This window comes from Kangiella profundi, from assembly GCF_002838765.1.
GTDB classification, from domain to species: Bacteria; Pseudomonadota; Gammaproteobacteria; order Enterobacterales; family Kangiellaceae; genus Kangiella; species Kangiella profundi.
In genome coordinates this window covers 2363721-2479063 of record NZ_CP025120.1, presented here as the reverse complement: position 1 = coordinate 2479063, position 115343 = coordinate 2363721, and the positions used below count along the sequence as shown (strand labels likewise).

At 45.0% G+C, this 115343-nt stretch carries 114 protein-coding genes, 1 other RNA gene and 1 pseudogene (2 of these 116 cut by a window edge); 65 read left to right on the top strand and 51 right to left on the bottom strand.

The window, feature by feature from the left end; all coding sequences use genetic code 11:
* Positions 1–1247: the 3' portion of an XrtA/PEP-CTERM system histidine kinase PrsK gene (prsK, locus tag CW740_RS11615; protein ID WP_106647652.1), read on the top strand. 751 nt of this gene lie to the left of the window's left edge; only the last 1247 of its 1998 coding nucleotides appear in the window; its start codon lies off the left edge, out of view; the stop codon is at positions 1245–1247.
* 17 nt (positions 1248–1264) lie between these two features.
* The gene (prsR, locus tag CW740_RS11610; protein ID WP_106647651.1) at positions 1265–2620 is read left to right on the top strand and encodes a PEP-CTERM-box response regulator transcription factor; all 1356 of its coding nucleotides are present in this window, start codon (positions 1265–1267) and stop codon (positions 2618–2620) included.
* Positions 2621–3040: 420 nt separating this feature from the next.
* Here the strand turns inward: prsR and CW740_RS11605 are convergent, their stop codons facing one another.
* Positions 3041–3526 (bottom strand): hypothetical protein, encoded by a 486-nt coding sequence (locus tag CW740_RS11605; protein WP_106647650.1) that lies wholly within the window; start codon positions 3524–3526, stop codon positions 3041–3043.
* Positions 3527–3687: 161 nt separating this feature from the next.
* On the opposite strand from CW740_RS11605, the gene CW740_RS11600 reads away from it, so the two are divergent.
* Positions 3688–4308, top strand: coding sequence for a hypothetical protein (locus tag CW740_RS11600; RefSeq protein WP_106647649.1), 621 nt, complete (start codon positions 3688–3690; stop codon positions 4306–4308).
* 349 nt (positions 4309–4657) lie between these two features.
* Here CW740_RS11600 and rpiA read toward each other — a convergent pair whose 3' ends face one another.
* The 6 genes from rpiA to zapB all read right to left on the bottom strand — a co-directional run bounded on the left by rpiA (position 4658) and on the right by zapB (position 7387).
* Positions 4658–5317, bottom strand: coding sequence for a ribose-5-phosphate isomerase RpiA (gene rpiA / locus CW740_RS11595; protein ID WP_106647648.1), 660 nt, complete (start codon positions 5315–5317; stop codon positions 4658–4660).
* Between the two features lie 8 nt (positions 5318–5325).
* On the bottom strand, positions 5326–5790 hold the full coding sequence (locus CW740_RS11590; RefSeq protein WP_106647647.1) for an EVE domain-containing protein: 465 nt from the start codon (positions 5788–5790) through the stop codon (positions 5326–5328).
* 63 nt (positions 5791–5853) lie between these two features.
* Positions 5854–6489, bottom strand: coding sequence for a 5-formyltetrahydrofolate cyclo-ligase (locus CW740_RS11585; protein ID WP_106647646.1), 636 nt, complete (start codon positions 6487–6489; stop codon positions 5854–5856).
* Between the two features lie 12 nt (positions 6490–6501).
* A non-coding RNA gene (gene ssrS, locus CW740_RS11580) (6S RNA) lies at positions 6502–6681 on the bottom strand.
* Positions 6682–6836: 155 nt separating this feature from the next.
* Entirely contained in the window at positions 6837–7163 is a 327-nt protein-coding gene (locus tag CW740_RS11575; RefSeq protein ID WP_106647645.1) for a cell division protein ZapA, read from the bottom strand.
* Positions 7164–7189: 26 nt separating this feature from the next.
* A complete protein-coding gene (gene zapB / locus CW740_RS11570) occupies positions 7190–7387 on the bottom strand; it encodes a cell division protein ZapB (RefSeq protein WP_018623784.1) in 198 nt (65 codons plus the stop codon).
* A 197-nt stretch (positions 7388–7584) separates the two neighbouring features.
* Here zapB and CW740_RS11565 point away from each other — a divergent pair, with 197 nt between their 5' ends.
* From CW740_RS11565 to CW740_RS11485, 17 genes are all read left to right on the top strand, one after another.
* Complete coding sequence (locus CW740_RS11565; RefSeq protein ID WP_106647644.1) at positions 7585–8136, top strand: UPF0149 family protein; 552 nt, start codon at positions 7585–7587, stop codon at positions 8134–8136.
* Between the two features lie 42 nt (positions 8137–8178).
* Positions 8179–9498 carry a Xaa-Pro aminopeptidase gene (gene pepP / locus CW740_RS11560; protein ID WP_106647643.1) on the top strand — a complete coding sequence of 440 codons (1320 nt, stop codon included), beginning with the start codon at positions 8179–8181 and terminating at the stop codon, positions 9496–9498.
* A 9-nt stretch (positions 9499–9507) separates the two neighbouring features.
* A complete protein-coding gene (gene ubiH, locus CW740_RS11555) occupies positions 9508–10746 on the top strand; it encodes a 2-octaprenyl-6-methoxyphenyl hydroxylase (RefSeq protein WP_106647642.1) in 1239 nt (412 codons plus the stop codon).
* Positions 10736–11704, top strand: a complete 969-nt coding sequence (locus CW740_RS11550) for a hypothetical protein (protein WP_106647641.1) — start codon at positions 10736–10738, stop codon at positions 11702–11704. Before ubiH ends, CW740_RS11550 begins: the two co-directional genes overlap by 11 nt.
* 48 nt (positions 11705–11752) lie before the next feature.
* The gene (locus CW740_RS11545; RefSeq protein WP_227523862.1) at positions 11753–12592 is read left to right on the top strand and encodes a hypothetical protein; all 840 of its coding nucleotides are present in this window, start codon (positions 11753–11755) and stop codon (positions 12590–12592) included.
* On the top strand, positions 12579–13772 hold the full coding sequence (locus CW740_RS11540; RefSeq protein ID WP_106647639.1) for a UbiH/UbiF/VisC/COQ6 family ubiquinone biosynthesis hydroxylase: 1194 nt from the start codon (positions 12579–12581) through the stop codon (positions 13770–13772). Before CW740_RS11545 ends, CW740_RS11540 begins: the two co-directional genes overlap by 14 nt.
* A gap of 9 nt (positions 13773–13781) precedes the next feature.
* Positions 13782–14072: an antibiotic biosynthesis monooxygenase family protein gene (locus tag CW740_RS11535; RefSeq protein WP_106647638.1), complete on the top strand. Its 291-nt coding sequence runs from the start codon at positions 13782–13784 to the stop codon at positions 14070–14072.
* Positions 14073–14499: 427 nt separating this feature from the next.
* Complete coding sequence (locus tag CW740_RS11530; protein ID WP_106647637.1) at positions 14500–15579, top strand: extracellular solute-binding protein; 1080 nt, start codon at positions 14500–14502, stop codon at positions 15577–15579.
* Positions 15580–15599: 20 nt separating this feature from the next.
* Positions 15600–17246 carry an ABC transporter permease gene (locus tag CW740_RS11525; RefSeq protein WP_106647636.1) on the top strand — a complete coding sequence of 549 codons (1647 nt, stop codon included), beginning with the start codon at positions 15600–15602 and terminating at the stop codon, positions 17244–17246.
* Positions 17247–17335: 89 nt separating this feature from the next.
* The gene (arsN2, locus tag CW740_RS11520) at positions 17336–17797 is read left to right on the top strand and encodes an arsenic resistance N-acetyltransferase ArsN2 (protein ID WP_106647635.1); all 462 of its coding nucleotides are present in this window, start codon (positions 17336–17338) and stop codon (positions 17795–17797) included.
* 103 nt (positions 17798–17900) lie between these two features.
* Positions 17901–18989, top strand: a complete 1089-nt coding sequence (gcvT, locus tag CW740_RS11515; RefSeq protein WP_106647634.1) for a glycine cleavage system aminomethyltransferase GcvT — start codon at positions 17901–17903, stop codon at positions 18987–18989.
* Positions 18990–19119: 130 nt separating this feature from the next.
* Entirely contained in the window at positions 19120–19509 is a 390-nt protein-coding gene (gene gcvH, locus CW740_RS11510; RefSeq protein WP_106647633.1) for a glycine cleavage system protein GcvH, read from the top strand.
* 278 nt (positions 19510–19787) lie between these two features.
* Positions 19788–22673 carry an aminomethyl-transferring glycine dehydrogenase gene (gene gcvP, locus CW740_RS11505; protein ID WP_106647632.1) on the top strand — a complete coding sequence of 962 codons (2886 nt, stop codon included), beginning with the start codon at positions 19788–19790 and terminating at the stop codon, positions 22671–22673.
* Between the two features lie 73 nt (positions 22674–22746).
* Positions 22747–23547, top strand: coding sequence for an SAM-dependent methyltransferase (locus tag CW740_RS11500; RefSeq protein ID WP_106647631.1), 801 nt, complete (start codon positions 22747–22749; stop codon positions 23545–23547).
* A gap of 69 nt (positions 23548–23616) precedes the next feature.
* The gene (locus CW740_RS11495; RefSeq protein ID WP_106647630.1) at positions 23617–23838 is read left to right on the top strand and encodes a hypothetical protein; all 222 of its coding nucleotides are present in this window, start codon (positions 23617–23619) and stop codon (positions 23836–23838) included.
* 112 nt (positions 23839–23950) lie between these two features.
* The gene (locus CW740_RS11490; protein ID WP_106647629.1) at positions 23951–25015 is read left to right on the top strand and encodes a tetratricopeptide repeat protein; all 1065 of its coding nucleotides are present in this window, start codon (positions 23951–23953) and stop codon (positions 25013–25015) included.
* A 9-nt stretch (positions 25016–25024) separates the two neighbouring features.
* Positions 25025–26131 (top strand): tetratricopeptide repeat protein, encoded by a 1107-nt coding sequence (locus CW740_RS11485; protein ID WP_106647628.1) that lies wholly within the window; start codon positions 25025–25027, stop codon positions 26129–26131.
* Positions 26132–26139: 8 nt separating this feature from the next.
* On the opposite strand, the gene mutH is transcribed toward CW740_RS11485, so the two are convergent.
* The gene (gene mutH, locus CW740_RS11480; RefSeq protein WP_106647627.1) at positions 26140–26808 is read right to left on the bottom strand and encodes a DNA mismatch repair endonuclease MutH; all 669 of its coding nucleotides are present in this window, start codon (positions 26806–26808) and stop codon (positions 26140–26142) included.
* A 78-nt stretch (positions 26809–26886) separates the two neighbouring features.
* On the opposite strand from mutH, the pseudogene rppH reads away from it, so the two are divergent.
* Positions 26887–27369: pseudogene (gene rppH, locus CW740_RS11475) on the top strand (RNA pyrophosphohydrolase); the annotation flags it as partial.
* Between the two features lie 214 nt (positions 27370–27583).
* On the opposite strand, the gene CW740_RS11470 reads toward rppH, so the two are convergent.
* On the bottom strand, positions 27584–28183 hold the full coding sequence (locus CW740_RS11470; protein ID WP_106647625.1) for a DUF938 domain-containing protein: 600 nt from the start codon (positions 28181–28183) through the stop codon (positions 27584–27586).
* A gap of 133 nt (positions 28184–28316) precedes the next feature.
* Here CW740_RS11470 and CW740_RS11465 point away from each other — a divergent pair, with 133 nt between their 5' ends.
* The 6 genes from CW740_RS11465 (at position 28317) to CW740_RS11445 (ending at position 31958) form a co-directional block, all read left to right on the top strand.
* Positions 28317–29150, top strand: a complete 834-nt coding sequence (locus CW740_RS11465) for a sulfite exporter TauE/SafE family protein (RefSeq protein ID WP_106647624.1) — start codon at positions 28317–28319, stop codon at positions 29148–29150.
* A gap of 16 nt (positions 29151–29166) precedes the next feature.
* The gene (gene lgt, locus CW740_RS11460; protein ID WP_106647623.1) at positions 29167–29955 is read left to right on the top strand and encodes a prolipoprotein diacylglyceryl transferase; all 789 of its coding nucleotides are present in this window, start codon (positions 29167–29169) and stop codon (positions 29953–29955) included.
* Positions 29956–29986: 31 nt separating this feature from the next.
* Positions 29987–30781, top strand: a complete 795-nt coding sequence (thyA, locus tag CW740_RS11455; RefSeq protein WP_106647622.1) for a thymidylate synthase — start codon at positions 29987–29989, stop codon at positions 30779–30781.
* Between the two features lie 9 nt (positions 30782–30790).
* Positions 30791–31303, top strand: coding sequence for a type 3 dihydrofolate reductase (gene folA / locus CW740_RS11450; protein WP_106647621.1), 513 nt, complete (start codon positions 30791–30793; stop codon positions 31301–31303).
* A 254-nt stretch (positions 31304–31557) separates the two neighbouring features.
* A complete protein-coding gene (locus CW740_RS12460) occupies positions 31558–31728 on the top strand; it encodes a hypothetical protein (RefSeq protein ID WP_157826419.1) in 171 nt (56 codons plus the stop codon).
* 47 nt (positions 31729–31775) lie between these two features.
* The gene (locus tag CW740_RS11445; protein ID WP_106647620.1) at positions 31776–31958 is read left to right on the top strand and encodes a hypothetical protein; all 183 of its coding nucleotides are present in this window, start codon (positions 31776–31778) and stop codon (positions 31956–31958) included.
* A 97-nt stretch (positions 31959–32055) separates the two neighbouring features.
* Here the strand turns inward: CW740_RS11445 and CW740_RS11440 are convergent, their stop codons facing one another.
* The 20 genes from CW740_RS11440 to CW740_RS11345 all read right to left on the bottom strand — a co-directional run bounded on the left by CW740_RS11440 (position 32056) and on the right by CW740_RS11345 (position 54127).
* Entirely contained in the window at positions 32056–32625 is a 570-nt protein-coding gene (locus tag CW740_RS11440; RefSeq protein ID WP_106647619.1) for a class GN sortase, read from the bottom strand.
* 11 nt (positions 32626–32636) lie between these two features.
* A complete protein-coding gene (locus CW740_RS11435; protein ID WP_106647618.1) occupies positions 32637–34712 on the bottom strand; it encodes a marine proteobacterial sortase target protein in 2076 nt (691 codons plus the stop codon).
* A gap of 159 nt (positions 34713–34871) precedes the next feature.
* On the bottom strand, positions 34872–35582 hold the full coding sequence (locus CW740_RS11430) for an SIMPL domain-containing protein (protein WP_106647617.1): 711 nt from the start codon (positions 35580–35582) through the stop codon (positions 34872–34874).
* 153 nt (positions 35583–35735) lie between these two features.
* Complete coding sequence (locus CW740_RS11425) at positions 35736–36134, bottom strand: YccF domain-containing protein (protein WP_106647616.1); 399 nt, start codon at positions 36132–36134, stop codon at positions 35736–35738.
* Positions 36135–36259: 125 nt separating this feature from the next.
* Positions 36260–36763 (bottom strand): GNAT family N-acetyltransferase, encoded by a 504-nt coding sequence (locus tag CW740_RS11420; RefSeq protein WP_106647615.1) that lies wholly within the window; start codon positions 36761–36763, stop codon positions 36260–36262.
* 378 nt (positions 36764–37141) lie between these two features.
* Positions 37142–38119: a malate dehydrogenase gene (locus CW740_RS11415; RefSeq protein ID WP_106647614.1), complete on the bottom strand. Its 978-nt coding sequence runs from the start codon at positions 38117–38119 to the stop codon at positions 37142–37144.
* Positions 38120–38259: 140 nt separating this feature from the next.
* Positions 38260–40362, bottom strand: a complete 2103-nt coding sequence (recG, locus tag CW740_RS11410; RefSeq protein ID WP_106647613.1) for an ATP-dependent DNA helicase RecG — start codon at positions 40360–40362, stop codon at positions 38260–38262.
* On the bottom strand, positions 40362–41279 hold the full coding sequence (locus CW740_RS11405; RefSeq protein WP_106647612.1) for a LysR substrate-binding domain-containing protein: 918 nt from the start codon (positions 41277–41279) through the stop codon (positions 40362–40364). Before CW740_RS11405 ends, recG begins: the two co-directional genes overlap by 1 nt.
* Positions 41280–41367: 88 nt before the next feature.
* Complete coding sequence (locus CW740_RS11400) at positions 41368–42204, bottom strand: rhodanese-like domain-containing protein (RefSeq protein ID WP_106647611.1); 837 nt, start codon at positions 42202–42204, stop codon at positions 41368–41370.
* Complete coding sequence (locus tag CW740_RS11395; protein WP_106647610.1) at positions 42173–43396, bottom strand: DUF418 domain-containing protein; 1224 nt, start codon at positions 43394–43396, stop codon at positions 42173–42175. The genes CW740_RS11400 and CW740_RS11395 overlap by 32 nt, the downstream gene beginning before the upstream one ends.
* A 103-nt stretch (positions 43397–43499) precedes the next feature.
* Complete coding sequence (locus CW740_RS11390) at positions 43500–43895, bottom strand: DUF2195 family protein (RefSeq protein ID WP_106647609.1); 396 nt, start codon at positions 43893–43895, stop codon at positions 43500–43502.
* A gap of 27 nt (positions 43896–43922) precedes the next feature.
* On the bottom strand, positions 43923–44618 hold the full coding sequence (gene trmH, locus CW740_RS11385; protein WP_106647608.1) for a tRNA (guanosine(18)-2'-O)-methyltransferase TrmH: 696 nt from the start codon (positions 44616–44618) through the stop codon (positions 43923–43925).
* 3 nt (positions 44619–44621) lie between these two features.
* Positions 44622–45008, bottom strand: a complete 387-nt coding sequence (locus tag CW740_RS11380; protein ID WP_106647607.1) for a RidA family protein — start codon at positions 45006–45008, stop codon at positions 44622–44624.
* A gap of 35 nt (positions 45009–45043) precedes the next feature.
* A complete protein-coding gene (gene spoT, locus CW740_RS11375; RefSeq protein ID WP_188459704.1) occupies positions 45044–47152 on the bottom strand; it encodes a bifunctional GTP diphosphokinase/guanosine-3',5'-bis pyrophosphate 3'-pyrophosphohydrolase in 2109 nt (702 codons plus the stop codon).
* A gap of 37 nt (positions 47153–47189) precedes the next feature.
* A complete protein-coding gene (rpoZ, locus tag CW740_RS11370) occupies positions 47190–47438 on the bottom strand; it encodes a DNA-directed RNA polymerase subunit omega (RefSeq protein ID WP_106647605.1) in 249 nt (82 codons plus the stop codon).
* Positions 47439–47583: 145 nt separating this feature from the next.
* The gene (gmk, locus tag CW740_RS11365) at positions 47584–48237 is read right to left on the bottom strand and encodes a guanylate kinase (RefSeq protein ID WP_106647604.1); all 654 of its coding nucleotides are present in this window, start codon (positions 48235–48237) and stop codon (positions 47584–47586) included.
* Positions 48238–48495: 258 nt separating this feature from the next.
* Complete coding sequence (locus CW740_RS11360; RefSeq protein WP_157826418.1) at positions 48496–49035, bottom strand: nuclear transport factor 2 family protein; 540 nt, start codon at positions 49033–49035, stop codon at positions 48496–48498.
* A gap of 105 nt (positions 49036–49140) precedes the next feature.
* Positions 49141–50112 carry an L-threonylcarbamoyladenylate synthase gene (locus tag CW740_RS11355; protein ID WP_106648190.1) on the bottom strand — a complete coding sequence of 324 codons (972 nt, stop codon included), beginning with the start codon at positions 50110–50112 and terminating at the stop codon, positions 49141–49143.
* Between the two features lie 8 nt (positions 50113–50120).
* Positions 50121–52592, bottom strand: coding sequence for a YbcC family protein (locus CW740_RS11350; RefSeq protein WP_106647602.1), 2472 nt, complete (start codon positions 52590–52592; stop codon positions 50121–50123).
* On the bottom strand, positions 52589–54127 hold the full coding sequence (locus CW740_RS11345; RefSeq protein ID WP_106647601.1) for an NADH-quinone oxidoreductase subunit L: 1539 nt from the start codon (positions 54125–54127) through the stop codon (positions 52589–52591). Before CW740_RS11345 ends, CW740_RS11350 begins: the two co-directional genes overlap by 4 nt.
* Before the next feature lie 116 nt (positions 54128–54243).
* Between CW740_RS11345 and CW740_RS11340 the strand changes: the two genes are divergently transcribed.
* Entirely contained in the window at positions 54244–55116 is an 873-nt protein-coding gene (locus CW740_RS11340; protein ID WP_106647600.1) for a LysR family transcriptional regulator, read from the top strand.
* 75 nt (positions 55117–55191) lie between these two features.
* Here the strand turns inward: CW740_RS11340 and CW740_RS11335 are convergent, their stop codons facing one another.
* The 3 genes from CW740_RS11335 to apaG form a co-directional block, all read right to left on the bottom strand.
* The gene (locus CW740_RS11335; RefSeq protein ID WP_026309208.1) at positions 55192–56058 is read right to left on the bottom strand and encodes a YicC/YloC family endoribonuclease; all 867 of its coding nucleotides are present in this window, start codon (positions 56056–56058) and stop codon (positions 55192–55194) included.
* A gap of 125 nt (positions 56059–56183) precedes the next feature.
* Positions 56184–56993: a symmetrical bis(5'-nucleosyl)-tetraphosphatase gene (locus CW740_RS11330; RefSeq protein ID WP_106647599.1), complete on the bottom strand. Its 810-nt coding sequence runs from the start codon at positions 56991–56993 to the stop codon at positions 56184–56186.
* Between the two features lie 5 nt (positions 56994–56998).
* Positions 56999–57376, bottom strand: a complete 378-nt coding sequence (apaG, locus tag CW740_RS11325; protein WP_018623846.1) for a Co2+/Mg2+ efflux protein ApaG — start codon at positions 57374–57376, stop codon at positions 56999–57001.
* A gap of 216 nt (positions 57377–57592) precedes the next feature.
* Here apaG and CW740_RS11320 point away from each other — a divergent pair, with 216 nt between their 5' ends.
* The 3 genes from CW740_RS11320 to CW740_RS11310 are packed head-to-tail and all read left to right on the top strand — an operon-like array spanning position 57593 to position 59312.
* The gene (locus CW740_RS11320) at positions 57593–58375 is read left to right on the top strand and encodes an SDR family oxidoreductase (protein WP_106647598.1); all 783 of its coding nucleotides are present in this window, start codon (positions 57593–57595) and stop codon (positions 58373–58375) included.
* 23 nt (positions 58376–58398) lie between these two features.
* Positions 58399–58827 (top strand): MAPEG family protein, encoded by a 429-nt coding sequence (locus CW740_RS11315; RefSeq protein WP_106647597.1) that lies wholly within the window; start codon positions 58399–58401, stop codon positions 58825–58827.
* Between the two features lie 2 nt (positions 58828–58829).
* Positions 58830–59312 carry an FKBP-type peptidyl-prolyl cis-trans isomerase gene (locus CW740_RS11310; RefSeq protein ID WP_106647596.1) on the top strand — a complete coding sequence of 161 codons (483 nt, stop codon included), beginning with the start codon at positions 58830–58832 and terminating at the stop codon, positions 59310–59312.
* 58 nt (positions 59313–59370) lie between these two features.
* On the opposite strand, the gene CW740_RS11305 is transcribed toward CW740_RS11310, so the two are convergent.
* Positions 59371–59877: a transposase gene (locus CW740_RS11305; RefSeq protein WP_106647595.1), complete on the bottom strand. Its 507-nt coding sequence runs from the start codon at positions 59875–59877 to the stop codon at positions 59371–59373.
* A 63-nt stretch (positions 59878–59940) separates the two neighbouring features.
* Positions 59941–60657, bottom strand: a complete 717-nt coding sequence (rph, locus tag CW740_RS11300; protein ID WP_106647594.1) for a ribonuclease PH — start codon at positions 60655–60657, stop codon at positions 59941–59943.
* 273 nt (positions 60658–60930) lie between these two features.
* On the opposite strand from rph, the gene CW740_RS11295 reads away from it, so the two are divergent.
* Positions 60931–61803, top strand: coding sequence for a DUF4382 domain-containing protein (locus CW740_RS11295; protein ID WP_106647593.1), 873 nt, complete (start codon positions 60931–60933; stop codon positions 61801–61803).
* Between the two features lie 65 nt (positions 61804–61868).
* On the opposite strand, the gene CW740_RS11290 is transcribed toward CW740_RS11295, so the two are convergent.
* Positions 61869–62711, bottom strand: coding sequence for a hypothetical protein (locus CW740_RS11290; RefSeq protein ID WP_106647592.1), 843 nt, complete (start codon positions 62709–62711; stop codon positions 61869–61871).
* A 223-nt stretch (positions 62712–62934) separates the two neighbouring features.
* The gene (locus CW740_RS11285; RefSeq protein ID WP_106647591.1) at positions 62935–64734 is read right to left on the bottom strand and encodes a choice-of-anchor B family protein; all 1800 of its coding nucleotides are present in this window, start codon (positions 64732–64734) and stop codon (positions 62935–62937) included.
* A gap of 175 nt (positions 64735–64909) precedes the next feature.
* Here CW740_RS11285 and CW740_RS11280 point away from each other — a divergent pair, with 175 nt between their 5' ends.
* Positions 64910–65932, top strand: a complete 1023-nt coding sequence (locus CW740_RS11280) for an alpha/beta fold hydrolase (RefSeq protein WP_106647590.1) — start codon at positions 64910–64912, stop codon at positions 65930–65932.
* A gap of 3 nt (positions 65933–65935) precedes the next feature.
* Here CW740_RS11280 and CW740_RS11275 read toward each other — a convergent pair whose 3' ends face one another.
* From CW740_RS11275 to CW740_RS11265, 3 genes are all read right to left on the bottom strand, one after another.
* Positions 65936–67129 carry an NAD(P)-dependent malic enzyme gene (locus CW740_RS11275; RefSeq protein ID WP_106647589.1) on the bottom strand — a complete coding sequence of 398 codons (1194 nt, stop codon included), beginning with the start codon at positions 67127–67129 and terminating at the stop codon, positions 65936–65938.
* A gap of 152 nt (positions 67130–67281) precedes the next feature.
* Positions 67282–67872 carry an HvfX family Cu-binding RiPP maturation protein gene (locus CW740_RS11270; RefSeq protein ID WP_106647588.1) on the bottom strand — a complete coding sequence of 197 codons (591 nt, stop codon included), beginning with the start codon at positions 67870–67872 and terminating at the stop codon, positions 67282–67284.
* A gap of 14 nt (positions 67873–67886) precedes the next feature.
* Positions 67887–69407: an FMN-binding glutamate synthase family protein gene (locus tag CW740_RS11265; RefSeq protein ID WP_106647587.1), complete on the bottom strand. Its 1521-nt coding sequence runs from the start codon at positions 69405–69407 to the stop codon at positions 67887–67889.
* Positions 69408–69585: 178 nt separating this feature from the next.
* On the opposite strand from CW740_RS11265, the gene CW740_RS11260 reads away from it, so the two are divergent.
* Positions 69586–70236 carry an RNA polymerase sigma factor gene (locus tag CW740_RS11260; RefSeq protein ID WP_106647586.1) on the top strand — a complete coding sequence of 217 codons (651 nt, stop codon included), beginning with the start codon at positions 69586–69588 and terminating at the stop codon, positions 70234–70236.
* Positions 70230–70472, top strand: coding sequence for an anti-sigma factor family protein (locus CW740_RS11255; RefSeq protein ID WP_106647585.1), 243 nt, complete (start codon positions 70230–70232; stop codon positions 70470–70472). The genes CW740_RS11260 and CW740_RS11255 overlap by 7 nt, the downstream gene beginning before the upstream one ends.
* A gap of 16 nt (positions 70473–70488) precedes the next feature.
* Here the strand turns inward: CW740_RS11255 and CW740_RS11250 are convergent, their stop codons facing one another.
* The gene (locus CW740_RS11250; protein WP_106647584.1) at positions 70489–70809 is read right to left on the bottom strand and encodes an outer membrane protein assembly factor BamE; all 321 of its coding nucleotides are present in this window, start codon (positions 70807–70809) and stop codon (positions 70489–70491) included.
* A 123-nt stretch (positions 70810–70932) separates the two neighbouring features.
* Here CW740_RS11250 and fur point away from each other — a divergent pair, with 123 nt between their 5' ends.
* Both fur and CW740_RS11240 read left to right on the top strand, forming a co-directional pair.
* The gene (fur, locus tag CW740_RS11245; protein WP_018623861.1) at positions 70933–71334 is read left to right on the top strand and encodes a ferric iron uptake transcriptional regulator; all 402 of its coding nucleotides are present in this window, start codon (positions 70933–70935) and stop codon (positions 71332–71334) included.
* Between the two features lie 547 nt (positions 71335–71881).
* Complete coding sequence (locus CW740_RS11240) at positions 71882–72649, top strand: hypothetical protein (protein ID WP_106647583.1); 768 nt, start codon at positions 71882–71884, stop codon at positions 72647–72649.
* A 36-nt stretch (positions 72650–72685) separates the two neighbouring features.
* Here CW740_RS11240 and recN read toward each other — a convergent pair whose 3' ends face one another.
* Both recN and nadK read right to left on the bottom strand, forming a co-directional pair.
* Positions 72686–74344, bottom strand: coding sequence for a DNA repair protein RecN (gene recN / locus CW740_RS11235; protein WP_106647582.1), 1659 nt, complete (start codon positions 74342–74344; stop codon positions 72686–72688).
* Between the two features lie 40 nt (positions 74345–74384).
* Complete coding sequence (nadK, locus tag CW740_RS11230) at positions 74385–75260, bottom strand: NAD(+) kinase (RefSeq protein WP_106647581.1); 876 nt, start codon at positions 75258–75260, stop codon at positions 74385–74387.
* Positions 75261–75414: 154 nt separating this feature from the next.
* Between nadK and hrcA the strand changes: the two genes are divergently transcribed.
* From hrcA to dnaJ, 6 genes are all read left to right on the top strand, one after another.
* On the top strand, positions 75415–76443 hold the full coding sequence (gene hrcA / locus CW740_RS11225; protein WP_106647580.1) for a heat-inducible transcriptional repressor HrcA: 1029 nt from the start codon (positions 75415–75417) through the stop codon (positions 76441–76443).
* 58 nt (positions 76444–76501) lie between these two features.
* Positions 76502–77125: a nucleotide exchange factor GrpE gene (gene grpE / locus CW740_RS11220; RefSeq protein ID WP_106647579.1), complete on the top strand. Its 624-nt coding sequence runs from the start codon at positions 76502–76504 to the stop codon at positions 77123–77125.
* Positions 77126–77175: 50 nt separating this feature from the next.
* Complete coding sequence (locus tag CW740_RS11215) at positions 77176–77823, top strand: HutD/Ves family protein (RefSeq protein ID WP_106647578.1); 648 nt, start codon at positions 77176–77178, stop codon at positions 77821–77823.
* An 88-nt stretch (positions 77824–77911) separates the two neighbouring features.
* Positions 77912–78628 carry a YebC/PmpR family DNA-binding transcriptional regulator gene (locus tag CW740_RS11210; protein WP_106647577.1) on the top strand — a complete coding sequence of 239 codons (717 nt, stop codon included), beginning with the start codon at positions 77912–77914 and terminating at the stop codon, positions 78626–78628.
* A gap of 166 nt (positions 78629–78794) precedes the next feature.
* On the top strand, positions 78795–80720 hold the full coding sequence (gene dnaK, locus CW740_RS11205; protein ID WP_106647576.1) for a molecular chaperone DnaK: 1926 nt from the start codon (positions 78795–78797) through the stop codon (positions 80718–80720).
* Positions 80721–81150: 430 nt separating this feature from the next.
* Positions 81151–82281: a molecular chaperone DnaJ gene (dnaJ, locus tag CW740_RS11200; RefSeq protein WP_106647575.1), complete on the top strand. Its 1131-nt coding sequence runs from the start codon at positions 81151–81153 to the stop codon at positions 82279–82281.
* Between the two features lie 80 nt (positions 82282–82361).
* Here the strand turns inward: dnaJ and CW740_RS11195 are convergent, their stop codons facing one another.
* Both CW740_RS11195 and purE read right to left on the bottom strand, forming a co-directional pair.
* Positions 82362–83513, bottom strand: a complete 1152-nt coding sequence (locus CW740_RS11195; RefSeq protein ID WP_106647574.1) for a 5-(carboxyamino)imidazole ribonucleotide synthase — start codon at positions 83511–83513, stop codon at positions 82362–82364.
* Positions 83510–83995, bottom strand: coding sequence for a 5-(carboxyamino)imidazole ribonucleotide mutase (gene purE, locus CW740_RS11190; protein ID WP_106647573.1), 486 nt, complete (start codon positions 83993–83995; stop codon positions 83510–83512). The genes CW740_RS11195 and purE overlap by 4 nt, the downstream gene beginning before the upstream one ends.
* Positions 83996–84290: 295 nt before the next feature.
* On the opposite strand from purE, the gene CW740_RS11185 reads away from it, so the two are divergent.
* The 6 genes from CW740_RS11185 (at position 84291) to greA (ending at position 93252) form a co-directional block, all read left to right on the top strand.
* Positions 84291–86285 carry an OPT family oligopeptide transporter gene (locus CW740_RS11185; protein WP_106647572.1) on the top strand — a complete coding sequence of 665 codons (1995 nt, stop codon included), beginning with the start codon at positions 84291–84293 and terminating at the stop codon, positions 86283–86285.
* On the top strand, positions 86285–86905 hold the full coding sequence (locus CW740_RS11180; protein WP_106647571.1) for an arylesterase: 621 nt from the start codon (positions 86285–86287) through the stop codon (positions 86903–86905). Before CW740_RS11185 ends, CW740_RS11180 begins: the two co-directional genes overlap by 1 nt.
* A 30-nt stretch (positions 86906–86935) precedes the next feature.
* On the top strand, positions 86936–87739 hold the full coding sequence (dapB, locus tag CW740_RS11175) for a 4-hydroxy-tetrahydrodipicolinate reductase (protein WP_106647570.1): 804 nt from the start codon (positions 86936–86938) through the stop codon (positions 87737–87739).
* A gap of 616 nt (positions 87740–88355) precedes the next feature.
* Entirely contained in the window at positions 88356–89534 is a 1179-nt protein-coding gene (carA, locus tag CW740_RS11170) for a glutamine-hydrolyzing carbamoyl-phosphate synthase small subunit (RefSeq protein WP_106648188.1), read from the top strand.
* A 14-nt stretch (positions 89535–89548) separates the two neighbouring features.
* Complete coding sequence (gene carB / locus CW740_RS11165; RefSeq protein ID WP_106647569.1) at positions 89549–92773, top strand: carbamoyl-phosphate synthase large subunit; 3225 nt, start codon at positions 89549–89551, stop codon at positions 92771–92773.
* On the top strand, positions 92770–93252 hold the full coding sequence (gene greA / locus CW740_RS11160) for a transcription elongation factor GreA (RefSeq protein ID WP_106647568.1): 483 nt from the start codon (positions 92770–92772) through the stop codon (positions 93250–93252). The genes carB and greA overlap by 4 nt, the downstream gene beginning before the upstream one ends.
* 68 nt (positions 93253–93320) lie before the next feature.
* Here greA and CW740_RS11155 read toward each other — a convergent pair whose 3' ends face one another.
* Positions 93321–94673 carry a DUF4397 domain-containing protein gene (locus tag CW740_RS11155; protein ID WP_106647567.1) on the bottom strand — a complete coding sequence of 451 codons (1353 nt, stop codon included), beginning with the start codon at positions 94671–94673 and terminating at the stop codon, positions 93321–93323.
* Between the two features lie 118 nt (positions 94674–94791).
* Between CW740_RS11155 and CW740_RS11150 the strand changes: the two genes are divergently transcribed.
* Positions 94792–95739, top strand: a complete 948-nt coding sequence (locus tag CW740_RS11150) for a YbgA family protein (protein WP_106648186.1) — start codon at positions 94792–94794, stop codon at positions 95737–95739.
* Between the two features lie 25 nt (positions 95740–95764).
* Positions 95765–97144: a cryptochrome/photolyase family protein gene (locus tag CW740_RS11145; protein ID WP_106647566.1), complete on the top strand. Its 1380-nt coding sequence runs from the start codon at positions 95765–95767 to the stop codon at positions 97142–97144.
* Positions 97145–97189: 45 nt separating this feature from the next.
* Here CW740_RS11145 and CW740_RS11140 read toward each other — a convergent pair whose 3' ends face one another.
* Together CW740_RS11140 and CW740_RS11135 are read right to left on the bottom strand one after the other, a co-directional pair.
* On the bottom strand, positions 97190–97744 hold the full coding sequence (locus CW740_RS11140; protein WP_227523860.1) for a chalcone isomerase family protein: 555 nt from the start codon (positions 97742–97744) through the stop codon (positions 97190–97192).
* 22 nt (positions 97745–97766) lie between these two features.
* Complete coding sequence (locus CW740_RS11135) at positions 97767–98255, bottom strand: nuclear transport factor 2 family protein (RefSeq protein ID WP_106647564.1); 489 nt, start codon at positions 98253–98255, stop codon at positions 97767–97769.
* Positions 98256–98518: 263 nt separating this feature from the next.
* Between CW740_RS11135 and CW740_RS11130 the strand changes: the two genes are divergently transcribed.
* The 8 genes from CW740_RS11130 to CW740_RS11095 all read left to right on the top strand — a co-directional run bounded on the left by CW740_RS11130 (position 98519) and on the right by CW740_RS11095 (position 106687).
* Positions 98519–99430, top strand: a complete 912-nt coding sequence (locus CW740_RS11130; protein ID WP_106647563.1) for an acyl-CoA desaturase — start codon at positions 98519–98521, stop codon at positions 99428–99430.
* Positions 99427–100698 (top strand): NAD(P)/FAD-dependent oxidoreductase, encoded by a 1272-nt coding sequence (locus CW740_RS11125; protein WP_106647562.1) that lies wholly within the window; start codon positions 99427–99429, stop codon positions 100696–100698. Before CW740_RS11130 ends, CW740_RS11125 begins: the two co-directional genes overlap by 4 nt.
* Complete coding sequence (locus CW740_RS11120) at positions 100691–101599, top strand: DUF1365 domain-containing protein (RefSeq protein ID WP_106647561.1); 909 nt, start codon at positions 100691–100693, stop codon at positions 101597–101599. Before CW740_RS11125 ends, CW740_RS11120 begins: the two co-directional genes overlap by 8 nt.
* Positions 101592–102911, top strand: coding sequence for an SAM-dependent methyltransferase (locus CW740_RS11115; RefSeq protein ID WP_106647560.1), 1320 nt, complete (start codon positions 101592–101594; stop codon positions 102909–102911). The genes CW740_RS11120 and CW740_RS11115 overlap by 8 nt, the downstream gene beginning before the upstream one ends.
* On the top strand, positions 102890–103456 hold the full coding sequence (locus CW740_RS11110) for a DUF2878 domain-containing protein (RefSeq protein ID WP_106647559.1): 567 nt from the start codon (positions 102890–102892) through the stop codon (positions 103454–103456). The genes CW740_RS11115 and CW740_RS11110 overlap by 22 nt, the downstream gene beginning before the upstream one ends.
* Positions 103447–104220, top strand: coding sequence for a DUF1295 domain-containing protein (locus CW740_RS11105; protein ID WP_106647558.1), 774 nt, complete (start codon positions 103447–103449; stop codon positions 104218–104220). The genes CW740_RS11110 and CW740_RS11105 overlap by 10 nt, the downstream gene beginning before the upstream one ends.
* 51 nt (positions 104221–104271) lie before the next feature.
* Positions 104272–105306, top strand: coding sequence for an SAM-dependent methyltransferase (locus CW740_RS11100; RefSeq protein WP_106647557.1), 1035 nt, complete (start codon positions 104272–104274; stop codon positions 105304–105306).
* Positions 105307–105388: 82 nt separating this feature from the next.
* Entirely contained in the window at positions 105389–106687 is a 1299-nt protein-coding gene (locus CW740_RS11095; RefSeq protein WP_106647556.1) for a sensor histidine kinase, read from the top strand.
* Between the two features lie 4 nt (positions 106688–106691).
* On the opposite strand, the gene CW740_RS11090 is transcribed toward CW740_RS11095, so the two are convergent.
* Both CW740_RS11090 and yhbY read right to left on the bottom strand, forming a co-directional pair.
* A complete protein-coding gene (locus CW740_RS11090) occupies positions 106692–107378 on the bottom strand; it encodes a response regulator transcription factor (protein ID WP_106647555.1) in 687 nt (228 codons plus the stop codon).
* Positions 107379–107425: 47 nt separating this feature from the next.
* Positions 107426–107722, bottom strand: a complete 297-nt coding sequence (gene yhbY / locus CW740_RS11085; RefSeq protein WP_106648183.1) for a ribosome assembly RNA-binding protein YhbY — start codon at positions 107720–107722, stop codon at positions 107426–107428.
* 92 nt (positions 107723–107814) lie between these two features.
* On the opposite strand from yhbY, the gene rlmE reads away from it, so the two are divergent.
* The 6 genes from rlmE (at position 107815) to CW740_RS11055 (ending at position 114515) form a co-directional block, all read left to right on the top strand.
* The gene (rlmE, locus tag CW740_RS11080) at positions 107815–108435 is read left to right on the top strand and encodes a 23S rRNA (uridine(2552)-2'-O)-methyltransferase RlmE (protein WP_106647554.1); all 621 of its coding nucleotides are present in this window, start codon (positions 107815–107817) and stop codon (positions 108433–108435) included.
* Between the two features lie 147 nt (positions 108436–108582).
* Positions 108583–110508, top strand: coding sequence for an ATP-dependent zinc metalloprotease FtsH (gene ftsH, locus CW740_RS11075; RefSeq protein ID WP_106647553.1), 1926 nt, complete (start codon positions 108583–108585; stop codon positions 110506–110508).
* 50 nt (positions 110509–110558) lie between these two features.
* Entirely contained in the window at positions 110559–111374 is an 816-nt protein-coding gene (folP, locus tag CW740_RS11070) for a dihydropteroate synthase (protein WP_106647552.1), read from the top strand.
* Positions 111375–111397: 23 nt separating this feature from the next.
* On the top strand, positions 111398–112738 hold the full coding sequence (gene glmM / locus CW740_RS11065) for a phosphoglucosamine mutase (RefSeq protein ID WP_106647551.1): 1341 nt from the start codon (positions 111398–111400) through the stop codon (positions 112736–112738).
* Between the two features lie 101 nt (positions 112739–112839).
* Positions 112840–113973 (top strand): OmpA family protein, encoded by a 1134-nt coding sequence (locus CW740_RS11060; protein WP_106647550.1) that lies wholly within the window; start codon positions 112840–112842, stop codon positions 113971–113973.
* A gap of 137 nt (positions 113974–114110) precedes the next feature.
* Positions 114111–114515 (top strand): CBS domain-containing protein, encoded by a 405-nt coding sequence (locus tag CW740_RS11055; RefSeq protein ID WP_018623901.1) that lies wholly within the window; start codon positions 114111–114113, stop codon positions 114513–114515.
* Positions 114516–114527: 12 nt separating this feature from the next.
* Here CW740_RS11055 and nqrM read toward each other — a convergent pair whose 3' ends face one another.
* On the bottom strand, positions 114528–114692 hold the full coding sequence (nqrM, locus tag CW740_RS11050; RefSeq protein WP_106647549.1) for a (Na+)-NQR maturation NqrM: 165 nt from the start codon (positions 114690–114692) through the stop codon (positions 114528–114530).
* Between the two features lie 127 nt (positions 114693–114819).
* On the bottom strand, positions 114820–115343 hold the end of the coding sequence (locus CW740_RS11045) for an FAD:protein FMN transferase (protein ID WP_227523859.1). It continues 529 nt past the right edge of the window; only the last 524 of its 1053 coding nucleotides appear in the window; its start codon lies off the right edge, out of view — the gene reads right to left on this strand; it ends in the stop codon at positions 114820–114822.

Genomic DNA, 115343 nt, shown 5'->3' with positions numbered 1-115343 from the left:
TGATATTCATCTGGCTGGCCTATAAGAAAAAACTATTAAGCCAGCTTAAAATAATGTTCACCAAGCTATTTGCCAGTTACAAGTATGATTACCGAGAAAGCTGGCTGGGATTCAACCGCGCGCTGGACGAGGCAAATGTGCAAGGTGATTTCTATCAGCTGTCGATCAAGGCGCTGGCCAATATCATCAGTAGCCCTGCCGGAAAACTTTGGAGTCGACGCGGTGATCTGTTTATTTATACCGATAACTGGCAGTCACCTTTAAATTCGCCGCTCAATAATGAGCTGGCTTATCAGTTGCCCATGGAGCTGATTGATTTTATTGAGCGCACTAACTGGGTGGTAGACATTAAGGAATATCAAAGTAACCAGAATGTTTACCAGGGTTTGAAACTAGATTATCACTCGCCGTTATTTCAACAGCATCAGATCTATATTCCACTGCGTCGCGGTGAAGAGTTAGTCGCAGTGGTTGGGCTAAGAAGCAGCTATTCTAAACCAAGCCTCAACTGGGAAGACCATGATCTTCTTAAAGCAGCGGGTCAGCAGATGGCTAGTTATCTGGCACTGTTTGAGGCAACTACTCAAATTTACGAACGTGAGCAGTTTGATGCTTTTAACCGTCTATCGGCATTTGTTGTACATGATTTAAAGAATGTCACCGCTCAATTGGAACTGATCACCCATAACGCACATCGCTATAGAGACAATCCTGAATTTGTGGATGATACGTTTGAAACCGTAGCCAGCGCCACTCAACGTCTCAATAAAATGCTTGAACAGTTGCAACGCAAACAGCTACCAAAAAAAGAGATCCTTCAGGCCTATATTCCAGATGTGTTTGCGAAATTCAAGGAAACCGCAAGTCGCCTCAACGTGATTGGAGATATTCCTGAAATAGAGGTGTATGCTAACCAGGATCAATTGCTTAACATCATCCAGCATCTACACCAGAATGCGATTGATGCCAGTAACGAAAATGATAGAATTCATCACCGATTTGACCAGATCGGACAGGAGCTGCACTGGCATATTGTCGATAAGGGCAAAGGCATGGATCCAGACTTCGTTCGTAAGCAGTTATTCAAACCTTTCGCCACCACTAAGGGCAATGCGGGGATGGGAATTGGTGTTTACCAATGCCGTTATTTGCTCCAAAGCTTTGGTGGTGATTTAATAATACAAAGTGAATTGGGGAAAGGAACACGCTGCATCGTTATATTGCAGACGCTAACTCCCGGAGATTAGAGAATAAAGAGGACAGGATGGCACAATCAAATAAACCCGACTTATTAATTATTGAGGATGACAAAGGGCTTCAGAAACAGCTCAAGTGGTCATTCGATCAGTATAACGTAATTCTTGCAGAAGACCGCGACAGTGCTTTAGTAGAGTTAAGGCGCTTTCAGCCACAGGTAATAACACTTGATCTTGGCTTACCACCAGACCCTGCTAACGCTAGCGTAGGTCTTGAGCTTCTGGAAGAGATCCTGTCTTTATCACCGACCAGTAAGGTCATTGTCGTAACCGGTAATGACCAGCGTGAAATCGCCATGCAGGCAGTTAATGCTGGAGCTTACGACTATTATCAGAAACCGATTCAGCCGGAAGAACTGACACTGATTATCAAGCGTGCCTTTGAACTGGCAAAGCTCGAGGACGAAAACCGTCGTCACTTTCAACAACAAAAGGAAAGTTTTCACGGCATTATAGCTACCAGCCCGGAGATGATGGGTGTTTGTCAGAAAATTGAGAAAGTAGCGCCTACTGATGTGAGTGTCTTGTTACTGGGAGACAGCGGAACAGGCAAAGAGTTATTGGCAAGAGCCATTCACGACATTAGTCCTCGTCGCAGTAAAAACATGGTAGCGATTAATTGCGCGGCTATCCCAGATAACCTTCTTGAAAGCGAACTGTTTGGTTATGAAGCTGGAGCTTTCACAGGTGCTAACAAAACCACCATGGGAAAAATTGAATATGCCAATGGTGGTACTTTGTTCCTCGATGAAATTGGCGATATGCCGATGGCGTTGCAGGCCAAATTACTTCGCTTCTTGCAGGAACGTGTCGTAGAAAGAGTGGGTGGGCGTGAATCGATACCAGTGGACGTACGCATCATTGCAGCGACCCACCATACGCTTGAAGACCTGGTTAATGAAGGCAAATTCCGAGAAGACCTTTTCTATCGACTCAGTGAAGTTGTTTTAAATATACCGGCACTGTCAAAACGAAACGGCGATGTAGTCTTGATTGCCCGCTCATTACTGGAAAAATTTAATCGCCAATACTCGCGTAATATTCGAGGTTTCTCAAAAGATGCAGTCCAGGCTATGGAAGCTTACAGTTGGCCTGGCAATGTTCGCGAGCTCGAGAACAAAATCAAAAGTGCAGTGGTAATGTCAGACAGCAATCAGATTACTGCGAAGGACTTGCAGATTGACGAAGCCCAGTTACGTGAAATGCCATTGAATTTACGTCAGGTCCGAGAGGCCGCGGAAACCCGAGCTATTCAACGTGCTATCGTATTATCCGACGGTAATATTTCCCAGGCCGCAAAACTGTTAGGCCTTACCAGGCCGACCCTTTACAGCTTAATGGATAAGTACAGTATTAGTAGTTGAGATATAATTTGTCATCCCGCGGCGCGACCGCGGGATCCAGTGACTTGCTCTTTTAAGACGAGCTGGATTCTCAAGACACGTTAATAATTTCAAATATTTATTTCGCTACTCAGCGAGTTACTTTTCTTGCGTGGCCAAGAAAAGTAACCAAAAGAAGGCCACCCCGGAGATTGAGGTTTCGCAAACGAAACTCCCTTCGTATCCGCCAAGCCACTTAACGCACCGTAAAATACGTGCCATCCTTGGCCCGAATTTTACTATTCAAATCATCCACGATTTGAATTGCTATGTCTTGACTACTACTCAGCTCAATCTAGGGGGATAAGTGGTGCTTGCTTCAGCTATGGTCGTTTTGAATGACTTTAGAGATAAATAAACTTTATTTCTAAAAGTAGGTCGCCTTAAGGCGAAAAATTGTGATCAAAGTAAAACCAAGTGACTCGCCAACAGCCCAACGCACCCAACTAACATCATTAACAAACCAACCATACCCATAACTAACAATTGTTTTTGCTTGTGTTCCGTAGTGCCACGAACTTCACTATTTAGCTTTCGTAATTTTCTGAGGTAATCCAGTCGCATGGCATTTTGCGCAGGTCTTTGACGATCTCGATTCTCGAAAACTTCGGCCAAATAAACTTCATAACGTGAGCACTCAGTCAGCTTGTTAAATCCTTGAATTAATTGATAAGACAGCCAAATTAACATGCACAGGGCAAATACAATGACTATCAGAGAAAGCACTGAAAGATTGGGTAGTTGCAGCAACTCTTGCCAACCAGATAGGGTGCCTGACAGAGCCCAAATACAGCCGAACAAGTAAATCGGAAGAATTAATAGCCAAAACCAGGGCTTTAATTTTGATGATGGAAGCGGTTGCGGGGGATTCTGAATATCGTCGTACATTGAGCTTAGAAGGCAAAGTGACAAAGGAAGCGATCTTACTCATATTGAGGAAACGGTTCTGAGAGTTTATTCAAAGTTAGTGGTTAATTTATGATAATCTTGCGAGAGAAATTTGTTGGTGTTCAATACTTTCCGGAAGTACCTATAGATAGGGTAACGCGATGAGATATATAGTTTTTCTTTGGGTTCTAGGTTTAGTGGTTGGTTGCAAATCCACTACCACAGTTTCTTTAGCAAACGGTAAAAAGGTGATTCTTAATGATAGCTATGGACTATTTCTTTCCAAGTCCAAAATTAATTCCGAAGTAAGAGCAGCCTATTACTCCTTTACTCAATCAGATATTAAAAAACTGACTGGTAATTTGCATGAGGTGCCTTCTAGTGGCACGTTAAAAATTGAATTAACCTTTACTTCTAAAGCTAATGCTGAAAAATATACTGTTGCCGATTGGTTTAAATCGAATAAGAGCCGGCTAAATCTTTCTTTGTATAAGACAACAGACAATTTCATTATCTATACAGAAAGACTATCACCTAATACAGTGACTGTAACAGGTTATTATTTACTTCCAAACCGCTCAGGCTTTGGAGACATATTGATAAAATGCTCGACTAACTTTGGTATCAAATTTACGAATAAGAACGGAGCTTGCACAGTGGAGGATTTTTACACCAAAGAGATTACTGTTAGTTACACTATTCCATTTAAAGAATTGGAAGAACCACTAAAGTATATCAATTCAGTAAATGAGCTGCTAAATAAGAATATTTCAATACAATAAATACGAAAAAAAGTATTGGACATATATGGACGCCTTCCCGATGTCAAGCCAATAGAGAGTACAAATTATTCGGGCTTGCTCTAATTACCCCTTAGAGTTAGCCGAGAGAGGAGAAGTTATAGCGCAAATTGGGAAGTGACCGAAGGAAATCCCTTTAGGGAGATACCCAATTTAGCCACTTCGAAACAGGACGTTTCGTATTGGCGGCGCGTTATAACTTTGATGAGCGAGGGTAGTCCGAAGGGCCTAACGAGGGTCTGCCCCATCGGGTAATGGGGTGTCATTCTTTTGCCTACTTTTCTTAGACAAGTAAGAAAAGTAGGTCGCCGTAAGGCGAAAAGTCCTAACCCTATCGCGTTATCGTTTCTACCTTACCTTCTTTACCCAGCAACAACACATCGGCTGCTCTTTCAGCAAACAAACCATTGGTGACCACACCAACGATATTATTCAAGATACGCTCTAACTTGATAGGTTCATTTATGATTAGACCATGCACATCAAGAATGACATTGCCGTTATCGGTGACAAAACCTGTGCGGTAAACCGGATCACCGCCTAATTTAACAATTTGGCGTGCCACGTAGCTACGAGCCATTGGGATGACTTCAACTGGAAGAGGGAAGTCGCCAAGACGACGAACAAGTTTGGATTCATCGGCAATACAGATGAACTGATCAGCAACAGCTGCAATGATTTTTTCGCGAGTCAGTGCACCACCGCCACCTTTGATCAGTTCCAATAAATGATTGGATTCATCGGCTCCATCAATGTAAACCGGAATTTTATCGACTTCATTGAGTTCGAAGACTTCGATGCCGTGTTGCTTGAGGCGCTCGGTTGATGCTTCGGAGCTTGATACTGCTCCTTTGATCTTGTGTTTCATGGTAGCCAGTGCATCAATAAAGTAATTGACGGTTGAGCCTGTGCCCACACCAACAATAGAGTCTTCGACAACGTATTCCAGCGCGGCTTCACCCACTAATTTTTTCAGTTCATCCTGTGTCATAAAGGCTCCTATTGTTTTTCTATGCTTAAAATAAAGTCCCATTCGTCTTTAGTGACGGGCATGATTGAAAGCCTGTTACCTTTTTGCACTAGCTTCATGTCAGCCAGCTCTGGGTACTGTTTTAATTCATCCAGTGGTATTTCACGCTTCAAATCACGCACATGTTTGACGTCAACCATATACCAGCGTGGATTATCAGGGTTACTTTTCGGATCGTAGTATTTCTGGTCAGGATCGAAAGCGGTATGGTCGACATAACCTTCTTTGACCACTTCCATGATGCCTACTATTGCAGGTGGTTTGCAGTTAGAGTGGTAGAAGAAAACCTTATCGCCTTTTTTCATTTCATCACGCATCATGTTGCGTGCCTGATAGTTGCGAACGCCATCCCAGTGATCTGTTTTATTAGGTAGGGCTTTGAGGTGTTCAATGCCGAAGACATCCGGCTCAGACTTCATTAACCAATACTTCATAGTGCTCTAGGCTTGTTGGTGACTAAAGCGCAAAGTATAAAGCATGGGCTAGAAAATTGTTAGTTATGGCTTAGGGATTGGCGTTTCTGAATCGGGCTTCGGTTTGCGCTCAAATAAGCGGTAGTTACTGGGGGTGATGACAGCATCCATCTGGATATCCCACTTTTCCTGAGGGATGTCGCGAACCTGTTGCAGGTTATAGGCAAGGCCGATGAGTTTGGGTTGTTCGTGTTTGGGGATATTGGCGAGAACCGTGTCGTAGTAACCTCCGCCCATGCCAAGTCGGTTGCCTTTGAGGTCAAATGCCACCAGTGGCATAAAGATGATATCCAGCTCACTCGGACGAACCGCTTTACTGATAGGTGCAGTGGGCTCCAGGATGCCGAAAGCTCCTTCTTTAACTGACTCTTTGCCGGTATAGGGCAGGAACCACATGCCTCTTTTTTTGTTCGGATAGATCTTAGGCACATAGCATTTTTTGCCCAACTTGAGGGCATATTCGATCATAGGTAAACAGCTGATTTCGCCACGGGTGGGCAGATAGAAAGCGATAGTGTCATGATCTTCGATGAGTTTGGCCTGTGAGGCGTGGCCAAGAAGGGCAAGCGCAGCGCGCTCCATAAAGGGCTTAGTCAGCGTTAAGCGTTCATGCTTAATTCTGGTTCTTAGATAATGTTTTTGAGCAACTGCTTCGTTCATTGCGTCTAAATATTAAACCCCGGACTGCCGTTGTAGGTAATAGCCCATGAACCCAAAGGTTCAGGGGGGAGTCCATATAGAAGATCAGGCTTTCCGGTCGAAGCGGACTTGCGCAACACTTCCATTGAGGAGTCCCAATTAAAGTATTATCGGCTCGAGGACGGTCGCTACTGACGAACAGTCCAGGAAGAGCCATTGTAACATAGACCCTGGTCGATGTTTCAAGTTTAGCTGGGTCCTTCCGGGCGTCAGTTGGCCACAAAGGCGTTAACTGTCTGACACTTCTAACTAAATGTTAAAAGTGAAGTGGCGTTCCTGCTCGTTTGAGAATGCTGTGCTATAAAATATTAAGAGTCAGTGAGTTCTATTTGCTCACTGTGTTTTAAAGCCTGGTCAATTTTCTGACTCATGTGGCTCAGCCTTTGCTCGATTTCATTGGCTTCATCACTATCAAGCGTTGGCGAATTGAGTAACTCATAGCTTAAGTTCAAAGCAGCCATCACGGCGATTCTTTCCAGACCAAGCACCTTGCCCGATTCACGGATCTCTTTCATGCGCTTGTCCAAAAAACTCGCGGCCTGTAAAAGCTTCTGATGTTCGCTTTCAGGACTGGCGACCTGGAACTCTTTCCCCAAAATAGTAATGTTAATGGGTGTAACTTTTGGTTTTGCCATATTGTTATAAAAACCTTAAGTGCAATCTACATCGACTTCAGTCGAGAGATCATAATATCAATCTGCTTGCGTGCAGTTTCATTTTTGCTATGCAGACGATCACGCTCATTACGCAACTCATTAACCTGTTGACGTAACTGATTATTCTCGAGATTGATCTTCTCGAAGCGCGCTAACAAGGCGTTGATCTTATCTTCTAGTTTCTCTAATTGACCTTGTGTCATAGTGAGTTACCCGATTTTGTTAAAGCACACTATAAAGTCAAGCCGGTTTTTGGTCAATGTTTAATCAGCTTGACTTGTGATGCTGCTATCAGCTTTTTATCCAATAATTCTCGGGCGCTAGTGTTGGGTTTTAAGCGCCTGGCGAGTTAAACTATGGGCCTGCAACCGAAATTACAAGATGAAAAGCACTTAACTTAATGAATTATTTAGAAATAAATGAGTTTTGCCAGAAATTTCTACCAGACCTTTCTGGTGCTGAACTTGCAGGTATGCTGCATGGGCTGGTTGGTCATGGCTTTGTGCCAGAAGCGGGACGCTGGCCACAGCAAATGAGCGATTTCCTGGCTAATGGTGAACCGCTGGGTCAGCAGGCAGAAGATGAGCTGGAGCAAATCATTGCTTTTACTCAGAAAGACTATCAGCCAGAATCTTACTCAATTGACTTGCTCATTCCTGAAGATGACTATCCGATTGACCAACGCGCTAAGGCGCTTGGTGAGTGGTGTCAGGGTTATTTGACCGGCTATGGCTTAATCAAGCAGGAGAAAGAGCTGGAGGGTGATGCCAAAGAAGCATTAAGAGATGTAAGCGAGATAGCCAAAATCGATTTTTCAGTTGAAGATGAAGATAGCGAAGAGCTGGAGTCTGCATTTATGACCATTTCCGAGCATGTGAAAATGTCAGCGCAAATAATCTTTACTGCTAATCAGGCTGCACCTTCAGCGCCACAGAATAATAATATTCATTAGGAATAACACTACCGAGCCAACACAAGCTTTACAGGATATTGGATGCAAGCAATCAATTTTGCCGCACGACGTAAGAAACTGATGCAATGGATGGGTCCCAACTCCATTGCCATTTTACCCTCCGCCACTGAAAAGGTTCGCAGCCATGATGTGCACTATCCTTTCAGACAGGACAATGACTTCTGGTACTTAACGGGCTTCAATGAGCCTGAAGCAGTAGCGGTTCTGGTGCCTGGCCGCAAACATGGTGAGTTTATTCTGTTCAATCGTGAGAAAGACATTACGCAGGAAATCTGGCACGGCAAGCGACTTGGGCAGGAAGGTGTAGTGGAGCAGCTTGGTGCGGATGATGCTTTCCCGATATCCGATATTGATGACATTCTTCCAGGTTTGATGGAAGGCAAGGAGCGGATCTATTTTGCCTTTGGTGCGCATCCAGAGTTTGATCAGCACATCATGGAATGGCGTAGTCAGCTGCAGTCACAGTCTGTTAGAGGTTCAGAGCCTCCCGGGGAGCTGGTTGATTTGCGTCATCATCTGCACGACATGCGTCTGATAAAGTCTTCTGCAGAAGTTCAACGTATGCGCCATGCGGCAAAAACAGCTGCCAAAGCCCATACCGAATTGATGAAAGCCTGCGCTCCCGGCAAGACAGAAATGCAGATGGAAGCAGTATTGCACTACCATTACGTGCAAGGCGGTTGCCGCTATCCAGCCTACCCATCCATTGTGGCAGGTGGTGATAATGCCAATATTTTGCATTACGTGGAAAATGGCGATGAGCTACATGATGGAGACTTATTGTTGGTGGATGCTGGATGTGAATTCGATCATTATGCATCTGATATCACGCGCACTATTCCGATCAATGGCCAATACAGCAAGGAACAGGCACAGCTCTACGATATCGTGCTTGAAGCGCAGTTAGCGGCGATTAAAATGATCAAGCCCGGTAATCATTGGGCGCAGATTCATGATAAGGCGGTAGAAGTGATCACCAAAGGTTTGGTGGATCTGAAAATTTTGAAAGGTAACGTTAAAGAATTAATTAAACGTGGTGCTTACCGCGATTTTTACATGCATAAAACGGGTCACTGGATTGGACTGGATGTGCATGATGTGGGCGATTATCAGGTGCATGGCCAACCACGTGTGTTAGAGCCAGGCATGGTGCTTACGGTTGAGCCGGCACTCTATATTGGAAAGGACAATACCAAGGCGGCCAAAAAGTGGCGGGGTATTGGCATCCGAATTGAAGATGATGTACTGGTAACGCGAGAGGGTTATGACATCTTATCGAAAGGTGTGCCAAAAACGCGCGAAGAAATTGAGCAGCTTATGGCTCAGGCCAAGAAACAGTAGGAAAAATTCGTGAAAACTTATCCGGTGGTGATTATTGGCGGTGGGATGGCAGGAGCCAGTCTGGCTCTGGCATTAGCTAATGCAGGTATTAAAAATGCTGTTTTTGAAGCCATCGCTCCGGAAACCAATGAACAACCGGGGTTTGATGATAGAACCGTTGCCTTGTCAGCGGCTTCATTAAATATTCTAAAAAAGCTTGGGCTGGATAAAGACCTGTATTCGGTTGCTGCACCCATCAAGACCATTCATGTCTCCGATCAGGGCCATTGCGGGTTTGCTCGGATTGATGCTGCTGAGTGTGGTGTACCAGCGCTGGGCGCGGTTATTGAGAACTGGCAACTGGGACAGGCGCTTAATCAAGCCATCAGCAATCAGTCACTTATTGAGTATCATGCACCTGCAAAAGTGGTCGATATTCAGCAGTCGGCAGATGAAGCAACCTTGCGTATTGAATTAAATGGCGAAACTGAGGAAGTGAAGGCAGGATTGGTGGTGTTGGCCGATGGAGCCCGTTCACCCTTACGCCAGCAGCTGCATATTGATGCTCAAATTAATGATTATCTTAAATCTGCCATCGTCTGTAACCTGACTACTCAGCTACCCCATCAAAATTGTGCTTACGAGCGCTTTACCCAGGATGGGCCACTGGCATTATTACCGCTCACTAAAAATCGCATGGCGCTGGTCTGGTCTAAGCCGACTAAGGAAGCGAACGAACTTGTTGCACTTGATGAGGCTGAGTTTGCTGCAAAGCTGGAAGAGGCTTTTGGAGCAAGGCTTGGCAAAATCACCAAAGTGGGTAGCAGAAAATCTTTTCCACTCATTCAGTTAAAGGCTGAAACCCTTTTCCGTGGTCGCTGCGTTTTAATAGGTAATGCTGCACAGTCACTACATCCCATTGCCGGTCAGGGATTCAATCTGGGTTTGCGTGATGTAGCAGATTTAACGGAACTTCTAGCTACTGCGAAGAGTTCAATAGTGGACGATGAACAGGCCTTGATGAAGACCGTGGGTTCCTATCAGTTATTAAGGCAGTACCAGCAGAAAAGACATCCGGATAGGGAGCAGACCTTGTGGGTTACCGAATCACTGGCGCGCCTGTTCAGTAATAGCTGGCTGCCACTGTCCATATCACGAAACCTTTTGTTGAAGGCGATGGATACAGCACCTGTGGCAAAGGGTCTGTTTGCCAGTCAGGCAATGGGTTTTGGATTTAATAACAGTCAGATGGCAAGTCATGAAGAATAAAATCATTATTGTTTTGATGTTGTTGTTGGTAGTGGTACTGGCCACTGTCGCCTGGCGCAGTATTTCTCAGGACGCTGCTCAGGACAATGTACAGGAAAGTGTTGAAGGAAATGGTCAGCCGCTGGTAACAAATGAAAAGCTAGGTAAGGACACCGTCGAAGAAGTTAAAAAGCCCAATGATAACCAGCCGACCAGTGACTCGAATGAACAACAGTTGGATACCAATGAGTCAAAACAGGTGGCTGATGATGCTGAAGACGTGCCAGAAGAAAAACTGTGTGAGCTGGTGGCGAAGTATGACGACTGGCAGAAGTCAGAGTCGGGTTATAACTCTCAGAAACTAGTCGATGACATCAGAAGCTGGGGCAACACGCGCGGTTATTTTGAAATGGAATACAACGGTAGCGGAATGGAAATCAAAAAGACCTCTGATTATGACTATTATGAAACTGAAGATTTACAACAGATGGCGGATGCTGGCGATCCTATTGCCAACGTCAAATTTGCGTATCGTTTATTCCTGCAGGGCGACCCTGCTTCGCTTGAAGAAGCTCAACCTTACTGCGAAAAAGCGGTTGTTCATGGCTACTCGGCCATGCTTCGTTGTAAAACAAGTTATCTTAATCACCTGGTGACTCAGCATGAAAATCAAGAAGAGCCAGATGCTGAACGAATTGAGGAGTTGCACGTTGAAATGCAGGCTTGGCAAAAGTTATATCAGCTGCGTAATGACCCTCTGGGAGAGTTATTTGCGGTTCAGTTCTTCACTGAGGTAGAAGGTGTTGAAGTCGATGACGAAGAGGTTGATGCAAAAGCTCAGATGCTTTATGCCGATATTGTTAAACGACGAAATAACCTAGGGCTAGGGGAATTTGACAGTGAACCAGCACCGGACATCATCACCTATGCGGTTGACAATAATATTCAGGAAGGAGCCGTTGCCAAATGTTTCGAGTAGCGTTTTAAATAAACGCATCTAGCAACATATCAGCAAGTTGAACAACAGATGACAGCACAAACAGACATTCTGAGTTTCCAACATATAGCAACGGGGCTTTTGCTCTGTCTGTGCTCGATGCTGGTTGATGCAAAACATGTTGAACCTGATGATACCAGGCAGTCACAAGAAGTTTCTGAAGAACTGTGTAAAGCAGTAAAGAACTATGATGACTGGCAGCTATATCATGATCAGTGGGTATCTGAGGCATTTGATTTAGAGCGTTTCCAATGGCAGGCCAGTAAAGGGTATCCGGTCAAAGAGTCCAGATTCTACGAGCGAACGGATTATGACAAATATTCAACAGAAACTCTGATGCGACTTGCCCAGGAGGGTGATAAGGCCGCCAACCTGGAGCTTGCTCAGCGTCATTATTATTTTCGCTCAGGCAAGGTTAGTGATGCGGAACATTTTTGCTATATGGCGGTGGTTGATGGCTTCAGTGCCATGACCAGCTGCATGATCAGCAGCTATGGGGAAAAGGTTGCCAGGCAGATGGCAAAAGATCAGGGGCAATCGTCCGAGCGACAATTGAAACTCAGGCTTAAACTGCTCGGCTGGACACAAATCAGTCAGGATTTTGATGATGTATTTGCGCAGCAGTTTGCAGAGATATTGAAGCCGGGTTATCAACGAAATGATATCACTGACGCTATGATAAAAGATGCTGCCCAATCAATCCGCGAAGAGCTAAAACTTGCTCGTCAGAAGCGAAAGGAATACAAGGAAACCTTGACCTTTGATGTAAAGCAGGAGATGCCAGAACTTTGGCGCATTCTGGAAAACAATCAACAGAATGAGTCTATGATAAACAGCTGTTTTAAAGAGAGTCAGTATGCAACACAGTAACCCTGATTATGATCTGATTATTGTTGGCGGAGGCATGGTCGGTCTGGCATTGGCTGCTCGCTTGGCGCAGACACAGATCCGAATCGCCATTATCGATCCTAAGACTGTCGAAATGAGCTGGAACAAGGATGATTATGATTTGCGGGTTAGCGCGATTACCCGCGCCAGCCAGAAGTTACTGGATGAAACAGGCGCCTGGAGTTTTATAGAGCCGGATGAAAAAACAGCTTACCAAAAGATGTCAGTGTGGGATGGTGAAGCCAGTCGAGGCAATATTGAATTTGATGCCAATCTTCTAGCGGAGCCTAACCTTGGACATATTATCGAGAATCGTGTGTTGCGCCGCAGCCTGTTTCAGGCGATAAAACCGTATCGAAACATTGATTTTTTATCACCTCAGAAATGTAGCAAAGTTTCCTATCATGCAGATCAGGCAAGTATTGAACTGACCGATGGTAAAATGCTTTCAGCCAGGCTATTGGTCGCGGCAGATGGTGCTATGTCATGGCTCCGAAATAATAGTGGCATAGACATAAAACAAACCCCGTATGGGCATAAAGCCATAGTCGCCACCATTAAAACCGAAAAGCCACATCAAAATACGGCTTGGCAACGCTTCGATCACAATGGTCCACTGGCCTTTCTTCCACTGACCGATGAACATCACTGTTCAATCGTCTGGTCAGTCAAAAGCGACTACGCCGATCAATTAATGTCTTTAGACGATAAAGAATTTTTAAATCGGTTGGAGCAGACTTTTGAGTTAACGCTGGGTCACTGTCTGGAAACAAGTCAGCGAGTGGCTTTTCCTTTGATTGAGCGCACCGCAGAATCGTTGGTCCAGGAACGCATAGCGTTGATAGGCGATGCAGCGCATACCATCCATCCCTTAGCGGGACAGGGCGTTAACCTCGGCTTTAGCGATGTGTTGGAACTTGCCAATACCATTGAAAAGACTTTGAAAAAACAACAGGATATCGGCCTGAAAAGAAATTTGCGATCCTACGAGCGAGCGCGCAAAGGCGAAATATTCATGATGCAAAAAGCCATGCAGGGCTTTAAGTTACTCTTTGAACAGGACATACCATTTATACAAATGACTCGAAGCTACGGTTTGGCGCTGACCAATCAGCATCCCCTGTTAAAGCAGCAGTTGATCAAACAGGCAATGGGGCTGTAGGGAGCAAAGATGTTTGTTGTGATCTTTAAAGCAAAGGTTCGTCAATTTGATGACGAGTATTCCCAAACAGCCCAGCGCATGCGTGAGCTGGCTCTTTCAGAATTTGGTTGTCTGGAGTTTAATGCAGTCACCGAAGGTGATCAGGAAATAGCGCTTTCCTACTGGCCATCGGAAGACCATATCAAAGCCTGGAAGCAACACCCTGAACACCTCGCTGCACAACAGCTCGGTCAACAACGCTGGTATGAGTCTTATTCCGTGGAAGTGGTAGAAGTTAAAAGGTCTTATAAATCAACCTAAATTATTTCTAGTCGTAGATTGGTGTAGAGAATTAGATGTCTAGCACCAATACACCCCTTAGAGTTAGCCGAGAGAAGAAAAGTTATAGGGAAAATTGGGCAGGACGCCCAATTTAGCCACTTCGAAACAGGATGTTTCGTATTGGCGGCGCGTTAATAACTTTTATGAGCGAGGGTAGTCCAAAGGACCTAACGACTGGGGCGTCTTTTCTTTTCACCCTTTTCTTTGGACGAGCAAAGAAAAGGGTAATTGAAAATAAGTCAGCAGCCTATGTTCTATGAAATCGAATATATATAGTGAAACACTTGATCCACATCATCCCCAACCTCAATAAAACAGAAATAATATCGACCTCCCCTTGTAATATTTAATGATAATAATTATCATTTGCGAACTTCTCACGAATTCTTAAATTGGTGTTATGACGATGAAAAAAACATGGCTTACTGGCTTGTCTGCAAGCGTGCTGTTGGTACTAAGCGCCTGTTCTGATGAGTCTGCACAATCAAACGATTCTCAAGTTAAAACCCCGGAAGCTCAAACCACAGATCAAGCACCGGAAAATAATACCCCTATAGTGGTTTATACCTCTCGTAAGGAACATTTGGTAAAGCCGTTCTTCGAGCAGTTTACTGCGGAAACTGGCATTGATATTCAATACATCACTGATAGCGAAGCAGCCTTGATCAGCCGCCTTAAAGCCGAAGGCGAGCGCACGCCAGCAGATGTATTAATCACTGTTGATGCGGGTAACCTATGGTTGGCGACACAGGAAGATGTACTGCAGCCTATCGAGTCACCCGTACTTGAAGCGTCAATCCCTGAGAGCTTACAGGATCCTGAAAATCACTGGTTCGGATTGACTGTTCGCGCCCGCACCATTGTTTACAGCACCGAGCGAGTGAAGCCGGAAGAGCTGACGACCTATGAAGCATTAGGTGATGAGCAGTGGAATGGTCGCCTATGTTTACGCACCTCGAAAAAGGTCTATAACCAATCGTTAGTTGCGATGTTGATTGCACGTTATGGCGAAGAGAAAACTCAACAGATCGTTGAAAGCTGGGTGTCAAACTTAGCCACTGATTCTTTCTCTAATGATACCAAGGTCATGAATGCCATAACTGCAGGTGTGTGTGATGTAGGTATAGTGAACACTTACTACTTTGGTCGTTTACAGAACGAAACTCCAGACATTCCGTTGGCTTTATTCTGGCCTGATCAATCGGAAGAAGGTTACGGTGTTCACGTTAATGTTTCTGGAGCAGGCATCACAAAGCATTCTGATAATCAGCAAAATGCGTTAAAATTAATTGAGTGGTTGGCGAGCGAAGAAGCTCAGCAGATGTTTGCCGGTTTGAATATGGAATACCCAGCGAATAAAAACGTCGAACCAACCGAAGAAGTTGCAGCCTGGGGTAAGTTTAAAGCTGATAGCACCAACTTATCCAAAGCTGGAGAATTGCAGCCTGCTGCGGTGAAATTAATGGATCGCGCAGGTTATCGATAATTTAAAACAAGCGAATCATATTGACTGATAATACTGATCAACAGACCTCTCAGAACGCCAGCACCAAACGCTGGCGTTTTGGCGTTTTGAAGAAAGTGGATGGCTTCTTGCTATGGGCCATTCTGTTGATCTGCCTCCTGCCATTATTACCTCTACTGTTTTCATGGTTCAATCTTGAGCCAGAACTGTGGCAGCATCTTTGGAATACACAAATACCTCAACTCTTAAGCAATACCTTCTGGCTGGTATTGCTGGTCGGCGGGGGTAGTTTCCTGATTGGTGTATCGCTGGCCTGGCTGATTGTGATGCACGATTTCCCTGGTCGCTCGATTCTGCAATGGGGATTAATGCTGCCACTGGCCATTCCACCCTATATTCTGGCATTCACGTTGCTCGGCTTCACCGATTATGAAGGTCCGTTACAGCATCTGCTCGAAGCAGTTGGATTGGGAGTCGCCTGGCTACCAGATACCCGCAATGTCTTTGGTGTAGCCTTAATTTTTACTCTGTCACTCTATCCCTATGTCTATCTGCTGATGCGCAGTGCTTTGCAACGCAAAGGCCGCACCAGCTATGAGAGCGCGAGAACCTTAGGTTACAGCAGAGCCAAAGCTTTCTGGCGTCTGGTGATTCCGCTGACGCGTCCAGCCTGGATCGCAGGTCTGGGTCTAGTATTGATGGAAACACTGGCTGATTTTGGCGCAGTTGCGATTTTTAACTTCGATACATTCACCACTGCCATTTATAAGTCCTGGTATGGCTTTTTCAGCGCAGGCACCGCTGCGCAACTGGCCTGTATTCTGCTGCTGTTTGTCGCTTTATCGGTATTAGTTGAGAAGTGGGGACGTGGCCAGAGCCGTTATGAGCAGACTGGAATTGCCCTGAAAGAATATCGTCAGCCATTGACGGGCTGGTGGGGCTGGCTGGTACAGATTTTTGCCTGGACTGTTTTTGCGCTAGGTTTTGTATTGCCGGTCATTCAACTGATGGTATGGGCAATAAAAACCTATGAACGGCATACCGATGGCACCTTAGAACTATTAAGCCATACCATGATTCTGGCGGTGGTTGCGGCACTTATTACCCTCGTCGTTGCTGGCATTATGGTGTGGGCAAAACGTAATCGTGAATCAGCCAGTCGTAATTTGGCCATTGAGTTCTCACAACTGGGTTATGCATTACCGGGCACGGTATTGGCGGTTGGCATAATGATGGCGCTTAACTGGATTGACGGTGGGATTGCCAGTCTATTTGGTATCAAAGGGCAATGGCTGGCCAGCGGTCTGTTCGCACTAATTCTTGCTTATATCATTCGCTTCCTAAGAATAGGCTACGGTCCCGTAGCCAGCTCAATGTCGCAAATTAAGCCGAGTGTGGTCGAAGCGGCCGCCAGCCTTGGTGCTGACCAGAAAGAACGCCTATGGCGAGTCTATATTCCATTACTTCGTCCGGGTGTTTTTACTGCATTATTGCTGATGTTTGTGGAGGTGATGAAGGAGTTGCCGGCGACACTAATGCTACGTCCTTTTGGTTGGGATACTTTGGCAGTTAGGATCTATGAGCTGACATCAGAAGGAGAGTGGGAAGTGGCCGCACTGCCTGCGGTTCTGTTAGTGGCTGTTGGAATTTTGCCGGTGATTTATCTGATCAAAAAAAGCGAGTCATAATAAACTTTAGCATTCAAAATCATTTCTAAATAAAAGAGACAGGAGTAAAATAACCTTAGTACGATCTACTCATTCCGAGTTAAACCACCATGTATAAATTGTCTTCAGGCCCTGTGGCCTATAACCCTTCCGTAGAAGAGTTACTCAAAGCTACCCAACTGCCTACTGATGATTTGCAGGATAGCGACTACCAACAAGGTATTCAGCTATTTACGCTCGAACAGGATGAGCAAACTATTGGTGTTGTCGGGCTAGAGTTACATGGTGACTGCGCCCTAGTCAGATCCCTTGCAGTGTCAGAAAATGAACGAGGCCAGGGACTGGGTGTTCTTCTGCTGAAACATGCCGAAGAAGCAGCACAGATAATGGGCGTTAAGGAACTTTATTTACTAACTACTACTGCATCTGATTTCTTCCGTAGAATGGGCTACGAAGTTACAGACAGAGCAACCGCTCCACCATCCATCGCTCAGTCAAAGCAATTTGCCGGTATTTGCCCGGCTTCAGCAACCTTTATGGTTAAACGATTGGCTGATTCTATCAGTGCATAATCAAAGGTTATTTAGACCTATAATTCTAGTACCACAGGGTTCTTTTAAGCCTTTTTCCCCTGTATAATCGCTGGCCATTAAATGAACGACTGGACACACCTTAATGGCCAACAAAACCCCTCTTTACCAAGCACATGTCGACGCCAATGCGCGTATCGTCGATTTCGGTGGCTGGGATATGCCTCTTAACTATGGTTCACAAATTGATGAGCACCACGCAGTCCGTCAGGACGCGGGCATGTTCGATGTGTCGCACATGACTGTGGTTGAAGTCACCGGCGGTGAAGCCAAAACCTATTTGCGTTACCTGCTGGCTAATGATGTTGATAAGCTTAAAGAATCAGGTAAAGCACTTTATAGCGGCATGTTAAACGAAGAAGGCGGTGTTATTGACGATCTTATCGTTTATTACCTGACAGATACTCATTATCGTGTGGTTGTTAATGCATCGACTCGTGATAAAGATCTGGCCTGGATGGAAAATGTTGCCCAGCAATTTGACGTGGCCATTGAAGAGCGAGTTGACGTTGCCATGATTGCGGTTCAAGGTCCCAACGCGATTGAAAAAGCGCAAAGCATCATGAGTGACGAACAAAAAGCTGCCGTTGCAGGCTTGAAGCCATTCGTGGCCGCTCAAGCTGGCGACCTGTTTGTAGCCCGTACTGGATATACCGGTGAAGACGGTTATGAAATTATGGTTCCTGACTCACAAGGCATTGAATTCTGGAATCAACTGGCCGCTGCGGGCGTAAAACCTTGTGGTCTGGCAGCTCGAGACACACTGCGCTTAGAAGCTGGTATGAATCTTTACGGCCATGATATGGATGAAACCGTATCTCCACTTGAGGCCAATATGGGCTGGACCATTGCCTGGGAACCGGAAGACCGCGATTTCGTTGGTCGCAACGCTTTAACGGAGCAGAAGGCACAGGGCGCACCACGTAAGCTTATCGGTTTGGTTCTGGAAGACAAAGGCATCATGCGTGAAGGTCAGGAAGTGATCGTGAACGACGAAGTGGTAGGCGTAGTCACCTCTGGCACCATGTCGCCAACCACTGGCAAGAGTATTGCCATGGCCCGCGTTAATCGCGCACTGCAGGAAGAGCAGGTACTGGTACAGATACGGAAAAAGCAGTTACTAGCCCGCGTTGTAAAGCCAAGCTTTGTGCGTAAGGGTGAATCACTGATTTAATCAGCGCCCGAGCAGAGGTTTCTGCTTGGGCAGACGAAAAGTTTCATATACAATACGCTTACTTTTTGAGCGACTTTTAGAGTTTATTAACAGCCAGCCAAGATGCGGCGAAATATTGAGGAATATTTGAATGAGCCAGATTCCAGCAGAATTAAAATACGTATCTAGCCATGAGTGGATCCGTGATGAGGGTGACGGAGTAGTAACAGTTGGTATTACTGACCACGCACAAGAATTGTTAGGTGATGTTGTATTTGTCGACGCACCGGAAGTGGACAGCGAAGTCGATGCAGAAGATGAAATCGCAGTAGTTGAATCAGTAAAAGCTGCTTCTGATATCTATGCGCCACTAGCAGGAACTATCATTGAAGTTAATGAAGAACTGGAAGACTCTCCAGAACTAGTTAACACCGATCCTTATGGTGATGGCTGGATGTTTAAGATGAAGTTGGCTGATGCAGGCGATATGGATAGCCTATTATCGGCAGATGAATATGCTGACGAGATCGCTGAAGACTAAAACCTTATTAAAATTTCCTTAGGCGGTGTTGAAGGCTTTCTTCAGAGAAGTCACTTAACTTAAGTAAGCTCCTTCTCTTCATCAAGCCTTCGCCTAGCCTAAGAAAATTTTTCTAAAGTTTTTGTGCAAGAAACTTGAATACAACTTGTTAAGTTATTCTACGTTTAGCAAATTCTAGAATGAGTTTGATTTAAGGGCCTCGAATCAATATCGAGGCTTTTTCTGTTTTAATTAGTGGCTGATTTTAGCCGTTTAACCAAAGTAGGTATTTGAAAGCTATGGCTGACACATTGAGTTTGAAAGGGGCACCTTTGCAGCAGTTGCAACAGTCTGATGACTTTATTCGTCGTCACTTAGGCCCTCGTGAGGACGAAATCCAGGAGATGTTACAAGAGCTTAACTTAAGCTCGCTGGATGATTTGGTGGATAAGGCTGTCCCACACAAAATTCAAATAGATGCTCCTTTGGCGGTGGAAGAGTCACGCTCTGAAGCTGAAACTTTGAAATACCTGAAGTCGTTGGCCGACAAAAACGTCATTGCAAAATCCTACATTGGTATGGGCTATTACGACACCATTACGCCAACCGTCATTTTGCGTAACGTGCTGGAAAATCCTGGCTGGTATACCGCTTATACGCCTTATCAGCCTGAGATCGCACAGGGTCGTCTCGAAGCTATTCTAAATTTCCAGCAAATGACCATGGATTTAACTGGTATGGAATTGGCCAGTGCTTCATTGCTGGACGAAGCAACCGCTGCTGCAGAAGCGATGGCTTTGGCTAAGCGCTCTTCCAAGAATAAAAAATCCAACAGTTTCTTTGTTGATGAAAACGTGTTCCCACAGACTTTGGATGTGGTTAAAACCCGTGCCGAACATTATGGCTGGGATATCGTTGTTGGCCCTGTAACAGAAGCTACGGAACACGACGTGTTTGGTGCATTGTTGCAATACACCGACGTAAACGGTCAGGTAACTGATTTAGAACCTATCATTAGCAAATTGCATGACAATAAGGCGATTGCCTGTGTTGGCGCTGACATCATGAGTCTTGTGCTGTTGAAAGCTCCGGGCGAAATGGGTGCTGATGTGGTCTTTGGTTCAGCGCAACGTTTTGGTGTACCAATGGGTTTTGGTGGCCCACACGCGGCTTTCTTTGCAACACGCGATGCGTTCAAACGTTCATTACCAGGCCGTATTATTGGTGTATCGGTTGATACTCGTGGTAATCAGGCCATGCGTATGGCGATGCAGACTCGCGAGCAACATATCCGTCGTGAAAAAGCGACGTCAAACATTTGTACTGCACAGGTGTTACTGGCCAATATTGCAGGTTTCTACGCGGTATATCATGGCAAAAAAGGCTTAACCACCATTGCCAATCGTATTCATCGTTACGCCACCATCGTTGCCAAGGCATTGCAAAATGCTGGCTTGGAGTTGGTTAACGATAGCTGGTTTGACACGGTAACTTTCAAAGCCAAAGACGTGGACGCGGTTCAGGCTCGCGCGAAAGCGGCATTGATCAACCTACGTTACAACGGTGACAAAGTTAGCTTCTCAATTGACGAAGCGAAAAATCAGACTGATATCGAAGGACTGATTGAAGTATTAACCGGCGAGAAAGCCGATGTGTTTGCTTTAGATTCAGATGTAAATAGCAGCATTCCGGCTAGCCTTGAGCGCACCACAGATTTCCTGACCCACCCTACTTTCAAGAAGTATTATTCAGAAACTGACATGCTGCGCTACTTGAAACGTCTTGAAAACAAAGACTTCTCATTAGCTCATGGCATGATCCCGCTTGGCTCTTGCACCATGAAATTAAATGCGACTAGCGAAATGATTCCTGTCACTTGGCCGCAATTTGCCAATATCCATCCGTTTGCCCCAGAAGATCAGACGGTTGGCTACATCGAAATGATCAAGGAACTGGAAGCGGACCTGGTTGAAATTACCGGCTATGACTTTGTTTCCATGCAGCCTAACTCGGGTGCGCAAGGTGAGTATGCTGGTCTGTTGGCGATTAAGAAATACTTCGAAAGTATTGGCGAAGACCACCGCAACATCTGCCTGATTCCAAGTTCGGCACACGGTACTAATCCTGCGTCAGCACAGATGGCCGGCATGAAAGTGGTTATCGTTAAATGCGATGACAAAGGTAACGTGGATGTTGAAGATTTGGAAGCCAAAGCGGTTGAGTTGAAAGACAACTTGGCGGCACTAATGGTGACCTACCCGTCAACGCACGGTGTGTTTGAAGAAGAAATTAAACACATCTGCCAGATTATTCATGACAATGGTGGTCAGGTTTATATGGATGGCGCTAACATGAATGCTCAGGTTGGTATTTCTAAGCCAGGCGAAATTGGCTCTGACGTTTCCCACCTGAATCTGCACAAGACATTTGCCATTCCTCATGGTGGCGGTGGCCCGGGCATGGGCCCGATTGGTGTTAAAAAGCATCTGGCACCGTTTGTGTCTGGCCATGCAGTACGCAAAGTACATAGTGTTGAAGCTCGTGATGGTGCGGTGTCAGCAGCGCCATACGGTAGCGGCATGATTCTTCCGATTTCATGGGCTTACATCAAAATGTTAGGTCGTGAAGGCTTGCGTAAATCAACGGAAGTGGCATTGTTGAACGCGAACTACCTGAAGAACAAACTGGCTCCACACTACCCAGTACTTTATATGGGCCGCAACGACAAAGTTGCGCATGAGTGCATCATCGACTTACGTCAGATAAAAGCGGAAACAGGTATAAGTGAAGTAGATTTTGCTAAGCGCTTGATGGACTACGGTTTCCATGCGCCGACCATGAGTTTCCCGGTAGCTGGTACTTTTATGATCGAGCCAACTGAGAGTGAATCTAAGTACGAGTTGGATCGTTTCATTGATGCCATGATCAGTATTCGTCAGGAAGTCGAAAAAGTACGCTCAGGGGAGTGGGAGGCGGACAATAACCCGCTGAAAAATGCGCCACATACACAAGCTGATGTGCGTCACTGGGATAAGCCTTATTCAATTGCTGAAGCGGTCTATCCATCAGAATCGACCATTGATGCAAAGTTCTGGCCAACCGTGAATCGTATTGATGACGTGTATGGAGACAGAAACTTGATCTGTAGCTGCCCAAGCATCGAAAGCTATCAGGATCAGGACTAATCGGTAACACTGAAAAGCCAGCGTCTGCTGGCTTTCTGCTATAAAAAAGAAGAAAAGAAAGGGAGCCAAATTAATGGCAGAATCAAAAGGTGAGTTTATTGCCGTTAGTACCGGCATGAATTTAGGGGGCCAGATTTCGGTAATCGCAAAAGACTACATTCAAAAAGCGGATGTAGTTTTTGCGTTGATGCCTCATACATTGGCTGAGCGCTGGTTAGAAAGGCTTAATCCAAATGTAAGAAGCTTGCAGCCATATTATGGCGTTGGCAAATATCGCATGCAATCATACGAAGAAATGATAGAAGCGATGATGGATGAAGTTAGGAAAGGCAGGAAAGTTTGTGGTGCATTCTACGGCCATGCAGGTGTGTTTGCCTGTGTCCCACGCTTGACGATAGACAAAGCACGAGAAGAAGGTTTTCGCGCTCTGATGGAACCTGGAATCTCGGCAGAAGCATGTTTATACGCAGATGTTGGTATAGATCCTGGTGTTCATGGCATTCAGGGTTACGAAGCTTCTCAGTTTTTGTTTTACAATCAATCAGTTAACAATGCTGCCTACGCAGTAATGTGGCAAATTGGAATCGTCGGAGAGCATACCGCTACTCAATTTGAAACTAAGCCTGAGTGGGTTGAGGCTTTTGTTGAACGATTGAATGAGTGGTATCCGTTATCTCACGAAGTTATTCTTTATGAAGCGGCGGTGCTTCCCATTGAGGAGCCGAGAGTAGAACGCCTCCAGCTTAAAGATCTGCCACACGCGGATATGTCTACAAAAACGACGTTAATTATTCCTCCAGCTAGAAATCTTGAGCTCAATATTGATGTTCTGGAAAGAATGGGTTTGAAACCCGAAGATATTGCTCACGGGTAACGAGTTGGAAGTAAGTAAAAAATACTGTATAAACAGTTGCTTATTATTTTAATAAAGAGGGAGTGTGATATGTCAAAGCAAAAATTAGAAGAGTTCATTATTCAGCTGAGCGAAGACTCAGAACTAAAACAATCGTATATTGAAAATCCGATGGCTGTTATGCAGAAGATAGGTTTAGAAGAACCAGAAATAAAGGCGATAATGTCCGGAGATAAGAGGCAAATATCAGCAATGCTTGGACAGGATGCTGAACTTGTAATTACTGGTATTATTCACTTGGTAAAAAAGTAAAATTTTAAATAGGAAGTTTGAAAAACGTACAGTTAGGCAGGCTGTATGCTAAGCTATGCATACAGCTTCTGTCTTGGAATATTATCAAAATGGAATTTAGGGCAATTACTGTATGAGACCTTTTTTTACAAAACTATGCATTGTAATGATACTACTATCTGTAGTGTCAGAGGCTTTTGCAGTTCAGAGTTTAGAGGCAAGATTGGATGAAGCTCAGCAGCTATTGACTTCTGATCCCAAAGCCGGTTCTGAATATATTGCTGATTTAGAACTGTTGCAAAAGCAGTTTAATGAATCGCAATACAGTCGTTTCATATTATATAAAAGCCATAGTCTTTTGATGGCCGGCGATTATCAACAAGCAACAACACTTCTTAATAATTTATTAGAGACTAGTAGCAGCCCTGATGTTAAGGCACAAGCCTATTCAATGCTGGCGGTTATTTATGCAAGTAACTCAGAGTTCATGAATGCTTTCATAAATATTGAGAAGGCAAGGCTAATGCTAAATGATTTAACTGAATCAAGAGCGATAAAAACAGTATTGGCAAACGCTGCCACCATATATACAGAAGTTGGATTCGTGGATAAAGCTTACGAATACTCAAATAGCTATTTAAAGGAAGTTAGTAAAACTGGATTAGAAAAAGAATTGTGTTATGCGTATTTCAATTCAGGAAATATAGAGGTTCAGCTACAAAGTTATACTAAGGCAAAAGATTATTTTGTTGAAGCGAGTAAAAACTGTAAAAGCTCCGGACAAGATCTTTTCTTTTTATTAGCTTCGCAAGAGTTAGCATCAATTAACTTAACAGATAAAAATTCCAAAGACTCTTTAAAAGAACTTGAACTAATACAGGACAAATTCCAAAGTATAGATTGGGATATTGGAGAAGTTAATGGATTTATCAAAATTGCAGATATGCTACTGAAATTAAAGAAAAATAAAGAAGCAGTAAAGTATGCAGAGAAAGCGTTCGCTGCCGAAACCACTAACAGTTATCTTCCACATAAAAAAGAAGCCACTAGAATACTCGCAACCGCATACTCCAATCTAGAAAATAACAGTAAAGCAATTGAGTATTATCAATTGTATATCGACACTGAAAGGCAAATTCAGCTGCAATTGAAGCAACGCAAAATGGCCTATTTTATTGCGATGCAGAGTATGAAATAGGGCAAGAGCATGAGCAAATATTATTTTGAAAAAGTAATGAAAGTTATCGTCATAATAATTTATAGCACAGTAGTGCTGTTCGGGATTAACCATGTCACGCAAGCCGAAGAAAATGTCGAGTCTCAAAGCTATGACAGTATTCTAGAAGCAGTCGAAGTCGATAAAACATCAGATATAGAATCAGCAAAAAAATACATAGCACTGCTTGAGGAAGACTACGAAAAATTAAATATAGATCAAAAAGAGTTATTTGCTCTATTCAAAGCGCATGCTTTAGCTCTTGAAGGGAAATTTAATGACTCAACCAAGCAACTTGAACAACTGATCCGAAACTCGAAGAATGAAACCTTGGTCACTAGAACACATGCATTAGTCGCTAATATATATTTATTTTCAGGAAACTATGAGCAGGCTTACCAGCATGCTTCTGATGCAATTGAGGGTTTGGAATCAATGGATTCACATCCCTGGCATAAATACGCGGCGTTACAGAATTTAACGAGTTTATTTAGACAATCTGGAATGACCAATACAGCTATTGGTTACGCGAGACAAATGTTAAAAGTTGTCAGTCAGGATAAACATCCATTACAGCTATGTGGCAGTTATTTTGAATTAGCGGATTTGGAGCTGAGCATTAAAAGTGTTGATATGGCACGAATTCATAGCGAAGAAGCTATGCTTCATTGTAGTGAGGCTAACGATCCAATTTATTACACCTTGGCTTTAGATTTACAAACAAAGTTAATGGCTCAGGCTAATAAAAGTGATAAAGCACTTGAACTACTCAAAGAGCATTACCCTGTAGTGAAGTCTGTGGACTATAAAACAATGACCAATGTGTTTGAGATTAGACTTGCTTCAACGTATCTTGAATTAAAAGATTTTACTAATGCTCAGACAATTGCTGAGTTGGCTTATCAAAGAGCAGAAGAGTTAAACGATAAAGTTCGTCTAATGGAGCTTTCGAAGATTCTGGCTAGTGTTTATTCTGAAACGGGTGAGTTAAAGAAAGCGGTTGAATATTATCGTCAATATATAGAGCTTGAAAAAGAAATCGATATAATGACCAATAAGCGCAAAATGGCTTATTACATGGTTAGCCGTAGGAAGTAGTTCAATTATTAACTAAAGTTAGTTTCGAGAATACCGCGAGTAAAAGACGGTCTTAAATAAAAGCCTCTTGGTAATGTTTGAATCGTTTCGCCCTCTGGACCAATCGCTTCAGTTAATGCTTTGGCATTGGCAGCTTTTGGCCTGACCTGCATCACCTCACCGAAACGTGCATCAATTTGTTCAATTTGACCAAGCGCAACTGTCTCAATCGTATCTTCAAAGTCTTTTCTTAGTAAGCCTTCCTGATGGGCAGTTGGTTGCCAAATAAAGGGCATGGCAACCTGACGTTGTTCTATAGGAATAGTTCGCTCGGCTAGAATCGGAATCCATAGAACCTTTAGTAGCTTATGTCGGACTACCGAGTTATGCCAATGCAGACCTTGTAAGTCTTTTAGCGGAACAACGCTGACATAGGTTGACTCGAGTGGTCGCCCAGAGCTATCTATGGGCAACGTTTTAAGCTCAACGCCTAGCTCTACAAAATCAGGTTGAGCCAATGAACCTGAAGTGGCCCCCAGCAGATATTCAAAGAACTGACCAATTCTCCCTTTTTCGCGTAACAGATGCGAAGGCAGCTCAGATTGATACTTCTCAGCTAACTCGCCAAGTGTAAAGCCAGATAATGATTGTGCTTTCTCAAGTAGTTCTTGCTGTGTAGCGTAGGTCTGTTGGTTCATAGGCCGAGGATTTTTTTATTGTCGAAATTCTAAGTCTGTGGAACAATGATAACAAAGTTTTATGATTTGGATAGATCGATGATCGACGCAGAAGGCTTTAGAGCCAACGTCGGCATCATCATTTGTAACGACCAGGGCCAGTTGCTCTGGACACGCCGCTTCGGACAAACATCATGGCAGTTCCCGCAAGGAGGAGTGCATCCCGGCGAAAGCGCGGAACAGACCATGTACCGAGAATTATATGAAGAAGTCGGCCTTGAAAAAGATGATGTCCGTATTCTAGGGAGTACGCAGCATTGGTATAAATACCGATTGCCCCAGCGTTTAGTAAGACAAAATTCGCAGCCGTTGTGTATTGGCCAGAAGCAAAAATGGTTTCTGCTTCAGCTATTGGCTGATGAAAACAAAATTGATTTTGCAGCCACTGACCATCCAGAATTTGATGGCTTTATCTGGGTCAATTACTGGTACCCAGTGCGTAATGTGGTGAACTTTAAACGTGATGTTTATCGCGCGGCTTTGTCTGAACTGATGAGCAGCATGTTCCGATTTCAGTTTAAGGGAAAACCGTCTAAGCACTATAAGTCGGATAAGAATGATGCCAATCAACGTGGCGTCACTCCGCCCAGCGAGGAGTCAAGACCACGTTCCAATCAGCAGCACCGCAATGATAGTGGCAATAAGCAGGGTAAGCGGAAACGACGCCCGCGACACCCCTACCGAGGTAATAAAGATCAACAGAGCAGCTAATCAGCTGCTCTTTTTTTATGGAATTTTAAAATGCCGAACTTTTCTCATAGGCCAATAACATATTATTGGCTGGCATATCATGACGCTTAATCAAGGAGAAGCCATTATGGCGAGCAACTCGATTCATATCATCATAATCACGAATACCACTTTCGGGATCGCGCTGCTTTAATGAGGCATCGAATTCTTTGTTGGATTCAGAAGTATATTCGCCATTGACGTTAAAGGGACCATAAATCAGCAGGTGGCCGCCAGGCTTGAGGACACGGTTGGCACCTTCGAACATATCGCGAACTCGCTCCCATGACATAATATGGCAGGTATTGGCAGTAAAGATGGCATCCACCTGGTTAACAGGCCAGACACCTTGTCCAACATTTAGGGTGCGTGGCTTTCTGAGGTTTGGCAGTTCACTGGACTCGATCCAAGCGATGATGGAAGGATGGTTATCGCGCAGATCACTGGTATGCCAGATCAGGTGCGGCATCGCTCCAGCAAACCAGACCGCGTGTTGGCCAGTACCAGAGCCAATCTCCAGAACTTCCTTGCTGTGATCCAGATAAGGCTTGATAACATCCAGAATGGGCCCCTTATTTCGTTCGCAGGCTTCGCTGAATTGGCGCATGTGTCGTCCTTTTACCTATCATTTATATGGCTTCATATTAACTTATCGTGCAGAAACAGGACAAGTTTAGGGGTGGAATTAACCCTGTCTGATTAACATTTTTGCCTATCCAGGCATCATTCGTCATAATGCCATGCAATCAAATAACTCACTGGCTTGCATGGGACTAGAACCTGAATTCTTACTGCTATTACTAGCGCTTGGTCTGTTAAACGGCATCTTGGCCGGATTATTTGGTATTGGTGGCGGACTGGTGATAGTGCCTGCCATGGTCTGGCTACTACCACAAATCGGCGTTCCTAGTGAGCACATCATGCATATGGCACTGGCCACCTCAATGGCGACGATCTGCTTTATCGCGGTTTCATCAGCCTTGTCGCACTACCGTAGAGGTTCAGTATCGATACGATTACTAAAGCTGCTGGTGCCCGGTATCATGATTGGGGCATTGCTGGGTTCCTATCTGGCAAAGTTGATGAATACAGAATGGTTGGCGTGGATATTCGGCTTCTTTTCAATTCTGATGGGACTGCGAATGATGATTGATAAATTGCCAGTGGCTAAAGGCGAGAGGTTGCACTGGCGGCATGCAACGCCAAGCGCCATGGTCATGGGCGCATTATCATCTTTGGTTGGTATCGGTGGTGGTAGTCTGGTAGTTCCTTACTTATTGTTCCATAAGGAAAAATTGGTCATGTCCATTGGCACAGCTGCTGCCTGTGGTCTGCCTTTGGCTATCATGGCTGCCGTCGGGTATATTGCATTGGGCTGGAATGTGGCGGAGTTACCCGATTATCATTTGGGATATGTCTATCTGCCTGCTATGATTGCGATTGCTGTCGGCTCAATCGTCACCGCGCCTTTGGGTGCCTATCTGGCGCACCGTTTGCCAACCAAGGTCATTAAACGATTTTTCGCATTGTTGCTTATCGTAGTCGGCATAAAAATTATTACAGAATACTTATAAGACGCTAGAGAGATACATGAATTTTCCGAAAATTGACCCGATTATCTTTGAATTTGGCCCCATTGCCCTGCGCTGGTACGGACTAATGTATTTGTTAGGCTTTATTGCGGCCTGGATGCTCGGGAACTACCGCGCGAAACAGCCGAACTCAGGCTGGACCAAAGACCAGGTTGCAGACTTTCTGTTTTATGCTTTTATTGGCGTCATCATTGGTGGTCGTCTAGGCTATGTCATGTTCTATGGCATGCAATGGTGGAAAGAGGACTTCTGGTATCTATTTAAAATCTGGCAGGGCGGGATGTCCTTCCACGGTGGTCTGCTGGGTGTGATCGGTGGTGCTCTCTACTATCAATACAAAAGTAAAAAAACCTTCTTTGAAATTGCTGATTTCATCGCGCCATTAGCGCCACTAGGCTTGATGTTTGGGCGAATCGGTAATTTTATTAATGGCGAATTATGGGGCCGACAAGCCAGCGCAGACTTTCCGTTAGCGATGCGCTTCCCGGATGATCCGCTTGGCTTATTACGCCATCCGTCGCAGTTGTATGAGGCAGTGTTTGAGGGACTGGTGTTATTCATCGTGTTGTGGATTTACTCGGCTAAGCCACGTCCAAGAATGGCTGTCTCGGGACTGTTCCTGGTGGGGTATGGTTCTGCGCGTTTCGGTGTTGAGTTCTTCCGCGAGCCGGATGCGCATCTTGGCGAAATTATTTCCTGGCTGACCATGGGCCAGGTACTCAGCGCCCCTATGATTATCATTGGCTTATATTTATTAATTGCTGCGTATAGCAAAAAGACAAAATAGCGTTAACTGACAGGGTAGAGCGGTAGTCACTATGAAACAGTATCTCGATATGATGCGCCATGTACTTGAGAATGGCGAAGATAAAGGCGATAGAACCGGAACGGGAACGCGTAGCGTGTTTGGTTATCAGATGCGCTTTAATCTGCAGGATGGGTTTCCACTGGTTACCACCAAGAAATTACATCTTCGTTCAATCATTTATGAACTACTGTGGTTCTTAAATGGCGATACCAACATCAAGTATCTGAAAGACAATGGGGTTTCAATCTGGGACGAGTGGGCTGACGAAAATGGCGACCTTGGGCCAGTTTATGGCGAGCAATGGCGCTCTTGGAAAAAGCCAGATGGAACCACCATTGATCAGATTTCAAATGTACTCCATCAGATTAAAACCAATCCCAATAGCCGTCGCCTGATGGTGGTCGCCTACAATCCTGGCGTAGCCGATGAGATGGCTCTGCCACCATGTCATTCATTGTTCCAGTTCTATGTGGCTAATGGCAAACTGTCCTGTCAGCTGTATCAGCGCAGCGCCGATATTTTCCTGGGTGTACCCTTCAATATTGCTTCGTATGCGTTGCTGACTCATATGATGGCACAGCAAGCTGGGTTAGATGTCGGTGAGTTTATCTGGACCGGTGGTGATACCCATCTGTACAGCAATCACTTTGAGCAGGCTAAAGAGCAATTATCACGTGAGCCATTGCCGTTGCCAACGCTAAACATCAAACGTAAGCCTGACTCACTGTTCGACTATCAGTTTGAAGACTTTGAAATTGTCGGTTATGAAAGCCACCCACATATCAAAGCACCAGTGGCCGTTTAGGAATCAGCTATGAGTAAACCTATCATCAGCTTAATTGTTGCCATGGCTAATGATCGCGTTATCGGCAAAGACAATCAGATGCCGTGGCATCTGCCCGCTGATCTAAAACACTTTAAAGCTGTGACATTAGGTAAGCCGGTTATCATGGGGCGTAAAACGCATGAGTCAATTGGCATGGTCTTGCCGGGTCGCGACAATATTATCATCAGCCGTAACCCTGACTACCGTTCAGAGTTTCATAATGAGCGATGTCAGGTGGTCACCAGCTTAGAAGAAGCCTTTGCGGCAGCGGGTGATGCACAAGAAGTGATGATCATCGGTGGTTCCAATATCTATCATCAGATGATTGATCATGCGGATAAGCTCTATTTGACCTTCATTGATTTAGATACAGAAGGCGATGCACATTTCCCCGACTGGACGCATTTGCAGTGGCAGGAAGTCTCGCGTGAGAAACATCAGCCGGATGAAAAGAATCCCTATCATTATCAATTCGTTGAATTGGTAAGGGTAAGAGACTAATTATTATATTGGGTAGGGGCAGGCCAGTGTGCCTCCCCTTTTCGCCACATTCGGTTAATTACTTCAGCAACAAAATCACAATTCCCACCAGCATTAACACCAACAAAATCCCCTGAATTAAACGCTTCATAATTTACTCCTCACTGTTAATGTTTTTATTTAACGAGGAGCCATGGCGTTTATTCCATGAATTATGGATTATTAATTAAAAAAAGGTTTGTTAGGATAGAGATAAGTAATAAAAAGGAAAGGTTATGGAGCCAGATCAGATTATTGGGTTAGTTGGTGGTGTAATTCTAATTATTATAAGTTTGGTTGTGACATCAAAAAGAGAAAGACAACTTGATGATCCCGATGATGATAGTGTTATCTATTTAGATGAATTAAAAAATAAAGCAAAATTGCAAAAGGGGGTAAGTATTTAGTAAGAGTTTTAAGACAAAGTGGTAACTTACAAAAAGCAGATCAAACGTTGCCCTCAGCTGAACAAGCAATAGGTAAAGTTATTAGTACTTTCAAGAGAGCAAGAATAGAGTATGTAATTATTGAAAAGAATACTGAAACAGAACTATTCTTTAGAAGACCTTACTACAGTCATGGTGGAAGCGCAGAAGGAAAAAAAGTAGGCAGTGCAGAAATCTACAAAGTAGAATAAAAGGATTTCGTAGGGTGCGTCGTGACGCACCATTGAACTTAAATTATTTTGTAAAGGTAAGCGGTGCGTCACGACGCACCCTACGATATGAAGGAAATCAAACCTTCACCGCATGAACCAGGTAACGTAATGGCCCGCCCACTTCCAAGGTGTTGAATGGGTAACAGGTGACCAGAGTAAGTTGATTGATGCCTCTATCTTGAATCTGGTCAGTTTCAATATTGTGAATTTCTATCCCTGTCACTTTGAACTGATGAACCTCACCATATTTATCCTGAATGGCAATCTCATCACCCGCTTTGAGGTATTGCAGGAACTCAAAGTGTGTATCTCGGTGGCCGCCTAGAATCGTATGGCCGGGTTGTTCGGGCAAATTGCTCGATAATAGATGTCCGGGGCCAAAGGCCAAATTACGGCCCGAAGCACCGGAAAGAACCAGCTGCTCAATGTTCTGGCTGGGTACAGTCAGTTTGGCGACCGGGAAGGTATCGGCCCAGTCCCAGGGCTTATGCGGCTGTCCATCGACAAGCGTCTGTTGCCAGGCGTCTTCAAGCAAATACTGTGCAAGAATGGCTTTGGCTTTAATGTAACCGGCCTGACCAAAAGCGGTTAGGCTAATGGTCAGCAGCGCGCAGAGAACACCGTATTTGCGTATGAACGTTTTCATAATTGACTCGCTTACGCCTGAGTACGGTTACGGCGATTCAATTTGTACTGGTAGGCCAGTGCCAGTAACAAGGCAAGGAAACCAATCAGCATGGCAAGGTTGGCAACTGTACCACCCTGAGGATAGCCATGAGGTGCTTTCCAACCAGCAGGAGTACGATTCGCTAGCTGTAATTTTTTCAACTCTTCCATGACACGGGCGGGCGTCTTATCAACCGCAACCAGACTGGTGTAATCGGAAACCAGGTGATAGTCGAGTGCCGTTTGCAGGATTTGTTCACGCGACTGGTCGTAGCCGAGGTTGAAGTCGCTTTTAATGGCATCGATTTTCATGCGTGCCCAAAGACGTGCGATACCTTTATCTTTCCCATTGGTAACTGGTGGTAACTTAAATGACCAGTCATAAGATTCGGCCTGGCCTTTTACCTGAATGCTGTTATTAACGCCTTTTGGGGTGCGATAGGATACAAATAAAGGTTCGCCAAGATATAAATCACGCAGGTGGCCCGGATATAGTTCTAATTTGCTGGCGGTACCATTGCCTAAAGATTTGTTTCCTAGAGACTGGTTCTCCAGTGACAAATTTTCCAGAGCTGGATAGCGCAATTTCTTGAAAAGTTTTTCCAGCTGAGACTGCACTTCAGAAGCTTTGCCGATATAGGTAAATGTTCCACGACCATAGTTGGCGGCTTTACTCATAAAGTAGCTGTTTGGAGCTGCACCAATGCCAATGGTGAATAAGCGGTTATTACCCAGCTGATTTTCGATCATCTGGAAGATCTGACGTTCATTACCAATACTGCCATCAGTCAAAAATACCACCTGACGCAACAAAGTGCTGTTGGGTTTATCAAGTGCAAGGTTAATGGCTTTAGCAATCTCAGTGCCACCATCGGCTTCAAGAGTGGCGACAAAATATTTTGCCATTTCTAGATTTGCCTGGGTGGCTGGTACGGCTTCATCAAACAATTTTGTTGCTTCATGATCAAAGTCGATGATGTTGAAAGTATCCTCGCTACCCAATTGTGTCAGGGCATAATACAAACCCTGTTTAGCCTGTTGCATCGAATCACCAGACATGGAACCCGAAGAGTCGATCACAAAAATCATTTCACGAGGTTGAGTCTTTTGCTGAACAAAATCGTGGGTCGGTGGCAACATCATCAATACGTGATAGTTGTGTCCCTCATAACTTTCACTGAACAGAGCAACTTTAGGTTCCTGACCTAATTGGGGCTGCCAGTTAAGCACAAAATCACGTTCAGCCTGTGCTGGGTTTTCCAATTGTATAGTGTATTCATTACCAGTCTGTTGAGTAACGATTTGATGATAAGGACTTTCCAGTAATGACAGATCAAAACCAGGGTTTAAATGTACCGTAACATTAACAGGACGGTCGGGTTGTTCGCCGGTATTAAATAGAGTTGTTGCTGATGAAAGTTGAGCGCTATCATGATCAGCTAAGATGGTTTCGGAAGCTTTAGGCTGTGCACTCGAAGAAGGATACTCATAGTCATCTACAGAAGTGGATAAGGCTTGAGAAGGCTCATAGCGTGGAGTAATACCTAAAGGCATACGCACGGAAAAGTGAGTGCCATCATTATGAACCAGTTGCTGAAATTCGATGTGGATGGTGATGCTTTCGCCAGGAGCAATATTAGCCAACTTAGTGGTGAATAGATTGTCTCTAACCTGTTCTACCAGACTGGCACGCTTACCCTCGGCTTTGGCTTTTTCATAAGTTCGTTGAGCCTGTTGCTTCTCCTGAACTTCACCCTCAATGATGCGTTGGCCGATATACATCTTTAATGTATCGACCGCGGCATTTTCAGGTAGCGGAAATTGATAGACGCCTTCCAGCCATTGTTCAGACTCATTAGAGAATGTCTGCTTAACGGAAACTCGAGAAACGACACTGCTGATATGCATCTTAATGTCGGTTGAAAGCGGTAACTGTTTGAAGGTGAGGTCACTTTCCAGCGAGCGATAATTGATGCTGGAAGGAAAGAGTTCCTCATCGGCTTTGCTGACTTGATTGATACTTAAAAAGAATGTTCCCCAAAATAAAAAGAATAGTACGCGTTTCATGATTGCTCCTTACTCATTAGTTGTTATCGTTTATTAGAACAAAGGAGTGTGGCTGGATTTGTTTAGGAAAATGGGCAGTGATTATGAAATGTGGCAGAAAAGAGGCAGGTGCTTTTACCAAATAAAAGCACCTTATATGCCGCAGTTTGAAATTATAGCTTAATCAACCAGATAATATTGTAAGGTTGAAACCACACGAACGTTTTTGATGTGTGGCGTATTGCTGTCACGATCGGATATGCTGAATTGACCTTGGCTGGCAGTTCGTAACTTTCCAAGAGCACTGTTCGAGTCCTGCGCGAACTTGTCAGCAACCATCCGGGCATTCTGTGTCGCCTCTTCAATCATGGCTGGCTTGATATCATTCAGTCCACTAAACAGAAACTCCGTGCGAGCCATGTAGTCATCACTATTAATGACGATACCTTTCTCGGTAAGATCGATTAACTGCTTACGAGTTTCAATAACTTTGTCCACCTGCGACGTATAAACATTCACTGTGATATTGGCTGTATAACGGAATCCCCCTCTCTCCCCACCATACTGCTGTGCCTGTTTGTCGAATATGGTCGGTGCGCCAGTAGTGATTTCGTCTTCTTTGAAGCCTTGATTTAACAAGAAGCTTTTTATGTCTGAAGTTTGTTGAGTGATGGTTTTGTAGAGTTCGTCCAGTTGATCGCTGCCGGTATTAAAGCGAATAGGAAAGATGGCGATATCGGCTTTAACCTCTCTTTCAGCTAAACCTTTCACCGTAACCATACGGTCCATCTTTTTAAAATCAATTAAGGCATTGGCCATCAGATAACCGGTGGCGAGAATACCCAGACCGACAAAAAGGCCAGCCAGTGCAACAGAAAGTTTCTTACCCATAACGATTCCTTGTAACTATTGTTGAGATGCTATTCATCATAGCAGAGCTTCGTAATAGGAAAAGTATAACAATCAGATAAATTGGGGCAAAAAAATGGCCTGCAGAAGCAGGCCGAACAGTCTCTTTGGGTAGAGAGGTTATGAAACGTTCTTTTAGGCTGGTTGCAGAGACTTCAGGTCGACAATGACTCGACCGAAAGGCCATACACCCAGTTTAACCATTTTGAAGTGCTGAATGCCGAATGGAATACCAATAATAGTCAGGCATAGGAACAGGCCCCAGAACAAGTGGTTTAGAACCACCCAGAACCCACCAAATACTAACCAGATAACATTCAGCAACACATTGGGCACACCGGCTAACGGCTGGTTGTCACGCATACGGGTATCCTGTCCGAATGGAAACAGCGAGAAAATGGCCAGCTTAAACAGCTGTACACCCCACGGGATTCCGATAAGAGTCAGACACAAAGCTATACCACCTGCGATATAGCCTAGAAAGACAAAAATTCCGCCAAACAAAAGCCATAGAATATTTAATAAGAGTGACATAGCATTATCTCCTGCTGTAACTATAGTTTTATTTAAGCGCAATCAAGGAAAGGGATAAAGCAATCAAAAGCAACAAAATCCCATAAAATGTTAACAGGTGTTGCGCTTGTAACAGAGGGTAATGGTTAAAGCTTTAATTTAAAAAGATTGATGGCGGTTGTGCTATTGTCGAAATAATCCTGTCGCTGAAAGGTAAAACCGATACGGGCCAATAGAGATTCTGAAATTGTGTTATCCGGAGATGTTATGGCATAGATTGTTGCAAGCTTTAACTGCCTTGCATGTTGCACCACTGCCACTGATGATTCTTTAGCAAAACCTTTGCCACAGTACTCAGGCATTAGAGCAAAACCAATATCTGGGGCGTCGAGATAGTCTCGTTGAATAAGACCATTGACCCCGAGTGGTTGGTGGGTCTCTTTATCTTCCACCAGATACAACCAGAAACCAAACTGTTGATAGTTATCTTCGACTTTCGAAATAAAAGCTTCAGCATCCTGTACCGAATGGATACCGCGATCACCAATGTATTTAATAAAGCTGGGTTGGTTATAGAGTTCGAAAATAAATTTTGCATCAGGAGCTTTTATATAACGAAGACGTAGTCGTTCGGTTTCGGCGATGAGCATAGGGAGTGATTTATAGTTAATGTATGATTACTTTGCCATAAATAACAAGATAAAAGAAATAGTATAAATCCAAATAATACGTCATACCGCGGCTTGACCGCGGTATCCAGTGCCGTTCGATATTTCTTACCAATTCAAGAAGGTTTACCGTTTTTTTTATTTCATTCACTAGCGTTTCTAACGACGTTCTTTTTCAATAATAAAAGTCGCTGGATACCGCGGTCAAGCCGCGGTATGACAGGGAGAGAGGTTCAGTAAAGTGAAGTGCTAAGGACAAGTCATGACTTATCCCTACAAGTGGGCCTCAGTTAAAGGAAAGTATCAGACATAAAAAAACCGGCTACAGGAGCCGGTCTTTTTAAAGCTTTGTCAGACTTCTTAGAACAAGTCTTTGCAGGTCTCAGCTTCTTCCTGTAACTCTTTTTGTGACTCGATCATTTTGTCTTTAATGAAGTCAGATACTTCCAGACCTTGAACGATTTCGTAGTCACCGTTTTTGCAAACTACTGGGTAAGAGTAGATTAAGCCTTCTTCGATACCGTAGCTGCCATCTGAAGGAACGGCCATGCTAACCCAGTCGCCTTCCGCTGAACCTAATACCCAATCATGCATGTGGTCAAGGATGGCGTTGGCAGCTGAAGCCGCTGATGAAGCACCACGCGCTGCGATAACTGCTGCGCCACGCTTAGCAACGATTGGCATGAACTCTTCTTTAGCCCATGTAGCATCAACTTTATCCGCTGCATTCTCACCGTTAACTGTGGCGAAAGAAATGTCAGGTACCTGAGTAACTGAGTGGTTACCCCAGATAATCATTTTCTTGATAGAAGCGATTTCAGCATCTGCTTTTTCAGCAAGCTGATAAATAGCACGGTTATGATCAAGACGAGTCAATGCTGTGATGTTGCGCTGATTGATGCTTGGTGCATTTTTGGCAAGGATATAAGCATTGGTGTTAGCTGGATTGCCAACTACACAGATTTTGATGTTTTTGTCAGCAACCTGATCAATCACTTTACCAAGGGCACTGAAAATTTTGCCGTTATCGGTTAACAGGTCTTTACGCTCCATGCCCGGGCCACGCGGCTTAGCACCAACCATCAGGCCGATGTTTGCATCTTTAAAGGCTACCGCAGGATCGTCTGTTACAACGATATCTTTAACCAATGGGAATGCGCAGTCATTCAGTTCCATAGCAACCGCTTCACACACTTTAAGCGCTGGAGTGATTTCTAGAAGGTTAAGAATTACTGGCTGATCTTTGCCTAGCATTTCACCGCTGGCGATGCGGAATAATAGAGAGTAACAAATTTGGCCGGCTGCACCGGTAACAGTAACGCGAACAGGCTGTTTCATTCCTGAATCCTCAGTTGATTGAGATGATGAAATTAAGGGCGCAACTTTACCATAAACAAAGGCTAAATCCTATGATCGACGGGCGATAAAGCGGGGTTTTACAGGAAAATCTGACTGGATTTTACAATGAAGCGTTACGCTTAAACGTCAGCAAACTCCTGACGAGCGCCAAGCCAGCGTTGGCAGATTTTATGGGCCAGCTCATTATTTTCGGCAATTAAATCATGCGCTTGTTGCTGTATGGCCGGAATCAACTCTGCATCGCGTACCAGATCCGCAAACCTTAAGCTGACTTCGCCGGTCTGGCGAGTGCCCAGCATTTCACCTGGACCCCGTAAGCGCAGGTCTTCTTCGGCAATTACGAAGCCATCATTGGTTTCGCGCATGACCTGAATACGCGCTTTGGCATTATCGGATAGTGGGTGCTGATAAAGCAGTACGCAGTGACTTTCAACTGAACCTCGTCCGACCCGACCACGCAATTGATGGAGCTGTGATAAGCCCAGCCGTTCGGGATTCTCGATGACCATCAAGCTGGCATTAGGAACATCCACGCCCACTTCAATCACCGTAGTTGCCACCAGAATATCCAGCTCCCCTTGTTTAAACTTATCCATCACCATCTGTTTCTGCTCGGGCTTTAAGCGACCATGCAGCAGACCAACTCGGCAATCTGGCAGTTGCTGTGTCAGCAGGTTGGCCGCGGATTCGGCCGCCTGACATTGGATTTCTTCGGACTCGTCGATCAGGGTGCATACCCAATAGACCTGACGATTTTCATCTCGACAGGCGGTTTCAATGCGCTTGATAACCTGATCGCGTTTTTGATCGGCCAGCGCCACAGTCTGCACTGGTGTCCGCCCTGGTGGTAGTTCATCAATAATCGATACATCCATATCTGCATAAACGGTCATGGCCAAAGTGCGCGGGATCGGTGTCGCCGTCATCATCAGCTGATGTAGTTGCATGCCTTCGGGGGCTTTCTGTTTGAGCATCAGGCGTTGATTGACGCCAAAGCGGTGCTGTTCGTCAATGATCGCCAGGCCGAGCTTGTGATACTCAACGCCTTTCTGGAACAGTGCATGGGTGCCGACAATCAGTTTGGCTTCTCCGCTGGCGATTGCTTCAAGTGCAGCTTTGCGCTGGCTGGCTGTGAGCTTACTGGCTAGAAACACGCAGGGAATATCCATGGCCTCAAACCACTGACTAAAGGATTGATAATGCTGATCGGCCAATAGTTCGGTTGGCGCCATGACCGCCACCTGATAGCCAGCTTCAATCGCTTGCAGAGCAGCTTGTGCCGCGACCAGGGTTTTGCCTGCACCGACATCACCTTGCAGTAAACGGAGCATGGGGTGCGGTTGTTCCAGATCAGTAATGATTTCCTCTATGACACTTTTCTGGGCCGCAGTGGGTTTAAAAGGCAGCTGTTGTAACAGTTGACCCTGCAACTTGCCTGAATGTTTCAGAACCGGGGCGGTGTAATCTTTTTGCTGATTTCGTTGTAATAACAGACTCAGTTGCTGTGCCAATAATTCTTCACTGATCAGGCGGCGCACTGCAGGTGTCTGGTTGGATTCCAGTTGTGCTAAATCGGCATCTTTGGGTGGTGAATGAATCCAGGCCAAAGAAGCATTGATATCGGATAATTTGAGCGACTGCATGATTGATGCAGGCAACAGGTTTTCAATCGGGTGCTTTTTCAGTAATGTTACCGCCTGCTTCATCATGTGCCTGAAGCTGGCCTGGTGGAGGCCTTCGGTGGCTGGATAAATGGGCGTTAAGGATTCCAGTAAAGGGGCCGAAGTGCCTGAATTAATGGCGGTTAGTTCAGGATGCACCATGGAAAATTGAAAACCATAGCGTCTGACTTCACCAAAGGCATAAAACTCAGCGCCACGTTGCAGCCTTTGTTGTTGCCCTTTGTTGAAATAGAAGAATCGGAAATCAATACTGGCGCTTTCATCGCTGGCTCGACACACCAATGAGCGGCGTTTACCGTACTTCACCTGCGCCAGTTCAACCGTAACTTTAATTAAAGCCCGCTCGCCATCTTTTAAAGAAGCAATGCTCCTAACCCTGGTTCTGTCTTCGTAACGTAAAGGCAGGTGGAACAATAAATCGAGAACTGATTGGATATGCAACTTTTCCAATTTCTCAGCAACTTTAGGGCCTACTCCTTTTAAACTGGTGCAGGGAAGTTTTTCCAAATTAATATCTGCTGCGAGTTTGGATATGGCCATCAGTCGAGGGGTTTGGCACCTTCAATGGTGATTTGCGATAGGGCGTTATTGATAATCTCCAAAGCCTTTTTACGTGGGAAGCTGCGTCGGAAAGCAAGTGCCACTTTGCGGCTTGGGATTGGTTTATCAAACTCTCGAGTGACCAGGCCTAACTTTTCGTTATGGAAGTTGGCGGCTGAGCGTGGAATAACACTGATTCCCAATCCACTGGCGACCATCTGACGAATCGTTTCGATGGAACTGCCGGTAATCCAGTCTTTCTGCGGGTTTAAGCTAGAGTCTTTGCATTGCGGGCAGGCTTCAATCACCTGGTCACGGAAGCAGTGCCCAGCACCCAGCATGATCATGACTTCATCGGCGATATCGACAATGTGCAATTTATCGCGCTTTACCCAGGGATGCTTTTCAGGCAACAGAGCGATGAACTCTTCTTCATAAAGCGGAATAACATCGACTTCAGGTTCTTCGAAAGGAAGTGCAACGAAAATAACATCCAGTTCGCCATTGCGAAGTTTGGTGCGTAAGTTATGGGTGTAATCCTCATCAATATGCAGTGGCATTTTCGGTGCCAGCTTTTTCAGCATGGGGATTAACGATGGTAGTAGATAAGGGCCAATAGTGAATATTGCGCCAATTTTTAATGGGCCATCCAGCTGATCAGAGTTTTGCTTAGCCATCTGCTTTAATTGGCTAACCTGCTCAAGAATATGCTGAGCCTGCTCAATAATAGGTTTGCCTTCGGGAGTCACTTTAACGTCTGATTTGCTGCGCTCGAACAGGGTAACGCCAAGCTGTTCTTCCAGCTTGCGAACACCAACACTTAAGGTGGGTTGGCTGACAAAGCAGGCCTCTGCGGCACGCCCAAAATGGCGTTCGCGAGCGACTGCAACAATATATCTAAACTCTGTTAATGTCATATTTGATAGCCTCTGCCTATCTATGATCAGGAAGTGACGCAAAGAAGTCAATGACTATCAGGCTTATCGCGTCATTTAAATGTGAAGATCAATAAGGCTTACGAGCAATAAACAAGGATAGCGGTCGCTTGTCACGAAGTACATGGATTTGGTCTAGCAGTATGTCCCAGTCGGCAAACTTTTCTGCCAGCTCACCAGGTTGCAGAAGGAAAGCTGGCTTTTTGGGACTGCCGTACTTTGCCGCATCTTTCATGAAGGTATGAATAGCCACCATACTGCCGGCAGGTAAATGCTGGTGGTAAAGATCCAGTAATGGTCGGTGCAAATATCGGCACTGCAAAACAAGCGACGGCTTCTGAAGATGAATCAACTGAATCAGCTGGTCATACTCTTCTTCGCAATTGAGTTTGATGGGGGTGACATCAACCTGCCAGCGCTCGATGAAATTGCTGATCCGCTCCATGGCCATTGGGTTGCGGTCAATGGCTAGCACCTGAAAGCCATGTAACCCCAAAAAGATACTGTCTCGACCAGAACCGCAGCCGATATCGAAAGCCAGTGGGTCAGTACCGGGTAAATGCTGTTCGATTAATTCGATATAGTTTTCCAGTAAAGGGCTGGCACGCCACAGTCGCCGGCTGTTGGGATCACTGACCAGCTCCTCCTGCTCAAATTCTTCTGCCAATAATATTGCTTCAATCGGATATTGCTGGCGTTCAAACAAGTCTTTAACTTTCTGTTGCTCGTCAGACGAGGTAAATAAAATTAACGGGGAGCCTTTGGGTGGAAGTTCATACCAGCAATCTTCAATTTCCGATAAAGGGAGATTAGTAGAGCCCTGAATATGGCCCTGTCGAAATTCATCAACAGGGCGCAAATCAATAATGGGTAAATCAGTGTTTTCTAAAAGCTTGGAATTTGCCATAAGTGAGTGAGCGCCATAGCCATTCGAGTGGGCCGTAGTGGAAGCGGTTAAGCCACCATGATGACCAGAAAAGTTGTACTAAAAACACTATCGCAACAATGCCCATTAACTGCAAGCGGGAAAGCTCGGTAAATAAACCTAGGCCGAAGCTATAGAAGATGGTGGTGCAAATAATGCTTTGCATTAGGTAATTGGTGAAGGCCATTCGTCCAACAGCTTCCAGCGCATTTCGTAATTTGATTGCTGCCGAGGATTTGATCCATAAAGCAAATAAGGCGATATAGCCAATCGCAATAAAGACGGCTGCGATATTGGTCAGTGTCATATAAGAAAACATTAACGACTCAAAGCTGAAACCGTGAGTAAACAGCTGCTTCATATCCCAGGCGGTTAAACTGAAGCCAATCAACAGGCAGATGATAGCCAGCGTGATATAAAAAGAACGCGAGCGTGCAGCTGTTAGAACCCCGTATTGGTAAAGCGCCATACCCAATAGCATGGAGCCGCCTATTCTAAAAATACCAAAGGTTAACCCCATGGATAAAACATTCTCCAGAAAGAAATCAATTCGGTCACTCACTTGAGCTGCATAAGAAGTAATGTAAGGCAGGGTCTCTTCATCAATGGTTGTCTGATCGGGATAGAACATCGAGAACATAAACTCGAGATCTTCCGCTGGGATCTTATCAAGATGAAAAGAGACCATTGCCATATAGAGGGAATACAGAGCAATTAGAACGATACCGGTAATCAGCTTGGTTTTAGCGCTGGTATCGGTAAAAAGGAAAACCCAAAGACCCATGCAGGCATAGATAAATAAAATATCGCCAAGCCAGATCAGAAGTGCATGAATCAAACCAAAAACAATGAGCCAGAACATTCGGAAATAATGATACCTGGCGGCAGAAACGCCTTTCTCCCTGGCTCTGTCCGCCATCAGCAAAATACCGGCGCCAAACAGCATGGAGAAGATGGTATAGAACTTCTGATCAGCAAAGATATGCGTAAAAGACCAAACCCAGAGATCCGAAGCAGTAGCCTCGCCTAGTGCATGGGGATTCATGTAGTAAGCAAAAATATTGGAAAAGCCGTAGATATTCATGATCAGAATACCAAGAACGGCAATACCGCGAATTAAATCAAGCGAGTGAAATCGCTTTTCACTGGAAGTGGGTAGCAAAGCAGTTGTCATGACTAATCCCTTAGAAATATGATTTTAGAATTGTCATGACAATATATAACAATAAGGTTTCAGGCAATAGTACTAAAAAGTAACAAGCTGTTGATCGATTCCTTTATTCAGGTTGTGGGCAGGTCAGAGATATTTTTATGGGGGATTCGCCCATCATGACGGCCTGTGTTCTGACCGGAACAATAAAGGTATTGTTGTCCTGGAAATTAGCTGCCGCCGATGATAACTCATTATCTTGTCTGGCTATGCGAATATGAGCCTGTGCAAATTTGCAACCACAGTGAGCAACGCTCTGCTGTAGATTGTATTGAATTTCCAGCCAGCTAAAAGGATAGGGAGTCTTGCTTTTGAACAAGGTATGACCGGTTATGGTAATACATTGGTTCAATGAGTTATCGAACTCTAACGACAATGGCTCGTGAAGATCCTGTTGCTTTGTAGCGCATGAAGAGCTTACAAGAGTAATTGCGATGAGCGCTAATTTCCTTAATAAGTTCACCAATATTTCCTTCCTGATAAATGCTGACTAAGTGGACTTAATTTGCTTACGCAACTTATTCCATTCCGGATCATCAATGTCACCAAACTCATCCATTTTCGGATAACGAATTTGGTGCTTGTCGCAAAACTTGGTAATGGTCGGGTGCAAGGCTTTGAAGCAGATTTCATCGACTTCTGCCTGAGGTATTTTGCATTCGCCATACATGTCGGCATTGGAACGTTGGCGTTGTGCTTCGTAAAGAATCAGTGCAGTTGCTACCGAAACATTGAGTGACTGAACCATGCCGACCATCGGAATAATCACGTGCTCATCTGCAAGTTCGGCTGCCTCATCAGAAACACCGACAAGCTCGGAGCCAACTAGAATACAGGTGGGTTTGGTGTAGTCGATAGAACGAAAATCAACCGCCTTGTCTGAGAGATGTGCTGCCAGAACTTGCATGCCCTGCGCTTTCATTTCTGCAATACCAGACTTGAGGGTGTCATGCTTATGAGTAGTAACCCAACGTTTACTGCCACTGGAAGTGTGGTGGCCGGAGTAACGCACGCCCTCGGGGAATACAGCATGGACATGTCCAATGCCAACAGCATCAGCGGTGCGTACAATGGCTGCCAGGTTATGAGGTTTATGAACCTCATCCATAAAAACCGTCAGATCCGGCTGACGGTTAGACAGTAGGGTTAAAATTTTCTGTAAACGCTCAGGACTACGCGGTTGCACACTTTAGTCCTCATCTAAACTTACAATAGCATCCATTTCAATTTGCGCACTTTTCGGCAATTCTTTAACGCCGATTGCTGCGCGAGCTGGATAAGGCTGTTCGAAATACTGCGCCATGATCTCGTTAACGGTTGCAAAATGACCCAGATCGATCATGAAGATATTCAGTTTAGAAATATGATTCAAAGTGGCGCCCGCTGCTTCACAGACCGCGCTCAAATTTTTGAAAACCTGATGAACCTGATCTTCGAATGATTCAACTAATTCCATGGTTTCTGGAATCAATGGGATCTGGCCTGAAAGATAAACGGTATTACCCGCCTTTACAGCCTGTGAATAAGTGCCAATGGCAGCTGGTGCTTTATCAGTTTGAATAATGGTTTTGCTCACAGCAGTTTCCTTAAAGAGGTTATATAAAGTTCTAATTAAGGGTGACGATGAACTTTGTTGACGAAAGGAATGACCCTTAATTTTTTGATGATATTTGCCAGATGGACACGATTGCGAACGCCCATCTGGAAGGTAAGAATATTGGTAGAACCATCCAGTTCATTAATATCGACGTTAACTATATTGGCTTCCTGGTTAGAAATAATATTAGTAATTTGTGCCAGTACACCGCGTTGATTGAATACTTCGATTCGAAGCTCGGCTATAAAGTCACCCTGCACATCATCTGACCATTGCACAGGTACATAGCGGTCATTGTGCTTGTGCGCACGTTGCACATTGGGACAAGTTTCACGATGAATGGTGAATCCTTTACCTGCGCTAACATAAGCCAGAATCGGATCGCCAGGTATAGGACGACAGCAACGTGCATATTTGACCACAAGGCCTTCAGTGCCTTTAATGGCTAATGGAGCCTGATCCTTTTGTGGCATTTCGACAACCGTATCATCGCTCTCCTGCTGATCGCTGGTTAAACGATGCGCGACCAGAACGCTGGCGATTTTGCCGAGCCCAATGCCAGCCAGCATTTCATCAACGCTATCGTGATGTGTAATCTTGGCTACTGACTCCAGTTGCTCAGGCGGAAAATCTTCAAGCGGACTTTTGAGGACCTGCTCAAGTAAACGCCGACCAAGGTGGACCGCTTCATCCTGACGAATGTTTTTAACAAAATTACGGATATTGGAACGGGCTTTACCAGTTACCACATAGCTAAGCCAGGCCGGGTTGGGTTTGGCTCCCGGAGCAGTGATAATCTCAACGGTTTTACCATTGCTCAATGGCGTACTTAGTGGTGAAAACTGCTTATCGATTTTACATGCGATACAGCTGTTACCAACATCGGTGTGAATGGCATAAGCGAAATCAACCGGGGTTGCGCCTTTGGGTAGTTCAATAATCTTACCCTTTGGTGTGAAGACATAGACTTCATCAGGATAGAGGTCAATCTTGACGTTCTCTACGAACTCAATCGAATCGCCTGCGTTTTGCTGTAGTTCAATCAGGCTTTGTAGCCACTCGCGTGCTTTAGTTTCGGCTGGATGAGCACTACCTGTTTTATATAACCAGTGCGCTGCAACGCCATGCTCCGCCATCTGATTCATCAGCTCGGTGCGGATCTGCACTTCAATATGCATACCGGTCTTGTTGCGAAGGACGGTGTGCAGTGATTGATAGCCGTTGGCTTTGGGGATTGCGATGTAATCTTTGAAACGACCGGGTATGGGTTTGAACAGGTTGTGAATTTGACCAAGGATGCGGTAACAGGAGTCTTCGGAATCGGTGATGACGCGGAAGGCGTAAATGTCCATCACCTCGTTAAATGTCCCCACCTTGTCGCGCATCTTTTTATAAATACTGTAAACGCTTTTTTCGCGACCAATGACCTTGCTGGTAATGCGGGCATCTTTCAGTCGCGTTCGTAACTGATCAGTAATTCGCTCAACGATTTCTTTGCGGTGACCGCGTACTTTTCTGACCGAGTGCTGCAGGATTCGATAACGCAAGGGATACATATTGGCGAAGCCCAAAAGCTCCAGTTGTTCCTTGAGTCGATAGATACCGAGGCGATTGGCAATCGGTGCATAAATCTCAAGTGTTTCCCGTGCAATGCGACGGCGTTTATCAGGGCGCAGTGCGCCAAGCGTTTGCATATTGTGCAGGCGGTCGGCCAGTTTGATGAGAATAACGCGAATATCCTGCGTCATGGCCATCATCATTTTACGGAAGTTTTCCGCCTGAGCCTGTTCTTTAGATTGGAAATCAATCTGAGTCAGTTTACTGACACCTTCCACCAGATCTGCAACCGTTTCACCAAACTCAGTAGTCAGATCCTGCTTTGTCACATCGCAGTCCTCTATCACATCATGCATCAAGGCAGCCATGATGGTTTGATGATCAAGGTGTAGCTCAGCGAGGATATGCGCAGCGGCGACAGGATGTGTAATGTAGGGGTCACCGCTGGAGCGCATTTGTCCGTCATGTGCACGCTCCGCTAGCTTATAAGCGCGCTCAATATCGGCAACCTGGTTTTGTTCAAGGTAGCCGCCGAGCACATCCCGTAAACTTTCGAAATGCGACATATCGGACATCAATAATAAACCTTAATTTTCGTGCTTATTAAAACAGAACTGGTCTTTGTTCACGCTCGCGCTTTGCTGCGCGCTCGTCTGCTTCAACCGTTTCACGAGTTGTTAAGCTTTCTTCAATTTCACGTAAAGCAACAACCGTTGGTTTGTCGTTATCCCAATCCACTTTTGGATCGTGGCCACCAGTTGCGATCTGACGAGCGCGTTTTGCCGCTAACATAATCAAATCAAAACGATTACCAACTTTCTCAACAGCATCTTGTACCGTTACACGTGCCATAATTTACCTCTTACACTCAAAATGTGGCTAATTCGCCAGGGGGTTAATTCAGTGCTTTAAGTCGGCTTTTAGCAAAAAACCAGTGAATAAAGCGTAAAAAAGACTGTATTAATGCGTATGGAATAAGTTTACCGTAAAAAACCGTCTACTCCATAGTATCTGATAGCAGGTTATTGATTAAATGATGCTGACGGATCTTCTGACTTTCAATGCGCAGGCGACGTGCGGTGAAAATGGCCGCCAGTTCATCACAGGCGATATCAAAGTCATCATTGATCACCACATAATCGTATTCGTCGTAGTGTTTCATTTCTGCAGTAGCAGCCGCCATTCGTCTGGCAATTACTTCATCACTATCCTGACCGCGGTTGGTTAGGCGACTCAGTAATTCTTCACGTGATGGAGGCAGAATAAAAATACCGCATGACTCAGGCATTAACTTGCGAACCTGACGCGCACCCTGCCAGTCAATTTCCAGAATCACATCATGACCATCGACCAGTTGTGCTTCCAGCCAGTCGCGGCTGGTACCATAAAAGTTATCGAAAACTTGTGCATGCTCTAAAAAACGGTGCTCAGTCAGCATCTGCTGGAAAGTGGTCTGATCGATAAAATGATAATCAACGCCGTCCTGCTCGCCAGGTCTTTGTGGGCGAGTCGTATGCGAAATCGAAACCTTTAGTTCGGGCAATTTTCGAAGAACAGCCTTCAATAGGCTTGTCTTACCTGCCCCAGAAGGTGCCGAAACCACATAAAGGGTACCTTTAGCGATGGTGTTGATAGGCGTCATAGTCGTCATCAAATCCTGCTATATCCAAATCCAGAGAATAAAGTTCAACCAAGCCAAACCTTTATAGCACAAGGCCTGCAGGGATAATAGGGCTTGGAGGGTCAAACGGAAAACACAAAGGCGCGATCATAACACAAGACAAAGCTTGCGCGGTATAGAAAGTAGGCAATTATTCCTCTAATTGCTTCGGACCTCTGTTGAGGCAAGCTAAGGTACAAATTTAAACTAAAGGACAACCCATAGTTTGAGGAATAGTCGAGTTAGCACCTACTGAGGAGCGTTAGTAGTGTGCTCTAAAGCTTCAAGCTTCATGGGTGACTGGCTTTCCAAAGCATAGAACAATGAAATAATTTTCCAGTGTTTACCATCGTAAGCCAGCTGAATCGAGTTAATGCCCTTGAAAGTATCAGTTTTACCATCCTGAGTTCTTTCGGATAACGCAATGCTTTGAACAGAAGCCCAGTTGTCATAGAGGTAGGTTATGCGGTCAAGTTCTATCTCGGTAAACGAGTAAGGATTAACTTTATCGATTCGAGTCAGAAAGTCTGACTTTGTGAGTTGTGACAATTCACTTTGGTTTGACTCTTGTCTTATCCCTGTAATGACAGCATTGTCATGAAATAAATCATTTAATACTTTTATGTCGGGACCACTGTCGGCTTCGTGGGATAATCCAGTCCATAACCGATTTACTGCTTCGGTCAGTTGATTGGCTTTTTCATCCTGTGGATAGTGCTCCTTGGCTACAAGAGTGCAAGCTGCCAAGGACATTAGTAAGACGAGTATTCTGAATAGGTTAAACTTCATTGTCAGCAGAACTTATTGATTTTGTTAGAGCATAATATACCAATAGCATATTTTGTTTAGCGGGATTTTGTTTCTAAATATAACTGACAAAATCAAATAGTCAGCTTACTTCTGTGCTGCGCGGGTTAACCGATCCCAGATATCCAGCCAGGCTGCGTCGGTAGGTGGTGCTTCAATCCACAGTTCGTCGCAGCCCTTGCCGTCCATTTCGAATAATGCCGAAAAGAACCGCTGACGGTAGGACTGGTGGTCACTTGGCATTTGGATCAGGTGGTGACCGCGGAAACTTTCCAGCGAATTTGAATATAAGATCGCGCCAACAGTTTTACATTCTGGCAGTGGGTTTGAAATGATCTGCTCACGATTTAGGATCTTAATTCTGGCGCTGGGCTGGTAGTGCTTTTTCTTGTTGCCAGAGACTGCATGTTGGTGCTTTTTGGGAGTCACAACAGGCACTGTCAAATAGGGTGCGAGATAGGCAGCGGATATTGGCCCTGAACGTAATATCTGGGCTCTGTCTTTACCCACTTTCAATATTGTGGACTCGGTGCCTACCGCACAGTTCCCACCATCGAGAACCGCAGCAATTTTGCCATCAAGACCAGCGAGAACCTGTTCAGCGCTGGTGGGGCTGAGTTTTTGATAGGGGTTTGCTGATGGTGCCGCAATTGCGAGATTAAAATCTCTAAGCAGTCCAAGTAACACGGGGTGTGCCGGCATTCTTATGCCAATGGTTGGCAGGCCGCCGGTGATAACATCAGGTGCGTTTGAGTGACGCTCAAAAATCAGAGTCAAAGGGCCTGGCCAGAATACTTTTGTCAGACTCTCGACCCACTCTGGAATATCTGCTGCCCATCGAGATAATTGCTCGAAGCTGCCAATGTGAGTGATTAATGGGTGATCCGTCGGACGTCCCTTGGCCTTGAATATTTTGGCTACTGCTTCAGGGGTGGATGCATCGGCAGCCAGTCCATAAACGGTTTCAGTTGGGACGGCAACAAGCTCGCCAGCCTGCAGGAGTTCTCCTGCAAGCTGAACATCTTTGGGCTTGTTTGCATCAAGTCGTAGCGTTTTCATAGCTGATTTCATTTAGCCTGCGGGTCGTCATCAGAAAACGACTGGGCTTGCCAGCTGCCTTGGTTATAGAAATAAAGTTGGCCTTTCTCAAATCGAGCCAGGTGCATCCATTGATTGTTGATTAGAGAGGCAACAAGGGGCTGCTCATTGATGACCTTTTCAATGTGTTCCTGTGGTGCGTCAATCACTACGGTGGTGCGTAATGGCTCATGGCGCCACTGTTGTCCATCATGAACGGATTGCATGGCCAGGCCGATCCGTAAATCGCCACCATTGCCTTCGAATACACCGATGCGGCCGCCGACCACATTGTGTAGTGTTTTGTTACCGCTACCATAGCGATGATTATCAACGGTCGAGGCAAAGTACTGCATATTGATCCAATTAATAACGACCATCGGAGCAGTCATAATTTGTGTTAACAGACCGGCATCAGTATCTTGCGAAGCATCATACTCGTGCAGAAATGATCGCCCCTTGAAATCCAGGTTTCGGGTCAGAGAGCGTCGTCCCACGATAAAGCAGGCATTGTTGGCCAGCCCCCATTCGGGACGAGTTTGCGCCCAGTCATTGGCACGTTTGATAACCGCCTTTTGCAGTGCTTCAGGTTTTTGAGTTAACTTGCCAAGTCCAAGCGCCGGAGCACGTTCGGCTCGACAGGCTTTGCCAGCCTCGCTCAAGGCATCTTTAAGAGTTGGTAGAACTTCCTGTGCTTTTGCGCTGAGATTGTCTGCGTCAAACAGGCTGACCTGGTCTGTTGTGGTGTTATGCAGAGCGGCAACAAACCGAGTGTCTTCGGGCAGCTTAAGCCCTTTATCATGCAAACCTTTACGTACCTCGGGATCATTGAGGATATCGGCTAAGGCTCGAGCATTGACCTCGCCAGTCTGGCCACAACAGGCGCCACAGTCCAAGCCTGCTTTCTGCGGATTATTGGCTGTCTGGCTACCGTGGCCAACCAATAAAACAACCGGTGCAATGTTTTGCGTTAACCCCATACCCCGGAGGACGCCCTCGGCTAGCTCAATGCGTTGCGACAGCTCCGCCTGTAAGCGCGGACGAAGTTGCTGCGCCTGGCGTTGGTTTAAACCCAGTGCCGGTTTGGCCTGATGAGTATTGCGTGCTCTCGAACGATTGAGCAGGGTGTTCACATAGCTGATACCAAGGCTTTCAACCATGTTAAATGCTGAGCCTGGTAAAGAAAGGAATGATTTCCAGCTCGAAAGACTGCGCAGAGTTGTTTGTCGTTGACGACTGATAACTTCATCCACAGAAGCAGAGCCGCTGGTGTCTGTGACCACCATCTGTGGAGCCAGCAAACCTGGAAGTTGCGGTCGAACAGCATTGGTACCTAGCGGATGGTAGCTGACTGGAAGGCCAAAAAAACCGGCAAAACCAATCGTCTCAATATCATCTGACTGATTTTCCAGGTGGCGTCGGAAAACTTCCGAACGCACATCAATGCAGAAAGCTGCTTGAATCTTCACTGCTTGTGATTGTTGATTGTTTGAAGCCGAGTACTGCTGGAGGGTTTTGGCCAGTTCCTGCTGATAGCTGATTTCTTGTGCTCTTTGCCATACCAGCTTAGTGGTGGTGTGTTGAGCATTATAGTTTTCAAAATGGCCTTGCCACTGTGTCTGCCAGAGATGCCAGATTGAGCCTTCTTCACGCTCTCCATCATCGATCAGCATTTCCCAGGTCAGGCGAATAGCCAGTAATTGAAGCAGATTATCATCATCGTTACCCTGTAATTGTGCCTGCCATTTCAGGTAAGCACACCAGGCAGCCCAGCCACTGATGCGGTACATGACCGCCTGCAGATAATCCGCCCAGTTTTGTTTGGGAATATCTAGCTTGAGCAAGGCAATCTCAATTTGCTTGCGAGGATTTTCTTCGAGTTGTCTGGCGGCTCTAGGGATTCTGCTGGCCTGCATCAATAAACTGATACTGTGATCATCGCTTAAGGTATGACACCAGCTGGCATAGAGCGGAGCTGGGTCACTTGGATTCCAGTCGGATTGATCCTTATCGAAGTAAGCTGCACAAAATTGCGCTACCTGATGGGTGATGGCGTCACACCAGGCGGGTTTATGCTGTAAATCGCGTTGGCTGTCCAATGTATCGCATAACAGTGGCACGGGAGTGAGCAGTTGATCATCGCCATTCAGGGAATCAATCAATTGCTCAATCGTTAGATCGGTATCCAGCTCCTGAGCTGCCTGCTGCAAGTGTGACCGACTGATCTTACCTTCAGCCCATAACTGCTGGTAGTAAAAAAGTGGCATGGCCATTGGAGACCCTGCCAGGGTCGCCAGGTGATGCGACGTCTCGCTGAAGGTTTGCTCAAGGTGAGGCCAATAGGGATTTACAGCAATCATCTTATCCAGTGGCCAGCTCGGTGCTATGCTGCTGGTCGCAATCTGAATCGCCTCGTCCAGTTCGCGCTCAAAGGTTTCACTTTGCTGTTGAAGATTATTCATGCGCTTTCTCCTGAGGAATTGATGCGACGGTTCACTTTGGTTTCGGCCTGCACCGGACTGAGTTTTAACGGCCAGATTTTGAAGGTCAGGCGGGTAAAGGTTTCATCAAGATAGAAGCCGTTATAAATCCACGGGAAGCAGACTCTTAATAACCGACTGTTTGAATACTTGATGACCGCAATCTGGGCGAAATAAAGGAGTCCGAAGCTAAAAATAATCCAGATTAACTGCGGTAAATTATCGCTGGCCGCTGACGGCATGATCTGGCTGAAAACAAGGTGCCAGGCATAATATAGGTTTGCTATACCTAAGACTCTCACTGTTCCGAGTGTAAATAATTTTGCGGAGAAAGTTTTTTGATACCAGAGCAAAGGTGCCAACGCAAAGACCAGAATTACGATGATTTCCGAGGCCAGTAAAAAGGTTGGTAATAGCCATTGCCAGATCAGTAATGAGGCAATAATCAAAGCAGTCGCCACCAGTAAAGACATAATGATGCCTTTTGGCTCAGCCCAGGAAGGAAGGTAATCTTTGTGTTCGGCCTGTTTTACCGCGTCGCCGGCCGCCAGAAATGCATGGCCTTTGTAAATAGAGTGAGCGATGAGGTGAAGGAAGGCCAGTTCATAAAGACCAAGACCGATTTCCATCAGCATGAAGCCCATCTGTGCGCAAGTTGACCAGGCCAGTCTGACTTTAATACTGATACGAGTCATCATGACCCAGCCAGCCAGTACTGCCGTAATACTGCCTACCACCACCAATAGTAGCTGCGCCGGGATCGACATATTGATTAGAGTGGCCATGGTAATCAGAACATAACCGCCGATATTGACGACACCCGCATGCATTAATGCAGAAACAGGCGTTGGTGCTTCCATCACCTGAATGATCCAGCCATGAAGCGGAAGCTGTGCCGTTTTAAGAACCGCTGCAAGGGCAAACAGCACTGCCGCAAACTGTAATGGGAGCGTCAGTTCATTCATAACCGATAGAGATGCTGCAATCGTATTAATAGAAAGAGTATCAAGCTCAAGATAAATCAGAATCAATGCGACGCCTAAGGCAACTTCGCCAAGACGACTGACAATAAATTTTTTATGTGCGACCACCTGTGCCGCTTTGCGCTCACGATAAAAGGTTAGCAGGTAGTGCAGACTGATGCTGGTGCCCGTCCAGGCGACGGCCAGAATGAGAAGGTGAGTGGTTGAAATCAGAGTAAAGACACAGGCGATGGTAAAAAGAATCGCGTGGACAAACATCCGCTCTCGGGATTCTCCCTCAAGATAACGGGAGGAGTAACCAATAATCACCCAGCCCAGCAATGCTACCAGCAACCCCATGAGAACCGGAATTAGAGCAGGCGTTTGGCCGGTTATTAGCCATTCGATAAGGGGGTAACCAATACTGACCAATAGAGCCAGAAAAGCCGTAGCTCTAGCAATAAGCCAATGATGTCTGCCAGGGAGATAGCTAACAATAAATCCGATAAAGAAGATTGCAGCTAATGCTAACCCGCTGGCTACAAAAAAAGACATAACGACTCTCTTATTGGTTGCTCAAATCAAACGGTGCGTATTTTTGCATCCGTTTATGTGTTTTGTAAAATATATAGATGTGATATAAACGTTCTATAAAAAAGAACGATTGATATATGCGAAATCTAAATTTTCATCATCTACACTACTTCTGGACTGTGGCGAAAGAAGGTCATCTGACTCGCGCGGCAGAAAAACTGAACGTTTCCCAGTCGGCGCTTTCCTCACAAATTCGTCAACTTGAAGGTCAGCTTGAACATGATCTCTTCTTGCGTCAAGGTCGCAGCCTACAGCTGACGGAGGTCGGCCACGTTGTGTTGCAATACGCGGAAAGCATATTCAATTTGGGCAGTGAGCTGATGTCGGTGATGAAAAGCGGTGAACATCAGCAGGTACAGCAAATTAAAATTGGAGCGGTGGCGACTCTCTCGCGGAACTTTCAGGAGAACTTCCTGCGGCCGGTATTTGGTAATGCAGATATTAAGCTGGAGTTAAAGTCATCGAATCTTGAGGATCTATTAAATCAGCTTGAAGTCCACAAGCTGGATCTAGTGTTATCCAATCGACCGGTGGTGTCGGATTCAGTAACTCCCTGGCGCTGTAAACTGATCGATAAACAAAGAGTCTGCCTGGTGGGGCCTAAGGATAGTTACCTCGAAAGTCTGTCTTTCCCGAAAGATTTGGATAAAGTAAAAGTGCTGGTTCCAGGACCGGACAGTGAGATTCGTACGCAGTTCGATCTTTACTGCGAGGAACACGGAGTTTTAGTAACCCCTTATGCAGAAGTTGATGATATGGCAATGCTGAGACTTTTAGCGAGGGATTCAGGAGGTGTATCGGTTGTGCCAGAAGTTGTGGTACAGGATGAGATAGTCAGCGGGAAATTGAAGAAATACACAACATTTTCGACAGTGACAGAGAGCTTTTATGCCATAACAGCTAGACGACATTTTGATTTGCCGATCATTAAATCATTGCTTGGCTTGTAACTGTGACTGGAGCCGTGATTGTAACCGTAACTAAGACAATGACTCCGCAAATTGCAGAATCATTGTCTTACTAGTTTATTCGATATTCTGAACCTGCTCACGCATCTGCTCAATGAGTACTTTGATCTCAACGGCGCTGGCAGTAATGTCTGCATTTATGGATTTTGAACCAAGCGTGTTCGCTTCACGGTTAAACTCCTGCATCAGGAAATCCAGGCGTCGCCCAATTGGCCCACCTTTCTTGAGCATACGTTGAGCTTCTATGACGTGGGTTTTAAGGCGATCAAGTTCTTCTGCAACATCCAGTTTCTGCGCCAGGAAAACCAGCTCCTGCTCGAGACGCTCAGGATCTAATTCCACTTCGGCTTCTTTAAAACGATTGAGTAATTTATCACGCTGCCATTGCATGACCTGTGGCATCTGTTCGGACACTTTATCCACTTCAACACCAATACCAGCCAGACGCTGCTCAATCATCTCTGCTAACGCCGCACCTTCACGTTCACGAACGGTGATTAGTTGTTTCACTGCCTCTTCAAAGGCATTGCGCACGTCCTGCTCCATGGTATCTGTGTCAGCTTCTTCCTGCTGCAAAATACCAGGCCAACGAAGTAGCTGAGTCAGATCCGGCGATTGATTGTCCTGCGCCAGAACCTGAAGTTCCTCATGAGCGGTAAGCAGCTGTTGGGCCATTTCCTGATCCAGTTTGATCTTGCCGGCACTTTTCGAGTCCATTTCAACGCGCAGAGTGCAGTCGAGCTTGCCACGGCTGAGTTGTTTACGCAGTACTTCACGTAGCGAGAACTCAAGATGACGGAAGGTTTCCGGCATCCTGAAATTAGGTTCAAGGAATCGCTGATTTACGGATTTTATTTCCCAGGTTACGTTGCCCCACTCGGTCGCCACTTGCTGGCGAGCGAAGGCTGTCATGCTTCTAACCATGTAACTTAATGACCTTTTGCAGTATGTTCGGCTCAATTTACGAGCGAAAGCCCATTATTATGGGCGAAAAGGGCAATTGTACCTATCTTTGGCGGGATTGGCGATAGCGTATCAAGCAGGGTAAGTTATAGCGCTTTAACACTAAAGCGCTTTTCGTCTTCAAGCCGTAGCGCAGTGAGCTTATTGCCCCAGACACAGCCAGTATCAAGAGCGTGTAAGTTAGGTATCGGGCACTTTCCATTCAGTGCCGCCCAATGGCCAAAAACCAGTCGGGTTTGATGGCCGATTTCTGTCATCTCATACCAGGGGAATAATCCCTTGGCCTGTTTACCTGGTGAAGATTTGCTTTTGAAATCCAGGGTGCCATCGTGATGGACAAAGCGCATTCGAGTCAGTGCATTGGTGATATAACGGAGGCGTTCGATACCTTCAAGCTTATTACTCCAAAGAGCTGGCTTGTTGCCATACATATGTTTGAAGAAGTCTTTTGCGCTAGCTTTTTTAGCCAATACTTCTTCCAGCTCATAAGCACAGGCAAGCGTTGTCTTAAGTCCCCATTGTGGCGGCACACCAGCATGGGTCATCAGGGCATTCAGGTTCTTGTCGTAAATTGCCATCGGCTGTTTACGCAGCCACTTCATTACTTTCTTGATGTTATCGGCAGCGAAAATGGTATGCAGATCGCTTTTCTTCGGTAGTTTTGCTTTGGTGTAAAAACTGGCGAGCATGCTTAAGTCATGATTGCCAAGCACCAGCTGACAAACATCCTGATGCTCGTATGCGAATTGCAGCACTTCGAGTGATTTGGGGCCGCGATTGACCAGGTCACCGGCTAACCACAGTGTATCGTGTGCTGGGTTAAATTGAATTTTCTTTAGGAGCAGGCGGAATTCGTCGTAACAACCTTGAATATCACCGATTGCGTAAGTCGCCATAAAATCTAGTGCAGTGCTCCGGGAGCCGCAAGGCTAAATACAGGGATCGGTGTATCAAATTGGGTGCCGCTATCGGTTTCCATCTGATAGCTGCCCTGCATGGTGCCGATTGGAGTATTAAGAACTGCACCACTCGAGTATTCGTAGCTTTTGCCGGGGGCAATATAGGGCTGTTCGCCGACTACGCCCTGACCTTTGACTTCGGTGACTTCGCCGTTGGCATCGGTAATTACCCAGTGGCGGGCATTCAATGTAGCACCATGAGAGCCAGTATTGGTGATCTGGATGGTGTAGGCAAAAACATAGCGTTCGTTCTCTGGCTCGGACTGTTCTTCAATATATTGTGTCTGAACGCTAATCTGAAATTGGTATTCTTGAGTCATTATCTATTCTGTGTCTTATTAATTTACGAGAATGTGAAAGTACGAATGAGCAATGTGGGATTACTCATTATAACTGCATTGTCTATGGTTCATGGGGATGGCGCAACCCTCGATCAAGAGTTCCGTTGCCCTTAGGGCGGGATTTGCCGATGTGAAAGCTATAAGCCTGTGCTAATATTCGAGCAATTCAATGTGGCATTAGAAGAGTAGTAAACAATGAGTCATCTGAAAGATAAAACGGTAATGGTTACTGGGGCAAGCTCTGGATTTGGCCTGGCCTGTGCAAAATCATTTGCTCAAAAGGGTTGTAAAGTGATTGCAGCAGCTCGACGAAAAGAACGACTGGATGATTTGAAACAGGAGTTAAAGCAGGAGCTTGGCGAAGATAGAGTAATTGTTCTGCCATTGGACGTGACATCGGAAGAACAGGTTAACTCCATGTTTGACGCTATTCCTGAAGAGTATTCTAAAATTGATATTTTGGTTAACAATGCAGGTTTGGCATTGGGACTTGAACCGGCGCATCAGGCTGATTTAACTGACTGGAACCGTATGGTGGACACCAATATTAAAGGCCTGTATCTGATGACTCGAAAAATTCTGCCTGGCATGGTGGAGCGCAAGTCTGGACACATTATCAATATTGGTTCAATTGCTGGCAACTATGCTTATCCCGGTGGTAATGCATACGGTGCAACAAAAGCATTTGTAAAACAGTTCAGCCGAAACTTGCGAGCCGACTTACTGGGCACTCAGGTTCGTGTCACCAATATCGAACCGGGCCTTGCCGAAACTGAGTTTTCTTTGGTGCGCTTCCATGGTGACAAAGATAAGGCTGACAATGTTTACAAAGGGGCGAACCCATTGACTGCTGAAGATATCGCGGCATCAGTTTTGTGGGCTGCTGAGCAACCGCAACACGTCAATATCAATAGTATCGAATTAATGCCAACCTCGCAGGCTTGGGCTGCACTGGCGATTGATAAAGTGCTTGGTTAAGTAATCTAACTTAAGGAATTTAAATGACCCAACCTATTATTTTGCCATTAGTTGCAATGGTTTTTTTAACGATCATTGTTGCCATCGTGATGTACCGTCGTCGCGTCAGCTACATGAAAGCAGAGCGAATACATCCGCAGAAGGTGCACTCTAGAAAAGGTGGTCTTGAGCATTTCGACGATACTCGCGCGTCGGATAATTACATGAACTTGTTCGAACTGCCTATCCTCTTTTATGCAGCCATTTTTACCAGCATGCTGACCAACAACAGCTCAACCTTGATGGTTGCCCTCGCCTGGGCTTTCGTCGCTTTTCGAATCGCTCATAGCGTTATTCATTGTAGCTACAACAAAGTTATGCACCGCTTTACTGCATTCATTCTAAGTTTTATAACGTTAACTGCTTTGTGGCTGGTGCTGGCATCAAACCTAATTTTTGGAACCCAGTTTTAGCTATGAATATTGAAAAAGATACCGTTGTTGAATTGGATTATAAGTTAATGGATCAGGAAGGGCAGGTCTGGGAAAGCTCCGCAGAGGGTGGCCCCTGGATATACTTGCATGGATATGGCGAAGTGATGCCTGGGCTAGAAAAGGAGTTGACCGGCAAAGCAATTGGGCAAAAGGTTAAAGTAGAACTACCGCCTAATGAAGCCTACGGTGAGTACGAAGATGACCTGCGAACAGAGGTACCACGGGAAGCTTTTGCAGAAGTACAGAACTTGTGTGAAGGCATGCGTCTGGCTGCAGAAAGCAGTGATGGTGTTCATGCTGTGGTGGTTCGCGAAATCCATGATGATAAGGTGGTGATAGATGCTAATCACCCGTTGGCGGGTCAAACCGTTAAAGTTGAAGTGAAAATCTTGTCCGTTCGCAAGGCCTCAGATGAGGAAGTGGCACATGGTCACGTCCACCATCATGGTCATTGTGGGGAGTAGGAAAATTATTATTTGAATGAGCTGGTAAGGGCGGACCTGTGTCTCTGCCCTTTGTTAATCAGAAATTATCGGGATTTAATTTATCAAGATGCCAACGAATTGGATTGGTTTTGATGTAACCTCGGTATTTATCCAGTTCTTCCTCACTCCTAATTACTCGTTCCCAATAGTTTCTCTGCCATAATCGACTCTTAAATGGTGGCCAACCTTTATTTTTTACGCCTCGAATATAGTTGTTTGTAGTCATTGTTTTGAACCACTGGACAAGTGAGCATAAATTGGTAGGGGCAGACCTGTGTGTCTGCCCTAAGTGGACAATAAAGTGAACATGGTTTGGCATACAGACGAATACATCTTTAGTGCAAGCTTTGAATTTATTGGCAAGTTCTTTGTACCAATGCTCTAGCATAAAGCCCGCTGAATTAAGCAACATGTCGCCCTTATTATTGATATTTCCAAATAAACAAAGGTGATCTTGAGCGCAAATAGTTACAAAGTAAGCACCGGGAGTGGAGTAATTATAATTTGATAAGCGGATAGAGCGACTGTTTCTTTCCTGAAACATTGTGTTGTCCTTAGGTGATTTGGGCAGACACACAGGTCTGCCCCTACCGATTATTGTGAGAAATTAAACCGCTACGGCCTTGCGCTGCAGGTCAAATATTTCACGAATACCCTGTTTTCCTAATTCCAGCATTTGCATTAATTCATCGCCAGTGAAGGTTTCACCTTCGGCTGTGCCTTGAATTTCAATGAAGCCACCATTTTCATCCATAACCAGGTTCATGTCGGTTTCGGCAGATGAGTCTTCAATGTAATCCAGGTCGAGGATTGGGGTGCCTTTATAAATGCCTACCGATACTGAGCCAACCATATGACGAAGAGGGTTGGTTTTAATCATGCCTGTTTTACGCATATGGAATAATGCGTCATGAAGGGCAATGCTAGCGCCGGAAATGGAGGCTGTTCGGGTGCCGCCGTCGGCCTGGATTACATCGCAGTCTACATAAATGGTATTTTCACCCAACTGTCCCAGATCAACTGCTGCGCGCAGAGAACGACCGATTAAACGCTGAATCTCCAGAGTGCGCCCACCCTGTTTACCACGTGAAGCTTCACGGTCCATGCGAGAATGAGTTGAGCGGGGAAGCATACCGTACTCTGCGGTGACCCAACCCTGCCCTTTGCCCTTCAGGAAACGAGGAACGCCTTCAACCACACTGGCATTACAAAGAACCTTGGTTTCACCGAACTCGATAAGAACAGAGCCTTCTGCATGCTTGGTGAATTGTCGCGTGATGGTAATTGGACGAAGTTGATTGCTTGTGCGGCCACTCGGTCTCATGTGAATCCCTATATTTGGATGGAGTTAAGAGGCGCAATTATACGAAAAAGCCAGTGATATTCCTATGGTAAAAGGAGTAAGGTATAGACTTAAGGGAGACTATTACAGTGATATAAGTTTTTGTTTTGTGAGGTTGATTGTCAGTATTTTTGACATTGCTCACAGTTTTAGTGACAACCTCGGCGAGCTCTGTTGGCTTTGCGATTTGTATCACAATGTATCCAAACCTGTTGCGCTAACCTAGCTCTCACTCAAAAGTGGAGGTAAATAACTATGAAATTTAAACATGGCTTAGTACTAGCCAGTGTTTTATTAGCGTTGGCTGGTTGCAAATCTGATGATGATCCCGAGAGCGGTAAATTAGCATTAGCAATTACTGACGCACCTGTGGACGGTGCAGAAGCTGTTGTTGTTGAGTTTACCGGTATTGAGGTTCAAGGCCCAGGCGAGCGCTTGAATTTCGATTTTGATACGCCGAAAACCATCGACTTATTGCAGCTTACAGGCGATGAATCACTTGAGCTACTGCCTGAAACTACGGTTAATGCAGGTCAATATCAGTGGATTCGACTGAAAGTGAACGCTAATCAGGGAGTGACTGACTCCTATATCGATATTGATGGTGCAAGATATTCATTGTATGTCCCAAGTGGGGCGCAAACTGGATTAAAGCTTAATCGTCCGTTTACCGTTGCTGCGGGCGGTATTACAGACTTCACCATTGATTTTGATTTAAGAAAGTCTGTGCATGAACCTCAAAATGGTAGTGGTGATTACTTCCTGCGTCCAACGTTACGTATCGTTGATAACTTAGAAGTTGGCCATATCAATGGCTTAGTTGACGAAAATCTACTCAATGCAGAGGGCTGCTCTGAAACCAGTGGTGTTTATCTGTTTGCTGGCTATGATGCTGAAACAGACGACATCGACGCTAACGAACCAGAGCCAATTACCACTACAACCGTTGAGATGAATACCGATGGTTTGTATGAGTATGAAATTGGTTTTGTTCAGGCCGGTGATTACACTCTAGCCTTTACCTGTGAAGCAGCTAATGACAATCCGGAAACGGACGACACAATCAACTTTAGTGTTACACAGAATGTTACGGTTACTGTGGATGAAACGGCTACTGTTGACTTCTAATTAGTCGCTGTAAGTATAAAAAAAGGTCGGTTTTTACCGACCTTTTTTTATGGATGGATCTAACTTTAGTTTGATGGAGTTGAGCCTTTTAGTAGTCCACGCCCGGAGCGATAGATAAGCCAAAGGAAAAACAGTGGAAACAGAATCGTTTGCACAATAAAGACAGTGATTAATTCAATCACATTCTGACTGGCGCGTTCAGCAGCAGCTTGGTAGGCTTCGATCTGTTTTTTGATGTCCAGTTGGCTTATCGCATTACTTAACCACTCTTTTGCACCTTGATAGGCCGACTTTTCCTGATGACTTGCGGCATCCTGTTCTGGCGTATTGTTCTCAATGGTCTGGCTGACACCCTCTAACTCAGTTGTTGCCTGCTGGTAATTAGTTGCCAGAAATAACTGATAAAGTCCTTCATTAGTCAGCGCCATGGCCGGTGTAGCAAATCGAACCAATATCAGGAAGATAACCGTTTTATGCCATAACGGGTGTAAGCCTTTGGGTTTGTTTCGTTTGACGATCAGCATGACGCCATAAATGATCCAGAAGCCTATCACCAGATAGTTGAACAGATCCCAGGCGGAAATGGCGAGCAGAAGTTTTTGCACGCCAATGGCTGATGCGGCCACCAGCATAACCAATGAAAAACGCTCGATAAGATCGTTCACCGGATCAAGAATTTCCCCGGGTGACACATTCAGCCCAACACCAGCTGGCTGCATGGCAATTTCAGCCTCCTGGGCTACCGAAATAAGGCCATTGAGAGTTCGGGCAACCGCAAAGGAAATTAAAGCGCGTTTTAAAGCCTCATTGGCATATTCTTCGCCAAAATGGTCCAAAGCTTTGCTGCCAGCCAATAAGGAAGCCAGCAATAAACCTAAAATATAGATAGAAAGATTTAATTTTTTCATAGAGTTACCTCGCTATGATTAGATTATCCTAGCAAGAGGTTATATAGAATTCCTCAAAAAGCTTTGTAGATTGAGCAGCAGTTTTGATTTGAACAAAAGAAAAAAGAGCAACTGGGGCCGCGCTGCTACCCATCCTGCCAGAGGTTTGGAGGGGTAGGATTTCCAGCAATGGATAGCAGCATAATGCGGCGCTTCCCAGACTTGCTCCTCCTTGAGGAGATGTTTACTGTGGCATAAGTTTCCGTCTTAAGCCGAGCAGTGTTAATGCTAATAGTAGCCACAATGGCGTCGAGCCACCGCCACCACCGCCTGAATCGGGTTCTGGCTGAGGAGTAGGTGGTGTTGGGGGGACGGTGTCACCAAGCTGACTATTATCCTTCAATACGAATAAGCCATTGGAAATATCGCTGACCAGGATATTGCCGCTGGGTAAATATGGATAGGCTCCCCAGGCGCCGTCAAACTGTGGGTCATTGGCCTCAGGAATTGGATAGGTATCGAAAAAACCTATCTCTTTAGGTTCAGTTGGATCCGATACATCAAGAATGGTTAAACCACGCTTGTAGTTAGACATATAGTACTTATCGCCAAGAGTGAAACCATTATGGTCAATGGCTCTAGTTGAACCTTCATACCAACCAATGGCTCTTGGAGCGGTCAGGTCTTGAATATCCATGACATAAAGTCTTGAGTTGACTCCAAGATTCCGTTCATCCAGCTCATCCTGAATAAATATGTAGTTTTTATCCTTGGAGTACCAGCCGGAGTGGGTATAACTTGCCCCAGCATAACTGGTGCTGCTGATTTTGAAGGGAGCAGACTTATCTGTGGTATCCCAGATATCAACCGTGTTCTCATTGAAGTCCACGAAAATCTCGCAGGGGTTATGGCCGTCTGCACATTGTGCGGTACGAGCATCGTCAATGATTAAATTGGTTGCATCATGGACATAACCAGCAGAACTTGGAGTAGTGACAAGAGTTGGATTGACCGGATCAGTTAGGTCAAACACCCGATAGGAGCCGTTGTCAAGATTGGAGCCTGCGATATATAGGTAGGCTGCATGACCATCAAGCGCAGTTCCGTCAGCGTAGTTGATGTTACCCAGGTAAACGTTATGCGCGGTCTGGAATACATTAATAGTATTTACCAGCTCAATTGATTCAGGCGCATTACTGAGATCGATAATCTGCAACCCACCCTGGCCTTCGGTAGTGACATAGGCGTAGGCTTTATATTGTTGGGCAGCGTCGTCGAAATATTGATAGACCTTAACGTCACGCCAGGTGCTGTTTGCGCCAGTTACCGTACCCACCTCGATCGGATTAACCGGATCAGTAACATCAATCAATACGGTTCCGTTGAATAGCCCCATTACCGCATATTCACGATTATTGTTTAAATCCACATAACCCCAGATATCACTGGCACTGGAAGGGGTGGAGCTCAATTGGCTTAAGGGCAGGTGTGACTCAAGATCGACATTGCGGCAAGGGTATTCACCAGCCTGACCACTTGAGCAGGTTAATTGTTTCTCAAAAGTGGTGGTAATTTTCTGATAGCGGTCCAGTAGCTTGAGGTATTCGGGCTTGAGACGTTGTTCTGGAAGACCCTTGGCATCCTGCAGTAAATGAAATCCTTTACTGTCTAGCTTTTCGCGATACTCAGCAGGTATGCCAGTTATGGTTGTCAGGTGTTTTTCAGGATTCTGTTTGGCGAATTGATCTTTAGTAGAAAAACCGCCTTTCACTGCGACCATGTCATTAAGCAAATAAAAGATATCCATCTCGCCGGCATGGTAAGTGCCTGATGCGACATAAATCTTATCGCCTTTGCTGGACTGATTGACCGCATAAGCAATGCTGGCGCAAGGTGCAGAAGGTTTGGAACAATCACCCTGGTCGGTGCCGTTGGCTGCAACATAACGCACCGGATGCGAGCCGCTATGGGCCGAAACTGGTGGGTGCAGTAAAGAGATGAGTACTAACCCAAGACTTCCTGTGACTGTAATTATTGATTTCATGTGAGCTACCCCGCTTCTATCATGTGAATCTATCGGAGAAACGTTATCCGAACTTACGACAATATCACATTAAAACAATTAGACGCTGAACAGTTACAATCTGTTACAGAAATCTGCATTAAATCAGAGGCTTAGTACATAGAATGAGGACTGGTACAGAAGTTCGGAGTTAGCCATGGTGCGCATCATATTTTTAGTGTTGCTTGTACAATTAGCAGGGCCGGTTAAAGCTCAATTAACCGACAAAATAGAGGTTTTACCTCAGGGTAGTGAGCTGATAAATCTTAATGGCCACAGTCTACATATTCGGAAATTAGGAAATCCTGAAATTTCAGAGTCTTATCTACTGTTATTATCAGGTCCAACCGACAACTGGCATAGTGATAGTGGCTGGTGGGCGTTAGCGCAAAATGTGCTTGCAGAAGATTATTACACGGTTGCCGTAGACCGAGCCGGACACGCCTGGTCAGATCCCGTTGCTAAACCTTCTTACCAACAGTTTGGCAAAGACATATCAAGTTTCATCAGACAACAGCGAGAGCCGGTGATTATTGTGGCTTTTGCAAGTTCAAACCTGTCACTGCATACCACCCTGCAAAATTCAGAAGCAGCACAATACATCCAAGGTGCAGTATTGATTGACCCTGATGTATTAACCGAACACTCCATAAAACACTACTCCACAGAAACTGAACGTTATCGAGAAGGCTGGGAAGAGATAGAGCAGTACATAACATCGGGTCAGTACGATGAAAATATTCAGCAAAAGATTATTGCTGAGAGAGAGCATGTAAAAACATTAATTCCTGAAAATCTTGAGGAATACATGAATTGGGATTATTACGACGCCATAGAATCGATCAGAAACACCCGAAGTTTTCAGCTGGAGAAATTTCGAGAAACAACTCATTACCGCAACGATCTTTCGCAAGCAAAAAAACACCCTTTGCCAGAAAGCTTACCGCTGGTGGTGATCGATAGTGACTTTGAAACAGCGTACCTACCCAAGATTGAAGATGAATCAATGAAAGCCTCAATCGTTCAGTGGCGAGATGAAGGACGTGACTGGTTTTTTGCATTAGCGCAGAAAAGTCAATGTGGTGCTTACTGGCCATTAGAAAGCCAGGAGCATTTGATAATGATGGAGCAGCCCGAGCTGATTACTCGGGCTGTCGAGAAATTGCTGAATTGTGAATAAGGGTTATAGCGGACGCTGAACGCCATCTTTGATGGCTTGCTCTCTGACCGCTTCGGCAACTTTTTGTGCTACGTTGCGGTTGAGCGGATCAGGCAACACATGGTCGGCTGCCAGATGATTCACTGCATCGGCTAACGCATAGGCAGCGGCAATTTTCATGGCCTCGGTAATGCGGGTAGCGCGCGCTTCAAGTGCACCTCGGAAGATCCCCGGGAAAGCCAGTACGTTATTAACTTGATTCGGGAAGTCACTGCGACCTGTACCAACCACTGAAGCGCCGGCGGCTATGGCTTCGTCAGGCATGATTTCTGGAATGGGGTTGGCCATTGCCAGGATAATCGGGCCTTCATTCATTAACTTGATATCGTCTCCGGTTAGCAGGTTACCTTTTGATACGCCGATGAACACATCGGAATCTTTCAAGGCATCAAGCAGCTTGCCACCGCGGTTGTGACGATTGGTGTAAGCCAGAAGTTTTTTCTTCTCTTCGTTCAGGTCAGAGCGATCCGGAGAAATGATTCCTTGAGAATCACAGACCAGAACATCTTCGACAGGAATACAGGCTGCTTCATCATGACCCACGCAACGCAACAATTTGGCAATTGCAGTTCCGGCTGCACCAGCGCCATTGATGACCACTTTAAGTTCTTTGATGTCTTTGCCAGTGACTTTGCAGGCGTTGATTAAGGCTGCCAACAATACAATCGCGGTGCCGTGTTGATCATCATGAAAAACCGGAATACCGATATCCTGCAAGGCCTCTTCAATTTCAAAGCACTTGGGAGCAGCGATATCTTCAAGGTTGATACCACCAAACGTTGGGGCGATGGCTTTTACTGCGGTAATGATTTCTGCAGCACCTTTGGCATCAAGGACTAACGGCACACCGTCAATATCGGCAAATTCTTTAAACAGAATGGCCTTGCCTTCCATAACCGGCAAGGCAGCCTCAGGACCAATATTGCCAAGCCCCAATACCGCCGAACCGTCGGAGACAATGGCCACCGAGTTACCTTTCATGGTGTAGAGGTAACTGGAGTTTTTGTCTTTGGCGATATGATTAGAGACTGCGGCTACACCCGGAGTGTAGGCAATGGATAGGTCTTCACGGTTTTGCAATGGCACCTTGCTCTTGATGGCCCATTTGCCACGTAAATAACGGTGAATATCTAAAGATTTTTTGAAATAGTCGCTCATAAGTTAGCTTGGTTCGCGATAAATGGCTGCAATGATACGCTTATTGTAAGGGATTTGTGGTCGGATTAGCAGGGAATCATCGAGATTGTGGCTAATTAATTGGGCCAGTTCAAGGTGTGTTTTCACCTTTCGCTGGCCACTATAACTCTGTGCTATTTTTTATGGGGAAATGCTTTGCTCAGCCAGTAGTCGGCTGAGAAGTAACGGCCTGAACCAGTAAAGAACAACGATAGCAACACGATAAAGTAAGTTGCTGCAAATTCGATACCATTTTGCAGGATAACGATATTACCTTTTTCGGTTAACCAGCTGTAATTACCATGGTCTTGCAGAATGGTTCTTGCCCTGGCCAGTCGTTCTGATATTTCAGGATCGGTGGATTGAGCAATCGCAAACCAGCCGTTATCCCAGTGCACTGCAAAAATGGCGACCAGCATGGTTATCATAAGAGGGATGGTAATCCAGCGAACAGCCAGACCGATCAGTAATAAAATTGCTCCAACGGTTTCTGCGCTTGCGGCAAGAAAGGTCATGACCTCAGGAAAAGGCAAACCTAATCCCCATTCACTATTGCCAAACCAGTTGGCAGTGCTTTCGAAATTGGCAAATTTGCGTGTGCCCGCTTCCCAGAACGGAAAGAATAATAAAAGACGAAACATCAGCGGTGGTAAACCATCAAGGTGTTTGACCGAGTTACATACGGCACCGGTAAAACTGTAGTACTTATCGGCTAGAGTTTGCATGGATTAGCTCCTGTTTATAGATTCTTGGTCGGAATCTTGTTTTCTTGATAAGGATGAACTTTATCAATTGGAGTCGAAAGTCCGGATTCTGTTACAACCCGCATATGATGGCGTTTGAGCTGGCGTGGCTCCTTGACCCCACAGGAGTGCGCAATCATGCCCACCGCTTTCACCATATTCTTATGATAATGATAGACACGAACAGATTTGTCTGTGATGTCGAGCCCTTTTTGTAGATCCGGATTATGGGTGGTGACGCCAGTCGGGCAGGTATTCTTATTACACTGCATAGCCTGAATGCAGCCAAGGGCAAACATAAAGCCGCGGGCAGACAGCACAAAATCCGCACCCATGGCCAGAGCCCAGGCGACCATGGATGGGTTTATCATCTTGCCTGAACCAATGACCTTGATACGATCACGTAGGCCTTGCTGTTGTAGAATATCAATTACCATAGGCAGGCTTTCTTTAAGGGTCAAGCCGACATAGTCAAACAACGGCTGGGGCGCAGCACCTGAACCTCCATCAGCACTGTCTACCGTAATGAAATCGGGCGCAAATTCGATGCCTCTTTTATGAATTTCAGCGCACAGCTCAAAGAGAAAATGCTCGCTACCAAGCACCGTTTTAAAACCAACCGGCTTGCCAGTAATCTCACGGATATGGTTGATTAAATCCAATAAGTCGCCGACAGTATGAATTTCCCTATGACCATTAGGACTGATTGAGGCTTCACCTGCAGGGATGCCACGAATTTTAGCAATTTCTTCATTAACTTTCTCAGCTGGAAGAATCCCCCCTTTTCCTGGCTTTGCTCCTTGGGCCAGTTTTAGCTCAATCATTTTTACTTGCGGGTGTTCGGCCACCTCTTTGAGTTTATCATCACTCAGCTTGCCTTCGGCATCGCGAACTCCATACTTGGCAGTTCCAATCTGAAATACCACATCTCCACCACCGGTTAAATGATAGGGAGAAAGACCACCTTCACCGGTATTGATCCAGCAACCGGCACGAGCGGCGCCCCTTGCCAAGGCTTCAACAGCAACTTTAGAAAGTGCGCCGTAACTCATGCCGGAAATATTGAAAAAGCTTTGTGCAAGGTAAGGGGTACGACAATAGGGGCCAATCATCACAGGAGGCGCCTCAACCGCGTCTTCCTCCTGAGTTGGGAACTGGTCATTCATAAACAAAACCGTTCCCACCTGATTGAGATTGCGAGTCGAACCGAAAGCCTGAGTTCGACTAATATCTTTAGCTGCGCGATAAACCCAGGTGCGTTCAGCGCGATTAAAAGGCAACTCCTCCCGATCCATCGAGAAAAAATACTGTCGGAAAAACTCGCCAAGGTGCTCAAACCAATAACGGAAGCGTCCAATAACTGGGAAGTTATGGCGAATAGCGTGTTTCTTCTGAGTCGAATCAATGATGTAAAACACAATGATGGTCAGAAGCAGCAAAATAACCGCGACCACGAAGAATCCGGCTATCCACTCCATAGTGGTTTTGACAAACGACATAAAACCTTCTGTTTGCATACTAGTCCTTTGGCTGATTTGCGATAGGCGCTGACAGGATGATGTATTCAATATACTATTGATAATGAAAACTGCAATTGCCAGCTAAATGTAATAACTGGGCGTATTGTTACTCTAATACCGTTATTGTTGTGTGAATGATTGTCAAAAGTATAAGTCTTAAGCGAAAAGTGGCCCAATGCATCATAAAGATCCATCCACATCCGAGGAACTACCAGAAGAGTCTGAGCTCGTTCAGAGGCTTATTGGCAATGATCAGCAGCTATTCATGGCAGTCGTCAGAGCCTGGTACCCATCGCTGTATAGTGTTGCAGCAGCCATCGTTGGACATTCAATTGCCGATGAAGTGGTGCAGGAAGCATGGCTCTCGGTTATTAAGGCGCTTCCGAAGTTTGAAGGGCGCTCTGCCCTAAAAACCTGGGTCACGCGAATCGTAGCTAACGAAGCCAAAAACCGGTATCGCAAAGAATCGCGTTCTGTATCAATGGAGGCTGTAGATGAGCACTGGGCGACGGACTCAAGAATAGGCACCGATCCACGTTTTGATGGCAGTGGACACTGGAATCAACGAAATCCTTCATGGGATATAGGATCTCCCGATGAATTGCTGGCGGCCAAAGAGCTGCAGGATTGTGTGGATAAGCATTTAAGCCGATTACCAGAACAACAGAAAAACATTATGGAACTGCGCGATTCAGCCGGATTGGAATTTGAAGAAATTTGTAACATTCTGGAAGTCAGTTCATCCAATGCCAGAGTACTATTGCACCGGGCACGCGACAAAATTCAGCAGGTGGTGGCAAAATTTCAGAGGACAGGCGAATGTTGAGTTGCAAACATCTGGTCGAGCAGGCCAGTGATTACATTGATGATGAAATGACCATGGGTAAAAGAATTCAGGTTAAATTGCACCTGTTTGTGTGCGTGAGCTGCCGCCGATATTTAAAGCAACTGAAGCTGACTATCGCAATGATGAGTCGTAAAAATCATCACGAGGCGCCTGAAGCCATGTGTCATCATCTATTGAAAGAGTATCAAAAAACCCTGCCGAAGCAGGGTTCATGAAAGAAATCATTAATGATTATTCCTCAGTTTCAGGCTTAATAGTGCCTTCCATTGATTGCAGCACATCACCATTGAAATGCAGAATCAGACGCTCTTCGCGCTTATCACCACTTGATGGCACCATGTAATACAGATAGTACCAGGTGTCTGAATTGAGATTGGTGTTTAAGGCAGGGTTGCCCAAAACATAGGAAATCTGGTCCTTGGTCATACCGGGTTTTATCTTATTCACTTCAGACTGCTCAAGAATATTACCCTGCTGGATGGTTGGTTTATAAACACAAGCACTTAATAAACTGAAACAAATCAAAAGCGCAGAAAGAAAAATAGTTTTCATGAAAATCCTGATAGTTAGTGTTTTTTGCTGAAATAACCATTCGCAAGTATACTGAATGGCTTTTCATAAATTCTTGGCATAGTATAATCATTTTGCCGCGCAAATCTATTGGAGGATGAGTTTTTGGAAAATCAGCAATTAAAAAAAGCCGGATTAAAGGTCACCCTGCCGAGGGTTAAGATATTACAAATCCTGGAAAGTTCCGATGATCGTCACCTTAGCGCGGAAGACGTATACAAACTATTGCTAGAAGCCGGAGATGATGTAGGTCTGGCAACTGTCTATCGAGTACTCACCCAATTTGAGTCAGCAGGACTCGTCACCCGTCATAATTTCGAAGGTGGCCACTCAGTATTTGAAATCGATGATGGCGAGCATCACGATCACATGGTCAATGTTGATGACGGTACAGTCATTGAATTCTTCAGCGAAGAAATAGAGGAGCTGCAGCACAAAATTGCTGAGAAGCATGGGGTGGAAATTGTGGATCACAGTTTGGTCCTCTACGTCAAAAACAAGAAGTAAAATGGTCTTTTCACTCAATAGCTGTGTTGCAAGTGGCTACAAAATACTCAACGACCTATAAGGTCGCCTCCGCTTTTTCGCCACTTGCGCCTTGCTCTTGAACGAAAATCCACATTTTATATTTTTAATATGCACTCCTTCGATGCGCGGTGAATTTGCCGCGCCCTCTCTAGCAAAATCCTCATTTTAATCTTACTGATATAAAGTTCTGGAAAGAAAATCCTGCGTTTAACTCGTATGAACTACAGGTCGTCTCCGCTTTTTCACCACTTGCGGCTTGCTCTTGAGCGAAAATCCACATTTTAAGCGCTCAAATTTCAAACACTCTTCATCAAGCTTGTCATTCCGTGCTACGACACGGAATCTGCTCTATATTCTTCAAAACCGCTTTACCTCGTGCCCTAGGAGCAAGCGATTGTAAAATCTCGCTTAATTGATTGATTTTTGTACAGTTGTAAGTATGCTATTGGCTACTTTGGTATCGATTTGATACCTGTAGCTTGTGCTTGTCTGGGGATGGACTAAACAACTAACAAGGAGTTTTACCATGTACAAGCAGTCTCTCATAAAGCTAGCGATTATATCGTTCCTGGCATATCTACTATATCCACTAACTGCATTTGCTGCGGAAGAAAAGCCTCCCGCGCTGGTCAGTATGTGGGTTATGGATGTTAAATCAGGCTCGGAAAAAGAGTTTGAGGAAGCATTTAAGGCACACATAAAAGTTCGTCAAAAAGCGGGTGATACCAGAAGTTGGCAAGTTTATACCCCGCATACCGGCTCAGACTTCAATCGTTATATCATTCGTTATTGCTGCTTTAAATGGGCAGATCAGGACGACTATGCCAAATGGGCCAATGATTCAAAAGTTATGGCTAATTGGGATAAAGGAGCAGGTAAATATGTAGAGCGTTATGCGCATCACTACAGTTGGGTCGATATGGAAAATAGCCACTGGAAGGATGATGAAACTTATCGTTATGTTGGAGTCAGAAGCTACCACATCATTCCGGGCTCCGATATCAGTAGTTCAGTGAAAGAAATAAGCGATCTGGCAAAAGCCATAGAATGGGATCGCAGTTGGGGCTGGACTTATAATGTCACTGGTTCAAATGAGCTGCAGGTAGCCTTTCCATTTAAAAACTTTGCAGATATGCAGCCACCAGAACCTAGCTTTGGTGAGCTGGCCGAGAAACATTTAGGTTCGGAAGAAAAGGTTGATGAAATCTTTGATCGGTTCAGTAAAAAGTATAGCGATACTCATTACAGTATCTATCGTCATCATCCAGAGCTTTCAATGAGCAACAAAGAATAACAAGTATAAAAAAAGGAGCGGCACTGCCGCTCTTTTTTATGCGGTCTTCAGCAGTTCCTTGGCATGCTGTCGAATGGTATCAGTAATTTCGATACCGCCTATCATACGAGCAATTTCTTCAATCCGTTGAGTTTCGGTAATTTCCAGTAGCTGAGTTTGCGTAGCCTTTTTGTCCTGCGACTTGCTGACTTGAAGGTGATGATGGCCTTGAGCAGCGACCTGTGCCTGATGAGTGACGCAAAGGATTTGTGCTTTCTTGCCAAGCTCTGCCAGTAATGTTCCGACTATTTCTGCAGTACCACCACCAATGCCGACATCCACTTCATCAAAAATCAAAGTCGGTAGCTGGGTTGTTTGTGCATTAATGACCTGAAGAGCCAGACTGATGCGCGACAATTCACCGCCGGAAGCAACTTTGCGTAGTGGCATCGGTTTTTGTCCCGGATTGGTGCTGACCATGAATTCAGCGGTTTCAAATCCGGTGCTTTTAAATGACACTGCATCCTGTTGATTAAAGGCAACTTCAAAGACCCCATTACCCAAGCCTAGTTGCTGCATTAATTTAACCACTTCCTGATTAAGCTTTCTGGCTGCCGTTTGGCGTTTGGAACTCAGGTTTTTGGCAAGCTCCTGGTAGTGTTTCTCAAGCTTGTTCAATTCTTTTTCCAGATCATCGAAGGTTTGCTCATCACCCTCCAGATCTTCAAGCTCTTGTTGTAAAGCTTGTAAAGTCTGCGGTAACTCTTCCATGCTGACCTGATGTTTTCGTGCCAGGTCATGTAACGCTGAAATTTGCTGATCAAGCTCATGATAAGCCTGTGGATCAATATCAAGCCCTTCCAGATAATCTCGAAGTTCATGACTGGCTTCGTCAATCTCAACCAAGGCCGATTGCAATAGGTCATGAGTATTTTTTAGACCTTCATCAACCGCTAGCATGTCGCTGATCTGATGAACAATTCGGCCAAGATTGGATGAAATATTCTCATCATCTTCGCTTAAAGCGGCCAGGCTTTGCTGGCCTTTTTCCAGCAGGCGGCTGGCGTTAGCGGCACGTTTATGTTCAAGCTCAATATCAGCAGCTTTATCAATTGGTGCCTGCTCCAGCTCCTGAAGCTGAAAGCTGATCAAATCCTTGCGATCATTTTTGTCTTTTAAAGCAGTTTGAAATGCTTTTAACTTGCCAGAAATGCTACTAATTTTGTTGGCGACTTTGGCCAATTCAGCGCTTTGTTCAGTGAGTCCCGCATAGCGATCAAGCAGCTGAAGATGTACTTGAGGTTTAAACAGAGACTGATGCTCATGCTGACCATGAATATCAACTAGAAAGTCACCCAGTTCAGAAACCTGAGCCAGATTGACCGGCTGGCCATTAACGAAGGCCTTTGATCGGCCATCATGGTTGATGACCCGGCGTAAAATGCAGTGGTCATCATCATCCAGCATCTGTTCTTCCAGCCAGTCTTTAACGTGTGGCAACTGTTTAATATCAAAGTAAGCGCTGATTTCCGCACGCTTGGCACCATTGCGCACCACGCCGCTGTCAGCGCGTTCGCCGAGCGCGTAAGACAGTGCATCGACCATGATCGATTTACCGGCACCGGTTTCCCCGGTAATGACAGTCATGCCGGATTTCAGGTCGAGATCCAGTTGGTCAATAATGGCGAAATCTTTGATGTGAATACTGGTTAGCATAGCGTGTTGTCAGTTGTTATAGCTGGTCATGAGGCCTAGCTTAGAGCTTTGAGCCCCAACCTAATTTTGTTCTGAGTAAGCGGAAGTAATCATAATCTTTTGGGTGTAATAACCACAAGTCTTCTTTGCGTTTGCGAACGCAGATTTTCTCACCTGGCTGTATGGGGAAACGCACCTGGCCATCGCAGCTTAATCGTGCTTCATGCGGATTCGATTTACTGAATACAATTTCGACCTTGCTGTCTGCATCTATGGCAATCGGACGGCTGGACAGGGTATGAGGAAACATGGGTACCAAAGAGATGGCGTTGATTGAAGGTGATAGAATCGGGCCGCCAGCGGATAATGAGTAGGCAGTGGAGCCGGTTGGGGTTGATATAATCAGGCCATCGCCGCGCGCGCTGTAAACAAATGAGTCATCAATATAGACTTCGAACTCAATCATTCGCGAAATTTCACCAGGATAGAGCACTATGTCATTCAGTGCATCACTGTAGCGATCATCGCCATCTATATTGGCTTCCAGTAAAAAGCGACGCTCTTCGGTGTAATCACCGGCCAGAATTTCGCTGACTTTTTCGGTAACCTGTTGTGGCTGAATATCCGTCAGGAAACCGAGATAACCGCGGTTCACACCCAGTAGCGGCTTATTGTATTGTGCCATAAGGCGAGAGGCATAAAGCATGCTGCCGTCACCACCGACAACAATGATGAGGTCACACTCTTCGCCGAGTGTTTTCCAGTCGCACTGAAATTCATGTGGGACAGACAGATCATTAGCAACCGTTTCTTCAACCCGCACTGAATATTGCTCCTCCTGCAAAAAGGAGAATAAGGTGACAATGGTTTCGCCAACTTCGTGATGTTTTGGCTTACCCATGATGCCAATGGTTGCAAAATTCAGGTGTGACGGCATGATAAGTGGTCAGTTACTTGTAATTGTCATATTGAGCCACATTTAAGAATATATGGAGCAAATAGGCAAGTCGTCTGCCATAATTTGTGGTTTTATCGACGGGCCATGCCCAGATGCCTTATCCTTATTAGGAATTATGTATTGAATAGCAACTATGTCTAAATTTGATCAACGCGCACAAACACTGATGAAAGCCCTGGTGGAATCCTACATTGCCACTGGCCAGCCTGTGGGTTCTAAAAGGCTGCTTGAACAGACCGGATTGGCGGTAAGTCCGGCCACTGTGCGCAATGTGATGCAGGATCTGGAAGCCATGGGCCTGCTAACGGCGCCGCATACTTCTGCGGGGCGTATTCCGACAGCGCAGGGAGTGCGAGTTTTTGTCGATCAGTTGCTGACGGTTTCCAATGTGGAAGAGGTATATTTGAAGCAATTGCAGGAACAATTGGGACGTGCCTCGGAAACCGGAGAAATGCTGGCCAGCGTCAGTCGAATGCTATCCAACATGACCAATATGGCAGGACTTATCCGGGTGCCGAGCCGTGATGTCACTCGGGTGAAACATGTCGAGTTCCTGCCCTTATCACAGAACAAGATTCTAGTGATTCTGATTTTAGATGATGGTGAAGTACAGAACCGAGTCATTCAGCTGGACTCGGAAGTGTCGCGCGATGAGTTGCAGCAGGCTTCCAATTATGTCAATCACCACTTTGCCGGAAAGGAACTTAACACCGTTAGGCAGGAGCTGTTGCAGGAGCTGAAAAGTGACCGTGCACAGATGGATGCCATGATGGCTTCGATGATGGAAGTAGCCGAAAAAGGGTTTTCCAAAGATGATAATGATGATGAAGTGCAGGTGACCGGTAAGTCTCAGCTCCTGAATTACACTGGCGATATTTCCGATCTGAAATCTCTATTCGACGCCTTCGCAGAAAAAACTCAAATGTTAACCTTGCTGGATAAGTGTCTTAGTGCCGATGGAGTTCAGCTCTTTATTGGCGAGGAATCGGGTTATGATGTCTTCTCACAATGCAGTGTGGTGGGCGCGCCTTATTCGATTGATGGCAAGGCGGTTGGGGTTCTGGCTGTGGTAGGCCCAACTCGCATGGCCTACGATAAAGTCATACCCATGGTTGATATCACGGCCAAATTAATCAGTTCGGCCTTGAAAAAGGACAGCTAAACCCTAATATATCCGCCAATTCCAGAATTCATTGAACGCATAGTCGGAGAGAGTGCTAATGTCTGAAAAAGACAATAAAAATCAATCGGTTGAAGAGAAGATTGAAGAAATTAAAAATGCTGTCGAGCAAGAAGCGACAGAAGCTGAACAGAATGAAACCGAGCAACCAGCTGCGGATGCCGGTCAGGTATTTGAAGATATGACTGAAGAAGACCGTCAGTTAGCCGAGCTGGAAGCTGCACTAGAAGCTGCTCGCCAGGAAGCTGCTGACAATAAAGATTTAGCGCTCCGCACTAAAGCCGAAGCTGAGAATATTCGCCGCCGAGCTGAAAACGATGTGGTTAGTGCACGTAAATATGCGATCGAAAAATTTGCTGCTGAGTTATTGGCGGTGGTTGACAGCATCGAGCAAGGTTTGCAATTAAAAGCAGAAAACGAAGAGAGCAAAGCGATTCAGGATGGCATGGAATTGACATTGAAAATGATGCTCTCAACGCTTGAGAAGTTTGGGGTTGAGCAATTGAATCCGCTAGAAGAAGTGTTTGACCCACAGCTGCATGAAGCCATGACCATGGTGCCAAGCCCTGAGCATGAGTCGAATACTGTGATTGATGTATTCCAGAAAGGTTATACGTTAAATGGGCGTTTGATTCGTCCAGCGCGTGTGGTGGTCGCTCAGTAGTTGACTAACTTTCTAGTCAGCTTTAGTCACTAAAAACCAAGGATTTTTGATTGTTTACCATAATACCTCCGCAACGGTTCAAACAGATCCCTTGGAAAAACGGCAAAGGATTGACCACTGAATTAGCAATTAGCGATGGTGGAGATGTAAACGACTTTGACTGGCGACTGAGCATTGCTGGTGTGACTGAAGATGGCGCTTTTTCAAATTTTACAGGGATCCAACGCTATCTTTTTTTGCTTACCGGAAATGGTATTAAGCTTACCCACCAGCCCAGCTCTGAGATTGCTAATGCTGAAAAAGTAAGCTCTCACAAATTGATAAAACCCTTAGATTTAGCCACTTTCGATGGTGGCTTCATAACTAACGCTACTTTAACTGATGGTCCTATCACTGACTTTAACCTGATGGTGAAGCAGGGTGCTTTTGAGGTTAAGACACAAGTATTAACAGATGATGGGTTGATAGAAGACTTCCCACTAGCAGATGTTAATTTTGTCTACGCGGTTAACGGCGACTGCCAGGTGAGTGGTCTTCAACAAGAAACCGAGGCAGAAAAGATACTGTTACAGTCAGGGCATTTATTAAAAATAGAACCGAAGGTATCGCTTTCAACCAAGCTATCCATTGATGTGGATGGCAAACAAGCCATTGTGGTTGCGTTGAAAAAAGTTTGCACCAATCCCGCAGAGGAGTAAACTTCGGTGCTTCAGGCAAGGCGCAACTGTAAAGCGCCAAGATCCAAGACATTTATAGAAATACAATTTTAGTAAAAGGTATCAATCAATGGGACGCGCTTTCCAGAACCGTAAAGAATCAATGGCTAAAACCTCGGATCAAAATGCCAAGGTTTACAGTAAATACAGCCGCGAAATCTATGTTTGTGCGAAACAGGGTGGCGTCGAGCCGGAAAGTAATTTGGCCCTACGCTCTCTAATGGATCGAGCAAAACGCGATCAGGTTCCGGCACACGTCATCCAGAAAGCTCTGGATAAAGCGCAGGGCGGTGCAGGAGAAGACTTCGCAGTCGCCCGTTATGAAGGTTATGCCCCAGGAAACGTGATGGTGATTGTGGACTGCTTGACTGACAACCCAAATCGTACCTTTGGTGAAGTACGCCAGTGTTTCGTTAAGACCAAATCCAAGATAGGTACTGAAGGCAGCGTCATGCATATGTTTGACCATAGCGCAATTTTCGTTTTCAAGAGTGATGATGAAGAAGGCGCGTTGGAAGCCTTGATGATGGCTGACGTAGACGTAACAGACATCGAACATGAGGATGGCAAAATCACTGTTTTTGCCCCACAAACTGATTACTTCAAAGCCAAACAGGCGCTCCAGGAGCATTTTGGTGAAATCGAATTTGAAGTTGACGAAATTCAGTTTGTCCCAAAAGTCATGACTCAGATTTCAGGTGAAGACCTGGAAATGTTCGAGAAATTTCTCGACATGGCTAATGATCAGGACGACGTTCAGAACATTTATCACAACGCTGAGTATTAATCACATCACCATATTAAGTAATGGCTCCGGCAGGGGCCATTGTTATCTAACTTCTTAGTTACTCCAAAATTAACCCCAAAAAAAGTAAGTTCAAGGGGTTGATCTCCAAAACCCGCACCCCATATATGTTTCAAGCAAGTTTTAACGTCTTTTTTGGAGTAGTAACATGGCCAAAATTATTGGTATTGACTTAGGTACAACAAACTCATGTGTTGCCGTAATGGACGGCGACAAGCCACGCGTTATCGAGAATTCTGAAGGTGCGCGTACAACCCCATCTATTATTGCTTTTACTGATGGCGAGACTTTGGTCGGCCAGTCAGCTAAGCGCCAGGCGGTAACTAACCCGCAAAATACCCTGTTTGCTATTAAGCGTTTGATCGGTCGTAAGTTTAAAGACGACGTCGTTCAAAAAGACAAGGGTATGGTGCCATACAAAATTATCGAAGCTGATAATGGTGATGCCTGGGTAGAAGCCAATGGCAAGAAAATGGCTCCGCCACAGATTTCTGCTGAAGTTCTCAAGAAAATGAAGAAAACAGCGGAAGATTTTCTGGGCGAAGAAGTTAAAGAAGCGGTTATTACGGTTCCTGCTTACTTCAACGACTCACAACGTCAGGCTACTAAAGACGCTGGTCGCATCGCGGGTCTAGATGTTAAGCGTATTATCAATGAGCCAACTGCGGCTGCCCTTGCCTATGGTATGGACAAAGAGCGCGGTGACCGCACTATCGCTGTTTACGACTTAGGTGGTGGTACATTCGATATCTCTATCATTGAAATTGCTGAAGTTGATGGCGAGCATACCTTCGAAGTATTGTCGACCAACGGTGATACTTTCCTGGGTGGTGAAGATTTCGATATGCGCGTTATCGAATACTTGGCAGCAGAGTTCAAGAAAGATTCTGGTATCGACCTGAAAGGCGATGCGCTTGCCATGCAGCGTCTGAAAGAAGCAGGCGAGAAAGCTAAGATTGAATTGTCGTCAAGCACGCAAACAGAAATCAATCTGCCATACATCACAGCGGATGCAACAGGTCCTAAGCACTTAAACTTGAAATTGACTCGCGCAAAATTAGAAGCGCTAGTTGAAGACTTGATTGAGCGCAGCATGGAGCCAGTAAAGCAGGCGCTTAAAGATGCAGGTTTATCAACATCTGAAATTAATGACGTGATTCTAGTCGGTGGTCAAACCCGTATGCCTAAAGTGCAAGAAGCGGTAGCTGGCTTCTTCGGCAAAGACCCACGTAAAGACGTGAACCCAGATGAAGCGGTTGCAGTAGGTGCTGCGATTCAGGGTGCAGTATTATCAGGCGACGTTAAAGACGTATTGTTATTGGACGTAACTCCACTGTCGCTTGGTATTGAAACCATGGGCGGTGTGATGACTCCGCTGATTGAGAAAAACACAACGATTCCAACCAAGGCATCGCAAACCTTCTCGACAGCAGAAGATAACCAGACCGCTGTAACGGTTCATGTATTACAAGGTGAGCGTAAAATGGCTTCTGAGAATAAGTCACTGGGTCGTTTTGACCTGGCGGACATTCCTCCAGCGCCACGCGGAATGCCACAAATTGAAGTGACTTTCGATATTGATGCGAACGGTATCATGCACGTATCAGCGAAAGACAAAGCAACTGGTAAAGAGCAATCGATTCAGATTAAAGCCTCTTCAGGTTTGAGCGACGAAGAAGTCGAGCAAATGATTAAAGATGCTGAGGCGCATGCTGAAGAAGATAAGAAATTCCAGGAGCTTGTCGAAGCGCGCAACCAGGCTGATGGCTTAGTTCACGCAACTCGCAAGTCACTGAAAGATGAAAACATCACTTTCGAAGATGGCGAGAAAGAAGCTATCGAGAAAGCTGCTGAAGAACTGGAAGAAGCTATCAAAGGCAATGATATCGACGATATCAAAGCTAAAACTGAAGCATTAAGCCAGGCATCAGCAAAATTAGCAGAACGTATGTATGCTAATGCTCAGGCGCAAGCGGAAGCTGGCCAGCAGGCCGGTGGTGAGCAGGCTAAAGATGCTGGTGATGATGTCGTGGACGCGGAATTTACGGAAGTTAAGGACGACAAAAAGCAATAAACTCTAACTAGCCCTTTTTGCTTCTGACTTTGTTGCAATGTTGGTTTCGATGCTCAGGCACTATGTGTGCATTCCGCGTCTCAACCAACATTGCGCCGCGTCAGAACCCAAAAGTACTTAGTTAGAGAATGCTAGATGTTAGTTTGAAAGTTATGTAAGAAATTTATTATTTTGCTCTCGAACCAAATATTTCGCTTATTAGATAGCTTAGATTAGCTCTGACTTTGTTGCATTGGAAATGCGTTACGCCGCGTCAGAACAAAAATTTCCTTGCTTTTTATACAGTGAAGTAAGGCTTGAGTTTAGAGCAAAATGGAACAACGATAACGCAGGATAGGGCCCTTTGGGATACCGTCCTGCGTTTGCTGTGGTGAGCTGTTTAAGTCAGCCAGAGCTCATCAAAAGAGATAAACAACCAAAGTAGTTAAGTATGTCAAAAAGAGATTATTACGAAGTATTGGGTGTATCAAAGTCTGCGGATAAAGCCGAGCTGAAAAAGGCTTATCGCCGTTTGGCTATGAAAAATCATCCGGATCGTAACCCTGATGACAAGGAAGCCGAGGCTCGTTTTAAGGAAGCCAAAGAGGCGTATGAAGTTCTAACTGACCCGCAAAAGCGTCAGGCTTATGACCAGTATGGTCATGCAGGCGTTGACCCGAATATGGGCGGCGGTCATGGCGGCTTCCATGGCGCTGACTTCGGTGACATTTTTGGCGATGTGTTTGGTGATATCTTTGGTGGTGGTCGCCGTGGAGGCGGTGGGCGTCGTCAGGCTCGAGGTTCTGACCTACAGTACAACATGGAAATCACCTTGGAAGAAGCTGTGGCCGGCGTAACCAAGACTATCCGTATTCCAACCATGGTTAATTGCGAAACCTGTGATGGCTCTGGTGCTAAGCCAGGCACAGGTACTGCGACCTGTAGCACCTGTCACGGTCAAGGCGCAGTGCGTATGACCCAAGGTTTCTTCTCAGTGCAACAGACTTGTCCCGATTGTCGTGGTACTGGCCAGATTATTAAAGATCCTTGTGGCGACTGTCATGGTCAGGGACGTGTTCAGAAAACGAAAACTCTGCAGGTTAAAATCCCGGCCGGTATTGATACTGGCGATCGTATTCGCTTATCAGGCGAAGGCGAAGCGGGTGGTCCCGGTGCCGCAACAGGTGATCTGTACGTGCAGGTTCATGTCAAAGAACATCCGATTTTTGTGCGTGATGGCGCGAATCTTTACTGTGAAGTTCCGGTCAACTTTGTGACTGCATCTTTAGGTGGCGAGATTGAAGTGCCAACGTTGGATGGTCGTGTGTCGCTAAAAATCCCAGCTGAAACACAAACCGGCAAAATGTTCCGCCTTAAAGGCAAAGGTGTCAAAGCCATGAGAGCTGGTTACACTGGAGATCTGATGTGTCGTGTAGTACTGGAAACTCCGGTCAGCTTAAGCAAAGAACAGAAAGAATTGTTAAAGCAATTCGGTGATACTTTATCGAGCGGAAAAAACAGCCCAAAAGAGAAAGGCTGGTTCGATGGCGTGAAGAAGTTCTGGGAAAACATGACCAGTTAACACATGACTGCTTAATAGAATAAAAAGCCCGCTAGTTAACGGGCTTTTTTGTAGCTAGTATTTAGAACTGAATAAACTGATCAGGAGTCGCCATAAATCGCTTCGAGTGTCTGCTTTAATTTTGACTCAACTTTTGATAGCTCAGTATCATTGATATTGATATGGCCAACTTTGCGACCAGGCTTTACCGATTTGTTATACCAATGAACCTGCAATTCGCTATCGCGCATCTGCTGTTCGCTGGGTGTCTCACCGAGTAAGTTAACCATTGCAGAATAGCCTTTATTCGGAGCTGGTGCTACAAACTGACCACTAATGGCTCGGATATGATTAAGGAATTGCGAGGTATTACAACCTATTTGCGTCCAGTGCCCACTGTTATGTACGCGAGGAGCAATTTCATTAATCAGAAGCTCTTCACCTTTCAGGAAAAACTCAATGGTCAGCACACCAATATAATCAAGCTTTTCAAGCATCGCAGTTGCAATGGTCTGGGCTTGCTCAATAACATTTGAACTCAAGTTTCTGGCTGGTGAAATGCTGTAATGAAGTATGCCATTTTTATGGACATTTTCTGTCAGGCTGTAATGCATGACATTGCCGTGACGATCGCGGGCAGCGATCATCGAGACTTCTTTATCAAATGCAATCATGCTTTCAGCAATTAAGTTTTCATCAGGGCCCGCTTTCTCGACAACGGGCTTGGCCTCTTCAAAACTGCTGACGCGCCATTGCCCTTTGCCATCATAGCCAGTAGAGCAACGTTTAATGATTACTGGCCAGCCAAGTTTCTCACCTGCTTTGGCCATAGCTTCAACGCTATCAGTTGCTGCCCAAGGTGCTACTTTAAAACCCAATGATTCAGCAAAGCTTTTTTCACTTTTACGATTTTGTGAAACGCCGACTGCATCAGGATTTGGATGGACAGGGCAAAACTCAGTCAGAGCTTTTAAAAATTCAGTATCCAGGTCTTCTTTTTCGACTGTGATGACATCCGGCTTTCCTAGTAACTGATAAATTTCTTCAGCTGGAAGTTTTGAGTAATCGGTTTGAACTAGATGGCCTAAATGATTTACCGGTGATGCATCATCGGTTGATTCACACAGAAAGGAAAAACTGAAACCCATCGGAATGCCGGCAAGCGCCATCATTCGCGCAAGCTGGCCTGCACCAACAATGGCAATTTTGTACTCGGGTGAGCTTACCAATCTTCCGCCAGTCGTTGTGCTCATCGAGCAACCTCCTCGGCAACTGAAGCAGTCTGGTTTGCTCTCCAGTCCTGAAGCGCGCTTCTAAGTTCGCGATCATGTAAGGCTAATATTTGGGTTGCTAATAGACCTGCATTAAAAGCTCCGGCATCACCAATCGCCTGACAGGCAACGGCCACGCCTTTTGGCATTTGAACCATAGAAAGGAGACTGTCCATCCCTTTGAGTTGCTTGCTCGACATTGGAACAGCGATCACAGGCAACCAGGTCATTGCTGCAGCCATACCCGCGAGGTGGGCAGAACCGCCAGCACCTGCAATAATCACTTCAATACCACGGTCAGCAGCAGCATCACAAAATTCATACAGACGCTTGGGTGTACGATGGGCGGAGACAATTTTTGTCTCGTAAGGTACTTTCAGCTCATCCAGTACCGTTGTCGCATGTTGCATGCTGTTCCAATCGGACTGAGAGCCCATGATGATGCTGACTTTAGGGGATCTCATGTTTTTCTCCTAACTGAAATGTAATGTGTATACCAGGCCGCAAAATATGTTCGTCTAAATGACATTGACAGAAACGTGCCTGTAGGCCGTCAAACAGGGGCATAAAGATACCATATTTGGCCAAAAAAGTACCTCGCTGTTTATTGATTTATCTAGCTTTTAATGGCTTTTTAGCCACTAGAAGACACATTTATCCTGGATTAAACACTTAACCGGCTGGTTTCTGATTTGACAGAGCTGTTAGCCGTCTATTTAATAAGCCACATATCAATGAAGGCTTTGAGAGGAAAGACCCTTGCCAAAGAATAATAAAGGCTTAGATGCCAAAGCATATGTCCCTTTAAAAGAGGGAGAAACCTATAAGCCGTATGTTCCGGCAGAAGAGAATATCGCAGAGTTTACCTTTAAGGCGGTTGGACTGGGCATTCTATTTGGCATTATCTTTGGTGCAGCCAATGCCTATCTGGGCCTCAGAGCGGGCCTGACCATCAGCACCTCGATTCCGGTTGCGGTGATGGCGGTAGCGGTATTTAAGATTCTGTCCAAGTTCGGAATTGGTAGCACTATTCTGGAAACCAATATTGCTCAAACGACGGGGTCGGCATCTAGCTCTCTAGCCAGTGGGGTTATCTTTACCTTGCCGGCACTCTTTATGTGGGGTGTTGCTCCTGACTTATTGCAGATGACTATTCTGGCCATGAGTGGTGGTGTGATTGGTATTCTGTTTATGATTCCGCTGCGTAAGTTTCTGATTGAGCGGGAACACGGCAAACTGCCTTATCCAGAAGGTACTGCCTGCGCAGAAGTTTTAGTAGCGAATGAAGTGGGTGGTAATAAAGCGAAATACATTTTCTACGGTATGGGGGCGGCAGCTCTGTTCAAGACGCTTACTTCCTGGATTAAAGTCATTCCTGATTATGCTGCGGTTAAAATTCCTTTCCTGAAAAAAGGTGCCATTGGCATTGACCTTTCTGCCGCCTTATTTGGGGTGGGTTACATTCTCGGCCCTCGCATTGCCTGGGTCATGGTGGGCGGTGGGCTGTTATCGGCCATCATTATCATTCCGGCCATTGCCTATTGGGGCGATACCCAGACCACACCTTTCTTCCCTGAAACCGTCAAGCTGATTTCCGAGATGTCGACCGGTGAAATCTGGTCTCGCTATGTGCGCTATATTGGAGCCGGCGCAGTTGCCACGGCTGGTATCATTACTCTGATAAAAAGCGTTCCGGTTATGATCGAGAGTTTTAAGGTCGGTGCGAAAAATATCGTAAAGCAGGTAGACGAAGACACTCATACCTCGAAAGAGCAGGTTGCCAAAGAACCGCGTACTCATCAGGACTTGCCCATTAAAGTTGTCTTTTTTGGCATTCTGGCAGTGGTCTTGATGTTGACCTTCATGCCAGGTGTCTTTGGCGCAGTGGGTGGCATTGATACCCGTTTGCTGGCGGCTATCTGTGTTGCCGTGTTTGCATTCTTCTTCGTAACCGTAGCATCACGCATCGTGGGCTTGGTGGGTGTAACGTCCAATCCAACCTCTGGCATGACCATTGCCGCCTTGCTGGGAACGGCAACTATATTCCTGGCAATGGGCTGGACCGATACCAGCGGTAAGGCTGCCACATTAATTGTGGGTTGTGTGGTGGCGATTGCGGCATCAATTTCGGGTGATACCTCACAGGATCTGAAGAGTGGTTATCTGTTGGGTGCAACTCCACGTAAACAACAGATGGCGGAGCTAATCGGTGTACTGACTTCGGCAACATTCGTCTGTCTGTCGGTTCTATTGCTGGCCGAAACTTTTGGTTTTGGCAGCAAGGAATTGCCAGCGCCTCAGGCAACATTGATGAAGCTGGTAATTGATGGTGTGTTAGAACAGAACCTGCCCTGGTTGCTAGTGGTCATTGGTGTTGGTATCGCTATTGTTTGTGAGCTGGTAAAAGTACCATCACTGCCGTTTGCGGTAGGCGTCTATTTGCCGCTATCTACCATGACGCCAATTCTCATTGGTGGTCTGATTCGTCATTGGGTTGAATCGAAAACCAAACGTGATGATGAAAAAGAAAGCCGTCGTGAAAAAGGCATATTGCTGGGCAGTGGCTTTGTTGGTGGCGAAGGACTGCTGGGTGTTGCTATTGCGGCAATGGCCTTCATTGAAGGTAAAAAGCCGGACGGTATAGGTACCGGCTGGATCGGTAGTGATGTGATGGCGATGATTCTGGGCGCCATATCCTTCTCGTTGCTGGTGGTATGGTTCATTAAATTGCTTAAGAAAAGAGACGCAGCTTGATGAAGTTGTTGAAGCAATACCTATTAATACTTGCTGTATTGATTGCAGGGCTGCTGTTAAGCGCCTGCAGCGATCCCAAGTTAAAGCCTTTAAGTTCCGGGGCAACCATTGTTGCCTTTGGTGACAGCTTGACCGAAGGTGTCGGTGCATCAAGAAGTGCCAGCTACCCTAGTCAGTTAGCACAGATTACAGGCCTTAATGTCATTAATGCGGGAATTTCAGGAGAAACCACCGACCGTGGGCTGGCGCGTTTCGAAGACGTTCTTGAACAGCACAATCCTGAGCTGGTGATTTTGTTGGAAGGCGGTAATGATATTTTGCGTAATCATAGCCAGATCCAGACCAAGCAGAACCTGGCTAATATGATCGATATTGCTAATCAAAGAAATGTACAGGTGCTTTTAATCGGCGTACCCGAGAAAAACCTGTTTTCTGCGGTGGCTGATTTGTATGATGAATTAGCTGAAGAATATCAACTTGCCTACATGCGAGGCGAACTGTCAGACTTGCTGAAAACATCGAAATATAAGTCCGATCAGATCCATTTAAATGCGCAGGGCTACCGGCTATTGGCCGAACAAATAGCCGAGACACTCGAAGCAGAAGGCGCTTTAGAATAACCGACAGATTCGTAACAGGAATAAGATGAAATGACACCGATTGTAATTAACGCCTGCACCGGAAGAATGGGACAGGAGTTGTTAAAAGCCGCTATTGACGATAGCCAGATTGAGATCGTGGGTGCAATGGCCCGTGAGCAACATAAAAAACTGGGTACTGATATTGGTTATCTGGTGGGCAAGGAGCCGCAAGGAGTGTTTGTTGGTGATGGCTTGTCTGTAACTTTGAATGAGCGGAAAGTGTTGATTGATTTCAGCCTGCCTGACCACTCAATTGAAACCTTATCTCATGCAGTAAGTGCCAACTCACCCGTAGTCATAGGAACCACAGGCTTTAGCGAGCAACAAAAGGCTGCCATTAGCGAAGCAGCAAAAAGCATTCCGATTGTGTTTGCCGCCAATTACAGTGTCGGCGTCAATAGTTTATTGGGTTTAGTCAAACAGGCGACTCAATTACTCGGCGATAAGGCTGACATCGAAATTTTTGAGTCGCACCATAAACATAAGAAGGATTCGCCATCGGGCACTGCTTTAGCTTTAGGTGAAGCCGTTGCAGATACCAAAGGTCAGGACTTAAATGATGTCGCTGAATGGGCGAGGCATGGCATTGGTGAACGTGAATCAGGTGCGATCGGATTTTCTGTAATGCGCGCTGGTGACATTGTTGGAACGCATGAGGTGGTGTTTGCTTTAAATGGTGAGCTGGTAACATTACGACATGAGGCGCAGACCCGACAATGTTTTGCTCAAGGGGCGATTGAAGCGGCCAAATGGCTGCTCGGAAAGCCCGCTGGGCTCTACGATATGCAGGATGTTCTTGGCTTAAAAGACTAGATAAGTCGGGTTGTTCAAAAAACACTCAATCAGATGTGCATTACGGTTAAGAGATCGTCCATATGGTTTGTGCGAGATATCTCAAGGATCTGTAATCCTGCACCGTAAAATGGGTCAGAAAATGTGCTTTTTACGCTACAGAATTTACCTAGTTGTTTGATTTAATTAGAATTTTTATTGCAATGCAGGCCTGACATCACGTCAGGCCTTGTTGTTATTGCTAAAAAAAAGAGTAGATTAACAAGTGTGCAAGGGACGCACGCAAGGAAATCCAACCGAAGGACATGGTGACACAAGGAAGTAGCAGGGAGCACCTAAGGGGCATGAGGCCAACTGAAAATGGGCGGTTTATCCGCCCTTTTTCTTTTTAGGTATTTGTTATTTGATTCTCCAGTGCTTCGCACTGTATAGATATAGCCTTAGATAGATTATTCCCGCAAAAAAAGGTCGTGAGAACGACTCAGATTTAACATTTCGATCTCTAGCAACTAAAGTCCACTTAAATAGACTTGCCCACCCAATTCCACTATAATGTGCGGAATTTGCCAAAATTTCACCAAGTAAACAATTTGCTGGACTCATATTTCTGAGCCCAAATTTTTTGCGCCCAAAAAAAATGGAGGTTTCTTTGTTAGAACAAGAGTCTCAACTGCTGCTAAGACCCGCCCAGCAGCCCGCCATTTTAGTTCTTGAAGATGGTAGTGTTTTTCATGGAGTTTCAATTGGTTACGAAGGACATGCAGTAGGCGAGGTGGTTTTTAATACCGCCATGACAGGATATCAGGAAATTCTAACTGACCCTTCCTACGCCAAGCAGATGGTAACCCTCACTTACCCCCACATCGGTAATACCGGTGCTAATTCCGAAGATGTTGAATCGACCAATATTTGGGCTGAAGCATTAATTATTCGTGATCTTCCATTACTTCATAGCAACTATCGCAGCGAAGAGTCTTTGTCGGATTATCTGAAGCGTCATAAGAAAGTTGGCATTGCCGATATCGATACCCGTCGCTTAACCCGAATTCTACGTGATAAAGGTGCCTTGAGTGGCTGTATCATTGCAGGTGAAGCTCCCGATGCTGATAAAGCATTGGAACTGGCTAAAGAGTTCCCGGGTTTGAAGGGAATGGACTTGGCTAAAGTCGTTTCAACCAAAGAAACGTATCAGTGGCAAGACAGCACCTGGTCTCTTGAAGAAGGCTACGGCAAGCTTAAGGAAGCGAAGTTCAAGGTCGTCGCCTATGACTATGGTGCCAAGCACAATATCTTGAGAATGTTGGTTGAACGCGGATGTGATTTAACCGTTGTTCCGGCACAAACTCCAGCCAGTGAAGTTTTGGCGATGAATCCTGATGGTGTCTTCCTTTCTAATGGTCCGGGTGACCCGGAGCCATGTGATTACGCCATTAAAGCCATTCAGAAAATTCTGGAAACTAACATTCCTGTATTTGGTATCTGCCTTGGCCACCAGCTATTGGCACTGGCCAGTGGCGGCAAGACAGCAAAAATGAAATTCGGTCATCATGGCGCCAACCATCCGGTACAAAATGTTGAAGATGGTACGGTTATGATTACCAGTCAGAATCACGGTTTTGCGGCGGATGAAAAGTCGCTACCTGATAACCTTAAAGCAACTCATCGTTCCCTATTCGATGGCACCCTGCAGGGTATCCACCGCACGGATAAGCCTGCGTTTAGCTTCCAGGGTCACCCTGAAGCAAGTCCCGGTCCACACGATGCTGCACCATTGTTCGACCACTTCATTGAATTGATGGAACAACACAAAGCTTAGGAGACGATTGAGACATGCCAAAACGTACTGACATAGAAAGTATTCTGATTTTAGGCGCTGGCCCAATCATTATTGGCCAGGCCTGTGAATTCGATTATTCCGGCGCACAAGCCTGTAAGGCACTGCGTGAAGAGGGTTACCGAGTTATTCTGGTCAACTCTAACCCGGCAACCATTATGACTGACCCGAATATGGCGGATGTGACCTACATTGAGCCAATTCAGTGGGAAGTGGTTGCAAAGATTATTGAGAAAGAAAAACCTGATGCGATTTTGCCAACCATGGGTGGCCAGACTGCATTGAACTGTGCATTGGATCTGGCGTCGCGTGGCGTACTCGAAATCCACGGCGTTGAAATGATCGGTGCAACTCGTGAAGCCATCGATAAAGCGGAAGACCGTGAACTGTTTGCCAAAGCCATGTCGAAAATTGGTCTGGATCAGCCTCGTCAGCAGGTGGCTCACAGCTTGAAAGATGCCTGGGAAGTGCAAAAAGAAGTTGGTTTCCCTTGTATCATTCGTCCTTCATTTACCATGGGCGGAACCGGTGGCGGTATCGCCTACAACAAAGAAGAGTTTGAAGAAATCTGTTTACGCGGATTGGACTTGTCACCAACTAATGAGCTGTTGATTGACGAGTCGTTAATCGGTTGGAAAGAATATGAGATGGAAGTTGTTCGTGACAAGAACGACAACTGCATCATCATCTGTTCTATTGAGAACTTTGACCCTATGGGTGTTCATACCGGTGACTCAATTACTGTTGCACCGGCACAGACTTTGACCGATAAAGAATATCAGCGTATGCGTGATGCGTCGTTGGCAGTATTGCGTGAAATTGGTGTTGAGACGGGTGGTTCAAACGTACAGTTTGCGATTAACCCTGAAAATGGTCGCATGACAATCATTGAGATGAACCCGCGTGTATCGCGTTCATCGGCGCTGGCCTCAAAAGCAACTGGTTTCCCAATTGCAAAAGTTGCTGCAAAACTCGCTGTGGGTTATACCCTTGATGAGTTGCAGAACGAAATTACTGGCGGCAAGACGCCTGCGTCTTTCGAACCAAGCATCGACTATGTTGTTACTAAAATTCCACGCTTTAACTTCGAGAAATTCCCGAACGTAGACAAGACGCTAACCACACAGATGAAATCTGTGGGTGAGGTAATGGCGATAGGTCGTAATTTCCAGGAGTCACTACAGAAAGCATTGCGTGGCCTTGAAGTGGGCTCTTCTGGTTTTGAACCTAAGTTGGCGGAAGATGATGAAAGCTGGGTTGATACCTTGCGTCAAAACTTGCGTGTACCTGGTTCTGATCGTATCTGGTACATCGGCGATGCATTCCGCAAAGGCTGGTCACTGGATGAAGTTTTCGAACTGACTGGAATCGACAAATGGTTCCTGATTCAGATACAGGAAATTATTCATATCGAAGAGAATCTTAAAGATAAGTCATTCTCTGAATTAAACGCAGACTTGATGCGCCAGATTAAGCGCAGAGGTTTCTCGGATCAGCGTTTGGCCGACATCTTCGCGACCAGTGAAAAAGAAATCCGTAAACTGCGTAAAGAATTAGGCGTTCTGCCTGTCTTTAAACGAGTTGATACCTGTGCGGCTGAGTTTGCAACCAGCACTGCCTACATGTATTCAACCTACGAAGAAGAGTGTGAAGCTAACCCAACGGATCGTGAAAAAATCATGATTCTAGGTGGTGGACCTAACCGTATCGGTCAAGGTATTGAGTTTGACTATTGCTGTGTGCATGCCGCTTTCGCCATGCGCGATGACGGTTATGAAACTATTATGGTTAACTGTAACCCTGAAACCGTATCAACCGATTACGATACATCGGACCGATTATACTTTGAGCCATTAACGCTTGAAGACGTATTGGCTATCGTTGATATCGAAAAGCCAAAGGGCGTGATTGTACATTATGGTGGTCAGACACCATTGAAACTAGCTCGCGATCTGGAAGCGGCTGGAGTACCAATTATCGGTACATCACCTGATGCAATTGACCGCGCCGAAGACCGTGAACGTTTCCAGCGTGCGATCAACCGTCTAGGTTTATTGCAGCCACCAAACCGTACTGCTCGCAACATGGAAGAAGGTGTTCGTCTGGCTGAAGAAATCGGTTATCCATTAGTGGTGCGTCCTTCATACGTACTCGGTGGCCGGGCCATGGAAATCGTTTATAACGAGGAAGAGCTGCGTCGTTACATGAATGATGCAGTAAGCGTTTCAAATGAGTCACCAGTACTGTTGGATCGGTTCCTTGATGATGCCATTGAGGTAGATGTTGATGCTATCTTTGACGGTGAGAATATCCTGATTGGCGGTATCATGGAGCATATTGAGCAGGCGGGTGTCCACTCGGGCGACTCTGCATGTTCGATTCCGCCATTTAGTCTGAGCAAAGAAGTTCAGGATGAATTGCGTCGCCAGATGTTGGTAATGGCTAAAGAACTTAAAGTTCGCGGATTGATGAATGCACAGTTTGCTATTCAGGGTGAAAGAATCTTCATTCTTGAGGTGAATCCACGTGCTTCACGTACAGTACCATTTGTCTCGAAGGCAACTGGGACGCCAATGGCCAAAGTTGCAGCTTCAGTTATGGCTGGTAAGACTCTTGCCGAAACTGGTTACACCAAAGAAATTATTCCACGTTATTTCTCGGTAAAAGAACCAGTCTTCCCATTCAACAAGTTCCCGGGTTCTGACCCAATTCTTGGCCCAGAGATGAAATCAACCGGTGAAGCTATGGGTGTTGGCAAAACATTCGGAGATGCTTTCTATAAAGCTAAACTGGGTGGCGGTCAGGCAGTTCCGGATTCTGGTCAGGTTATCATCAGTGTCCGGGAAGCCGATAGAGTTGGATTGCCAGCTGTGGCCCGTTCGTTGGCTGAACAGGGTTTCGAGTTGTTGGCAACTGGCGGTACTGCTCGTGCGATTCGCGAAGCGGGCATTCCATGTCAACGCATCAACAAGATGTTTGAAGGTCGTCCACACATTGTTGACTACATCAAAAACGGTGAAGTGGATTACATCATTAATACTACTGAAGGTAAGCAGGCCATTGCGGACTCATTCCTGATTCGTCGTAGTGCCCTACAATATAAGGTGCCATACACGACGACATTGGCTGGTGCAGTGGCATCCTGCGCAGCGATGAAAGAGAATGGTCGCGGCCAGATTCACTCAGTACAAGAACTACACACGCAGGTAGATGAACGATGAATCGAGTACCTATGACAGTCGAAGGTGCTGAAGCCCTTCAGGCTGAGTTAAATGAACTGAAAAAAGTGAAAAGGCCGCAAGTTGTTGCGGCCATCGCTGAAGCACGTGAGCATGGTGACCTGAAAGAAAATGCAGAATACCATGCAGCGCGCGAACAGCAGGGTTTCATCGAGGGTCGCATTCAAGAGATTGAAGCCAAGCTTTCAAATGCTCAGATTGTTGACGTTAAGAAAATGACCAACAATGGTAAGGTGATCTTTGGTTCCACTGTTATCTTAATCAATTTAGATGATAACAATGCTGATGAAGTTCAGTACAAAATTGTTGGCGATGATGAAGCAGATATCAAACAAAACAAATTGTCAGTGAATTCACCGATTGCTCGTGGATTAATTGGCAAGGAAGAAGGCGATATTGCAAATATTCAAACTCCAAAAGGGAGCGTTGAATATGAAATCGCTGAGGTTTTGTATATCTAATAGTGTTTAAGACAGCAAGATGAAAAAAGGCCTCAATAGAGGCCTTTTTTTGGTACTGAAATTATGACCTATGGAGCAACAAAGTCATCGGCAAGGATAACATTTAGTGGTGCTCCGCCGCCTACATTGTCACGAGCAATAATGATGTAGATACCACCGTTAGACAATGTAACAGCTGCTGGGCCTATGGCTGCAGTTTTGCTGCCAGTTGCAGTAACGACAACATCATAGTCACCACCGGCCACTGATAGATAACCCGTTTCAGCTTTAAATGGAACATTGCTTAAGGCTGGTTCAACATCATTTATATCAGTGCCTGGAGCTACCAGGTAAATATCTACCGCACCTGCTGCTGGGGAACCATGCACAATTCGCAGCTGAGCTTCAGTTGAGATAGCGCGACGAGTGTCTGCAAGAACAAGAGGCTCAATATTAGCCAAATCATTCACCGCTAACACTGAATAGGAAGCACCTGCTTCTAAAGCCAGATCGGCATCAATAACAACCGGTGAGTTTGCACCTGTTGGAACAACCTTTGCATTGTAAGTGACTGCTGGAACAGATAAGTAACCGGTAAAATCAGGGAAGGCTAAATCGGTAACAACGGGATTAGCAAAGTCATCATTTACAACTACATCAACATTGGGTGCGTCTGCCGAGACGTGGAATACTCGGAAATCTGCGGGTGTATTGACGTCTAGAATTTCCGTGGCGCCATCATCGGTTATAGCCAATAAGCTGATAGGACTATCGCCAGTGGTGGTGTTGGCTACAGCTGCAACATTGAGCAATACACCAGCTGGTAGACTAACCGTGCCGCTATCGAATACTACAGTGCTCTCGCCAGTTGGGGTTACACGAATCTGGTAATCGCCGGCTGGAATGTCGGTGGCCGATAAAGTGTCCTTAAAGCTCAAAGTAGTAGTAGGAGCCACACCGGAAATATCAGCACCTGGAGCAGTAAGATAAACATCAACCGTTGGGGCATTCGATGCAGCATGAATGACCTGCACGGTTAGCTCACCATCAGCAGGTGTGAAGTCAGGCTGGCTTACTATAAGAGGCTCAATTGAAGCGGTTTGATTTACCGCCAATACGGTGTATAACTGATCGGGAGCGAAGCTGACATCCACAGGACCAATAACGGTTACATCGCCACCGGGAGTGAGCCCATCCACTTGTAGTGAGTAGGTTCCTTCATCCAATGTAATACGGCCGGAAGCATCTTTATAGGCAACATCAGATAGTGTTTCAGAGCCGTTTACAAGAACATTAACGTTAGGTGAGTCTTGTGAGGCGTGAACAACCTGAACCATGAAGCTCTGTGGTTGTAATTCTTCAAAAATATTGTTGTCATCATCGTCATCACAAGCAATCAAAGGTAAAACTAAAAAAGGGATTAAAAGGTGTTTCAACTTCATGGCAATCTCTCCTGTTAGCATCATGAAGGGATAAAAATAAATTTGAGCTTGTGAAAAATGCGTGGAGGAAATTGAGTTTTTCACGAGCTTTTCACACGGAGTTAACAATAATTTAAAAATGAACAAGATTAAGATAGCTATTAGCTCGTGTCTGCTTGGAAATAAGGTTCGATTTGATGGCGGCCATAAGCAATCAAAATACTGCTTGAATGTACTCAGCGACTGGTTTGAGTATACCCCTGTTTGTCCTGAAATGGGGATCGGACTGCCAACACCAAGACCACCCATTCACCTTGTTCGTGTCGGCGAAGACATTCGTGTCAAAAAAGTAGATGATCATAGCCTGGATGTAACTGATGAGTTACGTGAGTATGCCCATAAAACCATGCCGAGAATTCAGGATGCCTGTGGTTACATTGTCATCCGTAACTCTCCAAGTTGTGGCATGGAAAGAGTTAAGGTCTATCATGAAAATGGCAACCCGGCCGGTGAGTCTTTTCGTGGAGTCTATATTGACGAAATTATGAAGTTACATCCAAATTTACCAGTTGAAGAAGAAGGTCGATTACAGGACCCTAGACTGCGTGAAAATTTCATTACCAGAGTATTTGCTTATCATGACTGGAAGCAATCGGTAATGAGTGATCCGAGCATGAAGAAGCTGATCGATTTCCACAGCCGATACAAGTATCTGGTCATGGCCCATAGTTATCAGGCTTACAAAGAACTCGGTAGATTGGTTGCCAATACAGAGCAAAAAGAGTTGGCGAAACTGTTGCGCGAATATGAAGATAAATTAATGCTGACGCTCAAGAAAATTGCTTCGAGTAAGTCGCACACTAACGTGCTCTACCACATACTAGGCTATTTAAAGCGGGATCTGACTTCCGCTGCCAAGCAGGAATTGGTAAAAGTTATCGAACAATATCGCAAAGGAATCGTAACCTTGGTTGTTCCTGTAACTTTGATTAATCATTACTTAACCCAGTTTGGTTCAGACTATATCAAACAGCAGGCCTATCTTGACCCGCATCCTTTAGAGCTAGGATTAAGAAATTACCTGTAAAACAAACTTTAATATTAGTGAGTTTATGAGCAAAGAAATAAATCTTGTATGGTTTCGGAATGATTTAAGAGTAGGCGATAACCCTGCTCTTTTTTATGCCGCCGAACAGGGCACTGTTATTGGTATTTATCTGGAAGCTGTGCAACAGCGTAAGTCTCATGATGATGCAGCCTGCAAGATTGGTTTTATCAATGACACCGTCAAAGAGTTAAGGAAGCAACTGAATCAGCTCAACATACCACTACATAGTTTTAAAGTTAGTGATTATGCTGAATCAGTTGAGAAATTAGAACAATTAGCCAAGCAGTTCAATGCCAAGGGAATTTACTTTAATAATGAATATCCACTAAACGAGGCAAACCGTGACAAGCTGGCTGAAAAAAGACTTGTGGAAAAAGGATTTGAAGTAAAACGTTTTGACGGCGATATTATCATTCCACCAAACAGTGTTTCTACCGGCCAAGGCGAGCCTTATAAAGTTTTCACACCGTACAAAAAAGCCTGGATTGCATTTCATAAAACACAGGGTACTTCACCCTTGCTATTACCTGAAAAGCAGGACTTAAAAATTGATAAGCAAAATGATTTTGATTTCGCGCAGGATTACCGTGATGATTTATGGCCTGCTGGAGAACAGGCAGCTCAGGAAAAGCTAAAGGAGTTCTTGCCAAAGGCCGGTTATTATAAAGAGCGAAGGGATATCCCTGCTATTAAGGGAACGAGTATGCTGTCGCCTTATCTGGCAGTGGGAGCGATTTCGGCAAAACAATGTATCAGCAGCCTGCTGGAATGGCATGATGGTGATGAAGAAGCATTTTATAAAGATACCTGGCTCTCAGAAATCATCTGGCGCGAATTTTACCGACAAATAATTATTGATAATCCTGATATAAGTAAGCACAAAGTATTCAAAAGTGATGCCAAGGAAGTATGGAATGGTGAGCAGGAACTATTTAACTTGTGGTCACAGGGCAAAACCGGATTTCCATTGATTGATGCGGCAATGCGCCAGCTACTGCAAACAGGCTGGATGCATAATCGTTTAAGAATGAATGTTGCCATGTTCCTGAATAAATTATGTCTGATAGATTGGCGGCAAGGCGAAGCTTTCTTTATGCGACATTTGATAGATGGGGATTTTGCATCAAATAATGGCGGCTGGCAGTGGTGTTCATCTACGGGTGCGGACGGGGCGCCTTATTTTAGAATCATGAGTCCAATAACTCAGTCTCAACGATTTGACCCTGAAGGAAAGTTCATACGTAAATTGATACCTGAACTTGAAAGTTTAAGTGATAAAGATATTCACTTCCCAAGTCGTGAGCAGAGAGAAAAGTTGGGTTATCCACAGCCTATCATTGACTATAAGGAAGCGAGGAAAAGGGCACTGGAGTTGCTTAGCTAAACAGTGCCGATTGACACTAATGAAAGAGTTTAATAATTAAGGTGGTTAGTTCAGTGCCTTAATCTTATCGCGTAGGTCTTCGAAGTCGCCGTCCATTGATTCTTCACCAAACCAGATATTGAGATACGGTAAGGCGCAACCGGAGTTATCGGATTGGGCCAGTTGCTGATTGTTGAGATACAGATCAAGGCCCTGCTCAGGAAGTACAAAAAGGTCGTAATAATCCCCATCGGTAACATCTTTATAAACAGTGTTAAACTCATTGAAGTAGGTCAGGCACTGGTCTTTTTCCTGTGGTTCAAGATTGTCTCTTAAAAAGTCATCAGCCCCTTCAGTGAATTGGTCACCAGTTACATCACGTAAATAGGAAAATCTGAGTAGCTTAGGCTTATCATCAAATATGTCTGCAGCTTGTTTGCAGTCAGGATAGTAAACACCAACATCAACCACATCAAATAGTAGAGCTTTAGTCACTCGTTGTTTAGCACACAGCTGATAGTCAGTCTCTTGATAACGAACACTCGGCTCAAGTTTAGCCTGTACCTGGCTAGAAATAATGAGCAAGCTCAATCCCAGCAAGGGAAAGCTGAGCTGAAGCATCAGTTTTCTAACGGACAGGTATTTACAGGCGGTTTTGCACATAATTAACAAAGAACCCTACGATAGGTAAACGTGAATAAAAACCTTCTGCACCATCCCAGTAATCCTGGTGAAGAACAATCTTGCCTTCTTCATTAAAGCGCAGCTGAGTCATACCAATAGACTTTGAGTCAATTTTTTTGCCGGCGGCGGAGAATTTCATATGCATTACCCAGCGTAAGTAGTAGTCGGTTTCGGACTTGGCAACATCAATGATTTCTACGGTAGTCAGCTCGGTTGCTTCCGCAGTTTCTGGCATATACTTCAAGAGCTCATCGATATGACCAAAGGTTTTAAAAGTGTCATTAAAGTAGAATTGCTCCGCATACAGCTGGCGGATAACTTCTTCTTTGGTGCCAGCCTTAAAGTCACCAAATAAGGTTAGAAAAGCTTTGTCCGGTGACTCGACCGTTTCGGTCGGAGGCATCTTGCTGGAAACCTGTAAAAAATTCTCTACGCGTTGATTATTCATCTCGCTCCTCGAGTGGCTACAGCCAGAAAAAGTTAATGCTATAGCAAAATATAATAAATAACGGGAAATCATCATAAAGCACTGCTAGAGTAGAAGACATGATGCCACTGTAGCTAATGACCCGTAAAGATTGCGTGAAGATTTGGCAAAAGAAATTCGGGGTATATAAAAATTAAAAATAGCTGCCTGGCCGTCCATTCAGCTTCACAGGGATTTCACAAGAATAAAACTAGGATTATGAAAAATGCCAGGCAACTTAAATTATGAAAATGAAACAATGGTTTGATAACAGTCAAATCAATACTAATGGCAATCAGCCTGAACAGCTTGAAGGGGTTGATTGGCCACGTGTTATTCCTTACATAGGCTTGCACCTTGTCTGCTTATTCGCGTTTGTAACAGGTGTATCCTGGACTGCAGTAATTATCTGTGTTGCTGCTTACCTTATTCGAATGTTTGCGATTACGGCTTTCTATCATCGCTATTTTTCGCATAAAAGTTTTAAGACTTACCGTTGGGTTCAGGCCGTATTTGGTTTCCTGGGCGCCTCTGCTACTCAGCGCGGGCCATTATGGTGGGCAGCCCACCATAGGCATCATCATATTCATGCTGATACTGACGAGGATGCGCACTCGCCAAGACACGGCTTTCTAAAGAGTCATATGCTGTGGTTTCTAAACAAGAAAAACTTCCCAACCCAGGAAGACAGAGTTAGAGACCTTGCCAAATATCCAGAGCTTCGCTGGTTAGATAGATTCGATATTTTCCCGCCAATCCTTTTCGCTGCTTTAATATTTGGCCTTGGAATTTACTTGGAAAAGTTTCATCCTGAGCTTGGTGCAGACCGCTGGCAGGTACTGATCTGGGGATTCTTTATTTCAACCATACTGTTATCGCACGTTACCTACTGTATTAACTCACTGGCCCATCGCTGGGGTAGCAAGCGCTTTGAGACCAATGATGACAGCCGTAATAATTTTTTACTGGCTTTGTTGACGTTAGGCGAAGGCTGGCATAACAACCACCATTTTAGTCCGGGCTCAGTAAAGCAGGGCTTTTACTGGTGGGAAATTGACCTGAGTTTCTATGTGCTCAAAGCAATGGAAAAGCTGGGGTTAGTATGGGATTTGAAATATCCCAATAAAGAAATAATAGAAATAAAGGCTAAATCATGAAAGTTGCTGTGATTGGAGGCGGGATTTCTGGATTGACCGCTGCTGAGCGATTGGCCTCAGAAGCCGATGTAACCCTATTTGAACATGCCAACAAACTAGGTGGACACGCAGACACTCAATATATTGAAGTTGAAGCTAAAGCTGGTGGTAAGAAAAAAATAGCAGTGGATACCGGTTTTATTGTATTTAACCCGGAAAACTATCCAACATTTTATGGGTTGCTACAAAAGTATCAGGTTCCTTATAAAGACAGCGATATGAGCTTTGCTGTGTCTAACAAGCTGACTGGCCTCGAGTATAATGCCGGAACCTTGAATGGTCTTTTTAGTCAACGCAAGAATATAGTCAGCCCAAAATTTTATCGGATGTTGCGTGATATATTTCGCTTTTATCGTGAAGCGGGAGAGTTGTTAGAACCCAGCAGTGAACAAGGCGATATTACCCTGGGAGACTATCTAAGGAAAAATGGCTATAGCCAACAGTTTATAGACGAGCATATCCTCCCAATGTCTTGCGCTCTATGGTCTGGCGATAGTCAGGTGATTCTTGATTTTCCAGCACGATACCTGGTTGCCTTTATGAACAACCATCAAATGATGCAGGCATTCAATCGCCCAATCTGGAAAACCATTCAAGGTGGATCAAAAGCTTATGTCGAAGCGATAGCCAGCAATGCGGGATTCCAGGTGAAACTGGGTTGCCCCATTAGCAAAGTAATTCGTAATCACGAAAAGGTCTGGCTACATACGGCTGAGGGTAAACAAGAATTTGATTATGTGATCTTTGCCTGTCATAGCGACCAGGCGCTAAAAATGATTGAAGGTGCCAGTGAGGCTGAACACCAAATTCTGGGAGCGATTCGCTACCAGGAAAATCAAATCACTTTGCATTCAGACACTAGTTTATTGCCAAGCAAAAAACGTGCCTGGGCCAGCTGGAATGTAATAATAGATGAAAAAACTCGTCAGGAGTGTACAGTAAGTTATTACATGAACTTACTGCAGTCATTGGACACCCCGACGCCAGTCATTGTCAGTCTGAATATGTCGGAACGAGTGAATCCCGAGCTGGTTTGGAAAGAGGTGACCTATCATCACCCTGTCTATACTCAGGCGACGATTGATGCGCAACAAAACAAACATCAGATTCAGGGGAAGCACAGAAGTTATTATTGTGGCGCCTACTGGGGCTGGGGCTTCCATGAAGATGGTGCACGAAGCGGACTGGAGGCTGCAGAACAACTTCTGAAGGATTCAGGATATGCTTAATCAGGGTTTTATGGTGGGAGAGATTCGACATCGTCGCTATCGACCCAAACCGCATGAGTTTACCTACAAAATGTATTGGAGCTTACTCGATCTGGACAAGCTCGAAGAGACTTTTTCTGAAAGTAAACTGTGGTCTCTGGAAAGATGGAATCTGATTTCCTTTCGCAACAAAGATTTCCACCAAAATTCTCTTATCTCAGAAAGCGGTATCAAAGATAGCGGTATTAAAGAAAACGGTATCAATGAAAATAGTATCCCCGAAATAAACAAAACCAGCATAAACAAACAGGCCATTATTGAGACCATCCGCCAGCAAACTGGCAAAAACTTTTCTGGCAAGGTTTTTATGCTTTCCCACTTGAGATATCTGGGCTTTAACTTTAACTCCGTCTGCTTCTATTTTTGTTATCAGAATGACAACTTGAAGTATATCGTTTCTGAAATCACAAATACCCCATGGGGGGAGCGCCATAGCTACCTGCATCTATGTGATGAAGGCAAAAGAGGTGGCAAAAATGGAGACAACCTTTTTCAGTTTGAGTTCGATAAAGAATTTCATGTGTCACCATTTCTAACTATGGATATGCATTATCAATGGCTGTTTAAGGTTGAGGATGACGAGTTACGAATTCATATGGTAGTGAATCAAAAGCGGACTAATCATAAATTCTTTGACGCCACCTTCACAGCGGATTACTTACCATTAACTAAAAGCAATATGCGAAAGCTTGTCTTAAGCAGACCTTTGCAACCTTTAAAAATGGTCGCCGCGATTTACTGGCAAGCTTTGAAATTATGGTTAAAAAAGATTCCCTTCGTACCTCACCCAAAGTTTGATAAAGATTCTCGTAGCGGTGATGTCGGAGCAGAAGCAGGCAAGAGGAACCAGGGTCGTGAATGATTTTACCGAAAAGCAGGCCATAACCGGCAAAAAGCAGCAGCAGAGTGAGTCTGTACAACTTCCCCTGTCTGAAAGGAAACAAGTGTCAGGATTCGAGAGACTGATTCGTAGTCAGGTGTTAAAAGCCTTGAGCCGTATTAAAGGCGGTCAGATCATTATCAGTGACCCAGTTGGCAAGCAGTTCTGTGGCACCGCCAGTGGTAAATCTGACCTGTGCGTCACTATTAATATTAGTCAGCTAGACTTTTATCGCCAAGTAGCCATGCACGGCAGTATTGGTGCCGCTGAGTCTTACATGAAAGAACAGTGGTCAACCGATGACTTAACTGGCTTAGTTCGTCTATTGGTTATCAACCGGGATATTCTGGATGAGATGGAAGGTGGTCTTGCCTGGTTGAAAAACAGTATTCTAAAATTATGGCATTTCTTTAATCGCAACAGTGTTGAAGGAAGCCGAAAAAATATTTCAGCGCATTATGATCTAGGAAACGACTTCTTTAAATTATTTTTAGATGAGCACCTGATGTACTCATCGGCAATTTTTACAGAGCAGGCCAATACCCTCGAACTGGCTTCAGAGTTAAAGTTGAAAACCATCTGCGAAAAACTGGATCTTAATGCAAACGATCGCCTGGTCGAAATTGGTACGGGCTGGGGCGGCTTTGCCATTTATGCTGCCAAGAACTATGGCTGCCATGTAACAACCACAACTATTTCTGAACAGCAATATCAGCACGCCAGACAGCGCGTCAAGGACGAGGGTCTTGAAAGCAAGATCACTATCCTTAAGGAAGATTATCGCAAGCTGAAAGGCCAGTTCGATAAGCTGGTTTCTATTGAAATGATTGAAGCAGTAGGACATCAATACCTCGACACCTACATCAAGCAATGTAGTGATCTATTAAAGCCTGATGGCATGGCTTTGATTCAGGCTATTACTATCGAGGACTCTCGTTATAAACAAGCGTTAAAATCAGTGGATTTTATAAAGCGTTACATCTTTCCTGGCAGTTTTATTCCATGTGTATCAGTAATTGTAGATTCCGCAAGAAAATCCTCAGATTTGCGACTTATTAATTTAGAAGATTTTGGTGATAGTTACGCCAAAACCTTAAATGAATGGCGTAAACGTTTCTTTGCACATATTGAGGCAGTCAAGGCGCAAGGATTTGACCGGTCATTCATCCAGATGTGGGATTTTTATCTGTGCTATTGCGAAGGTGGCTTTATCGAAAAAGCCATTAGCGATGTTCATCTACTGTTTGCCAAACCTGGCAACAAGAGGCAGCAATGGTTAGCACTGCAAAGTTAAACAAAGTACTAAATTTTGTACTGCTTCAAACGCTGTGGTTTGCATTGGTTGTAGGTGCAGCTTATAAGCACATCTTATTAGGCCTTGGCTTGTTTACAGTCTTTGCCATCTGGCAGTTACACCCAGCGAATCGAAAACAGACGGATATCAAGCTCGCAATAACACTGGCGGCACTGGGTTTGGTGCTAGATAGTCTATGGTTACAGCTTGGGCTCATCAGTTATGAGATGCAGTGGCCATATTCGTTTTTAGCGCCATTCTGGATTGTGATGCTTTGGTTTGCATTCGGCCTAACCATAAATCATTCACTGGCCTGGATTTTTGATTACAAAATACTAGGAGTTATTGTCAGTGGTATTGGCGGTCCAATTTCATACTTGGCTGCTGAAAAACTCGGTGCAGTCACCTTAATCGAACCGGTATGGGCATTCGTGGCTCTGATAGTTGGTTGGACCCTGATCATGGTATTGATTGTTTCATTATTTTCCCACTCATCCGGATATCAACAGAATTTATCAGGCAAGAGAGAAGCATCATGGAATTAGATGCCGCAATAATCGTTGTCGCAGTGTTATGTTTTGTGGGGCAGCTGATCGCGTGGGTGTGGCAATTTCATACAAAAAACACAGATATCGTTGATATAACCTGGGCCCTGTTGATCGTACTAAGCGGACTGATATATGTAGCCATGGCCGAAGGCAGCGGTTTCCATAGATATATTGTTCTGCTGATTCCAATTGCCTGGTATGCCCGTTTGGCCTGGCATCTTATCGATAGATATCAGGTAGATCACGAAGATGGGCGCTATCAACAGCTTCGCGCACACTGGTCTGAAAATACTCAGATAAAACTGTTTGTCTTTTTCATGTTTCAGGCGCTGTTGGCATTTGCATTCAGTTACCCTGTCGCTGTCATTGTATCCAGTAGTCAAGGTTTCGATATATTTGATGGTATTGGCATTACCATAGCTGCCCTATCTTTTGTTGGAGTAACCTTGTCTGATTATCAGTTACGACAATTCAAAAGAAACTCAGATAACAAAGGTAAGGTCTGTAAGAACGGATTCTGGCGCTATTCTCGTCATCCCAATTATTTCTTTGAATGGACCCATTGGTTTGCCTATCCATTAATAGGCTGGCACGCGGATCAGGGATGGCTGTTGTGGTTATATCCTGTATTAATGCTTCTGTTTCTTTTGAAGTTAACCGGAATTCCATTTAATGAACAACAGAATATTCGAAGCAAAGGTGATGCCTACAGAGAGTATCAACGCCAGACCAATAAATTTTTCCTGGGCCCAACGAAGTAGTTTTCCTACAGGTCCATTGATATTGAATTATGAATAAAGCGGAGAGCTTAAATGATTGCACAAGCTATTAACTTAATTGAGAAAGGATTGCTTCCTGATCGCCTGGTGCGCCTGGGTATTCGTAAGCTCTGCGAGCAACGCCTGACAGAAGAATCAGCGTACGACTGTGAAGAGCAGGCTGAGCGTTACCATGCATTCCTGCAGGAATTAAAATCCTCTGAAGTAGCCATTAAAACTGATAAGGCGAATGAACAGCATTACGAAGTTCCGGCTCAGTTTTATCATTATGCGCTGGGCAAGAATCTGAAATACAGTAGCGCCTATTGGCCTGAAAATGTCAAAAACCTGGATCAGGCTGAGCAGGCCATGCTGGATCTATACGCTAAGCGTGGCGAATTTGTTGATGGCCAGGATATTCTGGAGCTGGGTTGCGGATGGGGTTCTTTAACTCTTTATTTGGCTGCAAAATATCCGAACAGCACTATTACCGGAGTATCAAATTCGAACTCGCAAAGAGAACATATACAGCAGCAGGCCAAGGAACGTGGTTTAACTAATATCACCATCATTACCCAGGACATCAATCAGTTTGATCCTGGCCGTCAGTTTGACCGAATTATTTCAATTGAGATGTTTGAGCATGTAAGAAATTATGAAGTGCTATTTGAGCGAGTCAGTCAATGGCTGAAAGATGAGGGTAAAGTTTTTCTGCATGTGTTCTGTCACCGTTACCTGATGTATCCATTCCAGGAAGAGGGTGACGATAACTGGATGGGGCGCTACTTTTTCAGTGGTGGCCAGATGCCGGCAGCTGATACCTTTTTGAATTTCCAGCAGAAGCTGCAAATTGAGCGTCGCTGGCTGGTTAATGGTCAGCACTATGAGAAAACCTCAAATGCCTGGCTTGAGAACATGGATAAACACCAAAAAGAAATCATGCCACTGTTCGAAACAGTTTATGGAAAGGACTTCGCTAAAATCTGGTTCCAACGTTGGCGAATTTTCTTTATGGCTTGTGCCGAGTTATTTGGTTATGCTGACGGTAATGAATGGATGGTAGCTCACTATAGATTCGTTAAGAAATGATTATTTTCAAAAATCATTAACTTTGTAGAAATGATCAACAAGGGAAGCGACTGTAGTTTTGGGAAGTTATGAAGGAAGGTCAATGACACAAAAACGTCGTGGCATACATTATAAAATTATTAAAGCTATGGCAATCCAGTTGTTGCTGATTAGTGCTGTGACTTTATTAGGTGTCTATGGTGCGGCAAAAGTTGTTGAAAATGTTCTAATTAAGCAGGCGCTCGAAGGCGAAGCCGATTTCTTCTGGAAGAACTATGAACAGGACCCTAATTTTAACTTACCAAGTACCCTCAATCTAACAGGGTACATGTCATCTTCCCAACCGTCGGATGATGTTCCAGATTATCTGGAGTCTTTGCAACCCGGTTATCAAAGAGTCGACTTCAATAATAGACAGCCATTAGTCCACATCTCCGAACAATACGGCAAACGTTTGTATCTGGTATTTGAAGAAGGCCAGGTTGCACGCTTGTCGTTTTATTTTGGTATTGCACCATTGGCCTTCGTTCTTTTAATTATTTATCTGCCTGCCTGGATCACTTACATGCTTTCACGAAGAGCCATTTCGCCGGTAGTGAAATTGTCACGACTGATGGACAGTGTTGAGGTTTCAGAGCGTGCTGATCTGAAAATGGATTTCTCAGACATTGAAAACAATGCCGATGCTGAAGTGATGACGCTTTTGCAGGCGTTCGATCAGTATGCAGAGCGAGTTAATGAGTATGTGACTCGTGAAAAAAACTTTACCCGCTATGCCAGCCATGAGCTCAGAACGCCATTAGCGGTATTGAAAGGTTCTATCTCTTTATTGGAAAAGCAACAGCTTAACGATTCTCAACAAAAAATTGTCTCGCGCATGAAGCCAATGGTAAAAGAAATGGAAGACTTGCTGGAAGCACTGTTCCTTCTTTCCAGGGATCAGGAGCCAGATATCGGCGAGGAACCAGTGAATGTTAATGGCATAGTAAAGCAACAGTTAAGTGCTATAGAGCGATTATTTCCAGATAAGAATATTGAGACTCACCTGCATAGCAACGTTCAGTTACAGATGCGTATTTCAGAGCGACTGTTAGTCATTTGTCTGAACAATATTATTTTTAATGCATTTAACTATACCGAGCAGGGATCGATACAGGTCTTTGTTGGACGTAGTTTCATTAGAGTCTCTGATACGGGAATTGGCATGGACGAAAAAAGTCTGCAGCGGATTTTTGAACCATTTTATCGCGCCAACCGTGAGCAGGAGCAGGTAAAAGGTTTTGGTCTTGGCATGGCCATAGTTAAGCGGATCTGTGACCAGATGGACTGGCGCATTTCAATTGATAGCCAGCCCGGAAAAGGAACTCAAATTCAGCTAACGCTGAAAGAGCATGCTAAATAATAGATTACTCTTCTGGAGGGGTTATTTTAATGCCCAGCCCCGGTACTGTTTGTAACAGTTGTTCCGGAAATGGCTTGTCGATAACTTTGCGCAGGTTATACAGATGACTTCTAAGAACATCACTATTCGGAACCAGGTCACCCCATAACTCTCGTTCCAACTCTTCGCGAGTAACCACTTCGGGTGATTTACGCATCAATAATTTCAGGATGTGCAGGCCAGTCGGAGAAAGTTTTAATTTCTTACCCTGACGCTTAACCTGTAATGTTTTGGGGTCAAGCTCAAGATCATGAATCACCAGTGGTTTAGAGTCCAACTCACCTTTATGACGACGAATAATGGCGTTGAGGCGTGCATCAAGCTCTTCAAAATCAAAGGGCTTAATCAGGTAGTCATCAGCGCCTGCATCAAAGCCGTCAAGCTTATCTTTCAACTGGTCACGGGCGGTCAGCATTAGGACAGGAATATCGGACTGCACTTCCTGACGAATACGCTGACAGATAGTAAAACCATCCATGCCAGGCAACATCACGTCCAGGATCAGGGCATCATACTGATTGCTTTTGGCAAGATTAAGGCCGGAAATACCATCCATTGCATAATCGACAATATAACCACAGGCCTCAAGGTATTCGCCTGTTGTGGCTGCTAACTCTTTATGATCTTCAACCAGTAAAATGCTGTAAGCCATAATAATCCTAAATAATTAAGAGCAGTTCATACGTTAGCTGAAATTGCTTATTTAGGCAAAATGATTTTTGGGCTTGCTGATTTACGATAAATCGACAGATTGTGGCCAATAACCTGAATCTTTGCCGCCTTGGTTTGTTGGCAGATATAGTCAATCATTGCCTGCTTATCTTCGCGCTCTTCGGCACGGACTTTTATCTTGATCAGCTCGTGGTGATTTAAGGCATTATTGATTTCTTCCAGGACGTTTTCGGTAACGCCGTTAGCGCCTACCATGACTACTGGCTTCAGGCTGTGTGCCTTGCCGCGTAAGAATTTTACCTGGTTGTTACTTAATTGATTCATTACATCTTTCTGATAGTGATTATTAGCGGTCATTTTACCTGAAAAAAGGTACAATAGAGACTTATTTGAGGAAAAAAGACGCATATTTATTTATGTCACGAAGTAAAAGCAGCCACCGCTGGATGAAAGAACATTTTGACGATCCTTACGTAAAAAAGTCACAAAAGGATGGCTATCGCTCCAGAGCGGTGTATAAGCTGGAAGAGCTTGATCAAAAATATAAGCTGTTAGGCAAAGGAGTTACCGTTGTCGACCTTGGAGCAGCACCTGGTGGCTGGTCGCAATATGCTGCATATAAGATGGGGAATCAGGGAAAAATATTTGCACTGGATATACTGGAAATGGACCCTTTGCCCGATGTGGACTTCATTCAGGGTGATTTTCGCGAGGAAGCGGTGCTCAATCAGCTTTTAGACAAAATAGGTGAGCGCAAGGCAGACCTTGTTTTATCGGATATGGCCCCCAATATGAGTGGTGTAGATGCTGTCGATCAGCCGCGCGGTATGTATTTGTGCGAACTCGCTCTGGAGTTGGCGCAGACGGTGCTGACAAAAGGCGGGAACTATGTGGTCAAAGTTTTCCAGGGAGAAGGTTTTGATGAGTATATCCGTCAATGTCGTCAGCTATTCAATAAAGTATTAATTCGTAAACCCGATGCGTCCAGAGGACGTTCACGCGAAGTTTATGTAGTTGGTTTAGGATATAAGGGCTAGGTGCTGCAAGTTTATACAAAAAGCACGAATCGGATAGCAGTGTTTGTTACGTTTTGTTAAGCTTCAGGGCTTTCGTAAGTGACAAAGCATGGCATAATGTGTGGTCATTATTAAAGGCAAAGCGTTGCCAAGATTGAGGTTCAGGTTTTGAACGATTTAGTAAAAAACATTCTATTTTGGGCCGTAGCAGCGGTCATCTTGTTTATTGTGATCGACGCCATTCAGGAGCGTCAGACAGACAATAGCCAGGTCACATTCTCGGAATTTGTTAGCCGCATTGAAGCTAAGGAAGTAGACGATGTGGTAATCAACCCAAACAATAATCTTGTGACTGGTAAAGATTTGAACACCAATAGTGATATTAATGCTGAGATTCCTGCTGGTGGCCACGAGAAACTGAATGAGTTGTTGCTAGCTAACGATATCAATTATTCGGGTAAAAAACGTGAGGGTGGCGGTTTCGGTACCTTCCTGTTGAGTTTCGGTCCAATACTTCTATTGATTGCGGTCTGGATCTACTTCATGCGCCAGATGCAGGGCGGTGGTAAAGGTGGCGGTGCGCTATCTTTTGGTAAAAGTAAGGCCCGTATGCTCAGCGAAGATCAGGTTAAAACAACCTTTGCTGATGTGGCTGGAGTTGAAGAAGCCAAAGAAGAAGTTGGTGAGCTAGTCGATTTCTTACGTGACCCTCGTAAATTCCAGCGTCTGGGCGGCAAAATTCCACGTGGTGTTTTGATGGTTGGCCCTCCGGGAACCGGTAAAACGCTTCTGGCACGAGCCATTGCAGGCGAGGCCAAAGTGCCTTTCTTTACTATTTCTGGTTCAGATTTCGTAGAAATGTTTGTTGGTGTTGGTGCTTCGCGTGTTCGTGACATGTTTGAGCAGGCCAAGAAGCATGCACCATGCATTATTTTCATCGACGAGATTGATGCGGTAGGCCGTCATCGTGGTGCAGGTTTAGGTGGTGGTCACGATGAGCGTGAGCAAACCTTGAACCAGCTACTGGTAGAAATGGATGGTTTTGAAGGTGGCGAAGGTGTGATTGTAATCGCTGCTACCAACCGTCCTGATGTACTTGACCCTGCCTTATTGCGTCCGGGACGTTTCGACCGACAGGTTGTGGTAGGTTTGCCTGACATTAAAGGCCGCGAACAGATTCTTAAAGTTCATATGCGTAAAGTGCCAATTGGTGATGACGTTGAGCCTGGCGTGATAGCTCGAGGCACACCTGGTTTCTCAGGAGCCGATCTGGCCAACCTGGTTAATGAGGCAGCATTATTCGCTGCACGTGACAATCAACGCATTGTTGGCATGGAGCAGTTTGAAAAGGCTAAAGATAAGATTCTGATGGGTACTGAGCGTCGCTCTATGGTGATGACCGAAGAAGAAAAGCTCAATACAGCCTATCATGAAGCAGGACATGCGATTGTTGGTTTGAAAGTGCCGAGTCATGATCCGGTGTATAAGGTGAGCATTATTCCACGTGGCCGTGCCTTGGGTGTAACCATGTATTTACCAGAGCAGGATAAGTACTCACTATCCAAAGAAGCACTGGAAAGTCAGCTATCTTCATTGTTTGGTGGCCGAATTGCTGAAGAAATCCTCAATGGTCCAGATAAAGTTACCACTGGTGCATCAAATGATATTGAGCGTGCCACCAGCTTAGCCCGTAACATGGTGACCAAGTGGGGCTTGTCAGATAAGTTAGGTCCACTTTCTTACGCTGAAGATGAAGGCGAGGTATTCCTCGGTCGTTCAGTGACTCAGCATAAGAATATTTCGGATGAAACAGCACGTGCAATTGATGCTGAGATTCGTGACATCATTGATCGTAACTACGACCGAGCTAAAACTATCTTGCAGGACAATATGGATAAACTCCATGCGATGGCGGATGCACTGATGAAGTATGAAACAATTGATGCGAATCAGATTAAGCAGATTATGGATGGAGATGACCCGAGCCCTCCGGCAAATTGGTCGGATAAAAAGGGCCCAGGTGGTAACGGTGGCTCAGGACCACAACCTGAAGCGCCAAAAGATTCACCAGTGACAGAACCATCTGTTGACTAGATAAAAAGGGCCTTTCTGGCCCTTTTTCCATTTTGCCATAGATAAAGACCATGAAAGATTTATTTCAATCAAACTCTCCTCTGGTGATGGGAATATTAAATACCACACCTGACTCCTTTTCTGATGGTGGCAGTTATGTGCGTAAAGATATTGCCCTGAGACGTATTGAGACCATGATAGGTGAAGGCGTTGATATCATTGATGTCGGAGGAGAGTCTACTCGGCCAGGCGCACAGGCAGTTTCTGAGAGTGAAGAGCTGGATAGGGTTATACCGATTGTTGAGGTAGTTGTCGCAAGTGGGATACCGGTTTCTGTTGATACCAGTAAAGCTCGGGTAATGCGGGAAGCTATCAGTGCTGGTGCTACAATGATTAATGACGTGCGTGCATTGCAGGAAGAAGGTGCGTTAGATGCGGTTGCAGCAAGCGATGAGGCACTGGTCTGCCTGATGCACATGCAGGGACAGCCCAGAAGCATGCAGCATAACCCACAATACGATGACGTTGTTACAGATGTAAAAGAATTTTTGTTAGAACGAGTTGCTGCTTGCCAGGAGCAAGGAATAGAGTCAGACCGTATTTGTCTCGACCCAGGCTTTGGATTTGGTAAGACTTTGCAGCACAACTGTGAACTGATGAAGCATTTAGACAGTTTTAAAGAACTTAATTTACCACTGCTAGTCGGTGTATCGAGAAAGACAATGATTGGCAATATTCTTGATGTTGATGTAAATAACCGAGTAAATGGTAGTGTTGTAGCTGCTATGTATGCTTTAACTAAGGGTGCAAATATTGTGCGTGTGCACGATGTAAAACCAACGGTTGAAGCCGTTAAATTATTTTGCGCATTTGAGCAAGGCAAATAAACAACAATAAGGAACTTATTAGAATGAGCGAGAGAAAATATTTTGGCACTGATGGTATCCGCGGTACGGTTGGGCAGTTCCCCATTACGCCAGAGTTTGTGTTGAAGCTTGGTTGGGCTGCGGGAAAAGTTCTGGGTAAGAAAGGCAAAATAGTAATAGGAAAAGATACTCGAATCTCAGGTTATATGTTTGAGTCGGTGCTTGAAGCTGGCCTAACTGCCGCTGGCGTAAACAGTTTTCTGGTAGGCCCTATGCCAACACCTGCCATTGCGTATCTGACGCGTACATTCAGAGCCGACGCAGGTATTGTTATCAGCGCATCACATAACCCTTTCCATGATAACGGTATTAAATTCTTTTCATCTGAAGGCACCAAGTTACCTGATTCAGTTGAGCTGGAAATTGAGGCCTTATTGGAACAAGAGATGACTTCTTTACCATCAGACCAGTTAGGAAAGGCTTATCGAATTGAAGATGCCGCAGCTCGTTACATAGAATTCTGTAAGGCGAGTGTGCCAAATGATTTTAATCTCGACGGCATGAAAATTGTATTGGATTGCGCAAATGGCGCCACTTATCACATCGCTCCATATGTGTTTAAGGAGCTTGGCGCGAAAGTCATAAAAACTGCCGTAGAACCAGATGGTTTAAACATCAATCGTGATTGCGGGGCGACACACCTTGAACCGCTGGCAAAAGCCGTCATTGAGCACCAAGCTGATATTGGTATTGCGTTTGATGGTGATGGTGATCGCTTAATGATGATTGATAAAGGTGGCAACGTTATCAATGGCGACCAGCTGATGTTTATGATGGCCAATCATCTGAAGCAGAAAGGAACACTGAAAGGTGGTGTGGTTGGAACATTAATGACCAATATGGCTATAGAAAATGCGCTGAAACAATCTGAAATTCCATTCGAGCGTAGCAAGGTTGGTGATCGTTATGTCATGGAAAGTCTGAAAAAGAATGACTGGCTAATAGGCGGTGAATCATCAGGCCATCTGATACATTTAGATTATAACTCAACTGGTGATGGGATTATTGCGGCGTTGCAAGTGCTTCGAGTGATCAAGGAAAGTAATAAAGGCATCGGCGAATTAGCTGCAGAAGTGCCACTATTTCCACAGACTATGATTAATGTCCGTGTTACCAATGCAAAGTCGATTATGACGAATCAAGAATTGCAAAACCTGGCTCAGGAAGTTGATAAAGAATTGGCGGAGCATGGGCGTGTATTACTTAGAGCATCTGGCACTGAACCGTTGATTCGAGTCATGGTTGAAGCGGATGATGCAAAAATGGCAACAAAAATGGCCGAGAAGTTGGCACAAAAAGTGCGAGATCTTGCCCAGAAAATGTAAAATTCTGGCAAAACGAGCTTATGTTTTGTATCTAACTTATTGTTTCCGCTATAATGCGAAGCACCATGGAACATAAATGGATAACTTAAGAGGGTAATACAATGAAGAAGAAATTATTAACCGCAGCTTGCTTGTTGGCATTAGGTTCAACTGCGTTTGCTGCAGAAGAAGTGCAAGACCGTCATGGTTTTTATGGCCATGTAGGTTGGTATGACATCGAGCTTGATTCTCACTGGGATTCAGGTAGCACTCAATCTGGTGGTGTTGGTCTAGGTTGGTTCTTTAATAAGAACGTGGCTTTAGAAGTTGAATATAACTACTTTAACCAAATCCCTAATTATGCAATCGGTGCACGCACTGATGTTGAAAACACAGCGTTAAACCTATTACTAAACGACACCAGCTGGATGGGTAGCGCTACAACACATCCATTCATTAAATTAGGTTACGGTGAGCTAAGCGATAAGTATGGCGTTTATCATCCTGATTTGGAAGATGGCTACTACAAAGTAGGTGTTGGTATTGAACACTTTGCTTCTGACAACGTCTTCCTTCGTGCTGGTTATGACTGGTTAGATTCGGGCGAGCGTGGCGATCATCAAGTATGGTATGTCAGCTATGGTTTCTTCTTTGGCGACACAGTGAAATCTGGTGCTGCACCAGCTCCAAAGCCAGTTGAGAAAGCAAAAGACTCTGATGGTGATGGCGTATTAGACGCAAATGACCAGTGCCCAGGTACTCCAGCAGGTGCTGCAGTAGATACTAATGGTTGTCCTTTAGATAGCGATAACGATGGTGTTTATGATTACCAGGATGCATGTCCAGGTACAGCTCCAGGCGTACAGGTCGACGAGAAAGGTTGTGAAGTTAAAGTTGCCGAAGAAGTTGTAGTTGATATGCGCTTAAACTTCGACACTAATAAGTATGAAATCAAACCAGAAATGGTTGCAGAGATTGCTAAAGTAGCTGAGTTCTTACGTCAATATCCTGATGTTAACGCTGAGATACAAGGCCACACAGATAGCGTTGGTTCTAGTGCTTATAACCAAGGTCTATCAGAGCGTCGTGCTAACTCTGTAAAAGATTACTTAGTAAGTAACTTCGGCATTGATGCTTCTCGCTTAACTGCGAAAGGTTATGGCGAAGAGCAACCGATTGCTGATAACTCTACAGAAGAAGGTCGTGCTCTGAACCGTCGTGCTGAAGCACACGCAGAGACTATGACTACTAAATAAAATATTTAGATAGTTTGACCTCTATCAAAGCCCGGCATTTGCCGGGCTTTGTTTTTTAAGGTAAATAAGCTACTATCAAAGTGAAAGATAAGCGAAATAGCTGTTCAGTTCTTACAATAAAATCAAGGAGTAGCTTTATGATAAAGTCCGTTCATGTCAGAGATTATATGACCTCGGCAATGATCACATTAAAACCACAAACAGATATAGTAGAAGCTGCTCAGACAATGCTGGAATACCGTTTAACAGGAGCACCAGTATTGGATGACCATAATCGATTAGTGGGTTTCATTTCAGAAAAAGACTGTCTGCACACCGTTCTAAGTGCAATCTATCATGGGGACTTGGGACACCGAGTCATGGATTTAATGACTAAAGAGGTTAAAACGGTTCACCCGGATGATAATATTGCCGATGTTGCAGAGCGTTTCTTAAAAGATAATTGCCGCATGTATCCGGTAATGGAGAAAAGTCAGTTAGTAGGAATGATTTCTCGTCAGAGTATTCTTAAGGCAATTCAATTTGTAGGTCGCAAAGACTAATCAGATAACCAATTAGTCTTCTAGTATTTCAACATTAAGGCGTCGCTCGTTTCGCAGGCGAGCACGCTTTTTTGCACAAGGCTTGTCGCAATCACAGGCTTTCTCAATACCCAAAGCATCCAGCCCACCACAGCTTCCGCTAATACGTTTCTGCTGAACAAGATAGCCAACCGCCATTACGATTATGACAGCTATGAATAGGAAAAAGGCGAGCAGTAAAGTACTTGTCACGATTGAATACCAATAATTGCTAAAAACAGGGCTATTTTATCATAGGATGTTTATAAAATAAGCTATTTCTTGCCTATTCACCATTAGATTGACTAGGGTCAATTATCATTTTATTGAACAGTTCGTTGGCAAATGTAGTCAAACGGTCATCCTCATTCTTAACCAGGAAAATTGGTAACTGGTGCTGTTGAGCAAATTGCTGGGTACGATCATAACCCATGACACTAAATGCAGTTGCATAAGCATCGGCATACATATTACTCGGATGAATAACCGAAACAGAGGTCAGGTTGTGCGTAATGGGGTAGCCTGTTGCTGGGTCGATAGTATGCGAGAACCGCTGGCCATTGACTTCAAAGTAATTGCGATAGTCACCTGACGTTGCAATGGAATTATTGCTCAATGCGACGATTAGTAGCTGCTGTTGATGGATGCCGGAGGCTGGCTTTTCAACGGCTATGCGCCAAGGAAAACCGTGAAGGTTAACGCCGTGCCCTTTTGTTTCACCACCAATTTCTACAAGGTAATTGGTAATTTCAAACTGCTCCATGATATTGGCAATCTGATCAACCGCATAGCCTTTTGCTATTGCTGATA

Coding starts and splice junctions, on each gene's coding strand:
- prsR (WP_106647651.1), top strand. CDS start 1,265: ATGGCACAATCAAATAAACCCGACTTATTAATTATTGAGGATGACAAA.
- CW740_RS11605 (WP_106647650.1), bottom strand. CDS start 3,526: ATGTACGACGATATTCAGAATCCCCCGCAACCGCTTCCATCATCAAAA.
- CW740_RS11600 (WP_106647649.1), top strand. CDS start 3,688: ATGAGATATATAGTTTTTCTTTGGGTTCTAGGTTTAGTGGTTGGTTGC.
- rpiA (WP_106647648.1), bottom strand. CDS start 5,317: ATGACACAGGATGAACTGAAAAAATTAGTGGGTGAAGCCGCGCTGGAA.
- CW740_RS11590 (WP_106647647.1), bottom strand. CDS start 5,790: ATGAAGTATTGGTTAATGAAGTCTGAGCCGGATGTCTTCGGCATTGAA.
- CW740_RS11585 (WP_106647646.1), bottom strand. CDS start 6,489: ATGAACGAAGCAGTTGCTCAAAAACATTATCTAAGAACCAGAATTAAG.
- CW740_RS11575 (WP_106647645.1), bottom strand. CDS start 7,163: ATGGCAAAACCAAAAGTTACACCCATTAACATTACTATTTTGGGGAAA.
- zapB (WP_018623784.1), bottom strand. CDS start 7,387: ATGACACAAGGTCAATTAGAGAAACTAGAAGATAAGATCAACGCCTTG.
- CW740_RS11565 (WP_106647644.1), top strand. CDS start 7,585: ATGAATTATTTAGAAATAAATGAGTTTTGCCAGAAATTTCTACCAGAC.
- pepP (WP_106647643.1), top strand. CDS start 8,179: ATGCAAGCAATCAATTTTGCCGCACGACGTAAGAAACTGATGCAATGG.
- CW740_RS11550 (WP_106647641.1), top strand. CDS start 10,736: ATGAAGAATAAAATCATTATTGTTTTGATGTTGTTGTTGGTAGTGGTA.
- CW740_RS11545 (WP_227523862.1), top strand. CDS start 11,753: ATGACAGCACAAACAGACATTCTGAGTTTCCAACATATAGCAACGGGG.
- CW740_RS11540 (WP_106647639.1), top strand. CDS start 12,579: ATGCAACACAGTAACCCTGATTATGATCTGATTATTGTTGGCGGAGGC.
- CW740_RS11535 (WP_106647638.1), top strand. CDS start 13,782: ATGTTTGTTGTGATCTTTAAAGCAAAGGTTCGTCAATTTGATGACGAG.
- CW740_RS11530 (WP_106647637.1), top strand. CDS start 14,500: ATGAAAAAAACATGGCTTACTGGCTTGTCTGCAAGCGTGCTGTTGGTA.
- arsN2 (WP_106647635.1), top strand. CDS start 17,336: ATGTATAAATTGTCTTCAGGCCCTGTGGCCTATAACCCTTCCGTAGAA.
- gcvT (WP_106647634.1), top strand. CDS start 17,901: ATGGCCAACAAAACCCCTCTTTACCAAGCACATGTCGACGCCAATGCG.
- gcvH (WP_106647633.1), top strand. CDS start 19,120: ATGAGCCAGATTCCAGCAGAATTAAAATACGTATCTAGCCATGAGTGG.
- gcvP (WP_106647632.1), top strand. CDS start 19,788: ATGGCTGACACATTGAGTTTGAAAGGGGCACCTTTGCAGCAGTTGCAA.
- CW740_RS11500 (WP_106647631.1), top strand. CDS start 22,747: ATGGCAGAATCAAAAGGTGAGTTTATTGCCGTTAGTACCGGCATGAAT.
- CW740_RS11495 (WP_106647630.1), top strand. CDS start 23,617: ATGTCAAAGCAAAAATTAGAAGAGTTCATTATTCAGCTGAGCGAAGAC.
- CW740_RS11490 (WP_106647629.1), top strand. CDS start 23,951: ATGAGACCTTTTTTTACAAAACTATGCATTGTAATGATACTACTATCT.
- CW740_RS11485 (WP_106647628.1), top strand. CDS start 25,025: ATGAGCAAATATTATTTTGAAAAAGTAATGAAAGTTATCGTCATAATA.
- mutH (WP_106647627.1), bottom strand. CDS start 26,808: ATGAACCAACAGACCTACGCTACACAGCAAGAACTACTTGAGAAAGCA.
- CW740_RS11470 (WP_106647625.1), bottom strand. CDS start 28,183: ATGCGCCAATTCAGCGAAGCCTGCGAACGAAATAAGGGGCCCATTCTG.
- CW740_RS11465 (WP_106647624.1), top strand. CDS start 28,317: ATGCAATCAAATAACTCACTGGCTTGCATGGGACTAGAACCTGAATTC.
- lgt (WP_106647623.1), top strand. CDS start 29,167: ATGAATTTTCCGAAAATTGACCCGATTATCTTTGAATTTGGCCCCATT.
- thyA (WP_106647622.1), top strand. CDS start 29,987: ATGAAACAGTATCTCGATATGATGCGCCATGTACTTGAGAATGGCGAA.
- folA (WP_106647621.1), top strand. CDS start 30,791: ATGAGTAAACCTATCATCAGCTTAATTGTTGCCATGGCTAATGATCGC.
- CW740_RS12460 (WP_157826419.1), top strand. CDS start 31,558: ATGGAGCCAGATCAGATTATTGGGTTAGTTGGTGGTGTAATTCTAATT.
- CW740_RS11440 (WP_106647619.1), bottom strand. CDS start 32,625: ATGAAAACGTTCATACGCAAATACGGTGTTCTCTGCGCGCTGCTGACC.
- CW740_RS11435 (WP_106647618.1), bottom strand. CDS start 34,712: ATGAAACGCGTACTATTCTTTTTATTTTGGGGAACATTCTTTTTAAGT.
- CW740_RS11430 (WP_106647617.1), bottom strand. CDS start 35,582: ATGGGTAAGAAACTTTCTGTTGCACTGGCTGGCCTTTTTGTCGGTCTG.
- CW740_RS11425 (WP_106647616.1), bottom strand. CDS start 36,134: ATGTCACTCTTATTAAATATTCTATGGCTTTTGTTTGGCGGAATTTTT.
- CW740_RS11420 (WP_106647615.1), bottom strand. CDS start 36,763: ATGCTCATCGCCGAAACCGAACGACTACGTCTTCGTTATATAAAAGCT.
- CW740_RS11415 (WP_106647614.1), bottom strand. CDS start 38,119: ATGAAACAGCCTGTTCGCGTTACTGTTACCGGTGCAGCCGGCCAAATT.
- recG (WP_106647613.1), bottom strand. CDS start 40,362: ATGGCCATATCCAAACTCGCAGCAGATATTAATTTGGAAAAACTTCCC.
- CW740_RS11405 (WP_106647612.1), bottom strand. CDS start 41,279: ATGACATTAACAGAGTTTAGATATATTGTTGCAGTCGCTCGCGAACGC.
- CW740_RS11400 (WP_106647611.1), bottom strand. CDS start 42,204: ATGGCAAATTCCAAGCTTTTAGAAAACACTGATTTACCCATTATTGAT.
- CW740_RS11395 (WP_106647610.1), bottom strand. CDS start 43,396: ATGACAACTGCTTTGCTACCCACTTCCAGTGAAAAGCGATTTCACTCG.
- spoT (WP_188459704.1), bottom strand. CDS start 47,152: ATGTCGCATTTCGAAAGTTTACGGGATGTGCTCGGCGGCTACCTTGAA.
- rpoZ (WP_106647605.1), bottom strand. CDS start 47,438: ATGGCACGTGTAACGGTACAAGATGCTGTTGAGAAAGTTGGTAATCGT.
- gmk (WP_106647604.1), bottom strand. CDS start 48,237: ATGACGACTATGACGCCTATCAACACCATCGCTAAAGGTACCCTTTAT.
- CW740_RS11360 (WP_157826418.1), bottom strand. CDS start 49,035: ATGAAGTTTAACCTATTCAGAATACTCGTCTTACTAATGTCCTTGGCA.
- CW740_RS11355 (WP_106648190.1), bottom strand. CDS start 50,112: ATGAAAACGCTACGACTTGATGCAAACAAGCCCAAAGATGTTCAGCTT.
- CW740_RS11350 (WP_106647602.1), bottom strand. CDS start 52,592: ATGAATAATCTTCAACAGCAAAGTGAAACCTTTGAGCGCGAACTGGAC.
- CW740_RS11345 (WP_106647601.1), bottom strand. CDS start 54,127: ATGTCTTTTTTTGTAGCCAGCGGGTTAGCATTAGCTGCAATCTTCTTT.
- CW740_RS11340 (WP_106647600.1), top strand. CDS start 54,244: ATGCGAAATCTAAATTTTCATCATCTACACTACTTCTGGACTGTGGCG.
- CW740_RS11335 (WP_026309208.1), bottom strand. CDS start 56,058: ATGGTTAGAAGCATGACAGCCTTCGCTCGCCAGCAAGTGGCGACCGAG.
- CW740_RS11330 (WP_106647599.1), bottom strand. CDS start 56,993: ATGGCGACTTACGCAATCGGTGATATTCAAGGTTGTTACGACGAATTC.
- apaG (WP_018623846.1), bottom strand. CDS start 57,376: ATGACTCAAGAATACCAATTTCAGATTAGCGTTCAGACACAATATATT.
- CW740_RS11320 (WP_106647598.1), top strand. CDS start 57,593: ATGAGTCATCTGAAAGATAAAACGGTAATGGTTACTGGGGCAAGCTCT.
- CW740_RS11315 (WP_106647597.1), top strand. CDS start 58,399: ATGACCCAACCTATTATTTTGCCATTAGTTGCAATGGTTTTTTTAACG.
- CW740_RS11310 (WP_106647596.1), top strand. CDS start 58,830: ATGAATATTGAAAAAGATACCGTTGTTGAATTGGATTATAAGTTAATG.
- CW740_RS11305 (WP_106647595.1), bottom strand. CDS start 59,877: ATGTTTCAGGAAAGAAACAGTCGCTCTATCCGCTTATCAAATTATAAT.
- rph (WP_106647594.1), bottom strand. CDS start 60,657: ATGAGACCGAGTGGCCGCACAAGCAATCAACTTCGTCCAATTACCATC.
- CW740_RS11295 (WP_106647593.1), top strand. CDS start 60,931: ATGAAATTTAAACATGGCTTAGTACTAGCCAGTGTTTTATTAGCGTTG.
- CW740_RS11290 (WP_106647592.1), bottom strand. CDS start 62,711: ATGAAAAAATTAAATCTTTCTATCTATATTTTAGGTTTATTGCTGGCT.
- CW740_RS11285 (WP_106647591.1), bottom strand. CDS start 64,734: ATGAAATCAATAATTACAGTCACAGGAAGTCTTGGGTTAGTACTCATC.
- CW740_RS11280 (WP_106647590.1), top strand. CDS start 64,910: ATGGTGCGCATCATATTTTTAGTGTTGCTTGTACAATTAGCAGGGCCG.
- CW740_RS11275 (WP_106647589.1), bottom strand. CDS start 67,129: ATGAGCGACTATTTCAAAAAATCTTTAGATATTCACCGTTATTTACGT.
- CW740_RS11270 (WP_106647588.1), bottom strand. CDS start 67,872: ATGCAAACTCTAGCCGATAAGTACTACAGTTTTACCGGTGCCGTATGT.
- CW740_RS11265 (WP_106647587.1), bottom strand. CDS start 69,407: ATGCAAACAGAAGGTTTTATGTCGTTTGTCAAAACCACTATGGAGTGG.
- CW740_RS11260 (WP_106647586.1), top strand. CDS start 69,586: ATGCATCATAAAGATCCATCCACATCCGAGGAACTACCAGAAGAGTCT.
- CW740_RS11255 (WP_106647585.1), top strand. CDS start 70,230: ATGTTGAGTTGCAAACATCTGGTCGAGCAGGCCAGTGATTACATTGAT.
- CW740_RS11250 (WP_106647584.1), bottom strand. CDS start 70,809: ATGAAAACTATTTTTCTTTCTGCGCTTTTGATTTGTTTCAGTTTATTA.
- CW740_RS11240 (WP_106647583.1), top strand. CDS start 71,882: ATGTACAAGCAGTCTCTCATAAAGCTAGCGATTATATCGTTCCTGGCA.
- recN (WP_106647582.1), bottom strand. CDS start 74,344: ATGCTAACCAGTATTCACATCAAAGATTTCGCCATTATTGACCAACTG.
- nadK (WP_106647581.1), bottom strand. CDS start 75,260: ATGCCGTCACACCTGAATTTTGCAACCATTGGCATCATGGGTAAGCCA.
- hrcA (WP_106647580.1), top strand. CDS start 75,415: ATGTCTAAATTTGATCAACGCGCACAAACACTGATGAAAGCCCTGGTG.
- grpE (WP_106647579.1), top strand. CDS start 76,502: ATGTCTGAAAAAGACAATAAAAATCAATCGGTTGAAGAGAAGATTGAA.
- CW740_RS11210 (WP_106647577.1), top strand. CDS start 77,912: ATGGGACGCGCTTTCCAGAACCGTAAAGAATCAATGGCTAAAACCTCG.
- dnaK (WP_106647576.1), top strand. CDS start 78,795: ATGGCCAAAATTATTGGTATTGACTTAGGTACAACAAACTCATGTGTT.
- dnaJ (WP_106647575.1), top strand. CDS start 81,151: ATGTCAAAAAGAGATTATTACGAAGTATTGGGTGTATCAAAGTCTGCG.
- CW740_RS11195 (WP_106647574.1), bottom strand. CDS start 83,513: ATGAGCACAACGACTGGCGGAAGATTGGTAAGCTCACCCGAGTACAAA.
- purE (WP_106647573.1), bottom strand. CDS start 83,995: ATGAGATCCCCTAAAGTCAGCATCATCATGGGCTCTCAGTCCGATTGG.
- CW740_RS11180 (WP_106647571.1), top strand. CDS start 86,285: ATGAAGTTGTTGAAGCAATACCTATTAATACTTGCTGTATTGATTGCA.
- dapB (WP_106647570.1), top strand. CDS start 86,936: ATGACACCGATTGTAATTAACGCCTGCACCGGAAGAATGGGACAGGAG.
- carA (WP_106648188.1), top strand. CDS start 88,356: ATGGAGGTTTCTTTGTTAGAACAAGAGTCTCAACTGCTGCTAAGACCC.
- carB (WP_106647569.1), top strand. CDS start 89,549: ATGCCAAAACGTACTGACATAGAAAGTATTCTGATTTTAGGCGCTGGC.
- greA (WP_106647568.1), top strand. CDS start 92,770: ATGAATCGAGTACCTATGACAGTCGAAGGTGCTGAAGCCCTTCAGGCT.
- CW740_RS11155 (WP_106647567.1), bottom strand. CDS start 94,673: ATGAAGTTGAAACACCTTTTAATCCCTTTTTTAGTTTTACCTTTGATT.
- CW740_RS11150 (WP_106648186.1), top strand. CDS start 94,792: ATGAACAAGATTAAGATAGCTATTAGCTCGTGTCTGCTTGGAAATAAG.
- CW740_RS11145 (WP_106647566.1), top strand. CDS start 95,765: ATGAGCAAAGAAATAAATCTTGTATGGTTTCGGAATGATTTAAGAGTA.
- CW740_RS11140 (WP_227523860.1), bottom strand. CDS start 97,744: ATGCTTCAGCTCAGCTTTCCCTTGCTGGGATTGAGCTTGCTCATTATT.
- CW740_RS11135 (WP_106647564.1), bottom strand. CDS start 98,255: ATGAATAATCAACGCGTAGAGAATTTTTTACAGGTTTCCAGCAAGATG.
- CW740_RS11130 (WP_106647563.1), top strand. CDS start 98,519: ATGAAAATGAAACAATGGTTTGATAACAGTCAAATCAATACTAATGGC.
- CW740_RS11125 (WP_106647562.1), top strand. CDS start 99,427: ATGAAAGTTGCTGTGATTGGAGGCGGGATTTCTGGATTGACCGCTGCT.
- CW740_RS11120 (WP_106647561.1), top strand. CDS start 100,691: ATGCTTAATCAGGGTTTTATGGTGGGAGAGATTCGACATCGTCGCTAT.
- CW740_RS11110 (WP_106647559.1), top strand. CDS start 102,890: ATGGTTAGCACTGCAAAGTTAAACAAAGTACTAAATTTTGTACTGCTT.
- CW740_RS11105 (WP_106647558.1), top strand. CDS start 103,447: ATGGAATTAGATGCCGCAATAATCGTTGTCGCAGTGTTATGTTTTGTG.
- CW740_RS11100 (WP_106647557.1), top strand. CDS start 104,272: ATGATTGCACAAGCTATTAACTTAATTGAGAAAGGATTGCTTCCTGAT.
- CW740_RS11095 (WP_106647556.1), top strand. CDS start 105,389: ATGACACAAAAACGTCGTGGCATACATTATAAAATTATTAAAGCTATG.
- CW740_RS11090 (WP_106647555.1), bottom strand. CDS start 107,378: ATGGCTTACAGCATTTTACTGGTTGAAGATCATAAAGAGTTAGCAGCC.
- yhbY (WP_106648183.1), bottom strand. CDS start 107,722: ATGAATCAATTAAGTAACAACCAGGTAAAATTCTTACGCGGCAAGGCA.
- rlmE (WP_106647554.1), top strand. CDS start 107,815: ATGTCACGAAGTAAAAGCAGCCACCGCTGGATGAAAGAACATTTTGAC.
- folP (WP_106647552.1), top strand. CDS start 110,559: ATGAAAGATTTATTTCAATCAAACTCTCCTCTGGTGATGGGAATATTA.
- glmM (WP_106647551.1), top strand. CDS start 111,398: ATGAGCGAGAGAAAATATTTTGGCACTGATGGTATCCGCGGTACGGTT.
- CW740_RS11060 (WP_106647550.1), top strand. CDS start 112,840: ATGAAGAAGAAATTATTAACCGCAGCTTGCTTGTTGGCATTAGGTTCA.
- CW740_RS11055 (WP_018623901.1), top strand. CDS start 114,111: ATGATAAAGTCCGTTCATGTCAGAGATTATATGACCTCGGCAATGATC.
- nqrM (WP_106647549.1), bottom strand. CDS start 114,692: ATGGCGGTTGGCTATCTTGTTCAGCAGAAACGTATTAGCGGAAGCTGT.